The organism is Peribacillus frigoritolerans (genome assembly GCF_001636405.1).
Classification (GTDB): domain Bacteria; phylum Bacillota; class Bacilli; order Bacillales; family DSM-1321; genus Peribacillus; species Peribacillus frigoritolerans.
Genome location: NZ_KV440950.1, coordinates 4,407,222 through 4,522,564, shown reverse-complemented (window position 1 = coordinate 4,522,564; position 115,343 = coordinate 4,407,222). Strand labels below are relative to the sequence as shown.

The following is a 115,343-nucleotide window of genomic DNA, read 5'->3' as shown; positions in this document are numbered from 1 at the left end:
GGGATTGGCAGTCAGCGATGAAAACATATCCAGATACAAAGGAAACGTACAATTCGAAAATGTTTCTTTTGGTTATAAGGATAAAGAATATGTGTTAAGGGACATTTCCTTCTCCGCTAAACAGGGGGAAACGGTTGCTTTAGTTGGCCACACCGGTTCAGGAAAAAGCTCCATAATGAATTTATTATTCCGCTTTTATGACAGCAGTGAAGGACAGATCAAAATCGATGGCAGAAATATATTGGATATCCCCCATCAGACGCTTAGGGAGCATATGGGGATCGTCCTTCAGGACCCCTATTTATTTACTGGCACCATCGCCTCCAATATCAGTCTCAATCATAAAGGCATTACAAGGGAAATGGTTGAAAAAGCATTAAGAGATGTCGGGGGGGACAAAGTGCTGAAGCATCTTCCTTTAGGGCTTGACGAGCCCGTGATCGAAAAAGGCGGAACGCTGTCTTCCGGACAGCGTCAGCTAATCTCTTTTGCCCGTGCCCTTGCATTCAATCCGGCCATATTGATCTTGGATGAAGCGACAGCAAGCATCGACACCGAAACCGAGGCAATTATCCAGGAGGGTATGGAAGTGCTGAAAAAAGGGAGAACGACCTTCATCATTGCACATAGGCTTTCCACGATAAAAAATGCCGACCAAATTCTTGTACTGGAAAAAGGGCGGATTGCTGAGCAAGGTACACATGAGGAATTAATGGAACTGAAAGGGAAGTACTATCAAATGTATGAACTGCAGGCAGGTCCGCATAAAGGCATGGCTGGCTGAACACAATGGAATAAGGGTGGATCATCTAGATTAAACTATAATGAAGGTACCGACTTTTGGTACCTTCAAGCATAATGATTGATAATAGTAATCATTACGTTTAAGATATACCTATACTGACGATGAGGTGATAATAGTGAAACAAGAAATTCATCCCGATTATCAACAAGTGGTATTCATGGATACCAACAGTGGGTATAAATTTTTGACAGGCTCCACTAAGACGTCCAATGAAACAATCGTTTGGGAAGACGGCCAAACATATCCCTTATTAAAAGTGGAAATCAGCTCGGATACGCACCCTTATTATACAGGAAAGCAGAAGTTTGCTGAAAAAGGCGGACGGGTGGATCGCTTCCTGGATAAATATAATATGAAGAAATGAGAGTTAGGCCATCGGGAAATCGATGGTCTTCTCTTATTGATGGAATAAAAAAGGTGCCCATAAAATATGAGGCACCCACTACTTTAATCATTTTGCAGCAATTGCTTCCCCTTTGGCAATATTGACGAGGGCAGCTTCGAAGTCCTTGATTAAATCGTCCGGATTTTCCAGTCCGACAGAGAGGCGGAGCAAGCTATTCGTGATGCCTCGCTTTTCCCTTTCATCAGCAGGCATGGCCGCATGGGACATTTTGGCCGGGTAGGATAATATGGATTCTACCGCTCCCAGGCTTACGGCAAAAACAGGGAGCTCGACTGTGTTCACGAAGGAACGGAAGATTTCCTCACTTTCCAATTCAAATGATAGGACCGCCCCTGCTCCGAGTGACTGGCCTTTCTGGATGGCGTGCTGTGGATGATCGGCTAGGCCGGGATAATACACTTTTTTCACCAAGGGCTGCTCCTTTAAGTAGGCTGCAATCTTTTCTGCCCCTTTTTGTGAATGTTCCATTCTAACTGACAAGGTTTTCAAGCCTCTCATTACGAGCCAGGCATCCTGGACACCAAGGACCGCTCCAAAGGAGTTTTGAAGCGAACCGAGTCTTGCCGCCAATTCCGGATCTTTCACGACCGCAAGCCCAGCTACCACATCACTATGTCCGGATAAAAACTTCGTCGCGCTATGAAGGACAACATCAGCGCCCAGATTCAGCGGTTTTTGCAATGCGGGCGTCAAGAATGTATTATCAACAAAACTTAAGGCACCGGCTTTTTTTGCGATATCACATACAGCTTGAATATCGGTCACTTTAAGTAAAGGATTTGAAGGCGTTTCAATGTATATGGCCCTGGTATTTGGCTGAACCGCCGCTTTGACACTTTCAAGGTCCGTCATGTCAACGAAGGTATGCTCAATATTGAAACGGTTCAATACGCTTGTGACCATCCTGAACGTTCCGCCATACACATCTTCGGAAATGACGATATGATCCCCGGCAGACAATAGCAGGAAGGCTGTTGAAATGGCAGCCATACCTGATGAAAAGGCAAAGCCGTGAGTGCCTTCCTCAAGTTCGGCAATGATGTCTTCAAGTGCCTCGCGGGTTGGGTTCCCGCTTCTGCTGTAGTCATATTTGCCGAATTGATCGATATCGGATTGATGGAAAGTCGATGCATGCTGGATGGGGACGCTCACACCGCCCGTTGCCGGATCGAATTTATGTTGATTATGAAGTAATTTCGTTTCAAAGCTAAAATCTTGATCTGTCATCGTAGTGCCTCCCTTTTTACATGTGCGAATGCTTGCTGCAAGTCACCAATCAAATCGTCGCTATCCTCGATGCCAACGGAGAAGCGGAGCAGTCGGTTACAAACCCCGTTTGCCGTTCTGACTTCAAGCGGTATATCGGCATGTGTTTGTGTGGCAGGATAGGTGATGAAGCTTTCAACCCCTCCCAGGCTTTCTGCAAAGGAAATTAATGAGAGCGATTGTAAAAATGGGTTGACCGCCGCTTCATCAATGATGCGGAAAGAAATCATGCCGCCCCGGCCTGGATACAATACGTCCGTAACACAATCATGCTCCGATAAGTAATCTACAAGTATCTTGGCATTCTTTTCATGCCGCTCCATCCGCAATGCCAGGGTTTTCATTCCGCGCATCAACAGCCAAGAATCAAATGGGCTCAAGACAGCTCCAGTGCCATTATGATGGAAGGCAAGTGCATCACATAATTCAGCGCCGCTAGCAACGATCAGTCCGGCGAGCACATCATTATGACCACCGAGATACTTGGTTGCACTGTGGATCACAATATCAGCTCCAAGCAAGATGGGTTGTTGAATAAGAGGCGTGTAAAAAGTGTTATCAACGATTAGCAATAAATTATATCGTTTAGCCAATGCGGCAACGGCGCTAATATCCGTTTGCTGCATAAGAGGGTTAGTGGGAGTTTCGATGAAGATGGCTTTCGTGTGAGGAGTGATGGCTTTTTCGATATCCTCCAAACAACAAGTGTTTACATAGTCACACTGCAATCCCCATTTTTTAAAACCTTGTTCTAACAGCCGATATGTACCGCCATAAAGATCTTCACTGACAATCCACGCATCCCCGGATTTAAAAAGGGCGAGTATAGTGGAGATGGCGGCCATTCCTGAACTGCAGGCATAGCCTTGGTCTCCTTTTTCCAGATCGGCGATGGATCGCTCCAATAGCTGGCGGGTAGGGTTACCTGTCCTTGTGTAGTCGAATCCCGTCGATTGACCGATTCCTTCGTGGCGAAAAGCTGTTGAAAAGTATACCGGCGGATTGACTGTTCCTGTCGCCGTTTCACTGCGATTTCCTAATTGAGCAAGATATGTTTCAGGTTTATACATGGTTTTCACTGCTCCTTTGAGTTAAATAAAATAAAAAAAAGTCTTCTTTAAGAAGAAGACTTTGATTAAGTAGGGACGAGTCATTCTTCTTATCTTCCAAGTTTATAAACTTGTGGAATTAGCACCTTTTCATTGGTTTGAAACAAATGAAGGTTGCTGAGGTGTCATCGGGCCATTCCCTCTACCTCTCTCGATAAGAGTTTAGATTATTCAATTTCTTTTGAATTTACTATATATACAAAACGCTGTCAAGGACATTTTGGGGGTGATGATGTGTTTGTGTTCATGGCCAGGTCAATTGAAGCCTAGAGGTGCCTACACTTTATGTGTCAAAAAAGAATATCCAAATTTTCATCTAAATATGAATGGTCTAGGATTTTCCAGAAATATGGAAAGGGTCAGCGGGATATTTTTGCTTTAAAATAATAAAGTTTGTACAATGTATGGAGAGAAAGAATAATCCGACATTATTCATTTCATATGCAAAAATTCTTCAATGAATAGTGCAAACTTAGGAGGAGAACACATGGAATACAGAATCGAACGAGATACGATGGGTGAAGTGAAAGTTCCTGCTGATAAATATTGGGGAGCACAAACTGAGAGAAGCCGTAACAATTTCAAAATCGGTAACGAAAAAATGCCGATTGAATTGGTTCGTGCATTTGCATACGTTAAACAAGCTGCTGCAAAGGTGAACTATGATCTTGGTGACCTTTCCGAAGTTAAAAAGAACGCCATCGTCAAGATTTGCGGCGAAATCCTTGAAGGTACGCTTGATGAACATTTCCCGCTTGTAGTGTGGCAAACGGGAAGCGGTACGCAAAGTAATATGAACGTGAATGAAGTGGTCGCTAACAAAGGGAATGAATGGTTAAAAGAAAATGGTGAATCGGAAATCCTTCATCCGAATGATGATGTTAACAAGGCACAAAGCTCAAATGATACTTTCCCGACCGCCATGCATATTGCAGCCTTTATGGAAGTCGCTGAAAAATTGGTTCCTGCCATCAAAGCACTTCGTGATACATTCGATACAAAAGAAAAAGAATTTTGGGATGTCGTGAAAATCGGCCGGACACATCTTCAAGATGCTACACCATTAACATTAGGACAAGAAATTTCCGGTTGGAAAGCGATGCTCGATAAAGATTTGGCGATGATTGAGGAAAGCAGCCAAAAACTATTGAACCTTGCTCTAGGCGGAACGGCTGTAGGAACCGGAATCAATACAAAGAAAGAATTCCCGGGACTTTCTGCCAAACAAATTGCAGCGGATACAGGATATCCTTTTGTCACATCTGATAATAAGTTCCATGCATTGACTAGCCATAACGAAATCGTCTATGCACACGGTGCTTTGAAAGCATTGGCGGCGGATTTAATGAAAATTGCGAACGATGTCAGATGGCTGGCAAGTGGACCTAGAAGCGGAATCGGAGAAATAGCCATTCCGGAAAACGAGCCGGGCAGCTCCATCATGCCAGGTAAAGTCAATCCGACCCAAAGTGAAGCGCTTACCATGATTGCGACACAAATCGTGGGTAACGATGCTACAATTAGCTTTGCAGCAAGCCAAGGTAACTTTGAATTGAATGTATTCAAACCAGTCATCATCTATAACTTCCTGCAAACGGTCAAATTATTGACGGAAGGCATTCATTCCTTCAACGATAATTGTGCGGTTGGCATCACTGCAAATGAAGATAAGATCAAAGAAAATGTAGAGCGTTCCCTTATGCTGGTAACAGCATTGAACCCGCATATCGGTTATGAAAAAGCAGCCAAGATCGCCAAAACTGCCTTCAAGGACAACTCCACGTTAAAAGAAGCGGCGTTGAAACTGGGGTTCCTGACGGAAGATGAATTCAAAGCATGGGTCGATCCTGCTAACATGGTTAATAAATAATTGGATGGAAGTACCCTCCCTCTAGCATTAGGGAGGGTGTTTCCATGTGTTAAAATAATGGAATCGACAAATACTGAAATCATAAGTATCGGGAACAGGAGGAAAAACAATGTCTATATGCCCGCTTTGCAACGGCCTAAGAAAAATTCATGTGGATTGCCCGGAATGCGGCAGTGAACTTGAGGATAAAGGGAAATTCATGGATTATGCTGATGATTACAGTGCTTATATGGATATCGACATACTTAAAGAAAACGACGGATACCCTCAATCCCTTCAAAAAGGGCAATGCCCCCATCTCATGAAATGCCCTGAATGCGGACATGATGAAGTGGTATTGGTCCAGGAATGAATCTCCCTTTATTTGAATAAACGTTAAAAGACCCATATTGAATGGGTCTTTTCATTTTTAATTTGCAGATAACTTCATGCTTTCCTGCATCAGTTCATCTTCTTCAACCAAAATGCGATGTTCGGTCCCTTTATCAAAAAAGTGCGCTTTATTCATGTCGAGGGCAAGTTCGATCTTTTCGCCTGCCTGGATAATGTTATTGGCATCGACCCTTGCAACGAAGTCCTGCCCCTCTAAAGTGGAGTAGAGCATGATCTCCGCGCCCATGAGTTCGGCTACATCAATTTGGGTCGTGAATGTAGTGTTAGGGGACTCCGTGAAATAAGCTCCTTCATTATGGAAATCTTCCGGACGGATGCCAAGGATTACTTCTTTTCCGACATATCCTTGATCACGTAGCATTTTCATCTTAAATTCAGGTATTTCAAGCGTTTGTTCGCCTATTTTGATTGTGCCTTCTTTTAATGTTCCGGTAAAGAAGTTCATGGCAGGCGATCCGATAAAGCCGCCGACAAACACGTTTATTGGTTTCTCATAAACATCCTTTGGAGCACCGACCTGTTGGATGATACCATCTTTCATTACAACAAGACGTGTCGCCATGGTCATTGCCTCTGTTTGGTCATGTGTGACATATATCGTTGTGGTGTCGAGCCGTTTATGCAGTTTAGCTATTTCCGCGCGCATTTGAACCCGCAGTTTTGCGTCGAGATTGGATAATGGCTCATCCATCAAGAAAACTTTTGCGTCCCTTACAATTGCACGGCCAAGTGCAACACGCTGGCGCTGACCACCTGAAAGCGCTTTAGGTTTCCTGTTTAGCAGCTCTTCAAGTCCGAGAATCCTTGCCGCTTCATTTACTCTTTGCTTGATTTCAGCTTTTGGCGTTTTCCTGAGCTTTAATCCGAATGCCATATTGTCAAATACAGACATATGAGGATATAAGGCATAGTTCTGGAAAACCATCGCAATATCGCGATCTTTAGGGGGGACATCATTGACTCGCTTGCCGTCTATGTATAAATCCCCTTGGGAAATGTCTTCCAGTCCGGCAATCATCCTTAATGTCGTTGATTTACCGCAACCTGAAGGTCCCACAAAAACGATGAATTCCTTATCGGCAACACGAAGGTTGAAGTCTTTAACAGCCGTCACCTTTTTATCATAAATCTTGAATATATGATCTAACACTAACTCTGCCATGAAAAATCCCCCTTTTAAACTCTTAGATTACTTGTACCAATTAGCTATAGTCTAAGCTATAGGTTTTGAAAAAAGTATGGGCATATTGCACAAAAAAGTGCTTACATTGGAAATTAATCATTCAGTAAAAGTATCAAGTATGCAGTAAGGGCATGACGGAAGTTTCTAATATCGAGACCAGTTTTTTCAGAGAATTTATCGATTCGGTATTGTAAGCTGTTCCGATGTATATAAAGCTGTTTGGCGGCAAAAGTGGCATTGGAGTTACATTCGATATACGTTTTAACCGTTTTGATAAGCTCAGTATCCTGCTTGGTCTTGCCAAGAATTTCATTGATAAACCAATTTGCATTCTTAAAGGATGGATCATTTATTAATGAGTATGGGATGATGTCTGCCAAATCAGCCACTTTTATATCCGGCAGATGCACCTGTGCCACTTCAAAACACTTTTTCTCCTGAGTCCAGTGATGGCGAAGGTCTTGATCTACAGGGTGAAAGCGCCCGGTGAACATACGGGTCTTTACATAAAAGTCACTTTCAAGTGTGGAAGTAATGGCGATCAGTTCTTTATTTGATAATGGTTCATCCTTGTCCGGTTCAATTAAGACGCCTGCCGTTTCATTTTCCCAAATAATAGCTGCGTCAGATGGAACGAAAGCGAGGAAGGCCCCTTCAAAATCGGAGTTGGAAAAATCAGCATGAGTCAACTTGAAATGAAGGAATCGAACATTCTCCCAGCTCGTTAAAGGCAATGGTGCATTCGGTTCGGATAAAAAATTTTTCCATGATGAGCCTGGATGTGCATTGAGGTTATTTGGGTTTATGGAAGGAACAAAAAGCAGTTCCAATAAACGGATTTCTTCTGCTGTGATTTCTGAACGGGGAATACCAAGTATACTTCTGAAGTCTTCGAACCAAACATAATTAGAAATATCATCAGTATCCTTTTTATTGGTAAGAGCGTTCGGGAATTTTTGTATAAGATTTTCAAGCATCGGTTCCACCTTCTTTCTCCCTTTCCATATCATTATAGCGAAAAAGAATAAAGTTCAAAAGATTAGGATATCTTTAGTTTTTCCGAGAAGGGAAAACCAAAGAAAAGGTGCAAGTATTATTAATTTTAGGAGAGGGTATTGCGTATGCTTTATGGAATACCGTTTAAGAGGAGGAGATCCATGAACATTTTAATATTGGGTGGTACACGGTTTTTAGGCCGATATATAGCAAAAGCTGCAATAGAGAAGGGGCATGATGTCACACTTTTTAATCGTGGAAACGACCCTTATGTTTTCCCCGAAATAGAACAGTTAAAAGGGGACCGCGACGGAGATCTTGAAATGCTGAAAGGAAGACAGTGGGATGCAGTCATTGATACATCAGGCTTTATCCCTCGAACTGTATCGAAATCTTGCCGATTGCTTAATCAAGTTAAACATTATACATATATTTCAAGCATCTCGGTTTATAGTGATCCAACCGAACCAGGTATTGATGAAAATGGAGAGGTTCATGCACTAAATGATGATAAAGCAGAAGAAATAACCCGCGGAACGGCTGGACCGATATACGGTGAATATTATGGACCGTTAAAATCATTAAGCGAAAAAGCAGCTGAAAAAGAACTGCCGGGGAAAGTCTTGTCAATTCGTGCCGGGCAAATAGTAGGTCCATATGATTACACTGACCGATTGCCGTACTGGCTTAAAAGAATAGCGGAAGGGGGAGAAGTTTTAGCGCCTGGACGCCCTGGACGTCCAATCCAAATTATCGATGCAAGGGACTTGGCTCAATGGATCATCCAAATGATGGAAAAAGGCGTGACAGGTACGTATAATGCCGTTGGGCCAGAATACACACTGACTATGGGGCAAATACTTGAAGGCTGCAAAAAGGTAACAAGAAGTAATGCTGCCTTTACATGGGTCTCTGAAAAATTTTTAAATGACAATAAAGTAGAGCCGTGGGGAGAAATGCCTTTATGGATACCGGAAGAATTCCCTTTACCAGGAGGTAAGGAACCTTTGAATGGGTTTTTGGCTGTCGACAATGATAAAGCAATCAATAATGGACTAACATTCCGTCCCCTATCAGAAACTCTCGAAGATATATGGAATTGGGAAAAGGGCCGTCCGGAATCCGCCGATAGAAAAGCAGGCATGCACAGACAACATGAAAGCGATCTTCTTGGATTATGGAAACAGACAGTAGGTTGAGACCTTCTTTTATTATACTGAAGTATTAATGGCACATTATGTATGCTCGGTGGAAAGGATGATTTTATACAATGAGGAATCAAAAAAAGCGATGGGGTCAAAACCCCATCGCTTTTTTAGGAAGGGCTTGCATGGTTTGTAAGGATTTCAAGGTTTTCCATGGCGGCTGCCACTTTTTCCTTGTTGATATCAGGGAAAAGAAGATGGATGTCTTCACCTTCTTTGACAGAGTGGGCTGCAATCTGTTGAAGTTCCGCCTTATGTTCAGCAGTCAGGCCAATATCAAGCAATGTCATCGGCAATTTAAGCACCCGGTAGATGGGCAGCAATTGTTTGATTTCCGAGAATTTCCCTTCTAGCACAAGCTGGACTAAAATGCCATATGCAACTTTTTCCCCGTGAAGTAAATGATGCGCTTGGGTGATGGAAGTCATGCCATTATGAATGGAGTGGGCACCGGCTACGCGCAAGTACTGGCTGCCAAACCCACCAACAAGACCACTTGTGATGATGTTCGTTTCAATTACACGCTGCAGCGCATCTGTCCATTTCCCTTTTTCCAAATCAGCTAAGGCTTCCTCGCCATATGTCAATAAAACTTCCTGGCATTGCCTTGCGGCCAGATGGGCCAATTCAATACAAACGGACTTGGCGGCAAGCTTTTCGGCCAGTGCATTGCCCTCGTACCATTTCGCCAATGTATCGCCGATTCCAGCACGTAAATAGTTAATCGGCGAATTAAGAAGAATTCCTGGTTCGATCAATAACATCCAAGTGCTTTTTTCATGAATATCATAACGGACATATGAACCATTATCATCATAAATGACACTCAACGGTGTCCAGGCAGCACAGGTGGAAGCCAAGGTTGGAATGAGGATGATCTCCTTTTGAAGCAAGTTTCCGGCCGATTTGGCGAGGTCGAGCAACTTACCGCTGCCAATGCCAATTAAGGCATCAGCACCATGTTCAAGAGCTGCCTTCATGACGCGGTCAATTTCCGGGTCACTGCATTCCCCGCCGTATGTGAAAAAGATCGTCTCAATATTTTCTAAGGAAGGAAAGAAGGGTTCAGTAACTTCCCAGGATTTTTGTCCATGAATAACGAGCACTTTACGAATGTTCCCTCTACACAGTTTCACTTCCAGGTTTTCAAGGACATTTGCTTTACAGGCGTAATAAGCGGGGCCGCTGCGGACCTCCAGTAAGGTATTCATATTTGCTCTCCTTAATGAAAGGCCTGTTCCCGGTAAAGGGGAAGCAGGCCTTGATTATTTGATCAATTCATCCAGTCTGGTTTTCCGAATCCGGCAAATTTGTCATCGATCACTTTTTCAAACTGGTCGGATTCCACTACAGATTTAATATCCTTGGCAAATTGAGCGTCTACATCTTTTGTATTCACTGCAACAACGTTTCGATACATATCCGGCATGCTTTCTAAAACTAGGGCATCCTTGAGGTCCATTTTCGCTGCAAGAGCAAAGTTGCCAGGGACCGCCGATAGGTCAACGCTGTCTGTTGCGCGGGGCAGCTGAGCGGATTCCAATGGTTTTAGCTGGATGTTTTTTGGATTTTTCGTTACATCCTTTTCAGATACTTTTAAAGGGTCGACATTTGGATCGACTTCAATCAACCCTTCATCCACCAGCACTTTTAGTGCACGTGCCAGGTTAACCGGATCATTGGGCACTGCAAGGGATGTACCGTCTTTCACTTCTTTCAATGAATTATACTTATTAGAATATATGCCCATTGGCGCTGTTGGAACTATGATAAGGTCGGAAAGCTTTAAATCATTTTCTTTAGCGAAGTTATCCATGTACACTTTATGCTGGAAAAGGTTGGCGTCGATCGAGTTGTTGCCAAGCGACTTATTCGGCTGGATATAGTCGGTGAATTCGACGATCTCTATTTTGTATCCGAGATCTTCCAGACCTGGTTTGATGGCCTCCTTAACCATATCGGCGTACGGCCCGGTAGTCGCCCCGATCTTCAATTCTTTTTTGTCTTCAGTATTTGGGGATGCATCATCGCTCCCGCATGCTGCCAAGCCGAGTGCAAGTGCACAGACTGATAATAACGAAGCTATTTTCTTCATTTGAAATTCCTCCTGAGTAATGAAATGTATTGAGTCATTTAAAAAAATGATTGATCCTATCGCTTGTTAACTATGTATGAAACTTTATCACCAACCATTTGAATGAGTTGCACAAGGCAGATCAGCACGACGATCGTCGTGATCATGACTGTGTTGTCATATCGGTAATATCCGTACCGGATTGCCAGGTCGCCAATTCCGCCACCGCCGATTGTCCCAGCCATTGCTGAGTAACCGATTAGCGAAATGGTCGTTAATGTCAGTCCTTGAATAATTCCCGGTTTTGCCTCTGGAAGAAGTACATCCTTAATGATCATCCATGGAGTGGCACCTACGGCAATTGCAGCTTCAATCACTCCTCTGTCTATTTCACGTAATGCCGTTTCAACAATCCTTGCAAAAAAAGGGATTGCGGATACGGACAGGGAAACAGAAGCTGCTCTTGGCCCTATCGTCGATCCCGTAAGTAGGTCCGTTAAAGGAAGGAGGGCGACCAAGAGAATGATGAACGGGATTGAACGGACAATATTGACTGCGAAACCGAGAGATCGATTCACGATGCCACTTTCAAAAAATAAATTCCTGGTTGTTGTAAATAGCAATACTCCAAGCGGTAAACCGATCAGCAGGGCTACTGCAAGAGAAACGCCGACCATATAAATCGTTTCAAGAAAGGCTTTATTAAGATCAGGTAAAATATTGACGATGGGATTAAGCAGTGACATGTTTTAACACCTCCACAGAACTGGAACGATTTTTTATATATTCCAATGCCGAATGGATTTGGACGGCATCGCCAATTAACTCGATGATTAAAATGCCTAAAGGAACATCCTGGATATACTCAATTTTACCGTGTAAAATATTCCCCTTTACTGCATGGGATTGGAGAGTATCCGAAAGAATCGACTCACCGGCGGTTTGCCCTTCGAATTGGATTTTAATAATCGTCCCTTCACTTTCATCAATCAAGTGCGAAGGGAGTTCGAAATCCAGTACACTGCTAATGAATTGCTTCGTTAATTCCTGTTTGGGCTGTGAAAATATTTCATAAACGGGTCCTTCTTCAATTACCCGGCCATCCTGCATCACGGCGACTCGGTGGCATAGTTCTTTGACCACTTCCATTTCATGTGTAATCAACACGATGGTGATACCAAGCTCACTGCTTATCTTTTTCAATAACTGTAAAATCGCTTTTGTAGTTGTTGGATCAAGGGCTGAAGTCGCTTCATCACATAATAGTACAGTGGGTTCATTTGCTAACGCGCGAGCTATGCCGACCCGTTGCTTCTGTCCACCGCTAAGCTGTGCAGGATAGACATCTTTCTTATCGCTGAGCCCTACGATTTCCAACAATTCCAATACACGTAACTTAGTCGCGTCCTTCGATCGATGCGCGGCCCTTAAGGCGAAAGCGACATTTTCATAAACGGTTTTTGAACTGACCAGGGAAAAGTGCTGGAATATCATTCCGATTTTTTGGCGTTGTTTACGAAGCTCTTTGCTAGATAAAGAGGTTAAATCAATGCCGTCGATAATGATATTTCCACCTGTCGGACGTTCAAGCAAATTCAAGCAGCGGAGTAATGAGCTTTTTCCAGCTCCGCTGTAGCCGACAATTCCATATATTTCACCAGTTTGAATGGTCAAAGATACGTTATCCACTCCGATAACTCGGTTTTTCTTCGAGACGTATTCCTTTCGGATTGAACGGATTTCAATCATGAGCTTTCCCCCTTAAACATTAAAAAAGCTGCCTCTATCATTCAGAAAGAGGCAGCGAAATCATATCTCGGCTTATCTTTCAGAATGCAATCATTCTGCAGGAATTGGCACCGTTCCCTAAGGGCGGTTGCCGGACATCACAGGGCCTGATCCCTCCGTCACTCTTGATAAGTAAATTATTATTTTAGAATATTTCAAGTTTTATAATATAATCTATATTATTTGTAAAATCCGGCAATGTCAATCGTTTCTTTTATTTTTTTGTCATTAAAATTGGTACGGTCCGTTAAAACGATTCATGGAAAATGGGCTATTATGCAATAATCCAGCATTTTCATCGAGGCTATTTATTCCAATATTTCCTTGTCAAAATGGTAAAGTGGTACTACATTTATTATAATAAAGTTAAAAAAAGGAAGGTAAAACTATTTTTGTACAATGATGGGGAGGAAACCGAATGATAGAGATCAAGACGATAAATGATGTGGTTTGCGTGCATGGGACTCCTGGCGGGAACAAGGGGGGGATGAGTGTGTATGTCTTTTTAACGGATGGCCTATTGATAGATACTGGCGCACAGATTTTATTGGAAGAGCTTATTCCATTCTATGAATCCGCAGACTTCGACTCAGTGGCCCTGACTCACTATCATGAAGACCATACGGGGGGCGCTGCCTGGATAAAGGAACATAAAAAGGTCCCTCTTTTCATTCACCCGATGTCGGTTGAGGTTTGTGCAAAGGATGCTGAATATCCTGAATATCGCAAAATTTTCTGGGGAAAGAGAGACGCCTTTAAAGCTGAGCCGCTAGGGAAGGCCATTCATTCCCGTACCCAAACGTGGGAGCCGATTTTTACCCCAGGTCATGCAAAGGACCATATGGTGTATTTGAATCACGATAATGGCGTGCTTTTTTCAGGAGACCTTTTCGTAACCCCAAAAACAAAGCTTGTCTTACGGGAAGAGTCTGTCCCGGTGATCATCGATTCCATAAAAAGATTGCTTCAATATGACTTCGGGGAAGTGTTTTGCTGTCATGCTGGGCATGTTCCTGATGGGAAGGAGATGTTTCGAAAAAAACTGGATTATCTGGAAAACCTCCAAGGGGAAATTTTACGCTTGCATTCTCAAGGGCTGACCGTTCATGAAATCCAGCAGGTCGTTTTACCGAATCGCTATCCCCTTATCGAGATATCTGGGCATGAATGGGATTCAGAGCATATCATTACATCGATATTAAACGAAAATATTTTAAGTGCGAGGGAGAATGGGACTATTTGAATGCTATCCGTTTAACGGTCTGACTGATATAAAAGAGAGCTCTCCATAAGAGAGCCCACATTATTCATTTATTGACATTGGGATCTGTTTCATCATAAAAATCATGTGCTTCTTCGATGTTCTGAAGGTTAGCGACTTCATACACATTTCCGCCCGCCATTCCTTCATTGATGATACGGTCGATATCCAGGTAAACGGAGTCCTTGCCATCATATTCGGTATCCTTCAAAAATGTCATTTTTTCTTTATCCAAAAGAAATCCCTCCTAGCCTTTTCTTTAGTTTAGGCAAAGGAGTTTTTTTTATTCTGTTAAGCGATTTCATGAATGTAAAGGGGTTTCATTCATATACATGGAAGATCATTAGGTCATGTATCATGCTTTTGAGTTTAGTTTCATCTGTTTCGGAAGGCGGATTGGCTGTCCACTCGATGGATCCATCTTTATGATACAAGGCTTTGACTGCCTGCTTGTTGAAATAAAAGGAAATTTTCCATCCTGGCAGATTCTTATGCAATGGTTCCCATTGAAAATGAGTGATCATATGTATTACCTCCATATATACTGTTTCTCATTCGATTATAATGGAAAACGGCAGCTGGAGGTGTTATTTTCTTTTCAGGTTGGGAAAAGTTAATTCAATGAAAAGATTTTTTAAATGCAAAAGCCTGTTTGTTTCAATTTCTTCTTCATCGAATTGCATCGGCTTTGAGTTCACTTCGTATATGAAAAGCGAGCCCGATTCGTCTTCCCCTATATCAATGGAAAACTCTCCGAGAAACCCGATCTTTTTTGAAAGTATCTCTCCGCATTTTTGGGCAATGTTCGCTAATTTTAGATCCAGGTTTTTTGATTTAATGTCCTGATAAGGAAAAAGCTTTCCGCCTCGGGGAGTGTGGGTGGTGATTTCCTGAGTTTGCGACATCCTTACCGCTTTGCCGGTCACTTTATAAAAACCTTTTTCATAATGGACGAGAATCCGGTAATCATAACGATGTCCAAAGAGTTTTTTTGGTATGATCGCCTGTTGAGCAAGATAGCTCCTTTTTAATAAATCCCTTTTTTTTGTATCCCAGAAGGAAGCAAAATCAGGGAAGGACTCACTATGCTTTAAGCTATTGAACAATAGGGTATCATCATCATTTTTGATAATGGTATAAATGCCCTTCCCTTGGCTTCCTTTGCATGGCTTAAGGTATATATGCCTGTATGTCTCCAGGAAAGAATCAAGGCAACCGCTGTTTCGTAAGACCATGGTGGGCGGAAGGTGGTTGGTGAGGGATCCATCTTCAGTTAATGCTTCGAACATCACATATTTATCTATAAAACAGGGGTTGAATAGAGTCATTCGGTAATCTTTAAAATGTGTGATAAGATGTTGGAATTCCTCTGACGCCTCATAGCTCCTCCAGGGGATACGGTTATAGACGATGTCAGGGAAGGGCACCTTACATTCAATCCACTTGTTTGAAATGGAGGAAAAAAGATACCCTTTCATCGACTCGGAATGAAGGGCATTTCCTGTGAATACATACGCCAATATTCCATGTTGCAATAAATATAATGATAAGTCCCGAAAAAGGGTCAGGTTTCCACCCAAACCTGATTCCTTTTTGGGATTGGAAACAGTTAAAATTCCGATGGTAAGCATCCGGTTACCCGGAAATATTGTGATTGGAATTAGAGGTTGATTCGAATGGTTCTTTTTATAGCTGATTTCTTCTTCGGCAGAGCCGGCGAAAAGTTCCGCATTCTCATGAGTGTGGTGCCAATTTTCAGTGGGGATATCATAAAAAATGTTCATTGCGGCACTCTGATTGATTTTGTAATCGTCTGTTCCGTAAGATAAATGGCATAATCAAGGCTTAGCTTTCTGGTCAGCAATTCGAAATCCTTGAGTTTTGGATGGGAGAAGATGGAACGTCCAGGCTTGGAATTGGCTTCAAACATCCAAACCTGCCCTTTTTTATCCAATCCAAAATCAAATCCTATTTCTGCGATGATGCCGTCCAAGTTCTTTTCTATACTGTCACTTAAAATCAGTGCGGCTTCCGATAGCTTTCCTTCGACTTCTGTCGCCACATCGTCATCTCCAAACAGTTCGGCAACCGTTTTGATGACACCCCCGCTTTTAATATGGGTCGTGACGCTGCCGGCGCCGGCGATTTTTGCGGCAATCGCGGTCACCTGCCATTTTCCATTACTGTCCTTGTTCGTATGGACCCGGAAATCCACTGGACGTTTTTCAGATCGAATTAATGGGATGCCCTGCTGCACGATCAGATTCTCGAGCGGGCGGTCGTGAAAAATGTGTTTAACGATAGATTCCAATGTTGAAAACCGTTGCAGTTTATTTTCTTTTGCTTCGTTTGTATAGCGGCAATAGTAAACATTCTCATGCTTATCATAAAGAATTTGGTGAATCCCTAGACCGAGGCTGCCGTGAATGGGCTTTATATAAACTTGCCGGTAATGGGAAAGAAGGGTTTCCACCACGGATATGGATTGAAATGGATACGTTTCCGGCAAATAAGGCAGTGCCCGCTCATCTGCGCATAACCTTTCATTTACATCCCATTTATTGAAAAATCCGGGGTTATACCATGGTATGGTATATATTTTTTGGAATTTCTGCTTCACTTCTTTAGGTCCATCACGGTTTTCCGTCAACCGATTTGGTAGCCGGTCATAGATGACATTAGGAAAAGGAAATTCATAAATGTTCCAGTCATCTTTATCAAATACATAGCCTTTGATTGTCTCCTCATCCCAATTGATTACATTCTCTCCAAAAACAAAGGGAATACAGCCTGTGGTCTTGCTAAGCGAAAGGAGCTTTGCGAAAAATTCAGATCTCTCCCCTAAAGGTTTGTTCGAAATGCCCGTGAAGCCTGAGGAAAAGATTCCGACAAGCGGTCCGATATGGATGCTCTTGCCGTATATGAATAAATGAAGGGGAATATCGGTATGATCGAATAGTAGAGATTCCGCAAGACTTTTCGATAGCACGATTTTTTGATTGACGGCCGGGTTTTGTTTGACGATGGCAGGACATGAATGCCGTCCGAAATAAATTAATTCAATCTCTGCCAAATCTCCAAGCTCTGAAGGGTAGTAGAGAACATTGCCAGGGATAGCGGCAATTTCGGCAGGATAAGTCTTTCTCACTTCCTATTCACCTGCTTTCTGAAGCTGTTCGGCTAAATACTGGCTATACTGAAACGGTGCTCGATGAATATCTTTCATGGTCTCCGGCTGTAGTGCCTGAATGATTTTCCTACCAGGCTTCGAGTTAATGTCCATTATCCATATTTGGCCTTTTTTATCGATGCCTAGATCAATTCCCAACTCGAATAATCTTTCAAAGACAGCTTCGGTTTCAACGGGCAGGGTGCGAAGGATATGATGAATCTTTTGTTCGACAGCAATCGAAATCGTTTCGGGGTTTCTTTTGTTGAAGTTATCCAATGAAATGGCTTCCCCGCCTGTAGCAAGATTTGAAGTAATTCCGTCTTTTTGTCCCGTACGAATTCCGCGGCCCCGTTCCATCCATTGATTCTTCTCGTTTTTTTGAAGTAAAATCCGTAAATCGAATGGCTCATTATTTTGGGTGCAAAGTTCTAAATATGGCTGGCAAAGATAACGGTATCGATTTAATAAATGCTGCAGCCATTTGTTAAGCTGAGATTTGGAGGAGAATGAGCGGTCATATTTGGTGCCCTTTTTCGTCATGGAAACCAAAGTCCCGTCTTCGGTTTTTGAAAGGAGATAGATTCCTGTACCACCTGCACCGAATTCAGGTTTGATGATGATTTTATCCAGACGTTCCAAATGTCCTATAATATCTTCAGGTGTCGTCACTTGTACGGTTTCTGGAAAAAATGCCTGTAGGTGTGGATGGTTTTTTAGGATTTGGTACACTTCCCACTTACCAGGAAGGCCCAGTCCTAAGAAATTCGAGTTATCTTTTAACCACTCGATTTTGTGTCGCGTTTCCGTTGACTCACGGACTAAACCGTGAAAACAGCGATCATATACAAAATTAGGTAAATCAAAAGATGTGGCGATCCAAGTTTCGTTCTCGGCATCAAAACGCTCGCCCCTCACTTTTTTCAGATCCATATCAATATTTTCCGGTGAGAATTTGCAAACTTTCATATTAAATGATTGAGCGGTTTTGGCTATTTCGGTGAAGTAGTTGTTTTCATGAGTATCCGACGCGGCCATTAATCCTATTAACACGTGCTAGCAACTCCTTTTATGGATGGTTTTCGCGGTTAAGGGCAAGCATGAAATCTATGATTGATTTTACTGATGGACGAAAGGTTTCATAGTTGCCTTGAAATTTTTTCGAAGGTTTTGAATTCACTTCGATGATCCATGGATGGGTATCGGTATCCAGTGCTAAATCGATCCCTAGCTCACCGAATGAATCGTCAAGGTTTTCGACTAAAGCCTGTGCAGTGTTTTTAGCCAGCCGTACGAGCTTTTGATATATGCGGCTGGCGTCCTGAAGTTCAAATGCTTCTTTTAGAAAATCCGGCCCATTTTTCATCAATCCGCCTTGTGCAAGATTGGAAACAATAGTACCAGGGTCCCCAATCCGGGCAACCATTGATGTAACTTTCCATTCAAGCTGTTCGTTCCGGTGAAGCAGTATGCGGAAATCAACCTTTCTCTGATCGGTTTCGAATAGGGAAATCCCTTTTTGAAGAATGAAGGATCGTTTTCTGGAAAAATTTTTTAAGGTTTCAAACAACTTTTCATCCGTATCAGCAAAATGTACATTCTGGAGATGTCCGGATTGCTCGATTTTCCAATTTCCAGCTACTTGCGTTAATCTGCAAATATTCCTGCCTTGGCTTCCTGATGTGGGTTTAAAGTAGATTACCGAATGCTTTTCTATAAATGTCAAGAAAGTTTCCTTTTCGTTGAACAGTATCGTCTCTGGTAAATTTGGCAATAGCTCATCCTCTAAGATCAGTAGTTCGTGTACATCATGTTTGGAGAGGAACCTTCCGTTGAACATCGGAATCGACCGTTCCTCCAGTTCAGTTTTAAACATCTTGAAAGAAGGCGATTGCTCAAGTTTGCGCGAATGTATCCGGTTATAAAATACATCAGGGATGGGGAGGGGCAAGGCTTTCCAGCCACCTTGCCCTGGCAGGTAGCCTTCCACAACCCCATCTTGAAGAGACTGCAGTTTAACTAAATAGAAGGGGATGCCTTGCTGATTACAATATGATTTCATTTCCTGATAAAATTTTTCCATCTCGCCGAATGACCCGTCTTGCAAGGGAGTCTGGTTCATGAGTGAAGCGAAGAATGGGCCTATTTTAATTGATCTTTCATCCGCATGGTATGAGACGGAGATTGGATCGGAAAAAACGGGCAAGGATAAAATTTGGTTCATATCATATGAAAGTTTCAATATAGGCTGGGATGACGGGAATGGCTGGACAAGTACCGGGACGGAACGGCATCCAGCCATTATCGATACGGGTTCTCCAAATTGAAGGTCCCATTCCTCAAATAATTTTTCTTCGATAAACAATAGCGCCTTCTTTCTAGTCTCTGCGGGATTTACCGTAATGTAAACTTTCTGATGGTTAAGATTCATAATAATTCCCCGTTTGCACTAAGTTTGATATCCTTTAATAATTAAATGATGGGCAAATGTGGATAACACATTCTATGATTTTTTAATTAGAAGGTGTCATAAAGCCTTTATTTCAAGCAATAAAAGGAGAAATTTCATGGGTGAGTTTTGGCTAAAGATACTGTTTATGGTCGTCGTTGGTGCAGTAATAGGTGGCTTCACTAATTTATTGGCTATCAGAATGCTATTCAGACCGTATAAGCCAATCCATATTTTTGGGAAGCAGCTGCCGTTGACACCAGGGTTGATTCCTAAGCGGCAGGATGAGTTAGCTAAACAATTAGGCAAATTGGTGGTCGATCATTTAATCACACCAGAGAGCATTCAAAGTAAAGTCATCAATGATGCCTCTATACAGAATATGAAAATTTTCGTCCAGGCAGAAGTAAAGAAAGCATTGTCCACACAAAAAAGTACTGCTCAATTACTTGATCAATTGGGAATGAAGAATTCTTCATTTACGCTAGAACAGCGATTACAAACATTCATTCTTGGTAAATATGAAATATGGTCGGAAGAGAACATGAGCAAGAGCTTGAAAGATATCGTCCCTCCGCACCTTCAGCAAAAAGCCCTCGACTCGATTCCTGATTTGTCACGTTTCATCGTGAAAAAGGGAAAAGAATATTTTGACAGTGCGGAAGGCAAACGCCGTCTTGAAGACATGTTGGATGATTTTTTCAAGGAACGGGGCAAGCTGATCAATTTATTTCAGATGTTCATTGGAAACGAAAAGTTAATTGATAAGATTCAGCCGGAAATCATTAAATTTTTTGAACAATCGCGAACGATTGATATATTGTCAGTGATATTGGTGAAAGAGTGGAAAAATCTCGAGAAATGGGATATAGAGAAAATCGAGGGAATGATCGGGAGAGAAACGATAAAGCAATGGATTACCGAAAAAACGGCTGTAATGCTGCCTGTCGCTTCGATCCTGAATAAGCCGGTTCGAGAATTGACTGCCGATTTCTCGGACACCATTGTGGAAAAGGGCGTTCCGATTTTTGTGGAAAAAGGTGCCAAGTACGTAATCAATCATTTCCAGCCGCTATTCCAAAAACTGCATTTGGACGATATCGTGGAAGAACAGGTTTCGTCCTTTTCGGTGTCCCGACTTGAGGAAATGGTCGTTTCCATCACTAAGAAGGAATTATCGATGATCACATACCTTGGGGCATTGCTTGGTGGAATCATCGGTTTATTTCAAGGTTTCGTAACTGTTTTAATAGGATGACGTGTAATTCTCAATCGGATTTGTTATAGTGGAAAAGGTGTAGGAATACAATGATTACCGGGAGGGGAAATAAATGAGTAACGTATATGATGCAGCGTATGAAATGGAAAAGGCGATTAGGGCAAGTAATGAATATGCCGATTTGCAACGCTTATATGATCTGGTGAATTCTGATGAAGCAACAAAAGGAATGTTTGAAAACTTCCGTAATCTGCAAATGTCATTGCAGCAAAAGCAAATGATGGGACAGGAGATTGCACCGGAAGAGGTTGAGCAAGCACAAAAGACGGTACAGCTTGTCCAACAAAACCCAACCATTTCACAATTGATGGAAGCTGAACAACGGATGAGCATGGTCATCGCAGACCTAAATAAAATTATCATGAAGCCGCTTGAAGATTTATATGGCTTGCCTGAACAACAGCAATAAGCAGTTGGAGACTCCCTTCTATAATGGTTGGGGGTTTTTTGTTCCCTGAAAGCACAAGTGCAAGGGTCGTGAACCACTATTTGTTCTATTCTCGAAATTTTAGTCATAAATTTTGAAAGAGGATACAACAGATGGGAGAGATCAGCATGGTATATCGACTACTTGCGGTCAATATCGACGGGACATTGCTCCAGTCGAATGGCCGTTTAAATAAATCGACTAAAGAAGCAATAGATTATGTTCACCAAAAAGGCGTCCATGTTGCACTTGTGACGTCAAGAAACTATCACTCAGCAAAAAAAGTGGCCAAAGCCCTAAAAATAAATCCGATGATCGTTGCTCAGCAAGGAGCCTTTGTCGGAGCTTCCATGGAAAAGCCGATAATGGTAAAAAGAATATCAGAAGAACTGACTGCAGAGCTCGTGCAAATGCTTGAAAAGACCACGTGCCAAATATTGCTCATTCATGAAAAATACTCGCTGGGCAATCGGGTGAACCTCCCGGAGAATTTGCTTGGTAAATCGGTTATGTATTTGAATGACCAAAATATTTATGCTCAAAATTATGTGGATGATATCAGTGAGGAGCTTATTGATCAGCCGATGGCCCCGACGAAGATGGACATTATATTTCCAGAAAAAAATGCTCGAAATGATATGTTGAAATTGATAAAGGAAATGTTCCCTGAGGTGGATGCAGTCTTACACCCAGGACATAAACTGACAATCGTTCCGAAGGGTGTATCTAAATGGAGTGGTGTATTGTATTTAGCGGACCATTTAAAGGTGAAAAGAACGGAGATCGTCTCGATTGGCGATGGATTGGATGATATGGATATGATTGCCGGTTCTGGTCTGGGAGTTGCCATGGGCAATGCGGATGAGGAAGTACGGAAAGTGGCAAAATGGGTGACGCGCTCCAATGATCAAGATGGTGTTGCCTATATGCTTAGGGAGTTTTTCCGGAAACAGCATCCAATCGAATTTTTACAAAAAATGAATATGCTTAAGTGAATGGCGGGGCTCCTTCTGTTGAAGGGGCCCCATTCAGATAACGCCGCTTGCGAGGTCTGTCATCTATCATAAATAATTATAAGTTTCTTTCCATAAACTAAAGGAAAATCAGTAATGGAAAGGAAGAATTCAATGGGTGTAATCAATGCAAAAGAAGTACAGGTCGGTGACGAGGTGTTTGTGATTTATAATAATCCCCATGTCCCTACAGTTTCGAATATCAGGGCAGCGGAAATTGTTCCGCACCCCAAAGATCCCAATGCAGTTGCCTTGTTCCTGAACGATACATTTCATACGATCGAGGATGATGATGCTTTGTTCACTTCGGAAGCCTCAGCTGAAAAAGCATACAGTGATTATATGGATAACCAGGACCAGATGACTTGAGAGGCGTTTACTCAGCTTTACGGGTGAACAGACGAAAGCCCACGCTATAAAAAGCGGGGGCCTTTTTTAATTTTATTCACAAGTGTTTGCTGCAAACTCACGAGTAAAAGCTTAAAACTCACGAGTATTTGCACCAAACTCACGAGTAAAAGCTTAAAATTCACGAGTATTTGCACCAAATTCACAAGTAAAGCTTAAAATTCACGAGTATTTGCACCAAATTCACGAGTGTTTGCACCAAACGTACGTGCAAACGCACCAAAACTGTAAATTTTCGTCCTAAATAATAAAAACTGCCACTCCCATTTCAATAAAAACAAAGCGACAGTTTGTTAATCTCAGTTTCTGGATTGTATGAATAGTTTCATTGCGTGAATTTGTCCTATATGATTGGTTTCGTGCAAGACTACAAAATTAATGAATTCTCCCACTGTTTCCATTCCGTTGAAAGGCTGTGCTGTTTTTTCTGTCAATCGTTCTTCCGGAATTTCAAGAAGTCGATCAAGTTGTTCATGCAACTGTTGCTTTAATATTTCAACGGAAGGTACATCTCCGGTCCAGTTGGCTGGTTTTGAACCATATCCGAATAGCTGGCTGTAACTCTCTGGCAAATTACTGCTGGAGTTCAATAAAAACTTTTCCGCTGCAGTAAGGACATGTCCTATGTGCCAATGGATTGTATTATTAAAACCTTCAGGCTGTACATCCATGAACTCTGGATCGATTCCCTCAATTTCCTTTAAAAGATTGCTGCGCATGGCTGTCAGTTGATTTTTAACATAATTCATTCTTACATTCCCCTTTCAATCTTGTATTACTTACCGCAACTCATGAAAATTATAGCAAGTATATTTCAATATTATCAAATTTTAGATAAGCCTTTTCAAAAAGGGGGGACTTATCAATTTACAGTTTATTTCATTTTAAGGGGTGTAATTGTTGAATAATAATCGGAATATATGCATTGAAGGACATATGCCCAAGGGATAAAGGTTAAAAAATCAACAAACAATCCTATTACTCTTTTGCGTGGACTAGTATAATGAAAGTATTGGATAATTAATCCATTTGGGTATAAGGAGTTGACATGTAATGAAAAGGAAACCGCTCCTTGTTGGCCTTTGCTTATTATCGATAACGTTGGCTTCAGGTTGCACAACAAAGCAAGAACATATTTCCGTTCAAAAATATGAAGGTAAACACTACAAATTCGAAGCATATAAAAAAAAGATAGAAATTGGGAAAACAGAAAAAACAAAAGAAATAGTAAGGAATGCCGATTGGGAAGAATTCGCGTTGGAGAAGGATCATTCTAAGGCGGACTTCATCTTTTATTTTAATGATGAGAAAAACGAAGGTGGAATTTCCGTATATTATGCTTGGGTAAATACTGATGAAAATATTGTAGAATTGACAAAGGATGAACATAGCCAGTATGTACAGTTAAATAGAAAGGATTCTGAAATTATATTAAGACTGCTTAATTGATGTATAGAGGAGATCCTTACTTTCAAAAACTTCCAGACAAGCATTTTTTGAACTCTCATGTGCCCGACTATCATCAGAGTTATATAATGCAGCCAGCCTAAGGGGTGGTCGCAAATTCCATTGAAAATTAATGTTTGACAACAATAAGGTGAAAGAAACCGGACTTCCATACAAGTCCGGTTTCTTTCATTCTGCTCAGGCTGAATCAGTCTTCTTTATTGTTGTCCTCAATAGTGGCATGGTGCAACAACGGAAAGAGCCACCGGACTTGATGATTTCGCTTATATCAACTTCAATGACTTCATATCCGCGTTCACGAAGCTGACTATTTACCTGTTTATTACAGGGTAGACTGAATAATTTTTTATTCCCAATCGAAAGAACGTTGGTACCTAAAGTGAATTGTTCTTCTTTCGTCACTTCAATCATGTCATAACGTGAGGCTAATAAATCCATCTCTTTTTTTGTAAAGGACTCTGGAAAAATAAGCGCCTCTGTCGGTGATATGATATTGAAAACACAGTCTAAATGAAGGAATGTTTCAATGAAAGGAACCGCAATGACCTCGTATTCCGGTAATAAGGATTGAAGATGCTTGACGGATGTTTCATCCGTTCTTTCACTGATTCCAATATAGATGGTTTTTCCGTCAATAAGGACATCCCCGCCCTCAATATGATTTTTTAGGAGGTTGAAATATGAAATACCATTCGTTTCGAGCCAGGATTTCAATATTTGTTCTTCACCCTGCCTGATACCTGTTGCCAACTCAGCTACGTAAACGGTTTCGCCAAGAGTGAAACCGATATCTCTCGTAAAGACTTGTTCCGGATATGTAAATTGAGGCGGAAGTTTTATGACTTCAATCCCTTCATGTTCTAGAGCCTTTGTAAATTGTGCGTGCTGCTCCAAGGCAAGTGCTTGATCGATATTTTCTTCTTGAAACTCTTTTTGTGTTTCGTTAATGATCTCCCGGATCTCCATATAATGAGGTTCACAAACAATTACCCGTGATAGCTTTGAATATTCACTCGCACAATAAGCTTCTAGTTCTTCGTTTATTTTATTTACCATAAATGAGCTCCCTCTAAATATAATTGTATCTTTACTATTTCCTCTTTTTTCTAGAAAGAAACATAAAAAATTGTCATGGAACAGCGCCACTTGATTTAGATGGTTTAAAAAAACTTTTCAGATTCCGCTCTTAATAAATGTTTCTGCTTGATTTCACAAATCCGCTCCCTTTCCGCCGACTGTCTGCCAAGCCTCCTTGACGCAAGCGCCTTTGGGGTCTCGGCCTGCCAGTAATTCGGCAGGAGTGTCGCAAATTTCTTCAATCGAATAAGGAGTACAGGAAAAAACTTAAAGGACCTGATCCTATACATAATTCGGTGTGAGATAGCCTGCATTTTTTTAGAAAACGTTCCAGTTGATTTCAGAAATCCGCTCCCTTTCTGAATCCGCTTTTTGCCGTCAAACTGATTTGAAAATATCATCCAAATATAGCCAGATTCAAAATAATCATAAAAGGTACCTAGGGAAAAAGGATTATTTTTTTTCTGGTCGAATATATAATGAGCATGCTTTTAATATAAGGGGGAGATTGTAATGATGGATACTCCATTGATCATGACTCAAATCATTGAGAGAGCTGAAAAATATTTTCCGAAGAAAGAGGTAGTTTCGCGTACGGATGGTGGCATTCACACATTTACATATGCTGAGATTGCTGAGCGTACAAGAAGGCTGACCAGTAATCTTGAAAAATTCGGTATTCAAACAGGTGACCGTATTGGAACGCTTGCCTGGAACCATCATCGGCATTTAGAAGCTTATTTTGCGATTCCTTGTCATGGTGCTGTCTTACATACAATCAATATGCGTTTGTCCCCTCAACATGTTTCTTATATCGTCAATAGTGCGGAGGATCGATTATTATTGATAGATCCGGATGTCATCCCCCTTTTGGAAGCAATTAAAGATGAGTTAACGACAGTGGAAGGGTATATCATTATGACGGATAAAGATGAGCTGCCTGAAACGACCCTTTCACCTATTTATCATTATGAAAAATTATTAGCCGAAGGAAATCCGAAACAGCGATTCATCCAAACCTTGGATGAAAATGCACCTGCCGGCATATGTTATACGTCCGCCACGACCGGGAACCCCAAAGGTGTGGTTTATTCGCATCGCGGAATTTTACTGCATGCGATTGCACTGGGGCTTGCCGATTCTACAGCAATAAGCGAGCGTGATGTGGCCCTTCCTGTCGTGCCGATGTTTCACGTGAATGCCTGGGGCATGCCTTTTGCCAGTGTTTGGTTTGGAACGAAGATGGTTTTGCCAGGACCCTATTTCACCCCAAAGATTTTGGCGGAGCTTATAGAGACGGAGAAGGTTACTATCGCAGCAGGGGTTCCGACGATATGGCTGGGCTTATTGAAGGAGCTGGAAGAAGGCAGCCATGATACGAGCAGTATTCGTGCCGTTTTATGCGGAGGGTCGGCTGCTCCGAAAAGCATGATTAAAACCTTTGAACAAAAGTATGGGATACCATTCCTGCATGCATATGGAATGACTGAAACAAGCCCGCTCGTATTTATATCGAAACCCAAAAGTTATCAGGAAGACCTCCCTGAAGAAGAACTTTATGAGTTGAAGGCCAAGCAGGGCCTTGTTTCGCCTATGATAGAAATTAAAGTGATCGGTAAGGATGGCGAAGTGAAGCCTGATGGAAAAGAAATGGGAGAATTGCTGATTAGGGGTCCTTGGATTGCCAATGAGTATTTTAAGGATGAGCGGTCAGGGGATACGTTTAAAGATGGCTGGCTTTATACAGGAGATGTAGTCACGATTGATGGAGAAGGATTCGTGAAAATCGTTGACCGGACTAAAGATTTGATTAAAAGCGGCGGTGAATGGATATCTTCCGTTGATATAGAGAATGCCTTAATGGCCCATGAAGGAATCTTTGAGGCGGCGGTAATTGCAGTGCCTCACGAAAAGTGGCAGGAACGGCCGATCGCCTGTGTTGTCTTGAAGGAGGCATACAAGGGACAAGTGTCCCAGGAAGACATCATCGAATTTTTAAAACTGCAGTTTGCAAAATGGTGGCTGCCGGATGAAGTGGTCTTTTTGGATGAAATCCCAAAAACCGGCGTTGGGAAGTTTTTGAAAAGGGCATTGCGTGATCAGCTACAGGATAAATATATCAATAAATAATGGAATATTTGTTTAATTATAACTTTTCACCCTATTCTCATAATGGTTGATGAATATATAATAGATTCATAGAACGAAAGAGGAGGAAATAAATTGAGTATTGAATCGACATCACCTGCAGGCACGGTTTTAGTCACATATTCGGACAGGACGGCCACTGTTGCAATGAACCGTCCAGAGGCAATGAATTCTCTAAATCCGAAAATGCTGCATGATTTCATTAATGCCCTGAAGGAAGTGAGCGAGAATGATGAAGTGGACGTCGTCATTTTAAAAGGGAATGGGAAAGCGTTTTCCGCTGGTGGTGACATTAAGATGATGCTCTCGCCTGGAAAAGAAAACGCTTTCGATGAGCTGATGGATGGAATCAGTGAATTGGTGACCACCCTATACTTCATGCCTAAATTGACCATCAGTGCCATTCATGGTGCAGCTGCAGGACTAGGGCTGAGTATAGCTCTTGCAACGGATCATCTTATTGCCGATTCGGAAAGTAAGGTTGCGATGAATTTCATCGGGATTGGATTGATCCCTGATGGCGGCGGACACTTCTTCCTTGAACGCCGTCTTGGTGAAGTGGGTGCGAAAGAATTGATCTGGGAAGGTAAAGTGCTTACAGCGCTTGAAGCAAAAGAAAAGGGCCTCATTCATGAAGTGGCAGACGGAACCTTGGAACATGCGGTAGAGAAAAAAGTGCAATCTTGGCTGCAAAGTCCGGTGCAGGCCATGATTAAAACGAAAAAGATCCTTAGTGAAAAAAATCGCCCGCTATTAATTAAGATGCTTGAGATTGAAAAAGCTGCTCAGATGAAAATGCGCCAAACAGCGGATCACCAAGAGGGAATAAAAGCGTTCGTGGAAAAAAGGAAACCGAACTTCATTGGAAAATGAACAAGAAAGGCCGTCACTTTCCAGTGACGGCCTTTTTTATATAAGGAAAGTATGGAAAACTTGATCATATTTTTTGTGATTGCGCTTCCATTTTCAATCAGCGATGAAAAAGCAATAAAGCGCCTGAAGGCGATGTACAGCGATGTGTTTGATCTTGATAGTTTTTTTCCTTCAATAGATTTTGCCCCAATTCTTTTGCTTGTTCATCATTCTCGGCTGTAAATGATTCATCCAATAGTTTTTCCCCTGACGGTTCAAAAACGGTTAATTTGTATATTCTGCTCATTTTCAAAAACTCCCTTATCAAAAATGTTATCAACTGTTATAAAAATTTTATCATTATCTGTCAATTTTGACTATTGTTATGTGAGTGAATCTATTAAGACAAGGAATATTGATACATAGCTGAATATCTTGAAAAAGTAACTATATCGAACTAACTTCTCGTTTTTTTCCTTTAAGCTTGGAAAGAATGAAAACAAAACCTATTTATACTAGAGGAATTCTCTCTTTAAAATGAAAAATCATAAATGATATAATAAACTTGAGTGAAAGTGCATGGATCGAAGGGGGTTTTTTTGAATGACGGTAAAAATCGTTAATAATATCACTGAATTGATAGGAGATACACCTGTTGTTAGGATTAATCATTTAACAGCGGAGGATGACGCTGAGGTATTCGTGAAACTTGAGTATTTCAATCCGAGCCGCAGTGTAAAAGATCGGGCTGCCTTCAATTTAATTAGGCAGGCAGAATTGGATGGTATCATTCAAGCCGGGGCTACGATCATAGAACCAACATCAGGGAATACAGGTATTGGGCTTGCCATGAATGCCGCGGCTAAGGGGTATCGGGCGATTATGGTCATGCCGGATAATATGTCGAAAGAAAGAATCAATATATTAAAGGCATACGGAGCGGAAGTTGTCCTCACCCCTGCATCAGAGCGGATGCCGGGAGCCATTCGTAAAGCCGAGGAGCTCGCAGCAGAGATTCCTAATAGCTTTATTCCGCAGCAATTCGAAAACCAAGCCAATCCTGATATTCACAGAGTGACGACAGCAGTCGAGATTCTGGATCAGATGGATGGAGACCTGGATGTTTTTGTCGCTACTGCTGGAACGGGAGGAACGATAACCGGTACAGGTGAAGCCTTGAAAGAACATCTGCCGGATTTAAGGGTTGTCGTTGTCGAGCCTAAGGGTTCCCCAGTCCTTTCCGGAGGAAAGCCTGGTCCCCACAAGTTAGTGGGTACGAGCCCTGGTTTTATCCCTAGCATCTTAAATACAGAGGTATTTGATGAAATCGTTCAAGCGGCTGATGAAGATGCGATTTCCACCATGAAGGATATGGCTTCGAAGGAAGGGATATTGATTGGGCCTTCAGGAGGTGCCTCTGTCTGGACTGCCCTGCAGGAAGCCCGTCGTCTTGGAAGTGGAAAACGAGTATTATGCATTGCACCGGATAATGGTGAACGCTATTTAAGTATGGATATCTTTAATTGATGAAAAAGACCGGATGCCGTGAATGAAACAATGTTCGCCATTCGGTCTTTTTCCTGTTGAATTTGCCCATACTGCATGATGACGCATTAAAATAATAATGTATGGGAAAGTATGTTCTGCTCATGTTAAAATTGAATATGAAATATTGAAAGAAATCGAGGTGACACTTTTGAGCGGTGTGAAGTTCATTCATGCGGCAGATCTCCATCTGGATAGTCCCTTTTCAGGGTTGAAGGATATGCCGTCATCTATATTAAAGGAATTAAGGGAAAGTCCGTTTAAAGCTTTTCAAACTATCATTAATGAGGCAATTACCCGTCAGGTTGACTTTATCGTGTTATCGGGGGATCTATTTGATGGGGAAAATCGGAGTCTCAGGACACAGGTCCGCTTTCGGACCGAAATGGAAAAACTCCAGCAGCATCAGATCCCTGCCTATATCATTCATGGTAACCATGATCATCTTAGCGGCTCATGGATTACTGTGGAGCTGCCTGAAAATGTCCATGTATTTTCAGGGCAAACCGAAGTGAAACGGTTTGAAAAAATCGATGGGACGACTGTCCATCTTTATGGATTCAGTTATCCACGCCGTCAAGTAAGGGAGAGAATGATCGAAACCTACATAAAAGCTGAAGGGGCCGATTATCATATTGGTTTGCTTCATGGGAATTTGGAAGGCAATTCCGAACATAGCCCGTACGCCCCTTTTTCATTGAAGGAACTTGCTGCCAAAGATTTCGATTACTGGGCATTAGGCCATATTCATAAACATCAGGTTGTTTCGGAAGATCCGCTTGTGATATACCCAGGAAATATTCAAGGCAGGAACAGAAAGGAGTCAGGCGTCAAAGGGTGCATGCTTATAGAATTCGATGGGGACATGAAGCACCATTCTTTTATTGAAACCTCTGAGGTAATATGGGAAAGCGAAACAATTGAACGATCCGCAGAAGGTGGATTTGATGCCCTGTTCAAGCAATGCAAGGAAGTAATTGAACGGAAGGGTTTCGATGGGAGAAGCTTTCTTTTGGAGTTGAAGCTGGATGCAGGTGATGCAGCAGGAGCTACCGGGGAATATCTTGAAGAATTGACCCGGATTTTGCAGGAAGGGGACCAAGGGGAATCATTTGTCTGGGTGTATAAAATCAAACTCATCCAGTCCATTCCTATGAATAGGTCAAATGAAAGTATATCGCCATTTCTGGCTGAGGTATCCAGGCTTGCTTCTGAATTTGATGATACGGAGGCTGCTCTTGCCCCGCTATACATTCATCAGGGAGCAAGAAGGTTTCTCGATTCAATAGAGCGGGAAGAGCAGATCGAACTGTTGGATGAAGCGGAAAGATGGCTTTTGCACATTTTTGAAGCGAATAAATGAGTGTAGGGAGGAGGAACGGATTTGATTATTAAAGACCTCCATGTTTATGGTTACGGCAAACTGGAAAATCAGCGTTTTCCTGAATTGGGACAGCTGCAGATTTTCTTTGGGGAAAATGAATCGGGCAAGTCAACCATCATGTCCTTCATTCATAGTATGCTATTTGGTTTTCCGACAAAGGTTCAAAACGAACCGCGTTACGAGCCCAAAATGCATGCCAAATATGGGGGAAGGCTCAGCCTTATAACAAAAAAAGACGGGGAAATCGTTATTGAACGTGTGAAGGGAAAAGCTACTGGTGATGTGAAATTGACCTTCGAGGATGGAAGGGTCGGCGGCGAGGAAGAATTGAATGAGATTCTTCATGGCGTTGATAAAAACTATTACCAAGCCATTTTTTCTTTCGACCTTCAAGGCCTGCAGGGATTACATACACTAAGTGAAGGTACGATGAGTAAATATCTGCTTTCAGCCGGGCTGATCGGGAATGATAAACTTCTTGAAGCCGAAACGAAATTGCAAAAAGAGCTCGATTCAAGGTTCAAGCCATCAGGCCAAAAACCTTTACTGAATGTGAAAATGAAAGAACTTAAGGAATTGCAGAAAAAGGTGAAAGCATCTGAAGAAGAACAGCGGTCATATACGGCATTACTTCAGGAAGAAGCAAAACTTAAGGAGGATCTCTCTAAAGTCACGGAAGGCATTCAAGAGATTGAAGAAAATCTTGTTAACGTAAGTGCTTTTTTGCGAATTAAACCCTTGGTTGAAGAACAGGGGGAACTAGAGGCTGAAATAAGTAAAATTCCGGATGTGAATTTTCCTGTTGATGGCTTAAAAAGACTTGAACAGCTACAGGCAGTTGGAATCCCCATGAAAGCCCAACTTGCGGCATTGACTGAGAAAATGGACAAACTTGAGGGGAAACTCACGGAAATCGAAATCAATCCTTTCATCAAGGAGCATAAAGAGCAAATTGAACATGCAATCGATCAAGGAACATTGTTGGAGAAGCTCGAGCTGGATATTAAAAAAGCGGAACACGAAAGGCTGTTGGAAGAAAAGAATATCGAAAAGGTGAAGCAGGAATTATTCTTGGATGTTTCTGATGAGGAAATAAGAAAACTGGATATCAGTACATTCATGAAGGAAAAGGTGAAAAGGGCCGAAAGGGAAAAGCATCAGCTCCAAAATGATAAAAAACAGCTCGATGAGAAATATGAACTGCAAAAGGGAAGTCTGGAAACGACAGAAGCCCGCTTGAAGGAGATAAAGGCCCAGTTACTGCCAGATGAAAAAAGAATCGAGCTGGAGTCCTTATACAACAAGCAGAATAACATCGAATTTGAAGCAGCACAATCCCTTATTCTTGATGAACAAATACTTGAACTTGAAAAGCAATTGGGATTACAGAGGAAGAAGGAAGCGGATAATCGCAAACGTTCACATATCATGAATGCCAGTTTAATAGTGCTACTATGTTTAGGTGCAATCGGAAGTTATTTCAGTGAACAGATTTTGTTGGGTGTGATACTTCTAGCCATAGCTGTTCTGTTTGCGGTTTCCAGGTATCTCTTTAAAGGTGATGATATATCGTCCGGGTATATCAGGCAATTGGATGAGATGAAAAGGAAAAGGGCTGCAATTGGGAGAGAAACCAATAAAGGAAGTGAAGGAGAGTCGATGGGGAGGCTACTTGAACTGGACCATCGTCTCCAAAGGCGCTTTGAAAGTGAAAGTTTCAAATATGAAGAAAGGGAGGAAGCGTTTGAATCGACGATTCAGGAGTATGCCGATTGGGAAGCTAGCAGGGACCGGTTGGATAAAGAATTGAGGAACATCTTAAGCGGTTGGGGTCTGTCTTATCCTGGAATGGAAATCAATCTTGAATCTGTATTTGAACTTCTTGAGAAATGGAAGGAAGCCGTTGATAGGAAATATGAAACAATCAAGAGGCATGATTTTCTCCAGGCAGAATTTGAGGGTAAATCAAAGGCTTTATTTCATTTTGCAAATAGCCTTGATTTTGAAACATCCACATGGAGGGAAGCGATTGGCCAATTGAAACGGGAGTTGAATATAGCGGTTGAATTCTCCGTTCAGTTAACGCAATGGATGCAGGAAAGAAGTCGTTTGACGAACGAAATCGAGCAGCTGACGATGGAAAATGGCTATCTTGATGCAGAAATGGAAATGCTTTTTAAGTTAGCGAAGGTCAAGGACGAGGAAGAATTCAGGCATGTCGCTGCATTGTCCGAAAAGAAAATCACCTTACAAAAGCAGCTTGATTTGATTACCATTCAAATTGGACAATCCAGAATGCTGCCTGATCAAATCCAATCTTATTTAAAACAGGGGATCAATACTTATACATTAGAAAATATAGAACAGAAACGGAAGGATTCTGTAAAGGTGAAATCCCTTTTGTTAGAGAAGCGGGCGGATGCGAAGCATAAGATAAAACAGCTTGAAGTTTCAGGGATTTATGATGATTTACTTCATCGTTTTCATGAAGAAAAAGCTGCTTTTAACGAAGAGGCGAAGGAATGGGCGAAATTGGCAATAGCCAAAAGCTTATTGAATAAAACATTGGACCGATATAAAAGGGAGCGCCTGCCGAAGGTGATCGCTGATGCCGAGCGGCATTTTTCCTTCTTAACGAATGGAAACTATCGGAAAATCATCCTTGATCAGTCGGGAGAAGGGATTTTGGTACAGCGCAGTGATGGTTTGAGTTTCAGGGTTGAAGAGGTCAGCCGCGGGACAGCTGAGCAAATTTATGTTTCCTTAAGGCTCGCACTTGCTGATCATACTTTTGAAAATGATTCATTCCCTCTCATCATTGATGATAGTTTCGTCAATTTTGATGCGGAAAGGACAAAACGGATGCTTGAGTTATTGAAAAAAGTTTCGGAAAAGCGGCAAATCTTATTTTTTACATGCCACCGATATATAATGGAGCACTTTAGTGAAAATCAAGTGATTCGTCTATCCAGCCCCGTATTGCGCCAAAATATGAATGATTTGATCATCCCGAAATATAATGGGTATTAAACTATAGATAAAGAGAGTGAAGTCATTGAATAGGAATGAGTTTGTAAGCCGCCATGATTCTTCTTTGGAGTTAATCATCGAAAAGGAGTTTCCAGGTAAACGATGTGTTGGGGGAAAATATTCTGCCGTAGGTCATAGCATCACTTTATATGAGAGAGATATTGAAATTCAGTGTGAACGCTCCCTAGGCTCGCTTTCAAGGCTTGAGGAATATACATGGGTGATTCTCACACATGAGATGGGGCACGCATTAGACCCCGATCTTGCTGTGCTTAGTGAGGAGCTGCACCGTACAGGAAAATCAGAAATCCTTTATCAAATAGAGGTCAATGCATGGAATATTGCAAAAGGAATAATTCCTTTTATCGATCACGATTTATTTACCTTCATTAGGGATGAATCCCTGGAACATTGTACAAATCGCCTGCTTGTCGGTTAAAAGGCTCTCCATATGGAGGGCTCTTTTTATTTTCCGCTAAATGGAGTTTGAAAATTCCGATAGTAATTCGCAGAGGGGGAGAATGGACTATCGTTCGGAAGCTACAGGCAGTGATGAATGAAAGTATAATGTGCTGGTTTTTTTAGATTAATGTTTCCAAAGGAAGCTTCATATCTTTAAAGGAGCATTCACTTTAATGAATCATTTAAGAGGAATGGGACATGGAGTTATGGTTTATATTCCTTTTTAAGATTGACAGTGAGAATCATTTTCATTAAAATGGTATTATTAGACTAAAAGGGGAGTATTTTAATGCGACCAGCTATTAACACTCAGTCTTTATCGCTCGGTTATGGTGATAAATTAATAATAAATGATATGAATATAGAAATACCCAAAGGGGAGATCACCGTATTCATCGGTGCTAATGGATGTGGAAAATCAACACTTCTTAGGTCTGTAGCCCGATTGTTAAAACCTCAATCCGGCTCGGTCTTGCTCGAAGGCAAAGCGATCTCAACCATGCCATCGAAGGATGTAGCGAGAAAGATGGCGATTCTTCCGCAATCCCCGGTTGCTCCTGAAGGGCTTACCGTCTATCAACTTGTTAAACAAGGAAGATACCCTTATCAAAGTTGGTTGAAACAGTGGAGTTCCGTGGATGAAGAAAAAGTTCAAAAGGCGATTGAAGCAACGAATCTGACCGATTTAAAGGATCAGGCAGTCGATGAATTATCGGGAGGGCAGAAGCAACGGGCATGGATAGCCATGACGCTTGCTCAGGATACGGATGTCATTTTGTTGGATGAACCGACTACATATCTTGATATGACCCATCAAATCGAGATTTTGGACTTATTGTTCGACTTGAATGAGTTTGAGAACCGAACGATCGTGATGGTGCTTCATGATTTGAATTTAGCTTGCCGTTATGCGGATAATCTGGTGGCACTTAAAAATGGGGCGATACATGCTCAAGGACGGCCAGAGGATATCATCACGCCTGAATTGGTAAAGCATGTATTCAGCATGGAATGTCAAATATCCTTTGATCCAATTTTTGGCAGTCCCATGTGCGTCCCGTTTGGTAAAGGGCGCTACGCACAAACTCAGATAAAAGCGCTGGCCAATGCATAACCTTACACCATCCATTGAAAAAGAACTTCAGGGATACCGGATATCCTTTCGAGATGAAGCCAAAGTTTCCAAGACCTTCAATCATGCTGATGAGCTTATTCAGTATGCACAAGCCCGGACTGGGGCGGAAACGTCAAGGATAGCCATTTCAATGTGGTTCAGACGCTATGCTTTTTTTGTCACGGCACAATTGTACATGTTAAGTAAACATCGGCTTATTTGGGAAGGCACACTTCAGGACTTTGGTGTTTTGGATGATCCGGAAGATGAGCATTGGCTCCCGAATTTTTTGCTGAAAACCAACAGTTGGAGCCATGTCTCGGAAAAGGAAAGCCCTTCTGCCCTCCATTCCATATTGAACAGCTTTGGTGCTGATGCCATTCGCTTCTTTTCCGGAACTGCTAAAATATCGAAACTAGTACTTTGGGAAAATATTTGGAGCTATACGGTATGGATGTATAGTGAGTTATTGAAGCAAACTGATATAAAGACGCGAGTTGAAAAGGACATTGAAATGCTTCTTGAAGATGAAGTATGGCTGAATATTGAAACGCGTTCCCCCTTTAAACGATTCATTGGGGAAAAAAGTGTTCCGGAGTCCATGAACCATTATAAACGGGTGACATGCTGTTTATATTACCGAATTGATGGCCAGGAGAAGTGCGCGTATTGTCCGAACAAAAACTGTTGAAATAGATTTGATTGGAGAGCCAGGCTTGGGATCAAGCCTGGTTTTCTTGTGGAGTGATAAGAGACGGCAAAGCTTTGGCTTTTCCTGTCCAATGTCTATCACTTATTAACGAAAACTAAACGCACTAACGAGATTGGTATGTTATAATGTTGATATTTAATTGAACGGAGGCAGTCGCATGGGAAATGGGATCATACACTACGGAATTGGTGAAGTAGTAGATATATATATGTACATTAAAACGAGTACAAAAGCGGTGGCAAGTAATGGAAAGCCGTTTTTAACATTGATTTTGTGCGATAAAACCGGGGAGATAGAGGCAAAGCTATGGGATGTTTCCGAGGCTGATGAGAAAACATACTGTGCGGAAGCAACAGTGAAAGTCCAAGGGGAAGTCCAAAATTATCGAGGACGCAGCCAATTGAAAATCCGTAATATTAGAATTACTTCAGATACTGACGGGGTCACGAAAGCCGATTTAATTCAAACGGCGCCTTTAAGTCAGGAAGAAATGATGGAAACCATCACTCAATACATTTTTGAAATGAGGAATCCGAATATCCAAAGGGTGACTAGGCATCTCATTAAAAAATATCAGAATGAATTCCTGACGTTCCCGGCTGCCACCAAGAACCATCATGAGTATATGTCGGGACTGGCCTATCATGTTGTATCGATGCTAGGGCTGGCTAAGGCCATTTCAACCCTATATCCTTCCCTCAATAAGGATCTTTTGTATGCAGGGGTCATTCTGCATGACCTTGGAAAGGTGCATGAGTTATCTGGACCTGTTTCGACTGTTTATACAGTGGAAGGGAACTTGTTGGGACATATCACCATCATGGTGAATGAAGTCGGTAAAGCTGCAGAGGAATTGGGCATTGAAGCGGAAGAAATCATGATTCTCAAGCACTTGATATTAAGCCACCATGGTAAAGCTGAGTGGGGCAGTCCCAAGCCGCCGATGGTTAGGGAAGCGGAAGTTCTGCATTATATTGATAATATGGATGCCAAGATAAATATGATGGACCGCGCCTTGGAAAAAGTGAAGCCGGGTGAATTTACGGAAAGAGTCTTCGCGCTCGATAATCGTTCATTCTATAAACCGACATTTTAATGAAATATGCTTCTTTCTCGATGGAGAAAGAAGCATATTTTTTTTGTTCGAGCATATTCTCTAGTAAATGAATAGTAGATTTTTTGGGAGGGAATGGACATGCCAATTTGGATCTGGTTCGTGTTTATTGGAATAATTGTCAGTGCAATCATGTCAATTTGGACAGCTAGGCAGGATCGCCTCATAGATGATGCTTGGATTGAAAAGGAAGGTCAGAAATACATTGAACGCATGGAAGAAGAGCGTGAGAGGCGTAAAAAGGATATAAATCAAGGAGCATAGCCCGAATGATGAAAAAAAGCGACAGGTAAAGTCCTGTCGCTTTTTACTATTTAATTATTTTTCAGCTTTGGCTGCGTCACCAGAAGTGATGGCATCTTTTAAATCTTTATCTTTAATCTTCACGTCCGCCTTTTTGACTTCTGAATTCAGAATGTCCTGAACTTTAGTTTGGTCAATTTGAGCGACTTTCAAATCATATTCAAGATCTTTTTTCATATCTTTGTATGATTCTTTTTCTTTTGTATCAAGAAGTTGGATGATGTGGTAGCCATAATCGGATTTAATCGGCTTGCTGATTTCATCTTTCTTCATTTTGTAAGCTTGCTCTTCAAATGCAGGAACCATTTCACCTTGTCCGAACCAGCCTAGCTCCCCGCCTTTTTCAGCTGTTCCTGTGTCCGTTGAATATTCTTTAGCAAGTTTGGCAAAGTCTTCACCTTTGTCCAATTTAGCTTTAACTTCATTGGCCGTTTTTTCGTCTTCCACGAGAATATGTCTCGCTTTGATTTGTGGTTTATAGTCTTCATAAGCTTTTTTCACATCAGCTTCTTTAACTTTTATATCGGCAACGGCTGCTTTTTCTTGAAGCATGCCGATTTTAAGTGCACGTTTAAGATCAGCTTCGCTCTTATATCCGGAAGAGGCCAGGGCCGTTTCGAAATTTTCACCCATTTGCGCTTTAAGTTCGTCCGTTTTAGCTTTAACTTCTTTATCCGTTACTGTATATTTTTCAGAAAGAACTTTTTCATAAACAAGTTCTTGAAGAACGGTTTCACCATAACGGTCTTTCATTACATTATAAAATTCTTCTTTGGTTATATCCCCCGCTTTAGTTTCCACGACTGCTTCCTTGTCGCTGTTGCATGCTGTAAGTCCGATCAGCCCTGCAGTAACAGCAATCGATAATGCCCACTTCTTCATAAAAACAACTCCTAGTTATAAGTTTCTGGTTTGCTATTTTTTCGTATTTCCACAAAATTAACTATAACATATTCTGGTTACTTTACAAAAAATAATATATTGGTGCATGAATAAGATTTTTTTGAAAAATGGGTGTACGCCTACCCGGATATTAATCCATTACATATGATAAATCGAGGACAACAAAAGGGGGTAGCATAATGGGTAATGGATTTAACGGAGGCTTCGCTTTGTTAGTGGTGTTATTCATTTTATTAATAATTGTAGGAGCAGCCTATTGCTAATCGGCTGCAAAATTACTAATGGAAAGAGCCCACTCCTTTTGCCATGGAGTTGAATAGGATAGGGTAGCCGCTCAACAAAAAAGATTTAAGTGATTTTCAAGCTATGAAAGGAATGGATTCCTTTTGGCGGATATAAGAGTGTGCATTAAATTATTCTTACTTAAGAATGGAAAGGAGGAAGATCAATGTCTGGAGGAATAGGTGGAGGCTTTGCTCTAATTGTCGTTCTTTTCATCCTGTTAGTCATCATTGGGGCTTCTTGGTTATAAAACCATAAACAAAAGGCGAAGCTATTGCTTCGCCCTTTTTCTTTATGTGGATAATGCTCCGGGTATCACCAATGTATGTAACAAATCATGGACATCATTTGTTGCTCATCTCTACGTATACAAAATTTCAATATAGGAGGATAATAACATAATAGTAATTAATACATTAATGGTCCTGAATACTTTAGGCTGCCGGTCTTCAGCAATTTCCTTTTGAATGCATAAAGAGTTTGTCATTCTATTAATATTATAAAGGATCAAAATAGCAAAAATAATAAACCAGAACGAGATCAAAACCTAAAATCCCTCCTTGCAAAACATCATGTATAAATACGATACCAAATTATAATGAAAAAAGATACCTAAAAATCTTAGCAGTCATCATTATGAATGAATAAGGAATCACTTTTGAATAAGTATATCGTATCCTTCGAGGTGTTCCTCGATAAAAGAATGCCTTGGGGAACCAACAAGGTTTTTTATATAAATAAAATCCGATACGCATAAGCCGGTGTGCAGGGATAACAAAATAGTGAAATAATGGATGTAATGCGGAAAACTGAGGGCACAACCAATCAATGTGGCAGACATAATGACGAAAGGCAACACAAGGGTCAAGAGATAAAGATGCTTTCGAATCGGAACATGCACATTGACTCTGCATGTCAACACCAGGTTCCACTTCAAGGACCATGAAGTTTTCACTTTTTTACATAATAATCGTAAAGGTAAATAGTGTAATAGTTTGTGAACAGGATATAATAAGAGCAATAGGCTAAAAAATACCATTGTTTGATCGCCATACAAAATAACATGGGTTGAAAAGACACTTAATAATGTATAGATCAGAACAAAAGACATCAATATAGTAAAAACTGAAAAAAAGAGCAGACGGCAATTCCCATATTGTTTTGCCACGTCAATTGTTTTCCACGAATTCATTTCGAAATCAGCCCTCCAAAGCTGTTGAATATACTTACATACATTACGATGAATGGGTGGAAAAAGCAATGGAATTCTTGGATTATGTTTAAGATGAAATCACTTTGGTGAGTAAGCATGCAATGGGCAGGTTTTGAAATGGGGATCAGGCGGATTACCGAATGGGAAAAATCAAAAATTGGTTATAAGTCTTTTATGTTAAATTGAATGATTGAATGGGGATTAGTGATGTATGAAAAATATAAATGAAGAAATGGAAATACTCCGTTTTCATCAACGGCTTTTATTAAACCTTATACGCAATCCGGAGGCCAAGTTGGACTATCTATTTGTGGAAAAAAATTTCACGAAGAAGGAAGCGGAAGAATTATTGGAAACATGTGATATCTTGAGCAAACGCTATGAAATAGAAAAAGCGGAAGGGTATATGAACTTTCGACCGCTTTTTAATCAATTTGAAAGAAAGGTTAATCCAAAAATAACTACAAAGGAATGCATTGATGCATGCATCTCACAAGGTTTATATGTATCATTCATGAAGGAAATGGATAGAGTATGAGATTAAACTGGCTCAGTTTCTTTCTCTATCTTTTTTTTTGTGATTTTACCCTCCACGTCCGTAAACTCCTGATCGATGTTATCGAAGGATCGTTCAAAGATTTGCATGAAGTCTTCACCGTATATATTTCGGATGATGGCCATCATTTCAATCATATCCGGAAACTTGCCATAAAGCTCACGCAATGGAAGTGCACCCGAGAAAGCGGAGTTCTTACTTGGGTCGTATGTCTCCATTAAATCAAGGAGAATTTTTTCACCTTCCGCTGTAATCTCTATATACGTATTCCTTTTGTCATTTTCCTTTTTTGAAAATGTTAAGTATCCGCGTTCCTCTAATTTTTTTGAAAAGTTAAATGCGGTAGAAACATGCATGACCCCAAATTTTGCAACATCTGAAATGGAAGATCCATTAAGATGGTAAGCAATCCAAAGAATATGGTGCTCATTGATGTTTAAATCATAGGGCTTGATCCATTGCTGCCAATCTTTTTCAATCGATTTCCATAATGCTTTGCTTAATTGTGCAATTCGTTGACTAAAAATCATTGCTTCTTTCATAGAATAATTTTTATTCTGCATATTATGGGCTCACCTACTTATAAGATTCTATATATTTATTATGACAATAAAATAAAAATTAATAAAGAAAAATATTTGCGAAATTTTTAGAAAATTTTAGTTTTTTTATGAATTCTCCATTCTTCTCCAATAAATCATGTAATTTATTGGGAAAAATGGAGAATCAAGTTTGTGTGACGATGTCAGCTATTTTTAGAAGTAGGGGCGGCCGCTTCCAATTCTTTCAATGAATTTTCAATTTCCTGAACGTTCTTCAATAATTCATTCTTATTGGGTTCGATTTCCCGCTTCCAGTTCTCGATGACGACCTGAACATCCGAAATGAATGTTTTTACCGTTTCTTTGCTTATTTGTGAAGCTTCCATCGTGTCATCTTTAATATTCTGCATTTTTACCTTTAATTCATCAATTGTAGTCTTAATTTCGTCGGTATTCGTCTTGATGCGGGCCCGTAGGTCTTTACCTGAACTTGGTGTCGAAAGTAAGGTTGCCGCACCAGCTACTACTGTTCCGGTCAAAAAGCCAATTAGTAATGATTTTGCTTTCATTAGGATCACCTCATTTTATAATATGTTTTCGCTTTCCATGGTCTGAATCCCTGCTGCATCAATTGGAAATTATGATAAATAGGGAGAGAAATACTATTGATATCAAAATACCATAATTTTCATCCTTATGGAAGAGAATCGACCATTTTATCTTTATATCACAAAAATATTTTTTTAAACTTAGAGAGTAAATATATAATATTTAAAAATAACTTGAAGCTTTAATAATAATGCTTCATATAAAGGGAAGAGCAGCATATAGATAATAAAAACAAGCTGTCGGAACTTGGATGGCACTGGTGGGTTAATAATGAAAATCATTTTTTTATTAGGCCTGGTATGCCTGTGCGGAATGGGGTATTTTCTAAGGCAAGCTAAATCTCCTGGCATCTATCCGCCTAGGAGGGTGCTCCAGGCTAGAGCCTTCGCTATGGGTCTCCCCGGGGTTTTACTGCTTTTCATTTGGTTTATGTGGATATTGATTCATTGACCATTGGAGGATGATTCTGACTAGAATTCCAGATTCATATGATTGGAAAAAAAAGCACCGGACAGTCCGGTGCTTTTTTAGGTATGATGATCCTGCTGCTTAAGCATTAATGGGTATATTTGATTTTCTTACTATGCCGTTCACAATTGGATAAATGATGACCATCGCAACTGTATTTAACAATACGGCAGGAAGCACAACAGCTCCGAAAAGTGCAACGAAAGGCCCTGGAAGGGAAACGATATAATAAGCCGAACCAAGGAAGACAGCGCCGGAAATCAATGTTCCAACGGCAGTCAAGATACTGACGGTGACAACGGATGTTGAAAACTTCTTTAGACTGATGAATAAAAGGTAAAACAGAAAGGCTGTTGCCAATTTGTCTATGATATTTGGGATCTGTCCTGCTGGAAATGTAGTTGTCATGGCAGAGATGGCTCCTGCTGCCAGGGCGACAATGAATACATTCTTCTTAGCGGGAAACAGGGTAATCGCCAAAAACATCATCAACAGCATCATATCCGGTTTCATTCCAAGGAAGAATCCAGGTACGATAAAATGCAGGGCAGCCCCAATCCCGATTAATAGGGACAGTGACACAAGGGTTTTCGTTTTCATTTACTCATCTCTCCTATTCTCATCTCAACTAACAGCTTTTCTTCAACAATGCACTATTGCTTGTTGCAAGAAGTTTAAAATAGTATATCATAAGACCTATTTTTTTAGAAGTTATATTTGTTTGAATTAATGAGTTTGAGCTTCCTTCGCTTTATACGATTCCTGGAATTTCTTCATGAAATCAGCAAGGTCCTGGCAATGGGATAGAGGGACCGCATTATAGATGGATGCTCTGCAGCCGCCGATGGAACGGTGACCGTTCAGTCCTACGAATCCGGCTTCCTTCACTTCTTTAAGGAATTGCACTTCAGCTTCTTCAGACGGAAGCGTGAATGTTACATTCATTAATGAACGGCTGTCCGGTAGGGCATGGCCTTTATAAAAACCATCACTGCCGTCGATGGCATCGTAAATGACTTTTGCTTTTTCTTCGTTGATTTCAGCAATCTTTTCCACTCCGCCCTGATCTTTTGCCCAATCCAACACAAGGGACAATAAGTAAATGGCCAATGTCGGAGGAGTGTTGTATAAAGAATTATTTTTCGAATGGATCGAATAGTTCATCATGGATGGGATTTTGTCATTATCCGTTATTAAATCTTTACGGATGATAACGACTGTGATTCCCGACGGACCTAGATTCTTTTGTGCACCAGCATAGATGATGCCGAATTTACTAATATCAATCTTTTTGCTGAGAATATCACTCGACATATCAGCTACTAGGGGAATGTTGCCTGTTTCCGGGAAATCCTTCCACTGTGTTCCGTAAATCGTATTATTGCTTGTGATATGAAGATAGGCAGCATCGTCATTCAATTTGATATCTTCCACTTTAGGGATGAACGTATATTTTTCATCTTTGGATGAAGCGACTACGGCCGTTTCACCAACCTTTTTGGCTTCTTTTAATGCTTTTTCCGACCAAGAACCAGTGAGGACATAATCTGCCCTTTTTCCATCTTTCAAAATGTTCATGGGAATCATGGAAAATTGTAGACTTGCCCCTCCTTGCAGCAGGAGAACTTCATAATTTTCAGGAATTTCCATAAGATCTTTTAATGATTGAATGGCATGGTTATGAATCTTTTCGAATTCGGAACTTCTATGGCTTAATTCCATGACAGACATACCGGAATCCTCAATATTCAACCATTCGTTTTGGGCTCTTTGTAAAACTTCTAAAGGAAGGGCGGCTGGCCCAGCGTTAAAATTACGTGCACGTTTCAATTTTTTTCCTCCTATGCGACTATGTGATAAAGTATTTGAGACTATTCATATATCCTACCAGAAAACTAAATTCAATTGGAGGAAAATTTAGAATTTTAAATCCGTTTTTTAATGATGGACCAAAGTAAAAAGGTCCTGCACTTTAATGTGAGGACCAACTCGGGATCATTTTTTCAAGCAACGAAAGGAGAAAGAAACCTTCTTCACAGGCTATTGCAGTCTCATTGTAGATGCTGTGCAATGGAGTCAGCGATTTGTTTCAGGTCATCCGGTGTATAGTCGCTGGTATTTGTTTTCCAAACTGCACCAAAGCCGTCACCTTCCCCATGCCGAGGAATTAAATGCATATGAAAATGGAAAACGGACTGCCCTGCAGCTTCACCGTTGTTATTTAAAAGGTTCAGGCCTACAGGTTGGAATTCCTGCTTCATGGCGCGGGCAATTTCCGGCACCACTTCAAAAAGGTTCTTGGCAATCTCAGGTGTCAACTCATAAAGATTTTCCTTATGTACTTTAGGTATTACCAGCGTATGGCCTTTCGTTACTTGACTGATATCAAGAAAGGCCAAAACATGTTCATTTTCGAAAACTTTACTACTTGGAATTTCCCCATCGATTATTTTGCAAAAAATGCAATCACTCATGAATAACGCTCCTTTAAAAGTTAATGTATTTGGTTAATCGTACCATAGCTTGAATCCTTGAGAAAAGGAAAAATATAAAAACAGGATGCAACATTAAGTTGCACCCTGCCTGTCGAAAAAGGGGGTTTTGCTTCAAAATTCGCATTAGCATAAATTCTCTGCGACAAACACCTCATCTACATTTTAGTAAAATATGGTTATTATCTAAATAGAGATTTTCCATTCAAAGCAACCATCTCCTATATCTTTAAAGTTTCATCAACTTTTAAAGCATAATTGATAATTATTGAATGATTTTTCTGCTTTTACGTGCAAGAGAACCATCTCCTTGCTCGAAACGATTTTTGTTATGAAGCTTCTGGTTTAATTCAGTTTATACGTCTTTAACTGACACCTCATTTACAATATGATGTAAATCATTTGTAATAAACCTAATGGGTATTTCAGTATAATACGTCTTTAACTGACACCTCATTTACAATATGATGTGAATCACACGTAATGACTAACCCCTTCTTCCTTAATTATGATGGCCATCAAGCAGGAAAAATATAATTAGTTATTTATGGAAATTGGGTTCCGGAACACTCGACTATATAAAAGCAGGAGAATTTGATAAAATGGAAATAAGAACCTCTATATAGAAAGGATCGTTTATATGTCCTTATTGGAAATAAAGCAGTTAGTGGGCGGATATACGAAAACGCCCGTTTTAAAAGGAATAAGTTTTGACATTCAGCCAAATGAGCTGGTTGGGTTAATTGGGCTTAACGGGGCTGGGAAAAGTACGACGATTAAACATATCATCGGACTCATGGAGCCGAAAGGCGGAAGCGTCTCGATTCATGGTAAAACACTAGTTCAGGACCCGGATACATATCGCAAACAATTCACTTATGTTCCAGAAACGCCCATTTTGTATGATGAGCTTACACTTGAGGAGCATTTAAAGCTTACAGCCATGGCACATGGTTTGGCGGAAGCCACATTTAAAGAAAGGATGGACGTTCTGTTAAAGGAATTCCATATGGAGAAAAGGCTTAAATGGTTCCCGGCACATTTTTCAAAGGGAATGAAGCAAAAGGTCATGATAATGTGCGCCTTTTTAGTACAGCCGTCTTTATATATCGTCGATGAACCCTTCGTAGGTCTTGATCCACTAGGCATTCAATCCCTGCTTGATTTGATGAGGAAGATGAAAGAGAGCGGAGCGGGAATTTTAATGTCTACACACATTCTGGCGACAGCCGAGAGGTATTGTGATTCTTTCATCATACTGCATAATGGGGAGATTCGGGCGAAAGGCAATCTTGAGCAGCTTCGTGAACAATTTTCCATGCCAGGGGCAACTTTGGACGATTTATATATCCAATTGACGAAAGAAGAAATCGGTCATGAATAGTCAAAATCTCTGGAAGGAAAGATATTTAGGCTATATAAATGAAACGCAAAAATATCTTCGTTATATTTTTAATGGCCATCTTGTTTTTGTCATGGTTTTGGTTCTTGGTGGGTTGGCTTATTATTACAGTGATTGGGTGAAGACGTTAAACAATGATTTCCCTGCTGCATTGATCATGGCCTTTGTTTTATCGATCATTGTAACCAGAAGCCCGATAAATACTTTCTTGAAAGAACCCGATACGGTATTCCTGCTTCCGCTTGAAACGAAGTTGAGAAGTTATTTCAAGAATTCATTGATATTAAGCTGGGTCATGCAGGGCTTTATTCTTCTGGTTGTCCTGATTGCATCGATACCGATGTATGCGAAGGTTACGGGTGCAGGAGGTAAGGACCTTGGAATCATCCTGGCCGTTTTGCTTATTTTGAAGTTTTTGAATTTGACCATGCGCTGGCTGGTATTGAAATATCAGGATACATCAGTGAGCCATTGGGACTCTCTCATCCGCTTTTTACTTAATGGCGTGATTCTTTATTTTATCTGTTCAAGGGCAAATATACTGTTTGCACTTATAACCTTCTTGTTATTGTTAGCACTTTACATGTATTACCGAAGCGCGACTAAAGGTTTCGTGTTAAAGTGGGAACGGCTGGTGGAACTGGAAAACAAACGGATGAATTCCTTCTATCGAATGGCGAACATGTTTACTGATGTTCCTCATTTGAAAGGGAAGGTAGCGAGAAGGAAATGGATGGACTGGCTATTAGCACTCATTCCGTATGGTTATAAGTCAACTTATACCTATCTTTACGCCCGTACCCTTCTGCGATCCAATGATTATGTGGGACTTTGTTTTCGTTTAACGATCATGGGATCCGTGATTTTAAGTGTATTCACTAACATATTTGCACATTTGATTGTTACGTTCATGTTCTTATTCATGACAGCCCTGCAACTGCTGCCGGTTTGGAAGGCACATGAGTGGAAAGTATGGGTCTCATTGTATCCATTGCCAGCAAAAATGAGAGAATCTGCAGTAATAAAACTAATTTCCTATTTCCTATTATTTGAGGACCTTGTCTTCAGTTTGGTCCTGCTAGTGAAAGGGGAATGGATGTCCGCTTTAGCCGCCTTGGCAATGGGTCTTGTTTTCATAATCGGCTTTAAAATTTATGCAACAAAGAAAATAAAAAACTTTTAAGCTGAAGCTGATTTTTCATAAAATCAGCTTTTTCTTTATTAATGCTTCTGTTGATTCCAGAAATTCGCTCCCTTTCCGCCGACTGTCTGCCAAGCCTTCTCGACGCAAGCGCCTGTGGGGTCTCGGCTAGCCAGTTTTTCGGCAGGAGTGTCGCAAATTTCTTCCATCCATTAAGGATTACAGTAAAAAAACATGAAGGATTAACCAGTCTAAAATCCGGTTCGGGATGGGTCTAACTTACGGTTTTTTCTTAAATTACATTTCAGTTGATTCCAGAAATCCGCTCCCTTTCCGCCGACTGTCTGCCAAGCCTCCTCGACGCAAGCGCCTGTGGGGTCTCGGCTAGCCAGTTTTTCGGCAGGAGTGTCGCAAATTTCTTCCATCCATTAAGGATTACAGTAAAAAAAACATGAAGGATTAACCAGTCTAAAATCTAGTTCGGGATGAGTCTAACTTACGGATATTACATTTCAGTTGATTTCAGAAATTCGCTCCCTTTCCGCCGACTGTCTGCCAAGCCTCCTTGACGCAAGCGTCTGTGGGGTCCCGGCTAGCCAGTTTTTCGGCAGGGGTGTCGCAAATTTCTTCCATCCATTAAGGATTACAGTAAAAACAACAAGGGTCACCTATTCTAAAACTTGGTTCGAAATAGACTTGGATACTTTTACAACCCCCAAAAAACGTTTTAGGTATTTTATTCTTTTAAGAAATGAAAATTGAAACTAAAAGCCTCATAGGGGGTATATACATATTTAACGGAGGTGTTGAATGATGGATGAATATGAACAAAAGGCATTATCTGAACTAGTATCATGGAAAAAGAAAGTAGCCAAGAAATCCGGCAGGCTTGAGAGGATGTCCAAAAAGGCGCAAATCAAATTGAATAGTTATATTCCAGACAGAGTGCACAAAGTAATTACTGATAGTATTAAAGGGATGATAGAGGCCGTATTATCAGGTTCTAAATATATGTCTAAAGAAAAAAATGTAGTGCTACTAACCTTGCAGCAAAAAGAAGAGTGGGTTGCGGAAACTGTGGCGGCATATCGGAAAACGGCCGTTATAGAAGGTGTGGGAACCGGAGCGGCAGGGCTTTTAATTGGATTGGCTGATTTCCCATTACTGCTTAGCATCAAGATGAAATTATTATTCGAACTATCCCGTATATACGGTTTCGATCCAAATAAATATGAGGAACGTTTATTCATTCTCCATATCTTCCAGATGGCATTTTCAAGCGAGGAGAAGAAATTGGAAACATTACAGGTAATAGAGGAATGGGATTCAGGGAAGTGGCCGGAAATAGACTGGCAGGAATTTCAGCAGGAATATCGCGATCACATCGATGTCATTAAAATGTTCCAGCTCGTTCCAGGTATTGGGGCAGCTGTCGGTGGATATGCCAACCATCATTTGTTGGAACATCTTGGGGAAACGGCTGTCCATTGTTACCGAATCAGACTTCTTAAACAGTAAGGGACGGGGGAAGACCCGTCCCTTTATCATTTTCGCAATATAGGTTCATTCACTTTTTTAGATGATTGTTCCTTATTGTGATAGGTCACCGCTGCAGTGCCTAATATTTTGGCAGCAATGAGCATCGCCTTTTCATCAATGTCAAACAAAGGGTGATGATGTGGATATGTATGTTCATTTTTTGGCCTTGCTCCCGTAAAGAAGAATGTACCTTTTACATTTTGTAAATAATAAGAAAAATCTTCACCTGTCATATCCGGGTCAATTTCCTCTGTAATCAAAACTTCCTTGACGGACTCAGTGCTTTCGATGAGGAATTTAGTTTCCTCAACATGCGGAATAACAGCTGGATAACCTTGAAAGTATTGATATTCATAGGTGCAGTCCGCAGCTATGCAGGTTCCTTTAACAATCCGCTCCATTTCTTCGCTAATGAATGAACGGACATCTTCCTTGAATGTGCGGACGGTCCCGATTATTTTAGCCTTATCTGCAATGACGTTAAAGGCATTATCTGCTACAAAGGAACCGACGGTAATGACTGCAGAATCTATTGGGTTTAGGCGGCGGCTTACGATTTGCTGCAGGGCCATGACGAGCTGAGAGCCGACTACGATTGCATCACGGGTTTTATGCGGCTGGGCTCCATGTCCGCCCTGCCCTTGAATGGTGATTTCAAAACGGTCAGCAGCGGCCATAAGGGGTCCATAAGCGTATTGGACTGTTCCGGTTGGGGCCGTCGCCCATAAATGGGTGCCGAAAATTACATCCACCCCATCAAGGCAGCCAGCCTCAATCATCGGTTTGGCACCCCCTGGAGCATATTCTTCAGCATGCTGGTGGATAAATATATATTCACCTTCGAGCTCATCCTTCAGTTCATTCAGGTTTTTAGCAAGGACAAGGAGTGTCGCTGTATGGCCATCGTGTCCACACGCATGCATGACCCCGGGTACGGAAGATCTATAGTGAACTTCTTTTTCATCTTGAATGGGTAAGGCGTCGAAATCAGCGCGCAATGCTACGGTTTTACCAGGCTTACTGCCTGTGACCTTGGCGATAACACCATTTCCGCCTACATTCGTCCGGTGTTCGATTCCATGTTTTTCATAATATTCAGCGATGAAGGCTGCCGTTTGGGTTTCTTGAAAAGAAAGCTCGGGATGTTGATGAAGGTAACGCCTGATGGAAACCATTTCTTCATATGAGCCATCCAGAAGATCGTGTAATCGCTGTATCATTTTGCACCTCCCAATGATTGGATTAATTGTAAATAGTATATCATATTCTGAATGATCCAAAGTGAATTAAATACCTTGAGGAGAGAGATATATAATGAATAAATATTCCTGGATTGCTATGGTTTCGCTTTGCTTGTTGCTATTCTTTTTTTTGATGAATGAAGTCCAGAGTGAGAAATCTTTAGCATTCGATACATATATTGCGGAACTCTTTTCCGTAGGTAAAAAGACTTTTTCGTTCACTTTCTTTAAATCCTTTACCTATCTTGGAAAATCCATGTTCATTGGTTTTGGTAGCTTACTATGTGTTCTATATTTGTGGATAATGAAGAAGGATTATTGGACCATGGCCGTCTTTTCTATCGGGATTGCCGGGGGGGGGGGGGATGTATTAAATGGGTGGATAAAAAATCATGTTAAAAGAGTGCGCCCTGAAAATCATTTGATGGAGACCGCCGGCTTCAGTTTTCCAAGTGCCCACGCAATGGTGGGCCTTATTTTCTTCAGTATGGTTGCTTATTTAATCATGAGTGAAATTAAAGGAAACTCATTGAAATGGGCAGTGGGAATCGGTTTCTTTTGTCTCGTCCTGCTAATTGGTGTCAGCAGGATCGTTATGAAAGTTCACTTTCCAACTGATATCTTGGCAGGTTTTGCATTAGGGGCGGCATATAGTTTAATCTTGTTTAAATTGTATAAATTCCTGGGATCTAGATGCTTTGAGTAAAGGATTCTGATGAAATATATGTAAATATCGGTTGCATTTCCCCGGAAATAAAGAAGGAATTTGTCGGATTGTTATAGGTTTATATGACTTTTAGCGTCCAAATAACGTTCTGCATTACTATGAAGGGGCCCATCCTTTAGGATGGGCCTCTTATTAAGCAGTAAATAGTCTATTCCTCAGAATCTTTCACCAATGTATACTGTGTTACAAAGGCTTCACCTGAAAACATCTTCTGGCTGGAATTCGTAACAGGAGGTTTGGAGTCACTGTTATGCGCCTGCTGGAATGAACTGGATTTCTTCCAGTTCATAAAGTCCGATTGTTTTTCCCAAATCGTTAAGATTACATATGTTTCAGAGTTGATTGGACGCAGGATACGAAGGGCAACGAAGCCTGGTTCATTTTCAATGAATCCGGCCCTGTTTTTAAAACGGTGTTCAAATACCGGCCGTCCTTCCTCACTGACAGGGATATTGTTCATGACCACATATCCATGATCTTGAAGAGTTCCCTTCCCATCGACTACCTCATATTTTCGTGGCGAGCTGAAGAGCGTTTTACCTGTAGTTTCATGTAAAAGTACTGTGTTTTGAGCGTTCTGCATAAGTAATATTTTTTCATTCGGGTGTTTATCTTTTTTTAATTTCAAAAAATCATAAGTACCTGATGTGATGAATACATTCATAAATTCCCCTCCAATTTCTATATAGTACCTGTATACCCATTTTACCCAATGAATAGTGCTTTTACCATTTCCAAACTAACCATTAAGCTGGTAAACCGGTAAGATACATATATAAAAGTCGATTTTTTGACAAATATATTATAGAAAAAGCTATAGTTTAAGGAGATTCGATTTGAAATTCAACATCCTTCTGATATTCTATGTAGGTAATGAATAAAAATAGAAACGTGATTGCTTGAAAGGTGGATATTAATGTCTAAGGAAATTACGAATGATACATTTTTAAAAGCTGCAAGAGGAGAGAAAACGGATCATGTACCTGTTTGGTATATGCGTCAGGCTGGCCGTTCACAGCCGGAATACCGTAAATTGAAAGAGAAGTACTCACTTTTTGAAATTACTCATCAGCCGGAATTATGCGCTTATGTAACTAGATTGCCAGTTGAGCAATATGATGTAGACGCTGCGATTTTATATAAAGATATAATGACACCGCTACCAGCCATTGGTGTCGATGTTGAGATTAAGTCCGGAATCGGTCCAGTCATAGCCAATCCGATCCAATCGGTGACAGATGTTGAAAAATTAGGTGAATTGAACCCAGAGAAAGACATCCCATATGTGTTGGACACGATTAAATTATTGACCACGGAGCAATTGTCCGTTCCTTTGATCGGTTTCTCCGGGGCTCCTTTCACCGTTGCTTCATACATGATTGAAGGCGGCCCCTCCAAAAACTACAATAAGACGAAAGCTTTCATGTATTCCGAGCCAAAGGCCTGGTTTGCATTAATGGATAAGTTAGCGGATATGATCATCGTCTATGTCAAGTCGCAAATCAAAGCCGGCGTTAAAGCCATCCAAATCTTTGATTCCTGGGTGGGTGCTTTGAATGTTGAAGATTACCGCGTATTCATCAAGCCGATCATGACTCGTATCTTTTCATCATTGCGTGAAGAAAATGTACCGCTAATCATGTTCGGGGTCGGCGCAAGTCACTTGGCACTTGAGTGGAATGATCTTCCGATTGATGTAGTCGGGCTTGATTGGAGACTGCCAATTACAGAAGCAAGACAAATGGGAATCCAGAAAACGGTACAAGGTAATCTAGATCCTGCCCTGCTATTATCATCATGGGATGTTATAGAAGAACGGACGAAAAGGATCCTCGATCAGGGCATGGAGCAGGACGGCTACATCTTTAACCTTGGTCATGGGGTTTTCCCTTCCGTAAATCCGGAAACACTGAAGAGGTTGACCGCTTTCATTCATGAATATTCATCAAAAATGAAGTAAGGTGAGCGAACCATTTGCTAAAACTCCTTAATTGGATGCACAATAAAAGAACGAAATCTTTAAAAGAGGTGTAACTTCATGTCAAGAAAAAAAATGGGCCTTTTAGTCATGGCTTATGGTACTCCATACACTGAAGAGGATATTGAAAGGTATTATACACATATTCGTCATGGGAGACGTCCAAGCGACGAATTGATTGCCGACCTAAAAGGCAGATATGAAGCGATCGGTGGTTTATCCCCGCTTGCAAAAATAACGGCAGGACAAGCTGAAGCGCTTGAAAAGAAATTGAATTCCGTTCAGGAGGAAGTTGAATTCAAGGCATATCTGGGCCTGAAGCATATTGAACCTTTTGTTGAAGACGCAGTGAAACAAATGCATGAAGATGGAATCAAAGAAGCGGTCAGTATCGTATTGGCACCGCATTTTTCAACATTCAGCGTGAAGTCTTATAATGGACGTGCCCAGGATGAAGCCTCTAAATTGGGGGACCTGACCATCAATTCCGTTGAAAGCTGGTATGATGAGCCAAAATTCATCCAATATTGGGTAGACCAGGTAAAAGAAGTGATTGGGAAAATGACCTCGGAAGAACGCGATAATTTCGCTTTGATTGTGTCGGCACATAGCCTCCCGGAAAAAATCTTGCAATCGGGAGATCCGTATCCAAATCAACTGAAAGAAACGGCAGACATGATTGCCGAAGGTGCAGGGGTTACCAATTATGCAGTAGGCTGGCAAAGCGCTGGACAAACTCCTGAACCATGGTTGGGACCCGATGTACAGGATTTAACCAGAGATCTTCATCAAGCAAAAGGTTATAAAGCTTTCATTTATATTCCTGTTGGCTTTGTTGCCGAGCACCTTGAAGTCCTTTATGATAACGATTATGAATGTAAGGTTGTGACGGAAGAGATTGGTGCAGGCTACTATAGGCCGGATATGCCCAATGTTAAACCTGAATTCATCGATGCTTTGGCCACGATCATTTTAAACAGATTACAGGAAAAGTGATCAGTCAATAGGAGAAAATTAGTTTAACCATGCTTGCCATGTGCTCTGCAAATTTTAGTTATGTTATTCACTGGAAAAGCGACGCTGCATTTGGCCTTGCAGATTTAAATAAATATGTATTTTCGAAAAGTGGCTGTCCAGTAACGGGGATGGCCATTGTTTCTCTTGGAAATTGAAAATATAATTGAAAAGACTGAAAATTTTTGGTATGATATCGAACATAATGACTGTTTTGTCCGTCTGGTCAGGATTGAGGTGGGAAATGTCTGTTGATCGTAAAAAATTAATTTTGGAAGCTGCGACCAAGTCGTTTTCACTTTTTGGCTATAAGGCAACGACGATGGATCAAGTCGCTAAAATTGCCAATGTGGGAAAAGGGACCATTTATACCTTTTATAAAAATAAAGAAGAGCTATTTAAAGAAATCGTTCAGCGGATGATAGAGGAAATGAAATATGAGGCGGAACAATCTTTGGATGACCAACTCTCCTTTTTTGAAAACCTGCATCGGGCCGTTTATCGAATTCTGGAGTTCAGGCAGGAACATCAATTATCATTAAAACTTCTTCAGGAAGAGCGGGAAATTGGTACGCCGGCCGTTCAGGAAAATGTTTATGAAATGGAAGAAGCCATTGTATCCTACATTAAGGAAAAACTAAAAATAGCGATTGATAAGGGCGACATACAACCTTGCGATCCGGAGATAACAGCTTTCCTGATGCTAAAGATGTACCTTGCCCTGATCTTTGATTGGGAAAGGAACCATGCCCCATTAGAGAAAGAGGAAATTGCTGAACTATTTAAAATATATTTGTTCAAAGGATTATCCGTTACGTGATCATTCTATTTTTTGCTGAAAGGCAATGAACCCCAATAAAAAAAGAGATACCGATCATCGGTATCTCTTTTTTTATTAGTTTTTTTTTCAGCTGCGAAACCGAAACATCTATGAATTCATCCTGCTATTTGGGAAGAGGATGGTGAATCACAAAGACTACTACTCTCCAGAAAGGCAATGATCACAGTGGTTTCCATAACATTCGTGCTGTTCTTCAATTTTTTTTCCGCATTCCGTGCATTGTTTCGGTGGCAGATTTTTAAAGAACTCAACGCTACTTTGAATCATGAACATCATCTCCTGAATTTTTTTATTATTCGCTTTTCTATGGGTTTATTGTATTATAACAGATTTGAAATGTCAATGAATGTTTTATAACATAAGTAAAAAAGGTGAAATAAGGGCAAGAATAGTTTATATTAATGGGGAAGTCATTGAGAGAAAAAAAGGAGTGCCTAAGCATGAAAATCACCGTAATTGGGTGCTGGGGCGGTTATCCAGCTAAAAATGAGGCAAGTTCCGGCTATTTGCTTGAATATGAAGATTTTCGCATTCTGCTTGATTGTGGCAGCGGTGTCCTATCACAGCTTCAAAACCATATGAAGCCGGAGGATCTTGGTGCAGTTGTATTATCCCACTATCATCCTGATCATGTAGCGGATATTGGTGTCCTGCAGCACGCTGCATTCATACAACAGATATTGGGCAGCGAAAAAAGGACGATTCCTATATATGGTCATGATTTGGACGAAGTCGAATTTGGTAAGTTAACATATAAAGACGTGACAAAGGGGATAGCCATCTCTGCTGATCACCCCTTAACCATTGGACCGTGTAAATTTACGTTCATGAAAACAAAACATCCAGTCCCTTGTTTTGCAATGAGGATTGAAGCTGAAAATCATTCGATAGTTTACACAGGTGACAGTTCATATATGGATGAGCTTGCAGATTTCGCTAAAGACGCAAATGTTTTATTATGTGAAAGTAACTTTTATAGTGATATGGATGGTTCAAAGGCGGGGCATATGACGGCAAGGGAAGCGGGCCTGCTGGCAGCAAAGGCTGACGTCCAGCTTTTGCTGTTAACTCACCTCCCTCAATATGGGAATCTCGATCAACTGAAAAAAGAAGCATCCGAGGTATTCAAAAGGGAAATAGCTGTAGCCAAAACCAATCTCGAGTTCCAACTATAAATGAAACATCAGTGATATGAAGTCTACAAGGAGGAACAACTGTGCTTTTTATTGATAATAAGGGAATTACAGATCCAAGAATTAACCTGGCCATCGAAGAATATGCGCTTAAACATTTAAATATAGATGAAACCTATCTTTTATTTTACATTAATCGACCTTCAATCATCATAGGCAGAAATCAAAATACGATCGAAGAAATCAATTCCGATTATGTAGATGAAAAGGGCATTACAGTTGTTCGCCGCCTTTCCGGGGGTGGAGCGGTTTATCATGACCTAGGGAATCTCAATTTCAGTTTCATTACGAAAGACGATGGGGATAGTTTCCATAACTTCAAGAAATTCACCCAGCCTGTCGTGGAAACGCTCGAGAAACTAGGAATACATGCTGAATTGAGCGGTCGTAACGATATTCTGGCTGAAGGAAAGAAAATTTCGGGAAACGCGATGTTTTCAACGAAGGGCAGAATGTTCAGTCATGGGACATTGCTGTTTCAATCAGAAATGGATCACATTGTATCCGCTTTAAAAGTGAAAAAAGATAAAATCGAGTCCAAAGGGATTAAATCGATAAGAAGCCGTGTCGGTAATATCGCCGATTTCCTAAAAGAACCGATGTCTGTCGAAGAATTCCGTTCATTCCTTCTGCAAAATATTTTCAAAGATACCGGAAAGGTTATAGAGTATGTTTTAACAGAAACGGATTGGGAGAAAATTCACGAAATCTCGGAAGATAGGTATCAAAATTGGGAGTGGAATTACGGAAAATCACCTAAATTCAACTTGCAAAACTCACATAGATTTCCTGTGGGATCTGTTGATATCCGCCTTGAAGTGAACAGGGGAATCATTGAAAACTGCAAGATCTACGGTGATTTCTTCGGGGTCGGAGAGGTTGCGGATATTGAACGAAAGCTTACTGGAACACGCTATGAAAAGGAAGCAATCAGCAGAGTGCTGGATGAAATCGATGTTCGTCATTATTTTGGCAATGTAACAAAAGAAGAAATATTGGCTTTAATATATTAAGCTTGAATGCCGTCCCGACTTAATAGGACGGCTTTTGTGACTAATAATGACAGTAATTGCTTGAATATGGATAAAATGGTTGCTGTGATTGCATTCTTTTAATATAATAAAAATGTATTTAGTTCACCATAAAAATGAATGACCATTCATTCATGCTATTTGCAGGGGAGGGAGAAAGATGAATTTATCTGAACAGCTTCATCAAATGGCTTTAAAAAAGGCGGATAAGCCAGCATATTACTTTTTGGATCAATCCACTTCATATGGGGAATTGGATAAAGCCGTTACGAAGTTCGCAGACGAATTACATAGGCTTGGTGTTTCAAAAGGTGATAACATTGCGCTGTTATTAGGCAACTCTCCACATTTCATCATTTCATTGTATGGAGCTATGCGAGCAGGGGCGACCGTAATTCCCGTCAATCCAATATACACACCTGACGAGATTGGTTATATCCTGAATAATGGCGATGTAAAGGTTGTTGTGGCATTGGATAAGCTTTTACCCTTACTGGAGAAAATGAACCCTATCCTTTCAAGCGTAGAACAATATGTAATTTGTGAAACGCAGCTGCATTGTGGGGATAGTAGCGAATTTAACATTTGCAATAAAATGAAATCGTTTACAAAAATGGTCGAATCAGGGGATGAAGGCTTTAAAGGTCCTGAACTGGATCCTGAAGATACGGCAATCATACTTTATACTTCCGGGACAACGGGGAAACCAAAGGGGGCCATGCTCACACATACCAATATCTACTCTAATGCACATGATATTGGTGAATATTTAAATATCACGGAAAATGACCGTGTCATTACGACATTGCCAATGTTCCATGTTTTCAGTTTAACGGTAGTTGTGAATGCCCCGTTGATAAGCGGAGGTACGCTCTTAATTGTCCCGCAATTCAGTCCAAAGGAAATATTCAGGCAAATCAAAAAATATGATGCAACCGTTTTTGCTGGTGTGCCTACGATGTATAACTTTCTTTTTCAATATCCAGATGCGAAAGAGGATGCTTTGAAGTCTTTGCGGATATGCATATCTGGCGGATCCGCCATGCCAGTGTCCCTGCTTGAATCATTCGAGCGGAAATTTAATGTTAGGGTTTCAGAAGGATATGGCTTATCCGAAGCTTCCCCTGTTACCTGCTTCAATCCTTTGGACCGTCCAAGGAAGGCGGGTTCCATCGGAACATCCATCCTTAGGGTGGAAAACAAAGTGGTCAATGAGCTTGGAGAAGAAGTGCCGATCAATGGTGTAGGAGAATTGATTGTCAGGGGTCCGAATGTAATGAAAGGTTATTATAAAATGCCTGAAGAATCAGCCGCTGTCTTGAAAAATGGCTGGTTATATACAGGCGATTTAGCCAGGATGGATGATGAAGGCTACTTTTTCATTGTAGATCGTAAAAAGGAGCTTATCATCGTCGGTGGCTATAATGTCTATCCGCGTGAAGTGGAGGAGGTTTTGTATGCTCATCCTGAAGTAGTTGAGGCAGCAGCCATTGGCGTTCCCGATCCCAATCAGGGGGAAGTGGTTAAATGCTTTGTGGTAAAGAAAAACAATGCATTGACCGAGGAAGAGCTGCTTGCCCATTGCATGGAACACTTGGCCAAATATAAGGTGCCGGCAAAAATTGAGTTTTTGGATGAACTTCCAAAAAATGCGACTGGTAAAATTTTACGGCGTTCCTTGAAAAACCATGTACTGCAAAACTGAATTACATTGATCATGAGGAGATCATTGCCTATAACCGGCAATGGTCCTTTTTTGTACAACCAAAGTGTATGAGGTTGCATAAAATATATTGAAAAATCTTAAAACCTTGATTCTTGTTTCGAAAAGAGTTATGATTGTCATTAAAAATTTCCACAATATTGTAAGGAGGGGTTAGATGAGAGATGTAAAACTTTTGGATATTTTTACACATCCCATTGCTCAAAAATACTTGAACCGTTCAGGTCTGGCACATGCGATTGCGGTAGCATACCATGCGTTTCACTTAGCAAATGAATATAATGTCGACCCTGATATTGCCGCTAAAGCCGGGCTATTGCATGATATGGGTCATTTCACCTGGTATCGCAATGGTAAATGGGATTATGATCTTTATAAACAAAATGATATTCACCCCATCAAAGGTGCCGAACGAGCACATAAACTGTTAATCCGCTTGGGAGAAAACCCGATCAAGGCAAAGACCATTTCCCTCGCCATTTTATTTCATACCGATTCGTTCTTACCTTCGAATGATATTATTCGTACACCGCTTCAGCAAGTCGTCAAATGGGCCGACGAAAAAGATGAAGAAGAAGGCGGAAAACACCATTATCGCAAAATTGATTTTCCCCGGGCAAAGGAAAGCATCATGAAACTTGATACGCTCATAGATGAGGAACAAAGAAAAAGGCTATCATCCTGAAGTCAAACGGGTTGATAGCCTTTTTTATTGTCAGGAGGAACACAATTATTAAAAGTATTTTTACAGTTTAAATTTGTTAACAGGTGAATTAATGATGTAAAATATAGACCATTAGAACTATTCCATGGCGAACAATTATAAAAAACTATCGGATTAATAACAAATAAAGAAAGTAACAGGTGAGGTCATGAAGTCGATTAAGCTAATGATATATGGTGGTCAGGGAGGAATTGAGGGAATCATCGAACAAGAAGGTGACATTAAGGTCATGGGGATGACTGGAAATGAAATGGACTTTCCTGATTCTGATCATACATCAGTCATTCCAGATGTCATTCTTATTGATGCCCGCTCATCAGGGAAGTATGGACAGGAAGTCATGCAAGTCCTTAAGGAAAAACGCCCATCCACTCCTTTTGTGGTTTTTACTGACTATTCGGAAAATCACTATCTTATCGAAGCAATAGGCCATGGTGCAGCAGGTTATGTGTTACAGGATGGAGGAATGAAACAAGTGTTATCGGCAATCCGTCAATGTGCCAACGGTCAGATCGTTTATCCTGCCTCATTCAAATCAATTTTAATGAAAAGGCTGGAGTGGGATGTTGAAAGATCACCAGTAACTTTGGAAAAGGCAATTGGAAAATTGGGGGCTTTTTCTAAACGCGAGCATGAACTGCTTATCCTGCTAACCCAAGGCGAAACGAATCAGCAAATTTCCAAAAAACTTTTTCTATCGATCGGCACGGTAAAAAACTATATAAGCCGTATTTACAGAAAACTGAATGTTAATAATCGACCGGAGCTTATGGCACTTTTGTATGGTTTGCAAAATAGCGGGATGAAGGGATGACCAATCATGCCAGCCGTTCCGTTCATCGGGCTCATTCATTACAAATCAAACTCCCTTTGATGATTTTCATCTTAGCAATTAGGCAAAGGAATAAGTTCGTCGTTGCCTTAAAACTCCCATCCCTCCGTTTTTTTAGTGTTTCTGCATAAACATATTTTGCCTCCCATCCGGAAGTGCATGTTTGACTGATGGAGTATTCTGTGAAATATTCAACAAAATGATGGGAATTGCAAGAAGTGAATAATAAGGGAAATCCGGTTCTAACCTGTCCATTTTGGATTAAACTATTAAGAGGGAGATTCGTTTTAAGGAGGGGCATCATGGTTAGAAAATGGGCTGGAAGAGCGATTATATTATATATCCTTTATGCAGCAGCGATGTATTGGTATATTTTTTATGGAGCGGATACGACCATTCCCGAAGCTTTGCGTGGAACGGCAGCAGATCCTGCAACATTCCTGAATGCAAGGGAACTAAAGCTTAGTGAAGAGTATTCAGGACTGCGGAATTTTATTTTTTTCGTATCGACGCCATATGAATGGCTTCTGTATTTCTTCATATTATTATTCGGTTTTTCGAAGGCATTTGAAAAATCGTCAATGGCAGTCTCAAGACGGAAAGCGATTAGAACGGGCATTTACTTATTCTGGCTTTCCGTCATTTCATACCTGGCTCTATTTCCAATCAGTTTCATTGGATATCGGATGAGCAAGAGTTACCACATAAGTACACAAAGTTTCACCTCGTGGATGAAGGATGGAGTCATCGAATTCTGGGTGAATTTTGGGATGATGTTCATCATCGTTTCCGTTTTATATTGGTTAATGAAGAAAAGTGTGAAGAAGTGGTGGCTCTATGCTTGGATGTTGTCCATTCCTTTTTCCTTGTTCCTGATGTTCGTTCAGCCTGTATTGATCGATCCGCTGTACAATGAATTCTATCCTCTCAAAAATAAAGAGCTGGAAACGGAAATATTGGCACTAGCCTCACAGGCTGAGATCCCGGCTGAACACGTGTATGAAGTAAATATGGCGGAAAAGACAAATGCCTTGAATGCATATGTGACCGGCATAGGTTCCAACTCAAGAATAGTTCTTTGGGATACGACCCTGAACAAACTGAAGGAAGATGAAATCCTTTTTATCATGGCACATGAAATGGCTCATTATGTGGAAAAGCACATTTATATAGGGATTGCAGGTTATTTAGGACTGACATTAATCGGTTTGTGGCTGACTTCGAAAATCATGAATTTTATCATTGGTCGCTGGGGCCATCAGTTAAAGGTCCGTTCGGTTGACAGCATATCATCTCTTCCATTATTTCTCTTGATAACGTCTGTGCTGCTCTTTGCTTCGAGTCCGCTGTCCAATTATGTTTCCAGATATCAAGAAACAAGGGCTGACCGTTATGCCATTGAAATGACCGGGGACAAAGAATCAGCAATCACGACTTTCCAGGAACTCACGAGGTCGGGTTTGAGTCAGGTCAACCCGCCATTCCTGGTTAAATGGCTGCGGTATTCCCATCCGACCATGCTCGAACGGATTTCAACGGTTGAAAATGCAGATACAAAGGGTGATTGAAAGCCAGCTGAAAACCAGCTGGCTTTTTTTCTTCGGAAAGTGGAAGTTTGTAGTCGTTTTCAGAAAAAACTATTAATTTTAAAAAGCTTAGGTTCTCTACTATAATAAATTAAATTCCCAGTTCGTTTTAAGGAGATCGGATATGTATAATGTACTTTTCATCACTGTAGGCTCAGTGCTTGTGGCAGTAGCCTACAACTTATTTTTGATACCACATTTAATTTTAAGCAGCGGACTTAGTGGACTTGCGATCATGTTCGGAATCATCACCCCAGTCAACACAGGGATATTGAATTTTCTGATGAACCTGCCATTGCTGATTCTTGGTTACCTGAAATTAGGGAGACGCTTTATCACCTATACGATATTATCAGTTGTCGTGATTTCCATCAGTTTATACCTCATTCCAGTTCACGGTATTTCAACTGAACCGATTTTGTCTTCTTTATTTGGCGGAATCATATCGGGAATCGGTATAGGCATCGTCTTTCGCGCTTCGGGGTCTTCGGGCGGCTTTGATATCATTGCCATGCTATTGGCTAAGAAGAGCGACTTTCCGCTTGGTACATTGCTTTCGGTGATGAATGCTGTTGTGGTGGTAATCTCAGGCTTCATCTTCGGTTGGGATGCCGCATTATATACGCTGATTTCCATTTATGCAGCAGGAAAGGTGATCGATACGATCCATTCCAATCACATCAAATTAACATTGATGATCGTTACCAAAAAGAGTGACGAAATGAAAACGAAGCTCCTGACCAACCTATATCGTGGAATTACAGTCATGGATGGTGAAGGTGCATATTCAGGAGAAAAGAGCAAAGTAATGATGACAGTCATTACACGTTATCAGTTAACCGATGTAAAAACGATGATAAAAGAAGTGGATCCGAATGCTTTTGTTAATATAACCGAAACTGCCGAGGTCATGGGTATGTTTCATAAAGAGTGATGATAATGAGAAAAGCCTCCCGACATTATGGGAGGCTTTTTTGATCATGAATGTTAATTTCCAAATTGTTTTAGTAAAACGTTCATTTCAGAACTTAGTTTTAAGAATAAAGGTTTGTTTTTCATATCCAAGGCATCATCGATCTGTTTTGCAAGGAGATTCTTTTTGGTAGTAAGGACGGCTTCCTGAATAATCATATCAATTAACATTTCCTGAACCACGGCATCGTTTTTCATTTCGCTCATTGATAAGGACTTCACTGACTCTGAATAAGATTTTTCATTTTTCAAAGTTACCACCCCTGACCCTTTTTATTATTATATGGATTTGAGCGGATAAAATCAACTGAAAATTTAAAAAATTTAAATTATGATAGAGAATGTGTCGTTTAGATGACGAAAAAGCCACTATATAAAAGAATTTTAAATTTTTTGTGAACTTGCTTTTTATGTTTAAGGGTTATGCTATTATAGTGAGTAATTTAACATACATTTACTATCCCCCTTCACTCTTCTTGGACAGGAATGGAAGGGTACAAGCAATTAAGAATATAAGCTTTGGAAGGTGATAGTGATGTTTAGCAATGAGGAAGAGGTGGATTAAAAATGAAGGAAAACAATCAGGGAATCATCGAGGAATATGAAATCACGCCACATACACTAATGGTTGCGCCAATTAATTACGGCAGTAAAATATATGCCCGTATCGTTGAAATGGAGGACGAGTTCATCTCCCCGTTTAAACCTATGGAAATAATAAAGAAAAGCTGCGAGTTCTTCGGATCAAGTTATGAAGGACGCAAGCAAGGCACGAAACAGCTCATAAACATCACACATAAAGCACCGATCGCGATTGATCCGACCAGTTCGATATTCTTCTTTCCAACTACATCTCCGTTACGTCCTCAATGCATCTGGTTATCACATGAACATGTGGTATCCTATGAGCGCCTGGATTCCAAACATACAACCATCACATTCAGGAATAGACAAACCATCGATATAGCAGTGTCATGCAGCTCTTTCGAAAACCAGCTGCACCGGACCTCATTTTTAAAAACGAAATTGATCCAGAGGATTGAGGAAACAAAGAGGAAATCCTTTTATCTGTTCACTGATGCTAATGGAGTCAAGGCTTCAGAGGTAATCTCAAAGTATATACCGCGATAAGAGGGGGTTCAGGGGAAAATCAGAGAAGAATAATCAATCGGGAATATTCAAATTTAAAGCAAGCCCTTCTTATTAAAGAAGGGCCCTGGAATCAATCTTCAAATAATTCATCCATTAAATCGTCAATTTCTTTTCTTAATTTTTCACTTCCTTTTTTGGAAATGGTGATGGTATCACCATCGATAATCAGCATATCTCCAACTTTTGCTCCCTTGGGAAGAGCACTCTTAGGGAAATCCTTCATGTCACCACCATCGATTTCCACGACAGCGATCTTTCCTTCGAAGCGATCTATAATTCCTTGTACCAATTATTTCACCGTCTTTACAGTAATTTTCTGACCTGTAGAAGTAAAAATAATGTTACCTGATTTATCTGTTCGATAAGTTTTGGCTTTCACTGAATTCAACCGTTTTATAACAGTGGAAGTAGGGTGCCCATAGCCATTTTTCCCTACACTGATTACAGCATATTTCGGTTTTGTTTTGTTGATGAAAGCTGAACTTGTCGATGTTTTTGCACCATGATGGCCTACTTTAAGTACATCCACACTTGCTACCAGTTTTTTAGCCAGCATATCCTTCTCTGCTTTTTCTTCGGCATCCCCTGTAAACAAGAATGTTTTTTTGCCGTGTTTAAGCAACAGGACAGCACTCCAATTATTTAAGTCAGACTTAGCATAGTCCTTAACAGGTCCAATGAATTTAAGGGAATTATCCTTTGCTTTAGTGTTGATTTCCACGCCCGACTTCGCTTTTTTTATTGTAAGCTTCTTCTTCTTGACAGCCGTTAAAAAGTCTTTGTATGCCTAGGTGTATGTGAAACTTTAGGGGCATACACAGATTTTACACTAAGCGATTTAATTACATGAGCAAGACCGCCAACATGATCCGCATCTGGGTGAGTGGAAACTAATGCAGTAAGTGTTTTTACCTTTTGTTTTTTTAGGTAGGCAACAACCTCGTCCCTTTCCTTTACCGCCGCCATCAATTAAAACGTTTTCATTACCGGTTTGTATCAGGATAGAATCTCCTTGTCCAACGTTGATGAAATGTACCTTTACATTTGAGGCTGCCTCAGTTGTTTTAAGTCCAGTGAATAAAGACAAAACAAGAACAGCCACCAGTAGAATATTTATTTTCTTCATTTTTCCCCTCCAGTTAATAATTTTCCATGTATAACCGGAAAAACGGGAATATGGACATGATTTTTATTTGTGGTAAAAAAAGGAGGGTGTTGTCTGGATTTATGGTTAGGGAAAATGACCCTGGGTATTTATAATTAATCTCTTGAATGAAAATGTAATGTCATTATTTTAAAGTGAAAAATCTATTTCTCTCAGGAAAGAGTGTGAAGTTGGCATATATTAAAGGAGCAGGACCCCGGAGAAAGTTAGGATTACCAACAAAATATTTGTTAAAGAGATTGTTTACTGTTTTTAGGAATTGTCCAATTTAAACGTTGATTCCCCCCCAGGCACACGCTTTCCGCGGTCGGTCCGTGAGCCTCCTTGGCGCGTTTGCACCTTTCGTTCCAACCAACTTTGGTTTAAAATTTAGATAGGAACCCTTTTGGCTACAAATTAAACCATGCAAATAAAATATTGCATGGTTATCATAAGACATTAGGGGTGAGTATAAGTTTCCTTATGATTGACTCCTTAATACATAATATAATAGACACCGATGATGTATCTTTTGTTCAGTGTTTCACAAATGGTTTTGTTTTTCCGGAAGTTCTTTTTGCTTTATACATTTAATATAAAGAGGTTGTTACTAGTAGATAATACTAGGTATGGATATGCAATTAACATCTTTCCTAATAACGTTGTACTGACACTAAAATGATAGTTTAGACGTATAGTTATAATAGATGAATGGAAATTAAATGTCGCTTAATAATGAACACACGGGCCAGACCTTTTAATCGTTAAAGGACAATTTCGTCGAAACTGTTGCCTTAATCAGTGAGCAGGGAATTGTGCAAACGGCTTGTGTAACAAGCAGTGGAGAAGCGGCTATTGCAGTCCTCGGTTCCTTTAATAGGGAAGGGGGGAATATACCAGAAGGATGCAGCGTCGACATTCTGCCGTTTAATCACCAAGAACAAAGGCGATGCTATGCATACAGCAAACTTTTAATGAAGGATGCGATTACAAGGGAACTTGAAGTAACGCAGTTAAATGTAAAAGGTATTTTTGGAAGAAGATATTAACTATCTGAAATCCATGGCAGACATTTCATCCGACATGCGAGAGCTTGATCCAACAAAGGATAACATGGGCTTTTTAAGCGTCCCATCGTCCTAAAGGAATTTCCATTCTTTCGATGCAGGGAATGGTTGACGGCAATCGATCAGGGCAAATCATGAATACGTGTTACATTCTGCGGCGGATCATGATATTGGTTACTTTTACATCGATTTGTCGAAGCTGACTGTTTTCCTATCCTTTTCTTCAATATGATGAGTCGATCATAACGGGTGCCACTCCAACCTTTGTCATGGAGCATGTAATTAACCTTCATTTAAAGAGACTTAACACTAAAATGTTAAAAGGATATTCGTATGCACTTGATTACATAGGTTATGCTTTGGTTTGAACATTATGATGTTATGGAATGTTCAAACAGGGGGAATGGAGGTAAGTGAGTCTAATCGATCTTGATCATGAAAGACTCCCTTACCTTTATGCCAGGAAAGATGCGATGCTTTTTTATGGTCAACCTTTTTACTTCCAAGGGAATTTGTATTCTTCCGGAAGGCTCCCTTTTAACCCGTTAATCCCTTGAGGGTTTTTTTTCGAAAAAGTAATAACATAACAAGTCTTCGGTTTTGTTGCGAAGGCGGGGATTGAAATAATTATGATGTTCCTCGTATCCTTTATATAAAAAACAATACATCGTGAAGGATTCATCGCGTTTGATTTCACTAACTTTAATATTCTCTTTGCGCAAATAGCGCCGTACCTCGGCAAGTTCGTCTTGAACCACTTTTAAAATATGTTCGACCAGCTCCGAATAGGGCCTTTTTAATTTAAACGGACTAATTTCGATGACCTTGAGATCCCGGTTTAAGACTGTAATAACCATAGGGAGGTAGATGGCTTTTTCAATCATATTTCGGTCATCTTCTGGAATGCGGGTCATCATGACCGCCCCTTTCTAAATAGCGCGTTTTTAATACTAATATGTATATCCTGTAAAAATAGGAACACTTGTTCTGTTTTTATCCTAATGTATTTTCAGTGGTTATGCAAGCAGTTTTGATAAATCTAGAAATATTCGTTAACAAGATTATGTTTTCCGGAGATAGGGAAAGTATGAAGATATATGGATAATAATTCTTGCAATTTCGGGGGAAAGTGATATATCTAAAATAAACGGTTTTTAATAAGTTTATGCTGCTTTGATGGCAGCATGTCGAGGGAGATAATTATGGATTTGGATACTATACGTGAGTGGTTTACACTTGATCATATATCGGCACTTATTCAGCAATATCGCTCATTCGGTCCAATTCCCGGAATCTTACTGCCGATGCTGGAAGCTTTTTTGCCTTTTTTGCCCTTAGTGGTGTTCGTGCTTGCCAATGCAACGGCATTTGGTCTCTGGTGGGGGTTTTTATTTTCTTGGATTGGTGCGGTAGCGGGGTCCTTTTTGATCTTTTGGATTATTAGAAGATATGGTCAAATGAGGTTTTTCAGATTTTTGCAAAGACATAAACAGGTGCAGAGGTTGATGGTATGGGTTGAGAGCCATGGATTCGGTCCTTTGTTCATATTGCTCTGCTTCCCTTTTACACCTTCGGCTATCGTTAATATCGTGGCAGGACTTTCAAAAGTCAGTACCCTGCAATATGGACTTGCAGTAGTTGGAGGGAAGGCGGTGATGATTTTTACGATCAGCTTCGTAGGTTACGATTTAGTATCATTGATTCATAAACCTGTGCGAACGATCATTATCGGAATCGTCATCTTTATCCTATGGTATGTGGGGAAAAGGCTGGAAGTCCGGTTAAATAAAAGCATGAAGAGAGAAGAAGGGCAATAAATTAATATATAAATGCAGTAGGGGTTGAACTAGATGGAAAAAACAAACAAGAATTCTTTATCCGATTGGATAAAACCAGCGATGATAGCTTTTGTTATTTACATCTTAATCCGTACATTTCTCTTTTCAAGCTATGATGTTGAAGGAAAGTCGATGCAGCCGACCCTTGAAGATGGAAATAAACTTGTCGTGAATAAAATCAATTACCAGATTCATGATATCAACCGTTTTGACATTATTGTTTTTCATGCGAATTCACAAGAAGATTATGTTAAGCGGGTTATAGGGGTTGCAGGTGACCGTATTCGTTATAAAGATGATTGGCTTTACGTAAATGGTGAGAAAGTGGATGAGCCTTATCTTGAGAAATTCAAGGAAGGTTTCCCAGGACAGGATTTTACAGGTGATTTTACATTAAAAGAATTGACGGATATGACCAAAGTTCCGGAGGGCAAGCTTTTTGTCATGGGTGATAATCGTCTTGAAAGTGCTGACAGCCGTCACTTTGGTTATATACCGGTAGAAAATGTTGTCGGTAAAGTGGATGTTCGATATTGGCCGGTCAATGATTTCAATTTTAAGTTTACAGGTGAGTGATCGTTGAAGCCCGAGTAAGATGCGGGCTTTTTCTTTTGGGGAAAACGCGAACGTACGATTGGTGTTTTTTTAAGGGAAACGGTAAAATAATAGAAAGTAAATCTAATTGGAAACAGAAACCTAGTCATAAAGACGAAAGTATTTCTGGTATGATGGATCTAGATATTATGTTGTAAGGGGGAAAAGAGATGTCACTCCGTTTTTTACTGGGAAGATCGGGTACAGGGAAAACTTCGAATATATTGGACGAAATCCGCTCTAAATTGGCAGAAGATCCCGAAGGAAATCCAATTATCTACCTCGTTCCTGATCAGATGACGTTTCTATCTGAATATAAATTAATTAAAACACCAGGACTTGCCGGAATGATCCGGACACAGGTTTTCAGTTTTAGCAGGCTTGCTTGGCGCGTTCTTCAGGAAACCGGGGGGATGAGCCGTCTGCATCTTGACAGTGTGGGCGTTAATATGCTGATACGGAAGATCATGGATGATAAAAAGGAAGAGTTAAAGATGTTCAGTCGATCTGCTGATAAGCAGGGGTTCATTGCACAAATGGAGCTAATGCTGGCTGAGTTCAAGCAGTATTGCATCCAACCTGATGACATTCAAAACTATTTGGCTGAAACCTCACAGGCCGGCAGCGGCATTCAGGATAAACTGCATGATCTTGAATTGGTCTATCAGGCTTTTGAGGATGAAATGGTCAATAAATATTTAGACTCCGAAGATTATTTCACTTTGCTGATCGAAAAAATGTCAGAGTCTTCATATATAAGGAATGCGGATATATATATCGATGGTTTTTATAGTTTGACTCCACAGGAATTATTGATTGTTGAAGAAATGATGAAGCTGTGTAGGAGTGTAACGATCTCGCTGACGTTAGATCAGCCCTACAGGCAATATGCTCCGGATGATTTGCAATTGTTCAGGCAAACGGGAAACCTTTATCATCACCTATATCAGGCTGGATTGAGGAATGGCATACCGATTTCAGAAGATCGAATCTTAAAAAGTTCGGAAAGGTTTGGAAAGAGTCCAGGGCTGAATCATCTGGAAACTTATTTTTCCATTCGTCCTGCACGAACGTTTGAGCAGTCACCTGATGTAACGATCGCCCAGGCAGTTAACCGCAGAGCTGAGATTGAAGGAGTTGCCCGGGATATCTTGTCGCTGGTCAGACAGAAACAGCACCGTTTCCGTGATATTGCGATTTTAGTCCGTAACGGGGAAGCATACGCAGATATTTTACAAACCGTTTTTCGGGATTATCAAATTCCCTTGTTCGTCGATTCCAAACGGACGATGCTGAATCATCCTCTGATTGAACTGATTCGTTCGACTTTGGAGATCATCAATGGCTATTGGCGTTATGAACCGGTATTTCGTGCAATCAAGACGGAGCTTCTATTTCCGCTGCAAAAAAACCACGACCGGATGCGTGAACAGGTAGATAAGCTGGAAAACTATGTGCTGGCCCGCGGCATTAAAGGAAGCGGGTGGACGTCCAAAGATCGTTGGACCTACCGGCGCTTCCGCGGTCTGGAACTCGAGGACCGGAACCAAACGGATAAGGAAATGATGCTTGAGCAAGAGTTGAATGAAATGAAGCAATTATTTACCGAGCCCATCTTGAGGCTCTCAAAACGGGCTAAAAAGGCTGCTAATGGCAGGGAATTGTGTGAAGCCCTTTATCTATATCTTGAAGAATTGCATATACCGGAAAAATTGGAAAAGCTGAAACTGGAGGCAGAAGACGCAGGTGATTTGGTATCGGCAAGAGAGCATGAGCAAACATGGAATGCGGTTGTCGACCTATTGGACCAATTCGTTGAACTGCTGAGCGGGGAAGAGCTTTCCATGAAACAGTTTGCGGTAATCATTGAAGCTGGTCTGGAGTCTCTTGAATTTTCTTTGGTACCGCCGGCAATTGACCAAGTATTAGTCGCTAATCTAGATTTATCCCGCCTGGATGATGTGAAGACAGCTTTTGTTATCGGATTGAACGAAGGGGTTCTGCCGGGAAAAGCAGTATCTGACGGGATATTTTCAGATAGTGATCGTGATGTGCTGCTGGCTGGTGGACTTGATGTTGCCCCAAGTTCGAAGGTGCGCCTGTTGGATGAGGAGTTCACAGCATACAAAGCATTCACTACGCCTGCCGAGGCCCTTTATTTATCATATCCGCTTGCCGATGAGGAAGGGAAGGCGCTTTTACCTTCATCCTATTTGAAACGGGTAAGGGACGTATTGCCTAACGTTTCCGATGTGTATTATATGAACGATCCGTCCGATCTGTCTGCAGAGGAACAGGTGAAATATGCAGCGAATCATGATGTGGCCCTTTCGTACCTGGCTGCCCAATTGCAGCTGAAGAAAAGGAACTATCCAATCCATTCACTATGGTGGGATGTATATAATGCCATTATTGATGATGAAATGGCCGGTCCTTCAGCAACTAAGGTTTTATCGAGCCTTTTTTATCAAAATAGGACAAAGAAATTAACTGAGGAAACAAGTAAGCAATTATACGGTGAGAGCATTCTTACGAGTGTATCCAGGATGGAAATGTTCAATAGCTGCCCGTTTTCCCATTATGCGGCTCATGGCTTGAAATTGAGGGAAAGGCAGATTTTCCGTTTGGATGCCCCGGATATAGGCGAGATGTTCCATGGAGCGTTGAAAATGATTGCCGATTACTTGAAGGAACATGATATTCCTTGGTCTACATTGACCCCGGAACAATGCTTGGAGCTGGCCAGAATTGCTGTGGAGAGACTTGCTCCTAAACTCCAAAACCAGATTTTGTTAAGTACGAACCGCCATCACTATTTACGCAGGAAACTCGAACACGTGATTGGACGTGCCTCGATCGTATTAAGTGAACATGCAAAGGCGAGCGGTTTTGCTCCGATCGGATTAGAACTTGGATTCGGAAAAAATGGCGAGCTGCCGCCACTTTCTTTCACATTGAAAAACGGTACGAAGATGGAATTGATCGGGCGGATCGACCGCGTTGATAAAGCGGAAGAAGATGAGGGTGTCTATTTGCGTGTGCTCGATTATAAGTCAAGTGAAAAGGAACTGAACATGAGTGAAGTATATTATGGACTAGCGCTGCAAATGTTGACATACCTAGATATCGTCGTCACCCATTCCAAGTCGCTGATTGGAAAAGAAGCGATTCCAGCCGGAGTTTTGTATTTTCATGTGCATAATCCCGTTGTCAAATCAAAGGGTATGCTCAGTTTGGATAAAATTGAAGAAGAAATTTATAAAAGCTTTAAAATGAATGGACTTGTACTGGACCATTCAAATGTCATTCAGTTGATGGATACCTCGCTTGATATTGAAAATTCGGGTAAGTCGGATATCATTCCAGCTGGATTTAAAAAGGACGGATCGCTCCTGGCGGCTTCCAAAGTTGCCAGCAGGGAAGAGTTTTCGCTTCTGAATCATCATGTGCGCCGTATTTATCAGGAAGCTGGTGATCGAATGGTCGATGGTGATGTGGATATTACTCCATACAAATTAAAGGAAAAAACGCCGTGTACCTTCTGTTCCTTTAAATCTGTATGCCAATTCGACCAGTCACTGGAGGAGAACCAATTCAGGAATTTGGCACAGAAGAAACAAAATGACGTTCTTGAGCTATTAAGGGGAGAGGGGGAGAGCGATGAGTAAAACGAAAATTCCTGCTCTGCCAGGAGACGTGACTTGGACGGAAGATCAATGGAAGGCAATATGGGCTAAAGATCAGGACATCCTGGTTGCGGCCGCTGCGGGTTCAGGGAAAACAGCGGTACTGGTCAATCGGATCATTCAAAAAGTCATTTCAGAAGAAGATCCAATCGATGTTGATGAACTGCTCGTGGTTACATTCACCAATGCCTCGGCTGCCGAAATGCGCCATCGGGTAAGTGAGGCATTAGAAAAAGCGATCGATGATAATCCGCATTCACAGCATTTACGTAAGCAGTTGAGCTTGATTAATCGTGCTTCGATTTCCACACTCCATTCGTTTTGTCTAGAGGTGATCAGGAAGTATTATTATCTGACGGATATCGACCCGGGCTTCCGGATTGCAGATTCAACGGAGATCCAGCTGCTCCGTGATGAAGTGATGGAAGAGCTTTTCGAGGAGCAGTATGGCCAAAGTGATAACGAAGAGTTCTTTAATTTGGTCGATGCTTTCACAAGCGATCGAAATGATGATGCACTTCAGAATATCGTTCGGTCGCTGCATGATTTTTCGCAATCGAATCCAAACCCGGACCGATGGCTCGATGGTGCCGCCAGCATGTATGAGCTGGCAGGTGATGATGGGATTGATGATCTTTCGTTTATCGATTCATTGAAGTTCGATATAGGTTTACAATTGGACACGGCCAGGGATTTATTGGAACGCTCGCTAGCGTTGACAAAAATCCCTGGGGGGCCGGCTCCAAGGGCTGAGAACTATCTAGCCGATCTTGCACTGGTTGCTAAACTTTCGGAAGTGAAGGACCAATCCTGGAATGCACTTTATGAGGAAATCCAAAACGTGAAATTCGGGACGGCAAAACGCCTTACCGGTGCAGATTTTATCAAGGAAGTGGCTGATGAGGCTACCAAGTACCGGGATAAGGCCAAGAAGATCATCAAATCGATACAGGAAGAGTTATTTTCCCGGAAACCGGAAAGCTACCTGCGGGATATAAGGGAGCTTAAGGGTTATGTCGATACACTTGTAATGCTTGTTAAACGGTTTGACGAAAGATTCTTTGCTGCAAAAGCAGAAAAGAACTTGGTGGATTTCGCCGATTTGGAACATTATTGTCTTCAAATTTTGACAGGGGAAACGGTGGATGGTGAACGAAAACCTTCAGCGGCAGCCATCGAATACAGGAACCAGTTCAAAGAGGTATTAGTGGATGAATACCAGGACACGAACCTGGTTCAGGAATCGATCTTAAAATTGGTGACGGCTGACGGAGAATATGATGGGAATCTTTTCATGGTAGGCGATGTCAAGCAGTCCATTTACCGGTTCAGGCTTGCAGAACCGAATCTCTTCCTTGGAAAATACACACGATTTACCCATGACGGTGTTGATTCCGGGCTGAAAATTGATTTAAACCGCAATTTCCGGAGCCGAAAGGAAGTTCTTGATGGGACCAATTTCTTGTTTCAACAGTTGATGGGCATTACAGTCGGTGAGATTGATTATGATGAAGATGCCCAATTGAAAAAAGGTGCCCCATATCCCGAAGACAATCGATACCCGATCGAACTCCATTTAATTGATGGAGCAGCCGATCCTGAAGCTCATTCGGAAATGGAAGGATATGATGGCGGATTTGAGGCTGAGGAGCTTGAAAAAGCGCAGCTCGAAGCAAGGCAGATGGCCAAGCTCATTAAAAAGGCTATAAGCGAAAAGCATCGGATATATGATACGAAAACCAAAAGGTACCGATCTGCCACTTATCGGGACATGGTCATTCTTCTTCGTTCGATGCCATGGGCACCGCAAATCATGGAGGAATTTAAAAAGCAGGGAATTCCAATATATGCTAATTTATCCACGGGGTATTTTGAAGCGACCGAAGTGGCCATCATGATATCCCTATTGAAGGTGATTGATAATCCGCAACAGGATATCCCATTGGCTTCCGTTCTCCGTTCACCTATCGTCGGGTTGGATGAAGAAGAGATGTCAAAGGTGCGTTTATTCCATACAGGAAGCTATTACGAAGCACTAGCTGATTTTTACAGAAAGAGTGACCCTGAAGAACATCCGGGGCTTTATGAAAAAGCCTCTGCATTTTATAAAAAACTAGTGAAGTGGCGGAAGCTTGCCAGGCAGGAGGCATTATCAGATCTGATCTGGCTCCTATACCGCGAAACGCAGTTTTATGATTTTGCAGGTGGGATGCCGGGCGGCAAACAGCGTCAGGCCAATTTACGAGCGCTATATGACAGGGCAAGGCAATATGAAGCAAGTTCTTTCCGCGGTCTGTTCCGTTTCTTGCGGTTCATAGAAAGGATGCAAGAACGTGGAGATGATTTAGGGGCAGCTCGGGCTTTAGGAGAACAGGAAGATGTAGTCCGGCTGATGACAATTCACTCGTCAAAGGGGCTTGAGTTCCCGATCGTGTTCATTGCCGGTCTTTCCAAGCAATTCAATATGATGGATTTACGAAAGTCCTATTTACTGGATAAAGATTATGGCTTTGCGGCAAAGTATGTGAATTCCGAATTACGGATAACTTATCCATCCCTCCCTCAATTGGCTTTTAAGAAAAAAAAGCAGCTTGAATTAATTGCCGAGGAGATGCGTGTCCTCTACGTGGCGCTAACAAGGGCTAAGGAAAAGCTTTATTTGATTGCCAGTATCAATGATGCAGAAAAAACGCAGCAGAACTGGGAAAGTAATGCGGCACATGGAGATTGGCTATTGAAGGACTATGTACGGGCAGGTGCAAAAAGTTATCTTGATTGGATTGGTCCATCCCTTGTCCGACATCGGGATTCTCTTGGTGCTGCAGGTCTTGGCCTGGAAATGGAGTCGCATCCATCGAATTGGTCCATTTCCGTCATTCCAAGTGAAGAGCTTGCTGTTCTGGATGAGGAAGAGGCACTGGTTCAAGAGCAAATGCTTGAACATGTCCAGAAATCGGAGAAGGTCGGCATCGTTTCCGAGTTTTATGATGATATCAAGGAACAGCTGGAATGGGAGTACCCCGAGCATGAGGCGACGGTGTATCGTTCCAAGCAATCCGTTTCTGAATTAAAACGTCAATATGAACTCAAGGACGAGCAAAGCTCCACAGAGCTGTTGCGTAAATTTAAGCGGCCTATCACGAAGCGGCCGACTTTCATGCAAGAAAAGTCACTGACTCCTGCTGAAAGGGGTACGATTACACATTTAGTCATGCAGCATATTGATTTATCTAAAGAGATTACCATTCAATCGATTCAGCAACTGATCATTGATCTGATTCAACGTGAGCTGTTGACGGAGGAACAGAAAGAAGCTGTGGATCCGGAGACGATCGTCGATTTCTTCGATAGTGAAATCGGCAAAAGAATGCAGAGGGCCCAAAGCATTCGCCGTGAAGTGCCATTTACGATGTCGCTGCCTGCAAAGGAAGCTTACAGCGATTGGACAGCTGGAGATGAAGAAGTCCTTATCCAAGGGGTGATTGATTGTATCTTTGAGGATGAACAAGGTCTTGTGCTTCTCGACTATAAAACGGATACGATCACCGGCCGTTTTGCAAGCGGGTACGAAGGGGCTAAAGGGATTCTTGCCGATCGATACCAGATGCAGCTTCAGCTTTATACGAGGGCTGTTGAAGGAATAATGAATAAGAAGGTAACCGGCCGTTACTTGTTTTTCTTTGACGGCTCGCATTTATTGGAAGTATAAGAGAGAAGGAGTGTCCCATTGATGTGGGACGCTTCTTTTTGGTTAAATAAACAGAATAGTTTGAAAAAGTGTAAATGCTTACTATATACTAGTTGAGAAAAATACCTTTTTAAAGGAGTAGAGAAGAGTATGACGAGTGAGATCAAGAGCAAGGGATACTTTGGTGAGTTCGGTGGAAGCTTTATACCGGGTGAACTTCAGGAAGTTATGGATATTTTAGAAACGGAATTCCTGAAATATAAGGATGACCCGGAATTCATTGAGGAGTTCCGATATTATCTGAAAGAATATGTCGGACGCGAAAACCCGTTAACACTTGCAAAGAATTTAACGGAAAAGGTTGGCGGGGCAAAAATATACTTGAAGCGTGAAGATCTGAATCATACAGGTGCTCATAAAATTAATAATGCGATCGGACAAATCCTGCTCGCTAAACGAAGGGGTGCTAAACGCATCATCGCAGAAACAGGAGCAGGACAGCATGGTGTGGCGACTGCGACAGCATGTGCGATGTTTGGCATGGAGTGTGTGATCTATATGGGTAAGCTGGATACGGAGAGGCAGGCATTGAATGTCTTTCGGATGGAATTGCTGGGGGCAAAAGTCGTAGCGGTCGAAAAGGGACAGGGTCGATTGAAGGATGCTGTTGATGAGGCATTGAATGACTTGGTGCAAAACTATGAAAATACTTTCTACTTGCTTGGTTCAGCAGTGGGGCCACACCCATATCCAACGATCGTTAAACATTTCCAATCAATCATAAGTGAAGAATCAAAACGCCAAATCCTTGAAAAGGAAGGAAAACTGCCAACTGCGATCATTGCTTGTGCAGGAGGGGGAAGTAATGCGATCGGTGCTTTTGCTCATTATATTGATGAAGATAATGTCCGTTTAATTGGTGTAGAGCCAATTGAAGCCCCAAGTATTTCGCAAGGTGTCCCGGCAGTATTGCATGGATTCAAAAGTTTGACGTTAGTGGATGAACAAGGAGAACCAAAACCGACATTCTCTATAGCTGCAGGTTTGGATTACCCGAGCGTGGGGCCCGAGCATAGTTTTTTGAAAGAAAGCGGACGAGCGGAGTATGTGACGGTAAAAGGGGAAGAAGCTCTTGAGGCTTTTCAGGTATTATCCAAAACAGAGGGAATCATTCCGGCTCTCGAAAGCTCACATGCCCTAGCTCACGCCATGAAGCTCGCTAAAGAGTTAACAAGGGATGATATACTGATCGTTAATTTATCAGGCAGGGGAGACAAAGATGTCGAGCAAGTATTTAACATGTTAGAAAAATAGGTCGAAATTAAAAGCCTCCCTGGAGATGGGAGGCTTTTTTCTTTGACTAATTATTCCCTGTAATGGGCTGGTCAACACCATTGATATCCAGGACATTGCTTCCATTCAGGCCATTGGCCGTAAAGACGATTGCAGCCGTGTTCCCTGAACCGGATCCAGTAACCGATTTGGAGGAAGACTTAGGGGAAATGACGGCGCAATCACCGAATAACAGGTTTCCTTGCGCGACATTAAATACTTGGACCGGGCCGATAATGGCAGGCATATGAACCCCTCCTTTAAAAGTTTAAGTGTTGTTGGTTGAATCCTCGATTGGCGTCTCTTCGTTTTCTTTAGGCACTTCCCGAATATGCTTCACTCTTGATTCCATACGTGCATGGCCTACGTTCCCCACACCAACCACAGATGAGGCCGATACCCCGATTATATTGATATTGCCGACCCGTATGAAGGGATTCGGATTTGAAAAACTTGATATGACTGGTTCATTCAATCTTGGGATATAAAATGGTTTCTTAAAAATGTCATAGTCTTCGAAATGAATATCGACTGAGTGGAAAGTTTCACTTTTCTTTTGAACGGCTAAAGCCAGGGAATTCCCGTCAATATATGAGGTATCCCCGATTTGCATGGCGGAGCTGAACGATACCGTGTCTGATACTATAGATTTTACTTTTGATATTCTTGAAAACATATTTTTTATCCTTCTGGAGAAAGCGGCACGAATGGCCCTATGATAAGGGATTCCGGCGGGGTATCGAATGCTGAGGATAGTTGGACCGTTTGTACATCCCCTATGAGAAATAAAGCAGAGCTTGATACACCGGTAATTTTAATATCTCCTACACAAAGCTGGTGATTGGTTACATTAAACTCCATTTGGATTTCCTCCTGTCTCGGCTTGTGAATGGGTAATGAATTGGAATAATGCAGTTTGAATATCGGATTTCACCTTCTCCCTGATCTTTTCCTTGACATTATCCCGTTGCTGCGGTGCACGTTCCGCGTAAGAAAGATTATCGAAATACATATTGATACGTTGATGAAGCTGGCGTTCGACGTCCTGTTTAATGAAGTCATGATATGAGGGTTCCAATGATGTTTTCAGTTGGTTTTCCGCATCGTGAATCATATTTTCCAAGTCAGAAAGTATATCATTGTGAATTTCCTGGACGACGATTTCCCTTCCTGGAAATAGGTTAGGTGCAGGTTGAATGGGTTGGTTGTTGACGGCAAATTCATCAATGTTGTTAAGGTCAGTTGGATTTAAACCGATATTCAATGTTCCATCTAAAGATTCGACTTTTAACTGATCGAATTTATATTCAATTTTATCTACATGGATTGGCGGTTTATTTTTCAGCTCGGCAAGTTCATCTGTCAGGCGTTTGAGTTCGTGTTCAAGTTTCATGATCCGTTTATCCTGGGCTTCAAGAAAACGCTGCATTTGTATGGAATATGAATAGAGATCCTGATTCACGATTCAACACCCACCTTCACAATAAGTTGATTTCATATAAGACAGTATATGAAAAAGTAGGATGTAGGTGAATGCCTATGAACTAGGAGGGCGTAAATGGGACGAAACTGGCTAATGGGGTTACATCGGCTTCAATTTCGGGAGCAGGCTCTGTGAATCCACCGGTATTGGCCAATGTGGAATATGGCTTAATCACCCCTGCACTGCCTATTTGAAAAACGGATGAATTGGCGATGCTTTCAATTTTTATCATATTGATTTGTATGGTCTGGTGAATATTGAAGATCATGCTGACTCCTTTCTTAAAACATTAGAGATTTAGGACCAGTGGCTGATCAACACCATCAGTATCATTTGTATTCGTGGTGCTATAGGCATTATAAAGGGATATGGATTCACCCGTATTAAACGAGCCAGCACCTGCAAACGTTTTTGAGGTGGAATATGGATTAATTTTAAAGACGTCACCAATATGGACAATTCCACTGCTACCGACGTTGATGACTTGAACGATTCCTACGATGGCCGGCAAGAAAATCACCCTTTTTTTATTCTGGTTTTCCCCTGGATTTAAGGCCATGAGCCTATCACTGAAGGGAGTTTCAATGTATTGTATGTTGACTCATGATTGATGTGATTCATCTGCCTATTAATATATTGTTATATAACAACGGCTGATATTGTTGGAATGTTGGAAACAGATATGGTAATATAATGCTAATTCAGAATTTTCAAATAAAACTAGAGGTGAGGAAATGAATGTACCATTAGTATTATCGCATTTCTTAGATCGAGCAGCCTTACTATATGGAGATAAGAAAGCCATCATTGGAGATGACAAGGTTTTAACATACTTAGAGCTGAATGGCCGTGTAAACCAGCTTTCAAATGGTTTAAGGGATCTCGGTGTCAAAAAGGGTGACAAGGTGGCATATTTGGCACCTAACTCAATTGAAATGCTTGAAGGCTTTTATGGGGTATTTCAAATTGGGGGAGTAATCGTTCCCTTGAATATCCGTTTGAAGCCTGCAGATTATGTTTTCATTTTGAACCATAGCGAGTCCAAGGTCCTTTTCGTAGATCGGGAATTGTATCATCTTATTTCCCCTGTCAAGGACGAACTTGAATCGGTGGAGCACATAATCGTTCATTATAAAGATGAAGAGATAAATGAAACCGATTACAACCATTGGCTGGAACGTTATGATAACAAGTGCTTTAACCGGGAGTCAGTGGATGAAAATGATGTTTCGAGCCTTCTTTATACGAGCGGGACCACAGGAAATCCCAAAGGGGTGATGCTGACTCACCGCAACAACTATTTACATGCCCTGGGTGCGATGCATCATTTCAGGGTCAATGACCGCGATACATATTTGCACGTACTGCCGATGTTCCACGTGAATGGGTGGGGGGCGCCATTTTATTATACGGCAAATGGTGCCACTCAAGTTTGTTTGAGGAAAACCAGCCCAGAAATGATATTTGATGCACTGCAAAAGCATAAGGTTTCCATCATGCATATGGCACCGACGGTTCTGAATTCACTGTTCCAATATTATGAACGGAATGTTCCGAATATCGAGCAGGATGTCCGAATCGTCGTTGCAGGCTCCGCTCCGCCTCCTGCATTCGTTACAAGGGTGGAAAAAGAGTTAGGCTGGGAGTTCATTCAAATTTACGGAATGACTGAATCAACACCTGTCAGTCTGATATCGCTGATTCGTTCTGAATTCGATGATCTTCCGGAAAAAGAAAAATACAGAATGAAGGCGAAAGCCGGATATCCCATCATAGGCAGTGAGGTAAAGGTTATCCATGGCGATGGTGAGGAAGTTGCCCATGATGGCGTGGATATCGGCGAGCTTATCGTCCGCAGCCATGGAGTGATGTTAGGTTATTGGAAAAATGAAGAAGCGACCAGCCGGACACTGATAAATGGATGGCTGCATACAGGGGATATGGCCACAATCGATGAAAACGGGAATGTGGATATAGTAGACCGCAAAAAGGATATAATCATTAGTGGCGGAGAAAATATCTCTTCAATAGAAGTGGAAGGAATACTCTACGAACATCCGGACATTCTTGAAGCGGCAGTCATTGCCGTTCCACATGAAAAGTGGGGAGAGACACCGCATGCCTTCGTCGTGCCAAAAATGGGCGTGGAATTAACGGAGGATGATATAAAGGCCTTCACACGGGAAAAATTAGCTCATTTTAAATCAGTTACCAGTGTGTCGTTCGTCGATGAGCTTCCAAAAACGGCATCGGGGAAAATACAAAAAATCCATCTTCGTAATGATTATTGGGAATCTAAGGGGAAAACAGGCAGATTCGTTAATTGAAGTTCGCTAACGCTGTTCAGAAATGATCAGCGTTTTTTTCTGTTGCCGTTTAAAACGGTTTCCTGAGGTGGACACTGATATGTTTCCATTCGTAAATAGCCGCAGTAACTCATGCCATTGTTGGATAAGGGAAGAAGGTCATTCAGGAACATTGGAATTTGTTTCGATAAAAAGCTTCCTGTTTAAAGATAAAGTGTTACTATTATAAAATATTTCAAATTATTATAATTTTTCTTTTTTCATTATGTTGATTTTAACAGTTTTGGATTGTGGGGGAGAGCATTGAAACGTATTCATTATAGCTGGGTTATTTTAATCATAACATTCTTCTCGATTATTGTAGCCGGTATCGTTAGGTCATCATCGGGAGTATTCATCGTACCATTTGAAAATGAGTTCGGGTGGGACCGGTCCGTCATTTCTTTAGCCTTTGCCATAAGTCTTTTTCTTTATGGATTATCGGGTCCGTTCATGGCCGCCCTAATTGAAGTGCTTGGGTTGAAGAAAATGATGGTATCGGCCATGTCCACTTTATTGGCAGGGATTCTCCTCACTTTTTTCATGCAGCATGAGTGGCAGCTCATTTTAATTTGGGGAATTATCATTGGATTGGGTTCTGGAGTGTTTTTAACGGTATTGAGCCCATATGTGGCAAATCGTTGGTTCGAGAAGAGGCGGGGGCTGGCGGTCGGGATACTTACGGCAAGTACGGCCACGGGCCAGCTCATTTTACTTCCGGTTTTAGCCATCATCATTGAGAGTTATTCGTGGAGAGGGGCGATTGGATTAATTTTGGTCCTTAGCTTGATCATGCTGGCAATCATCCTTTTATTCATGAAAAACAATCCGAAGGAAGTCGGCACTCTTCCATATGGATTGGAAGAGGAAAAGCAGGAGGCTGTTACAGTCCAAAATAAGAATCCCATCGCCATGGCTTTTCAATCGTTGATTGAAGCTGTGAAAGTGAAGGAATTCTGGTTATTGGCAGGTAGCTTTTTTATATGCGGACTTTCAACGAGCGGGTTGATCGGGACACATTTCATTTCTTACTGCATTAGTTTTGGTTTACCGGTTGTGACGGCAGCATCACTGCTATCTTTCATGGGAATCTTTGATTTGATTGGTACGACTGTATCCGGATGGCTATCAGATCGTTTTGATAACCGTTGGCTGTTGTTTTGGTATTACGCTCTAAGGGGTGCTTCCCTCGTATTACTTCCTTTTGCATTAAATGAAGGTTCTATCGGTCTATTGATTATCTTTTCCGTTTTCTATGGCTTGGATTGGATAGCGACCGTTCCTCCGACCATAAGCATTTCAAGGCAAGTATTTGGCATGGAGAAAAGCGGGATCGTATACGGGTGGATATTCGCGGCCCATCAGGTGGGTGCAGCAGTGGCGGCGTACGGTGGAGGGCTTATCTTCAAAATATTCAACTCCTATACATGGGCATTCTTCCTTGCAGGAATCTTTTGCTTATTGGGCAGCTTGTTTGTCATACTGATAAAAAAGCACAAAGCGGTCACGAAAGTTAAAGGTGATGCAATGGAGATATAGAAAAGATATGAATGAAAGAGGGTGTACCTATGAAGGGCGCAATGGTACCATTGCAGGAAAGTAAACGGATCGTAAACATCGATATTTTACGTGGATTAGCCATTTTAGGGATTTTTTTAGTGAATATGCCTTCTTTCCACTCCCCGCTCTTGTACATAGATGGTGCAAAGAGGTGGGCAGGAGGATGGGATGGGATTTTGTACAGATTCAGTGATATAGTCGCACAGGCCAGCTTTTATCCGTTATTTGCCTTTCTGTTCGGTTTCGGGGCAATCATTTTGGCAGTAAGGAGTGAAGAAAAGGGTATTTCATTTCCGTTACTATATATGAAAAGGCTAAGTTTCCTGCTGATACTGGGCTGTATTCATGCTTTCTTCATCTGGCATGGGGACATCCTCATTAATTATGCTGTATTTGGGTTTGCACTTTTGTTTTTTTATAAGATGAAGGGCCGGAATTTAATTCTGCTTGGCTCGGTTTGTTATGTCCTGCCTTTTGCAATATTGGGTTCTCTATTTCTTATAATGGGCACTTTTGATAAGGAAGGGATGGCGATCACGACTGATTCGGCGATGATGAAACAGTCTTTGGAAGTTTATCAATCTGGTACATTTACAGAACTGATGAGTCAAAGGGCGTTGGATTGGTATATGGTGAACAACCCTTTAAATGCCATTATCCTTTTTTTATCGATTTTTCCGTTTTTTTTAATGGGAGCAGGCGTGGCAAAACAAGGCTTTCTCCAAAATCCAACCCAATATAAACGACAATTGAAAGCGATATCGATTGTAAGCTTGCTATTGGGCATGTCAATTAAGATGCTGCCATATGTGACGGTATACCATTTTGGAACGATATTCGTCCAGGATTATTTGGGAGGACCGTTACTTACGATTTTTTATATCACGGCAATCACGCTTTTGGCGGAACGTGCAGGGGCTTCCCGCCTGTTACATCCGCTTTCGTATATCGGAAGGATGTCGATGAGCAATTACTTGTTCCAATCGATGGTATGTACGGGCATTTTTTATTCATATGGCCTTGGTTTATATGGATCAGTCTCATATACGACAGGATTTGTTTTTCTAATAGCCCTGTTTTGCCTGCAAATCCTGCTTTCCTTATTGTGGATGGGCCTTTATGAATACGGACCGGTTGAATATATATGGCGTTTTTTTACGTATGGTAAAAAGCCGGTCATGCGCAGGGAGGGACCAGTTAAGAAGAAATGTAAATGATGTTCATTAAATTGTTGGTTTTACCCTTTAGGTGGATACTTAGTTTTGTTTTTTTGTAAAAGCCTATGATATGATGAAATGGAAACTGAACGAGGGGGCAAAAAAATGACTACACATATGCATATTACAGCTTGGGTTATCGGAATCATTCTTTTCTTTGTCACATATTCGATGCTTAAAGGTGCAAACCCGAAAGCGAAAATGCTACATATGATAACACGGTTGTTCTATCTATTGATTTTTCTTACTGGCGGCATGCTGATCACTGATTTTGGTGCTTACGCAGTAAAAATGATCGTTGGAATCATCGTGATTGCGGCGATGGAAATGGTGCTGGTCCGTACGAAAAAAAGAAAAAGCACAGGTGCCATGTGGATATTGTTCATCGTAGCGCTTGTATTCGTCCTTTATTTAGGATTTTCACTGCCACAAGGAATGGACTTTTTTTAATACAGAATTAAAGACGGGTAAATGAGGAAATCTCATTTACCCGTTTTCTTTTACCCGTTATTGTGAATTCACTTTCTCAATGACGATCCTTTTTCCGGTGTTCAGGGTGAATTCAAAACGATCATGATCCTTTTTCCCGTAAGAAAAATGGTGCTGAACGAGACAAATTTGGCTCTCGTTATCAAAGGTGAAGAAATTCACGCCGGACTGGTTTGGGACGGCCCTTAAAAAAGTGAGCTGGTTATAGCTATATATACAATCATAAATAGAAAAATCAAGTGAATTCAATGTCGTTACAAATTGGAAAAAGGAATCATCGTTCAATTCTTCCAATAAACGTTCAAAAGAGTAGAGCAGTTTTTTGCGTATCCGAATGGGCTCATTTTCCCTTAAGAAGGTGATTTCCCGATGAAGCAGGATCTTTCCCTCTTCTTCAATTACTCCTTGCTGCCAGCGCCCGCCCCTGTACACTTCGATGATGCTGTTAACGTGGTCTTCAATGGAGCAGGCCTCATCTGTTTCATCATCGAAAAAAATCCATTGTTGATTGATATTTTCCACTGTTCCTTCGGTAAAAGCTCTTGTTTGCCTATTCATTAACTTAGTTCGTTGTTGCTGACTCATACATATACCTCCAATAGTGGAATCCTCACCTACTTTTTAGTCAAAATCCAATGAAAATATAACTGTATATTTTAAAATATTATGGACAAATAACCATCTTTCCGTCTTTGCATAGGCTATGTTTAACACGGGATGCTTTGCTCAACAATTCATTAACGACGCCGGGCGTTGTTGGCAGGTGGCCCTACGGAATGATGCTGAGCGATACTTAGGGACTGTAAATCTTTTTAAGACAGGGAGCCAATATATTTTTGATAGTCCGGATAGAAAGGATGAAGTGTAAAATGTGTGGGATAACAGGCTGGGTGCATTTTCAAAAAGATTTACGGACAAAAACGAAAACGCTGGAAAACATGACAAAAACGTTGGCAAAGCGGGGGCCTGACGAAGATAATGTTTGGAGCGAAGCCCATGTTGCCTTTGGTCATAAACGGTTAACGGTTGTCGATGCGGAAGGCGGAAAACAGCCGATGACGAAAAATCATGAAAACGGCAGATATACGCTTTGTTATAATGGTGAGCTATATAACACCGAGGATATTCGTAAACAGCTATTATTAAAAGGATATTCCTTTAACGGTCATTCTGATACAGAAGTTTTGCTAACTTCTTATATAGAATGGAAAGAAAAATGCATTGACTTGTTCAATGGGATTTTTGCGTTTGCGATTTGGGATGAAAAGGAACAGAAATTATTCGTCGGAAGAGATCGCATGGGGGTAAAACCATTCTTTTATGCGGAAAGGGACGGCGGGTTCATTTTCGGATCGGAGCTGAAGGCGATTCTGGCCCATCCGGATGTTAAAACGGAGATTGACCGCGAAGGGTTGTCTGAAGTTTTTGGTGTTGGTCCATCCCGGAAGCCAGGTTCAGGCGTATTTCATGATATCCAGGAATTAAGACCTGCCCATGCGCTTACTTTATCAAGGAAAGGCCTCCGGATTTGGAGATATTGGAATGTGAAAAGCGAAGAACATCGGGATACGCTTGACGAGACGGCCGAGAAGGTTCGCTTCCTTGTCGAAGATGCAGTGACGCGGCAACTTGTATCTGATGTTCCGCTTTGTACCTTCTTATCAGGAGGGCTTGACTCAAGCGCAATTACGGCCATTGCTGCAAATGCCTATCAAAAAGAAGGGAAAGGCCAGCTTCATACGTATTCCATTGATTATGAGGATAATGAGCGTTATTTCAAGGCAAATGATTTTCAGCCAAACTCCGATGGGTATTGGATTAAAAAGATGTCGGATAGTTTTAACACGGTTCACCATTCATCGGTCATCTCTCAAGAGCAGCTGACAAATTATTTAACGGAAGCTGTCCTTGTAAGGGACCTCCCAGGCATGGCGGATGTCGATTCTTCTTTACTTTGGTTTTGTAAGGAAATCAAGCGGGATTTTGTCGTAGGCCTGTCCGGCGAATGTGCGGACGAAATTTTTGGAGGTTATCCTTGGTTTCACCGTGAGGATGATTTGAATCGTGCTGGTTTTCCATGGATGAGATCTACGGATGAGCGGGTATCTTTATTGAAAACGGGATGGCGCGAGAAATTGAAGCTGGAGGAATATGCCCAGGAAGCTTATTTGGCCACCCTTGCCGAAACGCCTAAATTGGAAGGGGAAAGCGGTATAGCGGCAAAGCGGAGAGAGCTTTTCTATGTGAATTTATTATGGTTCATGACGACGCTCCTTGACCGGAAGGACCGGATGAGTATGGGGGCAAGTCTAGAGGTGCGCGTGCCATTTGCCGATCATCGCCTTGTTGAATATGCATGGAACATTCCTTGGGAAATGAAAATGGAAGGCAACCGTGAAAAGGGTATTCTCAGGAAGGCTTTGGAGGGGCTATTACCGGATGAAGTATTGTATCGTAAAAAAAGTCCATATCCCAAAACCCATAACCCTATATATACAGACAGTGTGCAGGCGTGGTTGAAAGACTTACTGACGGATAATAATTCGATCCTGCATGAATTTTTCGATAAACAGAAGCTAACCGATATAGTGGATTCCAAGGGTGCGGCTTTTAAAGTGCCATGGTTCGGCCAATTGATGTCAGGGCCACAATTGCTCGCGCATTTGGCACAGACCCATGTATGGTTCAAAGAATATGACATCCAAATAATCGAGTGAAAAAAACGGGGCGGATGATTATCAACGCCCCGTTTCCATTTGCCTAATGATTGATTGCGAGAATTTTATATTGATAACCACCCAATTCAAATTTGCCAACTTGTGTGGTTTCTTTTGTTCTTAAATCCGTTAGTGTACGTCCTTTCAAATCAACAGGAAGGGTAAAGGATTGCTTGACATCGGTCGGATTGATGAGGATCACGACAGAACGTTTTTCATTATACTTTTGGTAAGCCACGATATTTTCGTTTCCGGCTGTATCAAGGAATTTAAACTCCCCGTCATTGGCAAGTAACCGTTCTTCTTTTCGCAAGTGGATCAATGCCTTAATTTCATTGAGTAGCTCGGTGTTTTGTTTTTCTTCTTCCCAGACCATGCATTTTCGGCATCCTGGATCCATGCCGCCGGTTAAGCCGATTTCATCTCCATAATAAATACAAGGGCTGCCATTGAATGTCAGCAGGATTGCGTGAATGAGCTTGGCTCTAGCTAGATCTTCCCCGCAATCCGTGAAAATCCGCGGTGTATCATGGCTTCCAAGAAGGTTGAATGTCACGTCAAAAACATTGGTTGGATAACTGTGATAGATGGCTGTCATTTCTTCAGTGAACTCGCGTGCATTGATGGTTTGTGAAGCGACCAGGCGAAAGACTTGGTTGGTGAAAGGGTAATTCATGACGGCATCGAACTGATCGCCGCGAAGCCATGGCATGGAGTCATGCCAAATTTCCCCAAGAATATAAAGGTCAGGCTTTATATTTTTCACCGTTGTTCGAAATTCACGCCAGAATGGCTGATCAACTTCATTTGCCACATCGAGCCGCCAGGCGTCTATATCGAACTCCTTGATCCAATAAGCCGAGACTTCGAGCAGATATTCTTTCACCTCCGGATTTGCCGTATTCAATTTTGGCATCGATTCAAAAAAACCGAATGTTTCATAATTGGGCCTTTCCCCTCCCTTAAGAGGGAAGCTGTGAGGGTGGAACCAATCCTTATATTTCGATTTCTCCCCTTTTTCGAGTAAATCCTGGAAAGGGGGGAAATAGTAGCCGCTATGGTTAAAAACGGCATCCAGCATGACCCGTATATTCCGTTTATGGCATTCGGCTATTAGTGTTTTCAATGTTTCCTTCGTTCCGAATTGCGGATCGATACTCCGATAATCAATCGTATCGTATTTATGATTGGAGTAGGCATGGAAGATTGGCGTGAAATAGATTCCGTTGATGCCGAGATTCTCAAGGTAATCCAAATGTTCAATGATTCCTTCGAAGTCCCCGCCAAAAAAATTATCCACCGCCGGGTCTTCACTTCCCCAGGGTTTCACACCTTTGGGGTCGTTGGCGGGGTTTCCGTTCGCGAATCGTTCAGGGAAAATTTGGTACCAAATTGTATCTTTGACCCATTCCGGTGCCCCGAAAACTTCATTTTGATGGAGATAGGGAATCGCGAAATAGCATCCGGGATCTCGGGGGGGCTCTTTGAAGAAGCCCTTTTCCGTGTAAATGGAGCATTCTTCTTCTGCCGATACCTTGAACCCATATCGAATTCTTCGGTAGGGAGGCTTCACATGGATATGCCAGTAATCATAACGGGTATCGCTGCCCGACAGACTCATGGGAAGTTCCTCGTACTGCCATTGACCACTATTTGAAATGTAAGGATCCCCAAAAATCAATCCAACTGAGGAGATATCTTGTTTTTTCGTGCGTAGGCGGATATGTAGGGTTTCAGTGTTGATAGGATAGCCGTAATTGTCATTAGGTCTATGGTGTATGGATGAAAATTCCATGAAAACCACTCCGATTCTATAGGTTTTGGGACTGTGAAAAAGGAAACTTCCGGCTGTTACGAGGAGGGTCTCTATGAAGTGGTACTAAGCCAGGTAAAGTGCTTTTTCATTTTGGTTATATACCCAATTTCAATTGAAAGAAGCACTTATTAACTAAAAAATAACAAAAATTGTTCATTACTACAAGGAAATAAATACGCCAAGGAAAATGTTGTAAAAATCGAAGCCGTTCATATAATGATAACAATAGCTTTGGTATCGCTTTCATCAATTGGCTTTATTTGAAGTACTGAACTGAAAAACAGTATTATTTGGTGCTTTTGGACATGATAGAATAAACATTGCAAAAAGGAGAATGAAAGTGAAGAAGCTGATTTTTCATTTGTTCATGTCCATATTATTGATTGTTAGTGTAAGTGCTTGCGGATCCAGTTCAGATTTAGAAAATAAAGCAGTGAAAGAAGATAAGAAAAAAGAAGACGAAGCCAGCAATGAAGCGAAGCCGGAAAAATTGATCATTTGGGAGGAAGAAGGTAAAGCGGAGGCCCTAAAGCCGGTGATTGAAGCCTTTGAAAAAGAATATGGAATCAAAGTTGAGCATGAAGAGCTTGAAATGGCTACCGGGATGTATGAACGACTTCGTCGAGATGGGCCAATCGGAAATGGAAAGGCACCGGATGTCGTAACTTTTTCCCATGAGAAAGTCGGGCAAATCGTGAAGGAAGGCTTAATTCAGGAAGTGAAGGTGAAAGATGAGGTATTGAATGCATTCATTGAACCTTCAATTAGGGGGGAGATGTATCAAGATAAGGTTTTTGGATTGCCAAAGTCCGTAACCACCTCCGTCTTCATTTATAATAAAAAATTGATGGCTAAGGCTCCCGAGACGATGAATGACCTTTATAAAATGACGAAGGAATTAAGAAAGCGTAACGTGCATGGTTACTATGCCAAGTGGAATGATTTCCATGATTCGTATGGAGTAATGGCTGGAATGGGAGGTTATATATTTAAAGATAAGAATGGAAAGTTAGACCCTTCCGACATTGGTTTGAATAATAAGGGTTCCATAAAAGGGGCTGCGTACATCCAAAAATGGTATAGGGCGGGTTTGATTCCTAAAGGCGGCAAGGCAGGAATCGAGAAGTTGTTTTTACAAGGGAAATTGGCTTCTATCATGAGTGACGGGAACTCATTTACCGAGCGAAAGGATACAGGAATTGCCCCCATGCCAGAATTGCCCAATGGTCAGCCAATGAAAACGTTCATGGAAATCAAAGGCTGGCATGTAACAGCATTCACAAAACACCCTTATTGGTCTACGAAGTTAGTTGAATATTTGACTAATGATGATAATGCAATGAAGCGTTTTGATTTAACAGGGGAAATCCCACCTAATAAATCAATTAAAAACAAAGCCGCAATCAAAGAAAATGAAAGGGCACAAGCCTTAAGCATACAATTACAATACGCTGAACCAGTGCCGAATATTCCGGAAATGAATAAAGTATGGGGACCGATGAATTCAGCCATGGATGAAATGACCACTCAAAAAGCAAAACCAAAAAGGGCTTTGGATAAAGCGGTCAAGAAGATAAAAAAAGAACGTTAACCGTGTTCGGCTCTTTTCCAATTCAGTAACCATAACCAGTATCCCCAGTTTGTCCCTTAAGTGTAAAGTTTTTTATAAATTGGATTTGACGTTAAGGGGTCAAAAGGCTAATCTTAAAGGCGTAAAGAGATAGCTAGGAGGAGAACGGATATGAGAAAAAGGGCGTTATCACTCGCTTTAATTCCGCTGCTTCTTTTTTACGCCATTCCAGTAGGAGCAGCTGAAAAAGAACAACGAACTTGGAAGGATGAAATCGTATATTCATTATTGGTCGACAGATTTTTCGATGGGGATACCCAAAATAATGGAGATGCGAACGTGAATGACCCTTCCACGTTCAATGGCGGGGATTTCGAAGGTGTCACGAAGAAACTGAATTATTTAAAAGATATGGGTTATACCGCTATCATCCTTTCACCGATTTTCGCTAATGATGCAAATGGCTATCATGGCGATTGGGTGGCCGATTTTTATAAAACGGATAAACACTATGGGACAATGGAAGAGTTTAAAAAACTCGTGAATGAGGCACATAAACGCGATATGAAGGTGATCATTGATTTTCAAGCAAATAATGTGGGGCCTGAATCCGCGTGGCTGACCGATCCAAAAAAACAAGATTGGTTCCATGAAGAAAAAAAGATTTCCAAGGACGGTAGCCAAACGGATTTGGAAACAGGGTGGGTTGATGGTCTTCCCGATTTGAATCAAGATAATGAGGAAACAAGGAAATATTTACTTGACGCTGCCAAATGGTGGATAACGGAAACTGATATTGATGGATACCGTATAAATAAAGTCCAATACGTAGCAAAAGATTTTTGGAAGGAATTTGTGGATGCAGTCAAATCTGAAAAATCAAATTTCTATACAATCGGCGATGTTCAAGGTGATGCGGAATTGATCTCAAGCTACAAGGAGACGGGTATCGATGCTTTTATGGCTTATCCGCAGAATGCTGAGCTACGTGAAGCATTTGCTGCGCCCGATAAGGAATTGAAACCTGTTTTTAATGCGTTTGCGAAAAGCGAAGATGAATTAGGGGGCAATGCCCATCAGGCATTGTTCATGGACACACAGGGAATGCCCCGTTTTACAAAGGATGCAGCCGATCATAACGAAAATCCAGGCTCCAGATGGAGAATGGCTCTGTCGTATCTGTATACGATGCCAGGGGTGCCTGTCGTATTTTATGGATCGGAAATTGCCTTAAATGGCGATATTGCCCCGGATAATCATAAGTTGATGAATTTTAAGACAGAACAGGAATTGGTGGAATATATAACGAAGCTTTCTGATTTCAGAGACATGTACCCAGCATTGGTAAAAGGGGATATGGAGCTTTTATATGAAGAAGGCGGGGCTTCGGTATTCAAGCGTGTGTATGGTGATGAAACGATCGTCGTCGCCATGAACAATACGACTGAAACTCAAACGATAAACCTTGATGATAAGGAACTTGAAAGCAATAAAGAGTTGAGAGGTATGCTGAATGGGGATCTGGTCCGCAGTAAGGACAACAGCTACTCTATCGTAATCGACAGGGAGACGACTGAAGTCTATACGCTGTCACCTAAGTCGATTATTAATATTCCTTACCTGTTAGTCATAGGATTGGTTCTTCTCATTTTTGGTATATTCATTGCTTTGGTTATTAAACGTTCAAAACGGAATCAACCAAAATAATCATATACCTCTCGATTGTCGGTAACCGCCAAACATTGTCCCTAAGGCTTTGTGGAAAACAGGATCGGGAGGTTACAGCATGAATAAGACCTGGTGGAAAGAAGCGGTTTGTTATCAAATTTACCCGCGCAGTTTCATGGATAGTAATGGTGATGGGGTCGGAGACATAAAAGGTTTGATTTCAAAGCTCGACTATCTGCAGGAATTAGGGATAGATGTCATTTGGATTTGTCCTTTTTATAAATCGCCCAATGCGGATAATGGCTATGATATTAGTGATTATCAAGCAGTTTCCGATGAATTCGGTTCAATCGAAGATATTGATCTGTTATTGAAAGATGTTCACGGGCGTGGGATGAAGGTGATACTCGACCTTGTTTTGAATCATACAAGTGATGAGCACCCCTGGTTCGTCGAGTCACGTTCTTCCCGCGATAATCCGAAACGGGATTGGTATATTTGGAGGGATGGGCAGGACGGCCGTGAGCCTAATAATTGGGAAAGCATTTTTTCCGGAAGTGCCTGGAAATTCGATGAAAGGACCAATCAATACTATTTACATCTATTTGCCGAAAAGCAGCCAGACTTAAACTGGAAAAACACTGATGTGCGAAAGGCGTTATATGAAATGGTCAATTGGTGGCTCGATAAGGGAATCGATGGCTTCCGGATTGATGCAATCACGCATATTCATAAGCGTGAAGGCCTTCCGGATATGCCCAATCCATATTGGCATCAGTATGTACCTGCGTTTGAAATGCATACCAATCAGGATGGGATTCTGGATTACCTTCAGGAGTTGAAAGAAGAGACTTTCTCTAAGTATGATATCATGACCGTCGGTGAGGCCAATGGCGTCAGGATAGAGCAGGCGGAAGAATGGGTCGGGGAATCGAATGGGAAGTTCAATATGATCTTTCAATTTGAACATCTTGGTCTTTGGAATAGGGGACAGAATCACGCTGTTGATGTTCAAGGGTTAAAGCGAACGATGACCAAATGGCAAAAGGGGCTGAAAAACAAAGGATGGAATGCTTTGTTTTTTGAAAATCATGACCAGCCGAGAAGTGTATCCACCTGGGGAAATGATCATCAATATTGGTTGGAAAGCGCAAAAATGATAGGGGCCCTTTACTTTTTCATGCAAGGGACACCTTTTATTTATCAAGGTCAGGAAATTGGCATGACAAATGTCCAATTTGATTCGATTGATGATTATGATGATGTCGGAATGAAAAACTTTTATAGGATAGAGACCTCGAAAGGTCGGCCTCATGATGAGATCATGAACATTATATGGCATAGCGGCCGTGATAATTCACGAACACCGATGCAATGGAATGATCTTGAAAATGGCGGATTCACTCATGGAACCCCTTGGATGAGGGTTAATCCAAATTATCGCGCCATTAATGTAGAACAGCAGAAAAATGACCCGTCATCCATTTATCATTTTTATAAAAAGATGATTGAACTTCGAAAAAAACATCAGGTCCTTGTTTATGGGGAATATGAGTTATTATGGGAAGATCATCCTGAACTTTATATTTATACAAGAAACATGAATGATAATTCAGTTATGGTAGTATGTAACTTTAGTATGAATCACCATCAAATCGACCTTTCTTATTGGGGGGAAATGGAACTTTTGCTTGCTAATTATGAGGATTGTCCTGAGGTGCCCCTTATTGACTTACGTCCATATGAAACGAGGATTTATCGTTATTGATTCTATGGACTTGATTGGAAATTAGCCTAAAACCTATGTAGTTAGTCGTCTGACTTCTTAATTTCCGATAGACCTGTCGTTTTTCAAGAAGCTGATCATCCATCAGCTTCTTTTTGAATTTTAAATCCAGATGAAAAAAAACGGAAAAGTGAGTATTTTCTGAAAAATTAAACAAACATTAAAAAAAGTATGGATATAACTATTGAACTGAGTGTATTATGAATACATACAAAATGTATAAATATAAAACAAATATTAGAGAAGTGTTTATTGGTATTCACCTTTTTTAAATGAAGTCAATAAAGGCTAAGAAAGGAGAGGGGAAATGCATGGCCATCACAATAAAAGATGTGGCACAGCTAGCGAATGTTGCTCCTTCAACAGTTTCTCGAGTGATTGCAAATAATCCTCGAATAAGTGAAAAAACAAAGGTAAGGGTACGTAAGGCGATGACTAAATTAGGATACCATCCAAACTTCATTGCACGTAGTCTTGCCAATCAATCGACCAGGATCATTGGCTTGGTAATGCCAAGTTCGTCAAATGATTATTATCAAAATCCCTTTTTTCCTACGATCCTCCAGGGTCTAAGTGAGGGAGCTCAGGAAAACCATTATTCCCTGTTGTTAAGCACGGGAAAAACAGAAGATGAAATCTACGAAGGAGTAGTTAATATGGTGCAGGGGGGGATGGTGGATGGAATAATCCTGATGTATTCAAGGATGAACGATCACATTCTGACCTATTTGAGGGAAAGGGATTTTCCATTTGTGATCATTGGGAAACCCTATGATTACATCGAGGAGATAACATATGTTGATAACGATAATGTCTTGGCTGCCGAACAGGCAACGGATTACCTCATAAAGCTAGGACATGAAAGGGTTGGATTCATCGGAGGGGATGAATCCCTCATGATGACCATTGATCGCTTATCAGGATATGAACGGGCATTGGAGAGGGCTGGAATCGATCGAAGGATGGAATATACCCTGCATGAAGATTTTTTGCATGAAGGGGGACAAGCCGCTGCAAAAAGGTTACTATCCATCGATGAACCACCTACCGCTTTGGTGGTCAGTGATGATCTCATGGCACTTGGCATCGTGCATTCACTTCGCGAAATGGGCGTGCGCACTCCTGAAGAAATGTCAATCGTCAGCTTCAATAACGTTCTTTTCTCTGAACTGTCATTACCAGCCCTGACCTCCGTAGATATTAATATTTTTGATTTGGGATATCAGGCCGCTAAGGGCATCATTCATATGCTGCAGACTGGAGATGCTCCTGCCGGGACCATCATTCCACATCATTTCGTGGAAAGGCATTCCTGCAGATCGATCAAGCAAGGTGCAATGGCCATGACTTATTGAACGAGAGGGCATTGCGTAAAAGCAATGCCTTTTTTATCTAGAAATGTACGCTGAAACTTTTGAATGCATGTACACCCGTTCCGTGTCTGACCAAATGATTCTCTTTAAGATATTGAATGGCTGCAAGGACTTCTTCAAGGATCTTTGGTTCGAGGCCTAGTTGGTTGTGACCGCCATAGATTTTGGAGACTGCCTTGATCTTTGCGATTTTTTCTAACGAATTAACAAGGTCTTCAGGGTTTGTCGAGGGATAAAATGCATAAACGGGAGTATCTGAATAAAGCAGGTCGCCAGTAAATAAATAACCTGTTTCATCATCCAAAATTGAAATGTGGCCAGGCGAATGACCAGGTGTATGATAAATGCTTAAACTTCGGTTTCCAAGATCAATCGTGTCCCCATCCGATAAAAGCCTATCGGGGTACCCCTGGTATGGCTTGTATGTATCAGGATTGAATGAATCGGGAATGGGTAATGTGATATCCCGGGCCATGTTCTTTCTTATTTGTTCCAAGGGCAAACCTTCAATGCCGTTAATCAGCCAATTGGCATCATCACCATGAACATAAATCGTTTCATAATCACCGTGACCGCCAATATGATCCGCATGAACGTGTGTGGTCAGGACGATGATCGGAAGATCGGTAAGCTGGTCTGTAATCCGCTTAATCGAATCGATGCCTAATCCTGTGTCGATTAACGCAGCCCGGGTCTCACCAAGTAATAAAAAGGAATGAACTTTCTCCCAATGACCATATTCACTGATTGCAAACGTTTTTGAGTCCAATCCCTGAACGGTGAACCATGGATCTACAATATTTTTCAAAAATGACTCCACTCCTTCCAAGTCATAAATTCCGCGTTAACCGGAAATATCCTGCCTGAAAGAGTAAAAGCAGTGGATTTCAATTTATGAAATCCACTGCTTTTGGAAAAAAGGTAAGGCCTTATCCGTTAACAACGGTCCCGCCGTTTACATGGATGACTTGTCCGCTGACATATGATGAATCATCACTTGCCAAATATACATAGGCTGGTGCCAATTCCTCAGGCTGACCTGCACGGCCCATTGGAGTATCCTGTCCGAATTTGGCAACATCCTCCTCGCCGAATGAGGCAGGAATCAACGGTGTCCAGATCGGTCCAGGCGCAACACCATTCACTCGGATGCCATCTTTTGAAATGGAGTTCGACAGGGCTCTTGTAAATGCAAGTATTGCACCTTTAGTTGAAGAGTAATCGATTAGTTTTGGGTTGCCCTGATAGGCTGTGATAGAGGTTGTATTAATGATGCTGCTTCCTTTTTTTAAGTGCTTCAATGCAGCTTTAGTTAAGTGGAACATCGAGAAAATATTCGTGCGGAACGTTTTTTCCAATTGTTCAGCTGAAATGTCCAGGATACTTGTCTGCACATGCTGTTCTCCGGCGTTGTTGACTAGAATGTCCAAACCGCCAAATTCATCAACCGTTTTTTTGACGACTTCCTGGCAGAAGGCTTCATCACCGATATCACCGGAAATGAGTAAACATTTCTGGCCTTCTTTTTCGATCAATTCTTTTGTCGCTTTGGCATCCTCGTGTTCATCCAAGTATGCAACTGTCACATTCGCTCCTTCTTTAGCGTAGTAAATGGCAACTGATTTTCCGATGCCGCTGTCTCCTCCCGTTATGATTGCCGTTTTACCTATTAATTTGCCGCTTCCTTTGTAGGCAGCATTAACTGAATCAGGGTTCGGTTCCATTTTTGTTTCCAATCCAGGTTGATGCTGCTGATGTTGAGGTGGAAATCCTTGTTTGTTCTGATTTTGGTTTTGAGTAGTCAAGATATAAACGCCTCCCATTTAATGATCTACGCTTTTTCTATTCCTTCTTTTAGGAAAAAGAAAACATGGAAAAAATACCCATAAAAATTTTGGTTTATGTGTTTTAACTGAAGGGAACATGACTAGTCTTTCCATGTTCCATGAAGGCGATTCATAAGAAAAAGAGGAGGATGAGCGCTGATGGGGGCAGTTGAAACAGTTGAAACAGTTGAAACAAATGAAAAAAGGCCCACCCAAAGCAGGTGAGGCCTTCATACTTAGCGATAATTTAAGAATTGTACATCAATGGACAGATCAGCGCCACGAATCGCAGAAATGATTCCTTGTAAATCATCCCGGTTCTTACCGGTAACCCGGATTTGATCATCCTGGATCTGGCTTTTCACCTTAAGGCCGCTATTTTTAATGATGGTATTGATCTTTTTTGCTTGCTCCTTATCGATGCCTTGAATTAACTTGGCCCGTTGGCGAACGGTCCCGCCAGAAGCTCCTTCCAATTTGCCATAATCCAGGTTCTTGACGGGTACGTCACGTTTAATGAGTTTACTGATGAGAACATCCTTCAGCTGTTCGAGCTTATATTCATCGTCGGATACTAAAACCAAGTCTTCTTTATCAATGGTGATGCTGCTTATGCTCCCTTTAAAATCATAGCGTGTCTGTATTTCCTTCATAGCCATGGTAACTGCATTCGTTACCTCTGAAAAGTTTACTTTCGAAACAATATCAAATGAATTTTCCTTTGCCATCACTTACCTCCAGCAGGGTTTATTTCCTTTATTATAGAGAAAGTATGATAGGAAGACAACTATCTAAACGATAATTAAAAAAGCGAGGGGACAAGCCCCACGCTTCATTTATGGTCCGTTTTCTTCGAATAGGAGTGCTTACCTGCAGTAAGGTTTTCCTGATATGCGATATTTTTTTCAGCATTTCTCGCTTGGTTATCTTTGGGCCTTTTATTGTCATCGGTTGTTTTGGACATAGTGAAAACTCCCTTCCATTATCTGATCAATATATATTGTTCACAATTATGGAAGGGAGTATGTATGTTTATGATTTCTCAGGGGTATCGTTTAAGAAGAAGAGGGCAATTGTGCCAGGGCCGGCATGTGCACCGATGACGGAGCCAATTGTATGGACCATGAAGTCGGTCGTCCCGAATTCATTTTGGATGGCTTCCTTCCATTCCAGGGCCGTTGCTTCATCATCACCATGACTGATGGCAATCGTTTGGGTAGTTAAGTTTTTGCCTCTTTCGTGCATTAATTCGATTACACGTTTGATCAATTTCTTTTTGCCGCGTATCTTTTCAAGCGGAACAAGCTTCCCGTCTTCGACATGCAATAACGGTTTAATGTTTAATAAACCGCCAACAAGGGCAGATGTCTTGGAGATGCGGCCGCCACGTGCCAGATATTCAAGGTTATCTACAGTGAATAGATGCTCCATATGCCGGGTTTGGAATTCTATGGCAGCCAGGATTTCTTCTTTAGTGGCACCGTTTGCTGCCAGATCGGCTGCCTTCTTTACAATCAAACCGACGCCCATCGAAGCGCATTTCGTATTGACGATTTCAATGTCAAGGTCAGGGTACTCTTCCTTCACCTGATTAAGAATCATGACTGCCGTTTGATATGTTCCTGATAACTCAGAGGAAAAGGCGATATATATCCCTTGTTTTTTCTCTTTGGCAAACTGTGTGAAAAGTTCTATAAAGTATTCTGGAGAAGCTTGCGATGTTTTCGGGGCTTTTCCTTCAAGCATCGCCTGATAGACTTCGTGAGAATTAATGGTAAGTAAATCTTCATAAGTTTCCCCGTCAAGATGGACTTGTAAAGGGATTAATGAAACATTGTTTTCCTTATAGAAAGACAACGGCAAATCACATGCACTATCTGCAAGAATTGTGATAGCCATAATACACCTGCTTTCTTTTTACAATTTTTAGAAAATGAGTGGTCACTCTACTTTTTAGTGTAGCACGTAACGGTAAAAATTCAATCTCTACGTAAATAGAATAAATAATTAAGGGTAAAAAGATAATAGAATAAGGGTGAAATGGAGGTTTTTAGGATGTACAGTGGTGAAATGAAGAAAATTATCATAGTTGTGGTCGGGGCATTGCTTAATGCCATCGCAATGAACTTTTTTCTAATACCGGCAAACGTATATGCAAGCGGATTTACCGGAGTGGCCCAGCTTCTATCGAGGATGATTGGATCTTTTGCTCCTATTAATGTATCGACAGGTATTCTCTTGCTTTTATTGAACATTCCAGTAACGATCATTGCTTGGCGAAAGGTAGGAAAGTCTTTCACTTTTTATAGTTTCCTCAGCGTTGCCTTGATGTCCTTTTTTATGGAAATCATCCCGATTACACGCTGGTCACCTGACATATTATTGAATGCGGTATTTGGCGGAGTCATAGCTGCAGTTGGTGTGGGGATCACCTTGAAATACGGTGCATCGACTGGCGGAATGGATATTATCGCCATGCTTCTTTCACGGAAGAAGGATAAACCTGTAGGGACTTATTTATTTCTGCTGAATGGCGTGATCATTGTAACGGCAGGTGCTGTTTATGGACCGGAAAAAGCTTTGTATACACTTGTTACCCTTTATACATCGACCCGTGTCGTGGACGCGATACATACACGTCATGAAAAGCTTACGGCGATGATCATTACAAAGAAAAGCGAAGAGCTTAAACAGGCAATCCATGCTAAATTAGTTCGCGGAATTACAAGGGTTCCCGCTAAAGGTGCATTCACTAACGAAACTAAGGAAATGTTATTGATTGTCATAACAAGGTATGAACTGTATGACCTTGAAAAGATCATCAAGGAAGTGGATCCACACGCATTCACAAACATCATAGAAACGTCAGGAATTGTTGGGACTTTCCGCAGGGAATGATATTAATGAAAAATCAAGGCCATTACACTTCTATTACCAAAGGAGGTCGGCGTTTTAAGTTTATTGCCTGTACAAAACGGCTAATTCTAATACTGTAGCGCCGATTTAAAAATCTTATGAAGGAGTGATTAAAATGGCTAACGACGAAAAAATGAGCAGGCAGGAAGCAGGCCGTAAAGGCGGGGAAGCCACTTCTAAAAATCACGACAAGGATTTTTTACCGGGAAATTGTCAAAAGGGTGGAGAAGCCACTTCGGATAATCATGATAAGGAATTCTATCAGGAAATTGGACAAAAGGGCGGGGAAGCCACTGCTGATTCCCATGGTGAAGATTTTTATAAGGAGATCGGTGAAAAAGGCGGTAAGGCACGAAATAACAATTGAAAAACAAAGCGTAAGCCTCCAGGAATCCCTGGAGGCTTTCACATTATTTAGAGTGATTTTCCAGCTCTTGCTGGAGTTCTCGCAATTGTTCTTTTTCAGCCTCGTTCGTATTGGCAAAGGCTGATGAAAGAGCGTTTTTAGCGATTTCCTCTGTCTTATGCTGGTCACCTTCATGCTCAGAGTGGAGAGCTTCTTCAACAAATTCCCTAGCCTTTTGGAATAATTTGTTTCCCATTAGAAGCCACCATAGCTTTGTTCAGACATAATTCTTAACCTGTCTTTTTCTGCCTCTTCAAACGTAGTGTGATAAGGGATTTTTTCGGCATGCCTGGCAACACTTTCTTTGCCCTGCTGTACAAATCGTTTAGATTTACTGCTTTTACCCATTCTTATCTCCTCCGATTCTGAGCGTTGTCGACAACGGAATAGATCTGTTGTCCATATTAGTTTGGCTTGAAAGTTGAATATTATGAAGGTAAAAAATGACGAATTAGGCTTTCATATTGAATTTTTCTTCGAGGAAGACGGCTATACCATCTTCTTCATTCGTCAATGTCGTCGTATTTGCTACCGTTTTTACTGGAGAGATCGCATTTCCCATGGCCACCCCGGTTCCCGCATATTCGAGCATTTCCAAATCATTATCTTCATCACCGAAAGCGATTATCCTGTTTTGAGGAATTTCCAGATAGTTGGATACGCGTTTTAGCCCTACGGCTTTACTTAACCCGCTTTTTATTATTTCGATGATATGAAAAGGCTCTGCCCAGCGGCGGTGATCGACCAATTCTGCATGGACATCGGATAGATGCTGGCGAATCTGCCCTACGAATTCACTATCTGTGTGAATCAGCATCGAAGTTGGGGAATCCTGAAGGTAATTGCGTAAATCACCTGTCTTCATGATCGGATTTCCTAGATTGAACATGTTCATCAACTTTTCATCATGATAATGGACATAAACTTCATCCCGGACTTCAGCGATGATGTTATGATATGTAAACTGATCACACGCTTCGACAATTTCTTTCGCAACATTTATATCCAGTGGAGAGTGGTATACCCCCCAGCTTGTATGTAATGGGTGATGGACGAAAGCGCCATTGAAATTAACGATTGGTGTAGTCAGCCCCAGTTCCCGGTAATAAAGTTCACTTGAGCGAAAGGGGCGCCCGGTGGCGATCATAACCTCGTGTCCATCTTCTTTAAGTTTTAGGAGTGTTTTTTTAGTCCTTGAAGAAATTGTTTTGTTATCTGTAAGTAAAGTGCCATCAAGATCCAATACGATTAAATGTTTCTCAGTCATGTACACACCTTCTGTTCTTTTTGATTTCATTATATGCAAATATTGTTAAGCCTATTTTAAAGTAAATGTAAATCTTTTTCATTCTTTATGCATTCCTGTATGATATTACTATATTCAGGATTATGATAATTAAAGCGAAGCTCAGATTTAAAGGTAATTAATTCCATTTTGATAATGGATTGAAAAGACCGGGACAAATTATTCGGAGGGGTTAACTTGATAATAATTGAAAAAGAACTAATTGGACAAATTCCTGTCTTGCACTTAGGGAAACAAACCACTTTCAATCAGGAATTGCCGCTTATTATTTTTATACATGGTTTTCAAAGTGCAAAAGAACACAATCTGCACTATGCTTATTTATTGGCTGAAAAGGGGTTTCGTGTCCTTCTACCCGATGTGATTCATCATGGGGAAAGGGAAGCCGGTTTAAGTGATTCTCAAATGATGCCCCGTTTTTGGGAAATGGTTTTACAAACAATCCAGGATTTATCTTTGCTGAAGGATGATTTATTATCCCGAAAATTGATTGATCCCGACAGAATTGGCGTGGCAGGTACTTCAATGGGGGGAATAGTTACTAATGGGGCTCTGGCTGCATATGAATGGATTTCCGCCGGAGTCAGTTTAATGGGGAACCCATCATATGTCGCGTATGCAGAGCTCCAAATGGAGGAGATTAAGAAAAGGAAAGTTGATTTCCCTGTTACTGATGAGGAAGTTGCGAAAGTGATTGAACAGCTCAAGCCATTTGATTTGAGTCTAAATCAGGATAAGCTTTGCGACCGACCGCTTCTTTTTTGGCATGGTGCCAAAGATCCGGTTGTACCTTATCAGCATGCATACCGTTTTTATGAGGGGGTCAAAGCAGGGTATGGCAAGGCGGATGAAAAAATTGATTTTATCCTTGACCCTAAGGCTGGGCATAAGGTCAGCAGAGAAGGAGTGCTTAAGACAGCGGACTGGTTCGCGAAACATTTACTGTCTGCTGTGCAAAATGCTTAAGTACTCACTCGAAATCTGTTATGATGCTTATACGGACATAATGATGAAAGCGACAAACTAGAGATTTTCCATAAAAGGAGTGAGTGAAGTGGATCAAGATACAAAAGACATTATTCTTGGAGCTTTGGAGCAGGTCATTGACCCTGAGCTTGGTATAGATATCGTTAATTTAGGCTTGGTATATGATGTGGATATGGATGAGGAAGGTCTGACCACCGTTACGATGACATTGACAGCAATGGGCTGTCCGATGGCTGGGACGATCGTCGATCAAGTTAAATTGGTTCTGGAAGATATCCCCGAGGTCAAGGAAACGGACGTGAAGATAGTCTGGAGTCCGCCATGGACGAAAGACAAAATGTCCAGATATGCTAAAATTGCATTAGGTATCAAATAATAACTCTGTAATAGAAATGAAAAGCCAGTCAAAAAAAGTGAACCCATTCAAGGAGCCACTTTTTATGGTCTGGTTTTTTTCTAATACTTTCGGCTAGGAGTGGTTAATTGAACAGTCAAATTAAAGATTCATTGGACAGGCCACTAAGGGATTTAAGGATTTCAGTCATAGATCGCTGTAACTTTCGCTGCCAGTATTGCATGCCTGCTGAAATTTTTCACGAGAATTTTCAGTTCCTGCCTAAAAGTGAGCTATTATCTTATGAGGAAATTGTAAGGCTTTCTAAAATCTTCGCAGGCTTAGGGGTAAAAAAACTAAGGTTGACTGGCGGGGAACCATTACTCCGAAGAGATCTTAGCACTCTGATTTCAAATCTCGTTAAAATTGAAGGTATTGAAGATATTGGACTGACCACGAATGGGGTCTTCTTGAAAAAACATGCCGTAAATTTGAAGGAAGCTGGTTTGCAGAGGGTGAATATCAGCTTGGACAGCCTCGATGACGATCTCTTCAAGAAGATGAACGGCAGGGATATCGGCATAAAGCCCGTAATTGAAGGCATCTCTGCTGCTAAAGAAGCAGGGCTTGGCGTTAAAGTGAATATGGTAGTCAAAAAAGAAACCAATGAATCTCAAATCCTGCCGATGGCCCGATTTTGTAAAGATGAGGGCCTTCAATTACGCTATATAGAATTCATGGATGTCGGACATACAAATGGCTGGCAGTTAAAGAATGTCATTACGAAAAAAGAACTGCTTGCAATGCTCCAAACCGAATTCGATCTCGAACCAGTTGAAGAAGATTATTTTGGAGAGGTCGCAAAACGCTTCCGCTATAAGGGCACTACTGCAGAAGTAGGCTTCATTACCTCGGTTTCCGAGTCTTTTTGTTCAAGTTGTACTCGTGCACGTCTTTCTGCTAATGGAAGTTTATATACATGCCTGTTTAATGGAAAGGGACATGACTTGAAGTCATTGCTCCGTTCCGACATGACCGATGAAGAATTGACAGGGTTCATCATTTCACTTTGGGACCGTAGGGACGACCGCTATTCGGATGAGCGTGCAGCGGGAACGGTGAAGAAACAGGAAAAAATCGAAATGTCATTCATTGGCGGATAATCCGTCCGAATGAAAAATTAAGGGATGGCAGCTATGCCATCCCTTTTTTTGTATAGTTGTCAGGACCTGATGCCGGTCAATGGCGAAATCCATGTTTATACTTTTTTTATGCATTTTTATTTAGGATACAGGTAATGAAAATAATTCAATGGTCCTAGGGATGGATTAGTCTGAAATAAATTCCATTCATTATTAAGATCATTAAGGCTTTATGTATTGCTGCTTTTTATGGGAAAGGATTCAATCGATTGTACAGATTTCTATTGGACAGTTTTCACAGTCGATTTCCTGTTTCAAATAGTCAAAGTCAAGAATCGTAATGCGGCCCTTTTTAATGGAGATGACATTGTTTTTCCTTAATTGAGCGAGCATTCGATTGACTACTTCGCGGGATGTGCCGCAAAAATTGGCGAGTTCTTGGTTTGTAAAGGGAAGATTGATAACTTTGCCGTCTTCCGCTTCAGTGCCATAGCTATTTGATAAACGGATGAGGGTGGAGTAAAATGCACCTTTTTTACCGTGCAGGAGCATATCGCGGAATTTAGCCTGATTTTTACGGTTTTGAGCGGATAACCATGTCATCATCTCGACTGCGAGATGGCTATCAGAGGCGATTTTTTCTTCTAATGCTTCTTTGGAAATAACCGCGACAGTACCATCTTCCATCATTTTTGCATTCATCATATATTTAGGATTTTGAGAAAATAAGACTGTCTCCCCAACCAAATCATTCTCCGAACTAATGCGTATAGTTAATTCCCGACCGTCGGGAACAACCTTACTCACTTCTACTTTCCCATTTATAATGTAATACAAGTCACTTGCTGGGGTGCTCTCATGAAAAAAGGTAGCGCCCTTTTTCCATATGTTTAATTTGTTGTTTATTATCTAAAATTGCTTGCATCCGATTGGATAACGATAATTCATTCATGCATATGACCACCTTTCAGAAACCGTCATTACTCAATTACTACCTTTGATTTAAACGGAAAAAACCCTAGTAGTCAACAGCTTTGGATAATTCTAGGAATTTCGTTGGATAATATTTCATTTAAAATTTATGTTTATAATTTTATAAAAATACATTTGATTTTATTTTTATTCAGTCTTATAATAATAGAATCAAAGATTGACAGAGGGACCTGAAATTATAGGAGATGGTTTTATGAACGTATCAATAGTAGGTGCAACGGGTTATGGAGGAATGGAACTAATAAGGTTTTTGAATAATCATCCGCAATTTAAAATAAAATCATTGCATACTTCATCCCAATTTGGTCGAAATTTATATGAAGAAAATGCACATTTAATGCATATGAAAGATACATTAGAAGAAATCGACCCGGAAGCGATTGCAAAAAAATCAGATATTGTATTTCTTGCAACTCCTTCGGGCGTTTCATCGCAATTGATTTCGGAATTTTCTGACCTCGACATTAAAGTGATCGACCTATCAGGAGACCTTAGGCTTCAAACTCCAGGTGAATACGAAAACTGGTATAAAAAGCCGGCAGCGCCTCAGCATATTATTGAAAAAGCCGTATACGGATTGGCTGAATGGAATGCCGGAGCTATAAAAAAAGCGAAGATCATTGCAAATCCTGGGTGCTACCCAACCGCATCACTATTAGGTCTCGCCCCTTTATTCACTGAAGGATTGGCCGGAGCGGATGCCGATGTGATCATCGATGCAAAATCCGGGGTTTCAGGAGCGGGTAAATCACCTTCCGCAGTCACCCATTTTAGTGAAATGAATGAGAACTTTAAGATATATAAGGTGAATCAACATCAACACATACCGGAAATCGAGCAACAGCTTGGGCGATGGTCATCAGGTTTACAGCCCATTTCCTTCAATACCCATCTTGTCCCAATGACAAGAGGGATTATGGCAACGATGTATATAAAGGTAAATCGGGAAACCTCAAATGTTGAATTAAAGGATTTGTACGAAACGGTTTACGAGAGACACCCATTTGTCCGGGTACAGCCCCTTGATCGCTTTCCATCCACGAAACAGGTATACGGATCGAACTTTTGCGACATTGGCGTCGATTATGATGAAAGAACAGGTAAGGTAACGGTGGTTTCGGTTATTGATAATTTAGTGAAGGGTGCCGCAGGGCAGGCCATTCAAAATGCAAATATATTAATGGGACTAGAAGAAACGGCAGGACTATGGAACAGTCCGTTATATCCGTAAACTATGGAGGGAACCAATGAATACACTACAGCCAGTTGAAGAAATCAAACAAATTCAAGAAGGAAACATTTTAATGCCCCAAGGGTTCAAAGCGTCAGGTGTCCATGCAGGATTACGCTATTCTAAAAAGGACGTTGGCATCATTTATACCGATGTCCCAGCATCAGCCGCGGCCGTTTATACACAAAATGTCGTTCAAGCCGCTCCAATCAATGTAACGAAAGACAGTATTGCCGTTACTGGAAAACTTCACGGCATTGTAGTGAATAGTGCTTGTGCGAATGCTTGTACAGGTGAACAAGGTTTAAAAGATGCAAATGAAATGAGGAAGCTTGCGGCTCAAAAGTTCGGTTTGGAGGACCATTCATTTGCAGTGGCTTCAACGGGAGTCATTGGGGAATTCATGGAAATGGAGAAAGTAAGAAACGGCATAGAGGCATTGCAGCCAGAAAATACACCTGAAGCTGCTGAAGCTTTCGGTACCGCCATTTTAACAACGGATATTGTAACGAAGAGTTGTGGTTATGAAACAATCATCGACGGTAAAACCGTGAAAATGGGCGGTGCTGCCAAGGGTTCGGGAATGATTCATCCGAACATGGCCACAATGCTAGGTTTCATTACGACGGATGCCGTCATTGAACCACATGATTTACAGCAAGCATTATCCTCGATTACCAATGATACATTCAATCAAATCACGGTTGATGGCGACTGTTCAACGAACGACATGGTGTTAGTGCTCGCGAATGGAGAAGCGAACAATGAACCTTTGACACCTGACCATCCAGAATGGTCCATCTTCCTGGAATTATTAAAACAAACTTCCGAAAACCTCGCCAAACAAATTGCGAAAGACGGAGAAGGTGCGACTAAACTGATAGAAGTGAATGTTCATGGCATGCATACGAAACAAGATTCACAGATGATGGCGAAGACGATCGTCGGTTCAAATCTTGTGAAAACGGCAGCTTTTGGAGCGGATGCAAACTGGGGACGAATCATAGCTGCAATGGGAAGAAGCGGAGTGGGATTCAATCCGGATCAAACAACGATCGTTTTTGGTGATATCGTCGTACTTAAAGACGGTGAGCCGATTATGTTTTCTGAGGAAGAAGCCAAAGCATACTTGGAAAATGAAAGTATCATCATTCATGTTTATTTGAAAGATGGTAATGAATCAGGCACGGCATGGGGCTGCGATTTAACCTATGATTATGTGAAAATAAACGGAAGCTATCGTTCGTAGAGGTGAAAAGTATGAACATATTAGTCATAAAGTGCGGCGGCAGCATCATCAATGAGTTATCGGAGTCGTTTTTCAATAGTATTAAAGAGTTACAAAACCGCGGATACCATATTGTCTTTGTGCATGGGGGCGGACCTGATATAAATACAATGCTTGAAAAATTTGAAATTGAACCAGTATTTGAAGATGGGTTAAGAAAAACGACCACAGAAGTGCTGGAAATTGTGGAACTTATGCTGGCAGGAAAATCGAACCGAAGCCTCGTTCATAAATTGGAAGCCCATGGCATCAAGGCACTCGGTTTAAATGGCTCGGACGGCGGAATTCTCACAGGTGATTATATCGATGAACAGAAACTTGGGGCTGTTGGAGAAATACAACAAGTCAATACGGAATTATTCGGACTTTTATTCGAAAAAGGCTATTGTCCGGTATTGACGCCCATCTCATCTACCGAAGAGGGCAATAAACTAAATGTGAATGCCGATATGGCTGCCGGGTCTGTAGCTAAGGCACTATCGGCTGACATGTGTTTATTTGTGACCGATGTTCAAGGGGTCTTGAAGAATGGGCAGATCATTGAGAAATTGAATGAAACGGAAACGAAGAATTTGATCATGGATGGAAGTATCCATGGCGGAATGATCCCGAAAGTCAATACAGCCTTGTCGGTGCTGAATAAAGGGATTGAAGAAGTGATGATCGTTAGTGGGAAAGATCATTTTTATCAAGGCGGACAATTCATCGGTACAAAATTTCTTCAGGAAGAAGGGGTATTTCAATGAGTTCTTTATTTCCTACATACGCTAGGTGGGACATTGAGCCAAGAAAAGCGTCAGGATTGAAGATTACGAGTGAAACAGGTAAAGAGTATCTGGATTTCACATCCGGAATCGGGGTTTTGAATCTTGGACATTGTCATGAGTTGGTAAAAATGGCCGTGACGGAACAACTTAATAAATATTGGCATGTATCGAACATGTTTCAAAGTTCCATACAGGAACGGACAGCAAAAATGCTGGCTGATGCCTCTGGTTTAAGTCAGGTGTTCTTTGCCAACAGCGGTGCCGAGGCGAATGAGGCAGCCATCAAACTAGCACGTAAAGCTACCGGGAAAAGCAGGATTGTCACGTGTCAGCAGTCTTTCCATGGCCGTACGTTTGCAACGATGGCTGCAACGGGACAGGAAAAAATCAAGACTGGTTTCGGACCGATGCTAGCTTCGTTCGAATATGTTCCATTTAATGATCATGATGCCATGAAAGCGGCCATCGATGAAAATACGGCAGCTGTAATGATTGAAATCGTTCAAGGAGAAGGCGGCATCCATGTTGTACAGCAATCATATCTGGACGCGATTCAAACTAAATGCCAAGAACACGGAGCTCTCCTTATCATAGATGAAATTCAGACTGGGATAGGACGTACAGGAAAGCCATTTGCATTCCAGCATTTCAATATCCTGCCGGACATCATCACTTCGGCAAAGGGGTTGGGAAATGGCCTGCCAATCGGGGCGATGATTGGGAAGGAAGAGTTGTCTGTATTCTTTGACCCTGGAAGTCATGGATCCACTTTTGGAGGGAATCCAGTTAGTGTCTCAGCAGCCGAAGCTGTATTAAAGGAAATTTTCCAATCAGGGTTTTTAAAAGAAACCGTTAAAAAGGCGGAATACCTTGAGAGCGAATTGGCAAAAGCATTGAAAGGCATCGAAGAAGTGAAAGAGATTCGCGGTCTGGGAATGATGGTCGGAATTGAATGTAAACAAGATGTTCAAGTGTTTTTAATGGAATTGCAAGAAGAGGGCTTACTTGTATTGAGTGCAGGTCCTAAAGTACTTCGTTTACTTCCATCCCTGACTGTTTCCGAATCGGAGATCGATACGGCGATAAATAAAATTAAAAAAGTATTGGCAATAAAACAAACTGTCTAAATTAATTGAATTTTTATAGAATAAAATGAATAATTATGCTATTGTATATATAAATATACATCATCTAAAGAGGTGAAAATCATGAAAAGCTATCTACATTTAGAGAATGGTTCCGTCTTTGAAGGGGAACTGCTGACTACATCGACTGAAAAAACAATCGCTGGAGAGATTGTCTTTTTTACAGGAATGACCGGATATCAAGAAGTGTTGACAGATCCTTCATATAAGGACCAGATTGTCATCTTCACATACCCACTAATCGGAAATTACGGAATCAATGAACATGATTTTGAAAGTAAAAAGCCGCATGTTGCCGGTGTGATTGTATATGAAGGAAATATGAGCCATTCCCATTATCAGGCTAAATATTCAATTGGTGAATATTTAGACAAGTGGAACATTCCTCTTTTAAGCCATGTGGACACAAGAGCGGTCGTTAAGAATATAAGACAGGAAGGTTCCATGCAGGCAGTCATCACAGCTGATGAAAAATACACTGTCGTACCCAGCCTGAATGGTTTATCAGCACATGTAGCTGAGGTATCCACAAAGGTTGTCGAGAAATTTGGTGAAGGCGGCAAGCACGTTGTGATGATGGATTTCGGTTATAAAAAATCAATCTTGGATTCATTGGTCGCTCAAGGCTGCCGAGTCTCTGTCGTACCATTCGATACGGAATTCGAGCAAATCAAGGACTTGAAGCCAGATGGTATTTTGCTTTCAAATGGGCCTGGGGATCCAAAACAGCTTGAATACCTTTTAGGAAACATAAAAAAGATCATTACGAGTTTTCCAACGATGGGCATCTGCCTCGGTCATCAATTAACGGCCCTTGCCTTAGGTGGAAATACAAAAAAAATGCTGTTTGGACATCGTGGTGCGAATCAGCCCGTGGTGGATTTGAAAACGAAACAGGTGTATATGAGTTCGCAGAATCATAGTTATGAGGTTGATGAACCGAGCTTGCAAGGAACATCGCTTCAAGTGAGATTCAGAAACGTGAATGATAACACGGTTGAGGGACTCATGCATGAAGACTTGCCAATCTTCACTACCCAGTACCACCCAGAGGCAAATCCAGGACCTATCGAGAGTTCATTACTATTCAAAGACTTTTTACAAATGATAAATGATTATAGCGGGAGAGAAAAAGCTTATGCCTAAGGACGACACGATACAGACCATTTTAGTGATTGGTTCGGGGCCGATTGTCATCGGGCAGGCCGCCGAATTCGATTATGCAGGTACACAGGCCTGCCTCGCTTTAAAGGAAGAAGGGTATAAAGTCATACTGGTCAATAACAATCCGGCAACGATCATGACTGATGATATGAATGCGGATGCTGTTTATTTCGAACCTTTAACGGTTGATGTACTGGAAAAGATCATTTCCAAAGAAAAGCCGGATGGCCTGCTGGCTACATTAGGCGGTCAAACAGGATTGAATCTAGCTTATCAGTTGGATGATGCTGGAATACTTGAAAAATATAAGGTCAAATTATTGGGAACTCCGATCGACTCCATCAAAAAAGGGGAGGATCGTGAGCTGTTCCGTGAGTTGATGTTTGAAATAGGTGAACCCGTTCCCGACAGTACGATTGTCCATACTCTTGAAGAAGCGCTGGCTTTTGCCGACAAAATCGGTTTCCCCATCATCGTTCGTCCCGCTTATACACTCGGCGGAACTGGCGGCGGTATTGCCGATTCACCGGAAACCTTTAAGGAACTTGTACGGGGCGGACTGCAAGAAAGCCCAATTACACAATGCTTGATTGAAAGGAGCATAGCTGGTTTTAAGGAAGTCGAATATGAGGTTATGCGAGATGGCAACAATACGTGCATCACTATCTGTAATATGGAAAATATCGATCCGGTAGGGATCCATACAGGTGATTCGATCGTCGTGGCACCATCACAGACTTTATCGGACGATGAGTTTCAGATGCTGCGTGCCGCATCCATTAAAATCATCTCTGCTTTAGGGATCATAGGCGGATGTAACATTCAATTTGCACTTGATCCGAATAGCAAGCAATATTATTTAATAGAAGTGAACCCGCGCGTCAGCCGTTCATCGGCACTAGCCTCAAAAGCAACAGGTTATCCCATAGCCCGCATAGCGGCAAAGCTCGCTGTCGGCTACGATTTATCGGAGCTCATCAATCCTGTAACGAAAAGCACATATTCAAGCTTCGAACCTGCGCTTGACTATGTAGCGGTGAAGTTCCCGAGGTGGCCATTCGATAAATTCACGACCGCCGACCGCAAATTGGGAACACAGATGAAGGCAACTGGTGAAGTCATGGCTTTACACCGCAGCTTTGAGGGGGGAGTCCAAAAGGCCGTCGATTCTTTGGAATTGAAAACGATTGGGCTGCAGCTATCATCACTGAAAAATAAAACCGTTCCTGAACTTTGGGGAAAGCTTGCCGAAAAATCGGATGAACGAATCTTTGTCATTTTTGAAATGCTCAGAAAAGGCGTGACGATTGAAGAAATTCATGAAGCGACAGCCATAGATTATTTCTTCCTTAAATCCTTTGCTTCATTGATCCAAAGCGAAATGGAGATTGAAGCTAAGGCAATCGATCATGTAACAAGGGAAGAACTTCAGTCATACAAGGAAAAGGGCTTTTCAGACCGCTATCTTGCTTCCGTATGGAAAGTAAATGAGATGGAGTTGAGGGCACACAGGAAATCACTAAGTGTTACGGCGGTCTACAAAACGGTTGATACATGTGCAGCCGAGTTCGAATCACATACAAACTATCACTATTCAACATATTTTGGTGAGAACGAACAGCAAAAAACGGATAAAAAGAAAGTCTTGATGATTGGCAGCGGCCCGATCCGCATCGGGCAGGGAATAGAGTTTGATTACTGTTCAGTTCACGGTGTTTATGCACTCCAGGATGAAAATGTTGAAACGATCATGATCAATAATAATCCGGAAACGGTAAGCACGGATTTTGCGACAGCAGATCGCCTTTATTTCGAACCGTTGACCCTTGAATATGTTCTTAATGTGATAGAAGCGGAAGACATAAAAGATGTTATCGTCCAATTTGGCGGGCAGACTGCGATAAACCTTGCTAAAGGCCTGGAAGAATACGGTGTCAATTTGTTGGGGACATCCTTCGACACGCTTGATCAATTAGAAGATCGTGATCGTTTTTATCAGCTTCTTCAAAAACTGGATATCCCCCATGTACCAGGTTCAATGGCTAATGGAGAAGAACAATTAATTTCCCGGGCAGAGGCCATCGGCTTTCCGGTACTCTTACGTCCATCCTATGTAATTGGCGGCCAGGGAATGGAAATCATCGGCTCCAAAGAAAGCTTGTTGAATAGAATCGCTAATGGAACGGCACTAGTCTATCCCGTGTTGATCGATTCCTATATTCCAGGGAAGGAAGCCGAAATCGATTTGATTGCTGATGGAAATGATGTTTATATTCCCATCATTGCCGAACATATAGAAAAAGCAGGCGTCCATTCAGGAGATAGCATGGCCTTATTGCCAGCTCAATCCTTAACGGATGATATTAAAGATAAAATGACTCTTTATGCTAAAAAACTAGTTAGTGAACTTGGTTATAAAGGTCTTATGAACATCCAATTCGTGATCGAAGGAAATAGTGTATACGTATTGGAAGTGAATCCTCGTGCAAGTCGAACAATTCCAATCATCAGTAAAGTGACCGATGTAGCTTTGGTGCAAATAGCGACAAAAATATTGCTTGGGAAATATTCATTGTCGAATGCTTTCGAAAAAACGGGCTTAATGGATGAAATTCCATATGCAGTTGTCAAATATCCCGTATTCTCTACTTTTGCACTAAGCGGACTTGATTCGAAGGTAGGTCCGGAAATGAAATCAACAGGTGAAGGAATCGCCATCGGGGAAACGGTAAATGAAGCATTGACAAAAGTGTTCCATGCTCAAAAAGCTAATCATACCACAGGCGTTTATCAATCAGAATCAGTTCAATTAAGTGAAGACCTGTTAGTGCAAATCAAAGAAGCAGGTTTGACATTGGGGAATTCAGGTTTTGATGAATGGTTAAATGAAGGAAATGCGGCGGTCGTTTTGGCATATGGAACAACGGAGGAAGATAAGCAGCTAAGGTTACTTGCAGCGAAATACCGACTGCTTGCTTTTACGGAAGAAGAGACGTTCAAGGCCTATCTGCAATCGGTGGAGAATGCCGATCCAGGGGTTACCTCTCTTCAGGAATGGCTTATACCATATTCGAAAGGAGTGTCACACGTATGAGTTCAATGACGGCACCGACACAAGCGAAGATTTTAAATGGAAAAGATTTTTTGACCATGAAAGAGTCCACACCAACGGCAATTGCAGATTTGTTAAAGCTAGCGCAGACCATTAAAGGCAAATTGCAAGCAGGTGAAGAATATACGCCTTTAAAAGGGAAAACGCTGGGGATGATCTTTGAAAAATCGTCTACCCGTACCCGTGTTTCTTTTGAAGTGGGCATGATGCAACTTGGCGGGCACGCTTTGTTCCTAAGTGGCAATGACTTGCAAATTGGACGTGGTGAAACGATTTCCGATACTGCAAAAGTTCTTTCTGAATACATTGATGGCATCATGATTCGTACCTTCGAGCATGAAAAAATCCTGGAATTGTCAGAAAATGCTTCTATCCCAGTCATCAATGGGTTAACAGATCTTGCACATCCTTGTCAGGTACTTGCAGACTTCTTGACGATCATCGAGATAAAAGGGCAGTTAAAAGGCTTGAAGATGAGTTATATCGGTGATGGCAATAATGTTGCGAATTCATTGATGGTAGGCTGTGCAAAAATGGGAATGGATTTTTCCATTGGGTGTCCTGACGCCTACAAACCTGATGAAAAGGTCGTCGCCTATGCTAAAAAAGTGGCAGAAGAGACTGGCAGTGAAATTTTGGTGACAACCTCAGCTTCGCAGGCCATAAAGGATGCGGATATCGTCTATTCGGATGTTTGGACTTCCATGGGGCAGGAAATCGAGAATGGTATCCGCTTAGAAGCTTTTAAAGATTATCAAATTAATGGTGAGCTAGTAAAACTTGCTAAAGAAGATTATTTATTCATGCATTGCCTGCCTGCACATCGGGAGGAAGAGGTTACGGCTGAAGTCATCGATGGTCCTAATTCCGTCGTTTTCCACCA

Annotated in this window: 115 protein-coding genes, 2 pseudogenes and 2 riboswitches (2 of these 119 cut by a window edge); of the genes and pseudogenes, 68 read left to right on the top strand and 49 right to left on the bottom strand. The window is 41.3% G+C overall.

What is annotated here, in order from left to right; genetic code table 11:
• Positions 1-784 carry the final stretch of an ABC transporter ATP-binding protein gene (locus tag A6755_RS21375; RefSeq protein ID WP_063591889.1) on the top strand. It extends 1,235 nt beyond the left edge of the window, so only the last 784 of its 2,019 coding nucleotides appear in the window; the start codon falls outside the window, past its left edge; its stop codon occupies positions 782-784.
• A 136-nt stretch (positions 785-920) separates the two neighbouring features.
• A complete protein-coding gene (locus tag A6755_RS21370) occupies positions 921-1,169 on the top strand; it encodes a type B 50S ribosomal protein L31 (protein ID WP_034314776.1) in 249 nt (82 codons plus the stop codon).
• Positions 1,170-1,256: 87 nt separating this feature from the next.
• Here the strand turns inward: A6755_RS21370 and metC are convergent, their stop codons facing one another.
• Positions 1,257-2,438 (bottom strand): cystathionine beta-lyase, encoded by a 1,182-nt coding sequence (gene metC / locus A6755_RS21365; RefSeq protein ID WP_063591888.1) that lies wholly within the window; start codon positions 2,436-2,438, stop codon positions 1,257-1,259.
• Positions 2,435-3,547 carry a methionine biosynthesis PLP-dependent protein gene (locus tag A6755_RS21360; RefSeq protein WP_034314771.1) on the bottom strand — a complete coding sequence of 371 codons (1,113 nt, stop codon included), beginning with the start codon at positions 3,545-3,547 and terminating at the stop codon, positions 2,435-2,437. The genes metC and A6755_RS21360 overlap by 4 nt, the downstream gene beginning before the upstream one ends.
• A gap of 86 nt (positions 3,548-3,633) precedes the next feature.
• A riboswitch (SAM riboswitch) is annotated at positions 3,634-3,747 on the bottom strand.
• A gap of 326 nt (positions 3,748-4,073) precedes the next feature.
• Between A6755_RS21360 and fumC the strand changes: the two genes are divergently transcribed.
• On the top strand, positions 4,074-5,456 hold the full coding sequence (gene fumC, locus A6755_RS21355) for a class II fumarate hydratase (protein WP_063591887.1): 1,383 nt from the start codon (positions 4,074-4,076) through the stop codon (positions 5,454-5,456).
• Between the two features lie 109 nt (positions 5,457-5,565).
• Positions 5,566-5,808: a hypothetical protein gene (locus A6755_RS21350; protein ID WP_034314767.1), complete on the top strand. Its 243-nt coding sequence runs from the start codon at positions 5,566-5,568 to the stop codon at positions 5,806-5,808.
• 57 nt (positions 5,809-5,865) lie between these two features.
• Here A6755_RS21350 and A6755_RS21345 read toward each other — a convergent pair whose 3' ends face one another.
• Together A6755_RS21345 and A6755_RS21340 are read right to left on the bottom strand one after the other, a co-directional pair.
• Entirely contained in the window at positions 5,866-7,011 is a 1,146-nt protein-coding gene (locus tag A6755_RS21345; RefSeq protein ID WP_052137502.1) for an ABC transporter ATP-binding protein, read from the bottom strand.
• Positions 7,012-7,124: 113 nt separating this feature from the next.
• A complete protein-coding gene (locus A6755_RS21340; protein WP_174878753.1) occupies positions 7,125-8,009 on the bottom strand; it encodes a PucR family transcriptional regulator in 885 nt (294 codons plus the stop codon).
• A gap of 180 nt (positions 8,010-8,189) precedes the next feature.
• Between A6755_RS21340 and A6755_RS21335 the strand changes: the two genes are divergently transcribed.
• Positions 8,190-9,227, top strand: a complete 1,038-nt coding sequence (locus A6755_RS21335) for an NAD-dependent epimerase/dehydratase family protein (protein WP_063591885.1) — start codon at positions 8,190-8,192, stop codon at positions 9,225-9,227.
• A gap of 116 nt (positions 9,228-9,343) precedes the next feature.
• Here the strand turns inward: A6755_RS21335 and A6755_RS21330 are convergent, their stop codons facing one another.
• The 4 genes from A6755_RS21330 to A6755_RS21315 form a co-directional block, all read right to left on the bottom strand.
• On the bottom strand, positions 9,344-10,444 hold the full coding sequence (locus A6755_RS21330) for an iron-containing alcohol dehydrogenase family protein (protein WP_063591884.1): 1,101 nt from the start codon (positions 10,442-10,444) through the stop codon (positions 9,344-9,346).
• 62 nt (positions 10,445-10,506) lie between these two features.
• Entirely contained in the window at positions 10,507-11,328 is an 822-nt protein-coding gene (locus A6755_RS21325) for a MetQ/NlpA family ABC transporter substrate-binding protein (protein ID WP_063591883.1), read from the bottom strand.
• A gap of 56 nt (positions 11,329-11,384) precedes the next feature.
• Positions 11,385-12,053, bottom strand: a complete 669-nt coding sequence (locus tag A6755_RS21320) for a methionine ABC transporter permease (RefSeq protein ID WP_063591882.1) — start codon at positions 12,051-12,053, stop codon at positions 11,385-11,387.
• Positions 12,040-13,056: a methionine ABC transporter ATP-binding protein gene (locus tag A6755_RS21315; RefSeq protein WP_048687407.1), complete on the bottom strand. Its 1,017-nt coding sequence runs from the start codon at positions 13,054-13,056 to the stop codon at positions 12,040-12,042. The genes A6755_RS21320 and A6755_RS21315 overlap by 14 nt, the downstream gene beginning before the upstream one ends.
• A 69-nt stretch (positions 13,057-13,125) precedes the next feature.
• Positions 13,126-13,230, bottom strand: a riboswitch (SAM riboswitch).
• Between the two features lie 283 nt (positions 13,231-13,513).
• Here A6755_RS21315 and A6755_RS21310 point away from each other — a divergent pair.
• Positions 13,514-14,338, top strand: a complete 825-nt coding sequence (locus A6755_RS21310) for an MBL fold metallo-hydrolase (RefSeq protein ID WP_063591881.1) — start codon at positions 13,514-13,516, stop codon at positions 14,336-14,338.
• Between the two features lie 64 nt (positions 14,339-14,402).
• Here A6755_RS21310 and A6755_RS21305 read toward each other — a convergent pair whose 3' ends face one another.
• From A6755_RS21305 to A6755_RS21280, 6 genes are all read right to left on the bottom strand, one after another.
• Positions 14,403-14,591 carry a hypothetical protein gene (locus A6755_RS21305; protein ID WP_034314753.1) on the bottom strand — a complete coding sequence of 63 codons (189 nt, stop codon included), beginning with the start codon at positions 14,589-14,591 and terminating at the stop codon, positions 14,403-14,405.
• Positions 14,592-14,676: 85 nt separating this feature from the next.
• The gene (locus A6755_RS21300) at positions 14,677-14,880 is read right to left on the bottom strand and encodes a YheE family protein (protein ID WP_034314751.1); all 204 of its coding nucleotides are present in this window, start codon (positions 14,878-14,880) and stop codon (positions 14,677-14,679) included.
• 63 nt (positions 14,881-14,943) lie between these two features.
• A complete protein-coding gene (locus A6755_RS21295) occupies positions 14,944-16,140 on the bottom strand; it encodes a YheC/YheD family endospore coat-associated protein (protein WP_034314748.1) in 1,197 nt (398 codons plus the stop codon).
• Positions 16,137-17,504, bottom strand: a complete 1,368-nt coding sequence (locus A6755_RS21290) for a YheC/YheD family endospore coat-associated protein (protein WP_063591880.1) — start codon at positions 17,502-17,504, stop codon at positions 16,137-16,139. Before A6755_RS21290 ends, A6755_RS21295 begins: the two co-directional genes overlap by 4 nt.
• A 3-nt stretch (positions 17,505-17,507) precedes the next feature.
• Positions 17,508-18,578 (bottom strand): YheC/YheD family endospore coat-associated protein, encoded by a 1,071-nt coding sequence (locus tag A6755_RS21285; protein WP_063591879.1) that lies wholly within the window; start codon positions 18,576-18,578, stop codon positions 17,508-17,510.
• Positions 18,579-18,594: 16 nt separating this feature from the next.
• Positions 18,595-19,608: a YheC/YheD family endospore coat-associated protein gene (locus tag A6755_RS21280; protein WP_174878752.1), complete on the bottom strand. Its 1,014-nt coding sequence runs from the start codon at positions 19,606-19,608 to the stop codon at positions 18,595-18,597.
• 37 nt (positions 19,609-19,645) lie between these two features.
• Here A6755_RS21280 and A6755_RS27250 point away from each other — a divergent pair, with 37 nt between their 5' ends.
• The 5 genes from A6755_RS27250 to A6755_RS21260 all read left to right on the top strand — a co-directional run bounded on the left by A6755_RS27250 (position 19,646) and on the right by A6755_RS21260 (position 23,062).
• Positions 19,646-19,852 carry a hypothetical protein gene (locus tag A6755_RS27250; RefSeq protein ID WP_174878751.1) on the top strand — a complete coding sequence of 69 codons (207 nt, stop codon included), beginning with the start codon at positions 19,646-19,648 and terminating at the stop codon, positions 19,850-19,852.
• Between the two features lie 240 nt (positions 19,853-20,092).
• A complete protein-coding gene (locus A6755_RS21275) occupies positions 20,093-21,232 on the top strand; it encodes a DUF445 domain-containing protein (RefSeq protein ID WP_063591877.1) in 1,140 nt (379 codons plus the stop codon).
• 73 nt (positions 21,233-21,305) lie between these two features.
• Complete coding sequence (locus A6755_RS21270) at positions 21,306-21,662, top strand: YlbF/YmcA family competence regulator (RefSeq protein ID WP_034314741.1); 357 nt, start codon at positions 21,306-21,308, stop codon at positions 21,660-21,662.
• 146 nt (positions 21,663-21,808) lie between these two features.
• On the top strand, positions 21,809-22,675 hold the full coding sequence (locus A6755_RS21265; protein WP_034315523.1) for a Cof-type HAD-IIB family hydrolase: 867 nt from the start codon (positions 21,809-21,811) through the stop codon (positions 22,673-22,675).
• Positions 22,676-22,789: 114 nt separating this feature from the next.
• Complete coding sequence (locus tag A6755_RS21260) at positions 22,790-23,062, top strand: transcriptional regulator SplA domain-containing protein (protein WP_222620128.1); 273 nt, start codon at positions 22,790-22,792, stop codon at positions 23,060-23,062.
• A gap of 338 nt (positions 23,063-23,400) precedes the next feature.
• Here A6755_RS21260 and A6755_RS21255 read toward each other — a convergent pair whose 3' ends face one another.
• Positions 23,401-23,850: a DinB family protein gene (locus tag A6755_RS21255; RefSeq protein WP_063591876.1), complete on the bottom strand. Its 450-nt coding sequence runs from the start codon at positions 23,848-23,850 to the stop codon at positions 23,401-23,403.
• Between the two features lie 304 nt (positions 23,851-24,154).
• Between A6755_RS21255 and A6755_RS21250 the strand changes: the two genes are divergently transcribed.
• Positions 24,155-24,550, top strand: coding sequence for a hypothetical protein (locus tag A6755_RS21250; protein WP_034314734.1), 396 nt, complete (start codon positions 24,155-24,157; stop codon positions 24,548-24,550).
• A gap of 195 nt (positions 24,551-24,745) precedes the next feature.
• On the opposite strand, the gene A6755_RS21245 is transcribed toward A6755_RS21250, so the two are convergent.
• Entirely contained in the window at positions 24,746-25,624 is an 879-nt protein-coding gene (locus tag A6755_RS21245; protein WP_174878750.1) for a dimethylarginine dimethylaminohydrolase family protein, read from the bottom strand.
• 534 nt (positions 25,625-26,158) lie between these two features.
• Between A6755_RS21245 and A6755_RS21235 the strand changes: the two genes are divergently transcribed.
• Together A6755_RS21235 and A6755_RS21230 are read left to right on the top strand one after the other, a co-directional pair.
• Positions 26,159-27,775: a long-chain fatty acid--CoA ligase gene (locus A6755_RS21235; RefSeq protein WP_063591874.1), complete on the top strand. Its 1,617-nt coding sequence runs from the start codon at positions 26,159-26,161 to the stop codon at positions 27,773-27,775.
• A 93-nt stretch (positions 27,776-27,868) separates the two neighbouring features.
• Positions 27,869-28,666, top strand: coding sequence for an enoyl-CoA hydratase (locus A6755_RS21230; RefSeq protein WP_034314728.1), 798 nt, complete (start codon positions 27,869-27,871; stop codon positions 28,664-28,666).
• Between the two features lie 97 nt (positions 28,667-28,763).
• On the opposite strand, the gene A6755_RS21225 is transcribed toward A6755_RS21230, so the two are convergent.
• Positions 28,764-28,952 carry a YhzD family protein gene (locus tag A6755_RS21225; protein ID WP_048677954.1) on the bottom strand — a complete coding sequence of 63 codons (189 nt, stop codon included), beginning with the start codon at positions 28,950-28,952 and terminating at the stop codon, positions 28,764-28,766.
• Between the two features lie 296 nt (positions 28,953-29,248).
• On the opposite strand from A6755_RS21225, the gene cysK reads away from it, so the two are divergent.
• From cysK to A6755_RS21185, 8 genes are all read left to right on the top strand, one after another.
• The gene (cysK, locus tag A6755_RS21220; RefSeq protein WP_034314721.1) at positions 29,249-30,172 is read left to right on the top strand and encodes a cysteine synthase A; all 924 of its coding nucleotides are present in this window, start codon (positions 29,249-29,251) and stop codon (positions 30,170-30,172) included.
• Between the two features lie 178 nt (positions 30,173-30,350).
• The gene (locus A6755_RS21215; RefSeq protein WP_244889757.1) at positions 30,351-31,553 is read left to right on the top strand and encodes a metallophosphoesterase family protein; all 1,203 of its coding nucleotides are present in this window, start codon (positions 30,351-30,353) and stop codon (positions 31,551-31,553) included.
• A gap of 21 nt (positions 31,554-31,574) precedes the next feature.
• Positions 31,575-34,604, top strand: a complete 3,030-nt coding sequence (locus A6755_RS21210) for an ATP-binding protein (RefSeq protein ID WP_063591873.1) — start codon at positions 31,575-31,577, stop codon at positions 34,602-34,604.
• Between the two features lie 25 nt (positions 34,605-34,629).
• Entirely contained in the window at positions 34,630-35,043 is a 414-nt protein-coding gene (locus A6755_RS21205) for a hypothetical protein (protein ID WP_063591872.1), read from the top strand.
• A gap of 312 nt (positions 35,044-35,355) precedes the next feature.
• On the top strand, positions 35,356-36,180 hold the full coding sequence (locus tag A6755_RS21200) for an ABC transporter ATP-binding protein (protein WP_034314715.1): 825 nt from the start codon (positions 35,356-35,358) through the stop codon (positions 36,178-36,180).
• Positions 36,173-36,871: a (2Fe-2S)-binding protein gene (locus A6755_RS21195; protein ID WP_063591871.1), complete on the top strand. Its 699-nt coding sequence runs from the start codon at positions 36,173-36,175 to the stop codon at positions 36,869-36,871. Before A6755_RS21200 ends, A6755_RS21195 begins: the two co-directional genes overlap by 8 nt.
• Positions 36,872-37,049: 178 nt before the next feature.
• Positions 37,050-37,988, top strand: coding sequence for a 3'-5' exoribonuclease YhaM (gene yhaM, locus A6755_RS21190; RefSeq protein ID WP_063591870.1), 939 nt, complete (start codon positions 37,050-37,052; stop codon positions 37,986-37,988).
• A 99-nt stretch (positions 37,989-38,087) separates the two neighbouring features.
• A complete protein-coding gene (locus A6755_RS21185; RefSeq protein ID WP_312008979.1) occupies positions 38,088-38,270 on the top strand; it encodes a sporulation YhaL family protein in 183 nt (60 codons plus the stop codon).
• A gap of 54 nt (positions 38,271-38,324) precedes the next feature.
• On the opposite strand, the gene A6755_RS21180 is transcribed toward A6755_RS21185, so the two are convergent.
• Positions 38,325-39,191 (bottom strand): peptidylprolyl isomerase, encoded by an 867-nt coding sequence (locus tag A6755_RS21180; protein WP_034314704.1) that lies wholly within the window; start codon positions 39,189-39,191, stop codon positions 38,325-38,327.
• Positions 39,192-39,391: 200 nt separating this feature from the next.
• On the opposite strand from A6755_RS21180, the gene A6755_RS26390 reads away from it, so the two are divergent.
• Together A6755_RS26390 and A6755_RS21175 are read left to right on the top strand one after the other, a co-directional pair.
• Positions 39,392-39,475: a YjcZ family sporulation protein gene (locus tag A6755_RS26390; protein WP_034314701.1), complete on the top strand. Its 84-nt coding sequence runs from the start codon at positions 39,392-39,394 to the stop codon at positions 39,473-39,475.
• A gap of 185 nt (positions 39,476-39,660) precedes the next feature.
• Positions 39,661-39,744 carry a YjcZ family sporulation protein gene (locus tag A6755_RS21175; protein ID WP_034314699.1) on the top strand — a complete coding sequence of 28 codons (84 nt, stop codon included), beginning with the start codon at positions 39,661-39,663 and terminating at the stop codon, positions 39,742-39,744.
• Between the two features lie 111 nt (positions 39,745-39,855).
• Here the strand turns inward: A6755_RS21175 and A6755_RS27775 are convergent, their stop codons facing one another.
• On the bottom strand, positions 39,856-40,038 hold the full coding sequence (locus A6755_RS27775; protein ID WP_034314696.1) for a hypothetical protein: 183 nt from the start codon (positions 40,036-40,038) through the stop codon (positions 39,856-39,858).
• Between the two features lie 108 nt (positions 40,039-40,146).
• Positions 40,147-40,533, bottom strand: a complete 387-nt coding sequence (locus A6755_RS28370) for a DUF3267 domain-containing protein (protein WP_377307421.1) — start codon at positions 40,531-40,533, stop codon at positions 40,147-40,149.
• Between the two features lie 385 nt (positions 40,534-40,918).
• Here A6755_RS28370 and A6755_RS21160 point away from each other — a divergent pair, with 385 nt between their 5' ends.
• Positions 40,919-41,245, top strand: a complete 327-nt coding sequence (locus A6755_RS21160) for a DUF1878 family protein (RefSeq protein WP_053534080.1) — start codon at positions 40,919-40,921, stop codon at positions 41,243-41,245.
• A 2-nt stretch (positions 41,246-41,247) separates the two neighbouring features.
• On the opposite strand, the gene A6755_RS21155 is transcribed toward A6755_RS21160, so the two are convergent.
• Positions 41,248-41,826, bottom strand: a complete 579-nt coding sequence (locus tag A6755_RS21155) for an HTH-type transcriptional regulator Hpr (protein WP_034314691.1) — start codon at positions 41,824-41,826, stop codon at positions 41,248-41,250.
• Positions 41,827-42,008: 182 nt separating this feature from the next.
• A complete protein-coding gene (locus A6755_RS21150; RefSeq protein WP_034314689.1) occupies positions 42,009-42,374 on the bottom strand; it encodes a YtxH domain-containing protein in 366 nt (121 codons plus the stop codon).
• Between the two features lie 310 nt (positions 42,375-42,684).
• Between A6755_RS21150 and yhzF the strand changes: the two genes are divergently transcribed.
• Entirely contained in the window at positions 42,685-42,864 is a 180-nt protein-coding gene (yhzF, locus tag A6755_RS28455) for a membrane protein YhzF (protein ID WP_034314687.1), read from the top strand.
• Between the two features lie 99 nt (positions 42,865-42,963).
• Here the strand turns inward: yhzF and A6755_RS21140 are convergent, their stop codons facing one another.
• The 3 genes from A6755_RS21140 to A6755_RS21130 form a co-directional block, all read right to left on the bottom strand.
• A complete protein-coding gene (locus tag A6755_RS21140; protein ID WP_034314684.1) occupies positions 42,964-43,482 on the bottom strand; it encodes a tryptophan transporter in 519 nt (172 codons plus the stop codon).
• A gap of 126 nt (positions 43,483-43,608) precedes the next feature.
• Entirely contained in the window at positions 43,609-44,712 is a 1,104-nt protein-coding gene (gene serC / locus A6755_RS21135) for a 3-phosphoserine/phosphohydroxythreonine transaminase (protein ID WP_034314681.1), read from the bottom strand.
• Between the two features lie 221 nt (positions 44,713-44,933).
• Positions 44,934-45,356, bottom strand: a complete 423-nt coding sequence (locus tag A6755_RS21130) for an HIT family protein (RefSeq protein WP_063591868.1) — start codon at positions 45,354-45,356, stop codon at positions 44,934-44,936.
• A 658-nt stretch (positions 45,357-46,014) separates the two neighbouring features.
• Between A6755_RS21130 and A6755_RS21125 the strand changes: the two genes are divergently transcribed.
• From A6755_RS21125 to A6755_RS21115, 3 genes are all read left to right on the top strand, one after another.
• Positions 46,015-46,758, top strand: a complete 744-nt coding sequence (locus A6755_RS21125) for an ABC transporter ATP-binding protein (RefSeq protein WP_034314676.1) — start codon at positions 46,015-46,017, stop codon at positions 46,756-46,758.
• Positions 46,751-47,959 (top strand): ABC transporter permease, encoded by a 1,209-nt coding sequence (locus A6755_RS21120; protein ID WP_063591867.1) that lies wholly within the window; start codon positions 46,751-46,753, stop codon positions 47,957-47,959. Before A6755_RS21125 ends, A6755_RS21120 begins: the two co-directional genes overlap by 8 nt.
• A 771-nt stretch (positions 47,960-48,730) precedes the next feature.
• Positions 48,731-49,435 (top strand): EcsC family protein, encoded by a 705-nt coding sequence (locus A6755_RS21115; protein WP_063592644.1) that lies wholly within the window; start codon positions 48,731-48,733, stop codon positions 49,433-49,435.
• Positions 49,436-49,461: 26 nt separating this feature from the next.
• Here A6755_RS21115 and A6755_RS21110 read toward each other — a convergent pair whose 3' ends face one another.
• The gene (locus A6755_RS21110; RefSeq protein WP_063591866.1) at positions 49,462-50,676 is read right to left on the bottom strand and encodes a M20 family metallopeptidase; all 1,215 of its coding nucleotides are present in this window, start codon (positions 50,674-50,676) and stop codon (positions 49,462-49,464) included.
• A 94-nt stretch (positions 50,677-50,770) separates the two neighbouring features.
• Here A6755_RS21110 and A6755_RS21105 point away from each other — a divergent pair, with 94 nt between their 5' ends.
• A complete protein-coding gene (locus tag A6755_RS21105; RefSeq protein WP_063591865.1) occupies positions 50,771-51,403 on the top strand; it encodes a phosphatase PAP2 family protein in 633 nt (210 codons plus the stop codon).
• Between the two features lie 169 nt (positions 51,404-51,572).
• Here A6755_RS21105 and A6755_RS21100 read toward each other — a convergent pair whose 3' ends face one another.
• Positions 51,573-52,088 (bottom strand): antibiotic biosynthesis monooxygenase family protein, encoded by a 516-nt coding sequence (locus tag A6755_RS21100; RefSeq protein WP_034314668.1) that lies wholly within the window; start codon positions 52,086-52,088, stop codon positions 51,573-51,575.
• Between the two features lie 252 nt (positions 52,089-52,340).
• Between A6755_RS21100 and hemE the strand changes: the two genes are divergently transcribed.
• The 3 genes from hemE to A6755_RS21085 all read left to right on the top strand — a co-directional run bounded on the left by hemE (position 52,341) and on the right by A6755_RS21085 (position 55,236).
• The gene (hemE, locus tag A6755_RS21095) at positions 52,341-53,384 is read left to right on the top strand and encodes a uroporphyrinogen decarboxylase (RefSeq protein ID WP_063591864.1); all 1,044 of its coding nucleotides are present in this window, start codon (positions 52,341-52,343) and stop codon (positions 53,382-53,384) included.
• Positions 53,385-53,462: 78 nt separating this feature from the next.
• Positions 53,463-54,398: a ferrochelatase gene (hemH, locus tag A6755_RS21090; protein ID WP_063591863.1), complete on the top strand. Its 936-nt coding sequence runs from the start codon at positions 53,463-53,465 to the stop codon at positions 54,396-54,398.
• Between the two features lie 262 nt (positions 54,399-54,660).
• The gene (locus A6755_RS21085) at positions 54,661-55,236 is read left to right on the top strand and encodes a TetR/AcrR family transcriptional regulator (protein ID WP_063591862.1); all 576 of its coding nucleotides are present in this window, start codon (positions 54,661-54,663) and stop codon (positions 55,234-55,236) included.
• 159 nt (positions 55,237-55,395) lie between these two features.
• Here A6755_RS21085 and yhfH read toward each other — a convergent pair whose 3' ends face one another.
• The gene (gene yhfH, locus A6755_RS25740) at positions 55,396-55,524 is read right to left on the bottom strand and encodes a protein YhfH (protein ID WP_065310849.1); all 129 of its coding nucleotides are present in this window, start codon (positions 55,522-55,524) and stop codon (positions 55,396-55,398) included.
• Between the two features lie 173 nt (positions 55,525-55,697).
• Here yhfH and A6755_RS21080 point away from each other — a divergent pair, with 173 nt between their 5' ends.
• The 7 genes from A6755_RS21080 (at position 55,698) to A6755_RS21050 (ending at position 63,280) form a co-directional block, all read left to right on the top strand.
• Positions 55,698-56,432: an MBL fold metallo-hydrolase gene (locus A6755_RS21080; protein ID WP_063591861.1), complete on the top strand. Its 735-nt coding sequence runs from the start codon at positions 55,698-55,700 to the stop codon at positions 56,430-56,432.
• A gap of 41 nt (positions 56,433-56,473) precedes the next feature.
• Positions 56,474-57,463 (top strand): lipoate--protein ligase, encoded by a 990-nt coding sequence (gene lplA / locus A6755_RS21075; protein WP_063591860.1) that lies wholly within the window; start codon positions 56,474-56,476, stop codon positions 57,461-57,463.
• Positions 57,464-57,641: 178 nt separating this feature from the next.
• On the top strand, positions 57,642-59,186 hold the full coding sequence (locus A6755_RS21070; protein WP_063591859.1) for a fatty acid--CoA ligase family protein: 1,545 nt from the start codon (positions 57,642-57,644) through the stop codon (positions 59,184-59,186).
• A gap of 175 nt (positions 59,187-59,361) precedes the next feature.
• Complete coding sequence (locus tag A6755_RS21065; RefSeq protein ID WP_034314654.1) at positions 59,362-59,889, top strand: HD domain-containing protein; 528 nt, start codon at positions 59,362-59,364, stop codon at positions 59,887-59,889.
• A gap of 187 nt (positions 59,890-60,076) precedes the next feature.
• Positions 60,077-60,742: a LuxR C-terminal-related transcriptional regulator gene (locus A6755_RS21060; protein WP_063591858.1), complete on the top strand. Its 666-nt coding sequence runs from the start codon at positions 60,077-60,079 to the stop codon at positions 60,740-60,742.
• Positions 60,743-61,062: 320 nt separating this feature from the next.
• Positions 61,063-62,328 carry a M48 family metallopeptidase gene (locus A6755_RS21055; protein ID WP_048677995.1) on the top strand — a complete coding sequence of 422 codons (1,266 nt, stop codon included), beginning with the start codon at positions 61,063-61,065 and terminating at the stop codon, positions 62,326-62,328.
• 142 nt (positions 62,329-62,470) lie between these two features.
• Complete coding sequence (locus tag A6755_RS21050) at positions 62,471-63,280, top strand: YitT family protein (protein WP_048677994.1); 810 nt, start codon at positions 62,471-62,473, stop codon at positions 63,278-63,280.
• Positions 63,281-63,333: 53 nt separating this feature from the next.
• On the opposite strand, the gene A6755_RS21045 is transcribed toward A6755_RS21050, so the two are convergent.
• The gene (locus tag A6755_RS21045) at positions 63,334-63,570 is read right to left on the bottom strand and encodes an IDEAL domain-containing protein (protein WP_048680068.1); all 237 of its coding nucleotides are present in this window, start codon (positions 63,568-63,570) and stop codon (positions 63,334-63,336) included.
• Positions 63,571-63,885: 315 nt separating this feature from the next.
• Between A6755_RS21045 and A6755_RS21040 the strand changes: the two genes are divergently transcribed.
• The gene (locus A6755_RS21040) at positions 63,886-64,449 is read left to right on the top strand and encodes a competence protein ComK (protein WP_034314639.1); all 564 of its coding nucleotides are present in this window, start codon (positions 63,886-63,888) and stop codon (positions 64,447-64,449) included.
• A gap of 91 nt (positions 64,450-64,540) precedes the next feature.
• Here A6755_RS21040 and A6755_RS21035 read toward each other — a convergent pair whose 3' ends face one another.
• Together A6755_RS21035 and A6755_RS21030 are read right to left on the bottom strand one after the other, a co-directional pair.
• Positions 64,541-64,759, bottom strand: coding sequence for a DUF3006 domain-containing protein (locus A6755_RS21035; protein ID WP_063591857.1), 219 nt, complete (start codon positions 64,757-64,759; stop codon positions 64,541-64,543).
• Positions 64,760-65,596 (bottom strand): annotated as a pseudogene (locus tag A6755_RS21030) (ComEC/Rec2 family competence protein).
• A gap of 833 nt (positions 65,597-66,429) precedes the next feature.
• On the opposite strand from A6755_RS21030, the gene A6755_RS27770 reads away from it, so the two are divergent.
• Entirely contained in the window at positions 66,430-66,663 is a 234-nt protein-coding gene (locus tag A6755_RS27770) for a hypothetical protein (protein WP_063591856.1), read from the top strand.
• 563 nt (positions 66,664-67,226) lie between these two features.
• Here A6755_RS27770 and A6755_RS21020 read toward each other — a convergent pair.
• Entirely contained in the window at positions 67,227-67,595 is a 369-nt protein-coding gene (locus tag A6755_RS21020) for a YhjD family protein (protein ID WP_063591855.1), read from the bottom strand.
• Positions 67,596-67,883: 288 nt separating this feature from the next.
• Between A6755_RS21020 and A6755_RS21015 the strand changes: the two genes are divergently transcribed.
• The 5 genes from A6755_RS21015 to trpB all read left to right on the top strand — a co-directional run bounded on the left by A6755_RS21015 (position 67,884) and on the right by trpB (position 77,801).
• Entirely contained in the window at positions 67,884-68,498 is a 615-nt protein-coding gene (locus A6755_RS21015) for a TVP38/TMEM64 family protein (RefSeq protein WP_034314626.1), read from the top strand.
• Positions 68,499-68,531: 33 nt separating this feature from the next.
• A complete protein-coding gene (gene lepB, locus A6755_RS21010; RefSeq protein ID WP_034314624.1) occupies positions 68,532-69,095 on the top strand; it encodes a signal peptidase I in 564 nt (187 codons plus the stop codon).
• 188 nt (positions 69,096-69,283) lie between these two features.
• Positions 69,284-72,781, top strand: a complete 3,498-nt coding sequence (gene addB / locus A6755_RS21005) for a helicase-exonuclease AddAB subunit AddB (RefSeq protein WP_063591854.1) — start codon at positions 69,284-69,286, stop codon at positions 72,779-72,781.
• Positions 72,774-76,508, top strand: a complete 3,735-nt coding sequence (gene addA, locus A6755_RS21000) for a helicase-exonuclease AddAB subunit AddA (RefSeq protein ID WP_063591853.1) — start codon at positions 72,774-72,776, stop codon at positions 76,506-76,508. Before addB ends, addA begins: the two co-directional genes overlap by 8 nt.
• A 129-nt stretch (positions 76,509-76,637) precedes the next feature.
• On the top strand, positions 76,638-77,801 hold the full coding sequence (trpB, locus tag A6755_RS20995; RefSeq protein ID WP_063591852.1) for a tryptophan synthase subunit beta: 1,164 nt from the start codon (positions 76,638-76,640) through the stop codon (positions 77,799-77,801).
• Between the two features lie 46 nt (positions 77,802-77,847).
• On the opposite strand, the gene A6755_RS20990 is transcribed toward trpB, so the two are convergent.
• The 6 genes from A6755_RS20990 to A6755_RS20965 all read right to left on the bottom strand — a co-directional run bounded on the left by A6755_RS20990 (position 77,848) and on the right by A6755_RS20965 (position 79,813).
• Positions 77,848-78,066, bottom strand: coding sequence for a spore germination protein (locus A6755_RS20990; protein ID WP_034314616.1), 219 nt, complete (start codon positions 78,064-78,066; stop codon positions 77,848-77,850).
• A 21-nt stretch (positions 78,067-78,087) separates the two neighbouring features.
• A complete protein-coding gene (locus A6755_RS20985) occupies positions 78,088-78,495 on the bottom strand; it encodes a spore germination protein GerPE (RefSeq protein WP_034314612.1) in 408 nt (135 codons plus the stop codon).
• A gap of 5 nt (positions 78,496-78,500) precedes the next feature.
• Positions 78,501-78,680, bottom strand: coding sequence for a hypothetical protein (locus A6755_RS20980; protein ID WP_063591851.1), 180 nt, complete (start codon positions 78,678-78,680; stop codon positions 78,501-78,503).
• The gene (gene gerPC / locus A6755_RS20975) at positions 78,670-79,281 is read right to left on the bottom strand and encodes a spore germination protein GerPC (RefSeq protein ID WP_063591850.1); all 612 of its coding nucleotides are present in this window, start codon (positions 79,279-79,281) and stop codon (positions 78,670-78,672) included. Before gerPC ends, A6755_RS20980 begins: the two co-directional genes overlap by 11 nt.
• A gap of 82 nt (positions 79,282-79,363) precedes the next feature.
• A complete protein-coding gene (locus A6755_RS20970) occupies positions 79,364-79,570 on the bottom strand; it encodes a spore germination protein GerPB (RefSeq protein WP_034314608.1) in 207 nt (68 codons plus the stop codon).
• A gap of 21 nt (positions 79,571-79,591) precedes the next feature.
• Entirely contained in the window at positions 79,592-79,813 is a 222-nt protein-coding gene (locus A6755_RS20965) for a spore germination protein (protein ID WP_063592643.1), read from the bottom strand.
• A 223-nt stretch (positions 79,814-80,036) separates the two neighbouring features.
• Between A6755_RS20965 and A6755_RS20960 the strand changes: the two genes are divergently transcribed.
• The 4 genes from A6755_RS20960 to A6755_RS20945 all read left to right on the top strand — a co-directional run bounded on the left by A6755_RS20960 (position 80,037) and on the right by A6755_RS20945 (position 84,874).
• Positions 80,037-81,629 (top strand): long-chain-fatty-acid--CoA ligase, encoded by a 1,593-nt coding sequence (locus A6755_RS20960; RefSeq protein ID WP_063591849.1) that lies wholly within the window; start codon positions 80,037-80,039, stop codon positions 81,627-81,629.
• Between the two features lie 282 nt (positions 81,630-81,911).
• The gene (locus tag A6755_RS20955; RefSeq protein ID WP_063591848.1) at positions 81,912-83,186 is read left to right on the top strand and encodes an MFS transporter; all 1,275 of its coding nucleotides are present in this window, start codon (positions 81,912-81,914) and stop codon (positions 83,184-83,186) included.
• A gap of 29 nt (positions 83,187-83,215) precedes the next feature.
• Positions 83,216-84,424: a DUF418 domain-containing protein gene (locus A6755_RS20950; protein ID WP_063591847.1), complete on the top strand. Its 1,209-nt coding sequence runs from the start codon at positions 83,216-83,218 to the stop codon at positions 84,422-84,424.
• Between the two features lie 105 nt (positions 84,425-84,529).
• Complete coding sequence (locus tag A6755_RS20945; protein WP_063591846.1) at positions 84,530-84,874, top strand: YisL family protein; 345 nt, start codon at positions 84,530-84,532, stop codon at positions 84,872-84,874.
• A 57-nt stretch (positions 84,875-84,931) separates the two neighbouring features.
• On the opposite strand, the gene A6755_RS20940 is transcribed toward A6755_RS20945, so the two are convergent.
• The gene (locus A6755_RS20940) at positions 84,932-85,498 is read right to left on the bottom strand and encodes a DUF2777 domain-containing protein (RefSeq protein WP_063591845.1); all 567 of its coding nucleotides are present in this window, start codon (positions 85,496-85,498) and stop codon (positions 84,932-84,934) included.
• Positions 85,499-85,782: 284 nt separating this feature from the next.
• Here A6755_RS20940 and asnB point away from each other — a divergent pair, with 284 nt between their 5' ends.
• Positions 85,783-87,630, top strand: coding sequence for an asparagine synthase (glutamine-hydrolyzing) (gene asnB / locus A6755_RS20935; protein WP_063591844.1), 1,848 nt, complete (start codon positions 85,783-85,785; stop codon positions 87,628-87,630).
• Positions 87,631-87,673: 43 nt separating this feature from the next.
• On the opposite strand, the gene A6755_RS20930 is transcribed toward asnB, so the two are convergent.
• Positions 87,674-89,425: a glycoside hydrolase family 13 protein gene (locus tag A6755_RS20930; RefSeq protein WP_034314594.1), complete on the bottom strand. Its 1,752-nt coding sequence runs from the start codon at positions 89,423-89,425 to the stop codon at positions 87,674-87,676.
• 355 nt (positions 89,426-89,780) lie between these two features.
• Between A6755_RS20930 and A6755_RS20925 the strand changes: the two genes are divergently transcribed.
• The 4 genes from A6755_RS20925 to A6755_RS20910 all read left to right on the top strand — a co-directional run bounded on the left by A6755_RS20925 (position 89,781) and on the right by A6755_RS20910 (position 95,825).
• Positions 89,781-91,037 (top strand): extracellular solute-binding protein, encoded by a 1,257-nt coding sequence (locus tag A6755_RS20925; RefSeq protein ID WP_244889702.1) that lies wholly within the window; start codon positions 89,781-89,783, stop codon positions 91,035-91,037.
• A gap of 150 nt (positions 91,038-91,187) precedes the next feature.
• Complete coding sequence (locus A6755_RS20920) at positions 91,188-92,723, top strand: alpha-amylase family glycosyl hydrolase (RefSeq protein WP_063591842.1); 1,536 nt, start codon at positions 91,188-91,190, stop codon at positions 92,721-92,723.
• A 79-nt stretch (positions 92,724-92,802) separates the two neighbouring features.
• Positions 92,803-94,452, top strand: a complete 1,650-nt coding sequence (locus A6755_RS20915; protein ID WP_034314585.1) for a glycoside hydrolase family 13 protein — start codon at positions 92,803-92,805, stop codon at positions 94,450-94,452.
• A 329-nt stretch (positions 94,453-94,781) separates the two neighbouring features.
• Positions 94,782-95,825 carry a LacI family DNA-binding transcriptional regulator gene (locus tag A6755_RS20910; RefSeq protein WP_034314582.1) on the top strand — a complete coding sequence of 348 codons (1,044 nt, stop codon included), beginning with the start codon at positions 94,782-94,784 and terminating at the stop codon, positions 95,823-95,825.
• A 37-nt stretch (positions 95,826-95,862) separates the two neighbouring features.
• Here A6755_RS20910 and A6755_RS20905 read toward each other — a convergent pair whose 3' ends face one another.
• From A6755_RS20905 to A6755_RS20890, 5 genes are all read right to left on the bottom strand, one after another.
• Positions 95,863-96,642, bottom strand: coding sequence for an MBL fold metallo-hydrolase (locus A6755_RS20905; RefSeq protein ID WP_377307420.1), 780 nt, complete (start codon positions 96,640-96,642; stop codon positions 95,863-95,865).
• Between the two features lie 130 nt (positions 96,643-96,772).
• A complete protein-coding gene (locus tag A6755_RS20900) occupies positions 96,773-97,648 on the bottom strand; it encodes an SDR family oxidoreductase (RefSeq protein ID WP_034314579.1) in 876 nt (291 codons plus the stop codon).
• Between the two features lie 257 nt (positions 97,649-97,905).
• A complete protein-coding gene (locus A6755_RS20895; protein ID WP_063591841.1) occupies positions 97,906-98,397 on the bottom strand; it encodes a YajQ family cyclic di-GMP-binding protein in 492 nt (163 codons plus the stop codon).
• Positions 98,398-98,501: 104 nt separating this feature from the next.
• Positions 98,502-98,633 carry a DUF3941 domain-containing protein gene (locus tag A6755_RS26385; RefSeq protein ID WP_082196697.1) on the bottom strand — a complete coding sequence of 44 codons (132 nt, stop codon included), beginning with the start codon at positions 98,631-98,633 and terminating at the stop codon, positions 98,502-98,504.
• Positions 98,634-98,701: 68 nt separating this feature from the next.
• A complete protein-coding gene (locus tag A6755_RS20890) occupies positions 98,702-99,568 on the bottom strand; it encodes a DegV family protein (protein WP_063591840.1) in 867 nt (288 codons plus the stop codon).
• A 156-nt stretch (positions 99,569-99,724) separates the two neighbouring features.
• Between A6755_RS20890 and A6755_RS20885 the strand changes: the two genes are divergently transcribed.
• Positions 99,725-100,567, top strand: a complete 843-nt coding sequence (locus A6755_RS20885) for a YitT family protein (RefSeq protein ID WP_034314573.1) — start codon at positions 99,725-99,727, stop codon at positions 100,565-100,567.
• Between the two features lie 133 nt (positions 100,568-100,700).
• A pseudogene (locus A6755_RS20880) lies at positions 100,701-100,949 on the top strand (KGG domain-containing protein); the annotation flags it as partial.
• Positions 100,950-100,995: 46 nt separating this feature from the next.
• Here A6755_RS20880 and A6755_RS20875 read toward each other — a convergent pair.
• The 3 genes from A6755_RS20875 to A6755_RS20870 all read right to left on the bottom strand — a co-directional run bounded on the left by A6755_RS20875 (position 100,996) and on the right by A6755_RS20870 (position 102,258).
• Positions 100,996-101,187 carry a DUF3813 domain-containing protein gene (locus A6755_RS20875; RefSeq protein WP_063591838.1) on the bottom strand — a complete coding sequence of 64 codons (192 nt, stop codon included), beginning with the start codon at positions 101,185-101,187 and terminating at the stop codon, positions 100,996-100,998.
• Complete coding sequence (locus A6755_RS27245) at positions 101,187-101,339, bottom strand: hypothetical protein (protein WP_164468789.1); 153 nt, start codon at positions 101,337-101,339, stop codon at positions 101,187-101,189. Before A6755_RS27245 ends, A6755_RS20875 begins: the two co-directional genes overlap by 1 nt.
• A gap of 103 nt (positions 101,340-101,442) precedes the next feature.
• Positions 101,443-102,258 carry a Cof-type HAD-IIB family hydrolase gene (locus A6755_RS20870; RefSeq protein WP_057275841.1) on the bottom strand — a complete coding sequence of 272 codons (816 nt, stop codon included), beginning with the start codon at positions 102,256-102,258 and terminating at the stop codon, positions 101,443-101,445.
• 216 nt (positions 102,259-102,474) lie between these two features.
• Here A6755_RS20870 and A6755_RS20865 point away from each other — a divergent pair, with 216 nt between their 5' ends.
• The 3 genes from A6755_RS20865 to moaA all read left to right on the top strand — a co-directional run bounded on the left by A6755_RS20865 (position 102,475) and on the right by moaA (position 104,781).
• Positions 102,475-103,263 carry an alpha/beta fold hydrolase gene (locus A6755_RS20865; RefSeq protein WP_034314565.1) on the top strand — a complete coding sequence of 263 codons (789 nt, stop codon included), beginning with the start codon at positions 102,475-102,477 and terminating at the stop codon, positions 103,261-103,263.
• 88 nt (positions 103,264-103,351) lie between these two features.
• A complete protein-coding gene (locus A6755_RS20860; protein ID WP_034314562.1) occupies positions 103,352-103,660 on the top strand; it encodes a metal-sulfur cluster assembly factor in 309 nt (102 codons plus the stop codon).
• A 107-nt stretch (positions 103,661-103,767) separates the two neighbouring features.
• Complete coding sequence (gene moaA / locus A6755_RS20855; RefSeq protein WP_063591837.1) at positions 103,768-104,781, top strand: GTP 3',8-cyclase MoaA; 1,014 nt, start codon at positions 103,768-103,770, stop codon at positions 104,779-104,781.
• Between the two features lie 240 nt (positions 104,782-105,021).
• On the opposite strand, the gene A6755_RS20850 is transcribed toward moaA, so the two are convergent.
• Positions 105,022-105,597, bottom strand: coding sequence for a Crp/Fnr family transcriptional regulator (locus A6755_RS20850; RefSeq protein ID WP_244889701.1), 576 nt, complete (start codon positions 105,595-105,597; stop codon positions 105,022-105,024).
• Between the two features lie 349 nt (positions 105,598-105,946).
• On the opposite strand from A6755_RS20850, the gene argC reads away from it, so the two are divergent.
• The 7 genes from argC to argF all read left to right on the top strand — a co-directional run.
• On the top strand, positions 105,947-106,984 hold the full coding sequence (argC, locus tag A6755_RS20845) for an N-acetyl-gamma-glutamyl-phosphate reductase (RefSeq protein ID WP_063591836.1): 1,038 nt from the start codon (positions 105,947-105,949) through the stop codon (positions 106,982-106,984).
• A gap of 16 nt (positions 106,985-107,000) precedes the next feature.
• On the top strand, positions 107,001-108,233 hold the full coding sequence (gene argJ, locus A6755_RS20840; RefSeq protein WP_063591835.1) for a bifunctional ornithine acetyltransferase/N-acetylglutamate synthase: 1,233 nt from the start codon (positions 107,001-107,003) through the stop codon (positions 108,231-108,233).
• An 11-nt stretch (positions 108,234-108,244) separates the two neighbouring features.
• The gene (gene argB / locus A6755_RS20835; RefSeq protein WP_063591834.1) at positions 108,245-109,018 is read left to right on the top strand and encodes an acetylglutamate kinase; all 774 of its coding nucleotides are present in this window, start codon (positions 108,245-108,247) and stop codon (positions 109,016-109,018) included.
• Positions 109,015-110,166 carry an acetylornithine transaminase gene (gene argD, locus A6755_RS20830; RefSeq protein ID WP_063591833.1) on the top strand — a complete coding sequence of 384 codons (1,152 nt, stop codon included), beginning with the start codon at positions 109,015-109,017 and terminating at the stop codon, positions 110,164-110,166. The genes argB and argD overlap by 4 nt, the downstream gene beginning before the upstream one ends.
• 81 nt (positions 110,167-110,247) lie before the next feature.
• Complete coding sequence (locus A6755_RS20825; RefSeq protein ID WP_063591832.1) at positions 110,248-111,330, top strand: carbamoyl phosphate synthase small subunit; 1,083 nt, start codon at positions 110,248-110,250, stop codon at positions 111,328-111,330.
• Complete coding sequence (gene carB, locus A6755_RS20820; RefSeq protein WP_063591831.1) at positions 111,323-114,442, top strand: carbamoyl-phosphate synthase (glutamine-hydrolyzing) large subunit; 3,120 nt, start codon at positions 111,323-111,325, stop codon at positions 114,440-114,442. The genes A6755_RS20825 and carB overlap by 8 nt, the downstream gene beginning before the upstream one ends.
• Positions 114,439-115,343: the 5' portion of an ornithine carbamoyltransferase gene (gene argF / locus A6755_RS20815; protein WP_063591830.1), read on the top strand. It continues 55 nt past the right edge of the window; only the first 905 of its 960 coding nucleotides appear in the window; its start codon is at positions 114,439-114,441; the stop codon falls past the right edge of the window. The genes carB and argF overlap by 4 nt, the downstream gene beginning before the upstream one ends.

What these genes read in the sequence shown, in the direction of transcription:
- metC (WP_063591888.1), bottom strand. Translation starts at nt 2,438, where the DNA reads ATGACAGATCAAGATTTTAGCTTTGAAACGAAATTACTTCATAATCAA.
- A6755_RS21360 (WP_034314771.1), bottom strand. Translation starts at nt 3,547, where the DNA reads ATGTATAAACCTGAAACATATCTTGCTCAATTAGGAAATCGCAGTGAA.
- fumC (WP_063591887.1), top strand. Translation starts at nt 4,074, where the DNA reads ATGGAATACAGAATCGAACGAGATACGATGGGTGAAGTGAAAGTTCCT.
- A6755_RS21350 (WP_034314767.1), top strand. Translation starts at nt 5,566, where the DNA reads ATGTCTATATGCCCGCTTTGCAACGGCCTAAGAAAAATTCATGTGGAT.
- A6755_RS21345 (WP_052137502.1), bottom strand. Translation starts at nt 7,011, where the DNA reads ATGGCAGAGTTAGTGTTAGATCATATATTCAAGATTTATGATAAAAAG.
- A6755_RS21340 (WP_174878753.1), bottom strand. Translation starts at nt 8,009, where the DNA reads ATGCTTGAAAATCTTATACAAAAATTCCCGAACGCTCTTACCAATAAA.
- A6755_RS21335 (WP_063591885.1), top strand. Translation starts at nt 8,190, where the DNA reads ATGAACATTTTAATATTGGGTGGTACACGGTTTTTAGGCCGATATATA.
- A6755_RS21330 (WP_063591884.1), bottom strand. Translation starts at nt 10,444, where the DNA reads ATGAATACCTTACTGGAGGTCCGCAGCGGCCCCGCTTATTACGCCTGT.
- A6755_RS21325 (WP_063591883.1), bottom strand. Translation starts at nt 11,328, where the DNA reads ATGAAGAAAATAGCTTCGTTATTATCAGTCTGTGCACTTGCACTCGGC.
- A6755_RS21320 (WP_063591882.1), bottom strand. Translation starts at nt 12,053, where the DNA reads ATGTCACTGCTTAATCCCATCGTCAATATTTTACCTGATCTTAATAAA.
- A6755_RS21315 (WP_048687407.1), bottom strand. Translation starts at nt 13,056, where the DNA reads ATGATTGAAATCCGTTCAATCCGAAAGGAATACGTCTCGAAGAAAAAC.
- A6755_RS21310 (WP_063591881.1), top strand. Translation starts at nt 13,514, where the DNA reads ATGATAGAGATCAAGACGATAAATGATGTGGTTTGCGTGCATGGGACT.
- A6755_RS21300 (WP_034314751.1), bottom strand. Translation starts at nt 14,880, where the DNA reads ATGATCACTCATTTTCAATGGGAACCATTGCATAAGAATCTGCCAGGA.
- A6755_RS21295 (WP_034314748.1), bottom strand. Translation starts at nt 16,140, where the DNA reads ATGAACATTTTTTATGATATCCCCACTGAAAATTGGCACCACACTCAT.
- A6755_RS21280 (WP_174878752.1), bottom strand. Translation starts at nt 19,608, where the DNA reads ATGGAAAAATTTTATCAGGAAATGAAATCATATTGTAATCAGCAAGGC.
- A6755_RS27250 (WP_174878751.1), top strand. Translation starts at nt 19,646, where the DNA reads ATGAGTGAAGCGAAGAATGGGCCTATTTTAATTGATCTTTCATCCGCA.
- A6755_RS21275 (WP_063591877.1), top strand. Translation starts at nt 20,093, where the DNA reads ATGGGTGAGTTTTGGCTAAAGATACTGTTTATGGTCGTCGTTGGTGCA.
- A6755_RS21270 (WP_034314741.1), top strand. Translation starts at nt 21,306, where the DNA reads ATGAGTAACGTATATGATGCAGCGTATGAAATGGAAAAGGCGATTAGG.
- A6755_RS21265 (WP_034315523.1), top strand. Translation starts at nt 21,809, where the DNA reads ATGGTATATCGACTACTTGCGGTCAATATCGACGGGACATTGCTCCAG.
- A6755_RS21260 (WP_222620128.1), top strand. Translation starts at nt 22,790, where the DNA reads ATGGAAAGGAAGAATTCAATGGGTGTAATCAATGCAAAAGAAGTACAG.
- A6755_RS21255 (WP_063591876.1), bottom strand. Translation starts at nt 23,850, where the DNA reads ATGAATTATGTTAAAAATCAACTGACAGCCATGCGCAGCAATCTTTTA.
- A6755_RS21250 (WP_034314734.1), top strand. Translation starts at nt 24,155, where the DNA reads ATGAAAAGGAAACCGCTCCTTGTTGGCCTTTGCTTATTATCGATAACG.
- A6755_RS21245 (WP_174878750.1), bottom strand. Translation starts at nt 25,624, where the DNA reads ATGGTAAATAAAATAAACGAAGAACTAGAAGCTTATTGTGCGAGTGAA.
- A6755_RS21235 (WP_063591874.1), top strand. Translation starts at nt 26,159, where the DNA reads ATGATGGATACTCCATTGATCATGACTCAAATCATTGAGAGAGCTGAA.
- A6755_RS21225 (WP_048677954.1), bottom strand. Translation starts at nt 28,952, where the DNA reads ATGAGCAGAATATACAAATTAACCGTTTTTGAACCGTCAGGGGAAAAA.
- cysK (WP_034314721.1), top strand. Translation starts at nt 29,249, where the DNA reads ATGACGGTAAAAATCGTTAATAATATCACTGAATTGATAGGAGATACA.
- A6755_RS21200 (WP_034314715.1), top strand. Translation starts at nt 35,356, where the DNA reads ATGCGACCAGCTATTAACACTCAGTCTTTATCGCTCGGTTATGGTGAT.
- A6755_RS21195 (WP_063591871.1), top strand. Translation starts at nt 36,173, where the DNA reads ATGCATAACCTTACACCATCCATTGAAAAAGAACTTCAGGGATACCGG.
- yhaM (WP_063591870.1), top strand. Translation starts at nt 37,050, where the DNA reads ATGGGAAATGGGATCATACACTACGGAATTGGTGAAGTAGTAGATATA.
- A6755_RS21185 (WP_312008979.1), top strand. Translation starts at nt 38,088, where the DNA reads ATGCCAATTTGGATCTGGTTCGTGTTTATTGGAATAATTGTCAGTGCA.
- A6755_RS21180 (WP_034314704.1), bottom strand. Translation starts at nt 39,191, where the DNA reads ATGAAGAAGTGGGCATTATCGATTGCTGTTACTGCAGGGCTGATCGGA.
- A6755_RS26390 (WP_034314701.1), top strand. Translation starts at nt 39,392, where the DNA reads ATGGGTAATGGATTTAACGGAGGCTTCGCTTTGTTAGTGGTGTTATTC.
- A6755_RS21175 (WP_034314699.1), top strand. Translation starts at nt 39,661, where the DNA reads ATGTCTGGAGGAATAGGTGGAGGCTTTGCTCTAATTGTCGTTCTTTTC.
- A6755_RS28370 (WP_377307421.1), bottom strand. Translation starts at nt 40,533, where the DNA reads ATGGTATTTTTTAGCCTATTGCTCTTATTATATCCTGTTCACAAACTA.
- A6755_RS21160 (WP_053534080.1), top strand. Translation starts at nt 40,919, where the DNA reads ATGAAAAATATAAATGAAGAAATGGAAATACTCCGTTTTCATCAACGG.
- A6755_RS21155 (WP_034314691.1), bottom strand. Translation starts at nt 41,826, where the DNA reads ATGCAGAATAAAAATTATTCTATGAAAGAAGCAATGATTTTTAGTCAA.
- A6755_RS21150 (WP_034314689.1), bottom strand. Translation starts at nt 42,374, where the DNA reads ATGAAAGCAAAATCATTACTAATTGGCTTTTTGACCGGAACAGTAGTA.
- yhzF (WP_034314687.1), top strand. Translation starts at nt 42,685, where the DNA reads ATGAAAATCATTTTTTTATTAGGCCTGGTATGCCTGTGCGGAATGGGG.
- A6755_RS21140 (WP_034314684.1), bottom strand. Translation starts at nt 43,482, where the DNA reads ATGAAAACGAAAACCCTTGTGTCACTGTCCCTATTAATCGGGATTGGG.
- A6755_RS21130 (WP_063591868.1), bottom strand. Translation starts at nt 45,356, where the DNA reads ATGAGTGATTGCATTTTTTGCAAAATAATCGATGGGGAAATTCCAAGT.
- A6755_RS21125 (WP_034314676.1), top strand. Translation starts at nt 46,015, where the DNA reads ATGTCCTTATTGGAAATAAAGCAGTTAGTGGGCGGATATACGAAAACG.
- A6755_RS21120 (WP_063591867.1), top strand. Translation starts at nt 46,751, where the DNA reads ATGAATAGTCAAAATCTCTGGAAGGAAAGATATTTAGGCTATATAAAT.
- A6755_RS21115 (WP_063592644.1), top strand. Translation starts at nt 48,731, where the DNA reads ATGGATGAATATGAACAAAAGGCATTATCTGAACTAGTATCATGGAAA.
- A6755_RS21110 (WP_063591866.1), bottom strand. Translation starts at nt 50,676, where the DNA reads ATGATACAGCGATTACACGATCTTCTGGATGGCTCATATGAAGAAATG.
- A6755_RS21105 (WP_063591865.1), top strand. Translation starts at nt 50,771, where the DNA reads ATGAATAAATATTCCTGGATTGCTATGGTTTCGCTTTGCTTGTTGCTA.
- A6755_RS21100 (WP_034314668.1), bottom strand. Translation starts at nt 52,088, where the DNA reads ATGAATGTATTCATCACATCAGGTACTTATGATTTTTTGAAATTAAAA.
- hemE (WP_063591864.1), top strand. Translation starts at nt 52,341, where the DNA reads ATGTCTAAGGAAATTACGAATGATACATTTTTAAAAGCTGCAAGAGGA.
- hemH (WP_063591863.1), top strand. Translation starts at nt 53,463, where the DNA reads ATGTCAAGAAAAAAAATGGGCCTTTTAGTCATGGCTTATGGTACTCCA.
- A6755_RS21085 (WP_063591862.1), top strand. Translation starts at nt 54,661, where the DNA reads ATGTCTGTTGATCGTAAAAAATTAATTTTGGAAGCTGCGACCAAGTCG.
- yhfH (WP_065310849.1), bottom strand. Translation starts at nt 55,524, where the DNA reads ATGATTCAAAGTAGCGTTGAGTTCTTTAAAAATCTGCCACCGAAACAA.
- A6755_RS21080 (WP_063591861.1), top strand. Translation starts at nt 55,698, where the DNA reads ATGAAAATCACCGTAATTGGGTGCTGGGGCGGTTATCCAGCTAAAAAT.
- A6755_RS21070 (WP_063591859.1), top strand. Translation starts at nt 57,642, where the DNA reads ATGAATTTATCTGAACAGCTTCATCAAATGGCTTTAAAAAAGGCGGAT.
- A6755_RS21065 (WP_034314654.1), top strand. Translation starts at nt 59,362, where the DNA reads ATGAGAGATGTAAAACTTTTGGATATTTTTACACATCCCATTGCTCAA.
- A6755_RS21060 (WP_063591858.1), top strand. Translation starts at nt 60,077, where the DNA reads ATGAAGTCGATTAAGCTAATGATATATGGTGGTCAGGGAGGAATTGAG.
- A6755_RS21055 (WP_048677995.1), top strand. Translation starts at nt 61,063, where the DNA reads ATGGTTAGAAAATGGGCTGGAAGAGCGATTATATTATATATCCTTTAT.
- A6755_RS21050 (WP_048677994.1), top strand. Translation starts at nt 62,471, where the DNA reads ATGTATAATGTACTTTTCATCACTGTAGGCTCAGTGCTTGTGGCAGTA.
- A6755_RS21040 (WP_034314639.1), top strand. Translation starts at nt 63,886, where the DNA reads ATGAAGGAAAACAATCAGGGAATCATCGAGGAATATGAAATCACGCCA.
- A6755_RS21020 (WP_063591855.1), bottom strand. Translation starts at nt 67,595, where the DNA reads ATGACCCGCATTCCAGAAGATGACCGAAATATGATTGAAAAAGCCATC.
- A6755_RS21015 (WP_034314626.1), top strand. Translation starts at nt 67,884, where the DNA reads ATGGATTTGGATACTATACGTGAGTGGTTTACACTTGATCATATATCG.
- lepB (WP_034314624.1), top strand. Translation starts at nt 68,532, where the DNA reads ATGGAAAAAACAAACAAGAATTCTTTATCCGATTGGATAAAACCAGCG.
- addB (WP_063591854.1), top strand. Translation starts at nt 69,284, where the DNA reads ATGTCACTCCGTTTTTTACTGGGAAGATCGGGTACAGGGAAAACTTCG.
- addA (WP_063591853.1), top strand. Translation starts at nt 72,774, where the DNA reads ATGAGTAAAACGAAAATTCCTGCTCTGCCAGGAGACGTGACTTGGACG.
- trpB (WP_063591852.1), top strand. Translation starts at nt 76,638, where the DNA reads ATGACGAGTGAGATCAAGAGCAAGGGATACTTTGGTGAGTTCGGTGGA.
- A6755_RS20990 (WP_034314616.1), bottom strand. Translation starts at nt 78,066, where the DNA reads ATGCCTGCCATTATCGGCCCGGTCCAAGTATTTAATGTCGCGCAAGGA.
- A6755_RS20985 (WP_034314612.1), bottom strand. Translation starts at nt 78,495, where the DNA reads ATGTTTTCAAGAATATCAAAAGTAAAATCTATAGTATCAGACACGGTA.
- A6755_RS20980 (WP_063591851.1), bottom strand. Translation starts at nt 78,680, where the DNA reads ATGGAGTTTAATGTAACCAATCACCAGCTTTGTGTAGGAGATATTAAA.
- A6755_RS20970 (WP_034314608.1), bottom strand. Translation starts at nt 79,570, where the DNA reads ATGATCTTCAATATTCACCAGACCATACAAATCAATATGATAAAAATT.
- A6755_RS20960 (WP_063591849.1), top strand. Translation starts at nt 80,037, where the DNA reads ATGAATGTACCATTAGTATTATCGCATTTCTTAGATCGAGCAGCCTTA.
- A6755_RS20950 (WP_063591847.1), top strand. Translation starts at nt 83,216, where the DNA reads ATGAAGGGCGCAATGGTACCATTGCAGGAAAGTAAACGGATCGTAAAC.
- A6755_RS20945 (WP_063591846.1), top strand. Translation starts at nt 84,530, where the DNA reads ATGACTACACATATGCATATTACAGCTTGGGTTATCGGAATCATTCTT.
- A6755_RS20940 (WP_063591845.1), bottom strand. Translation starts at nt 85,498, where the DNA reads ATGAGTCAGCAACAACGAACTAAGTTAATGAATAGGCAAACAAGAGCT.
- asnB (WP_063591844.1), top strand. Translation starts at nt 85,783, where the DNA reads ATGTGTGGGATAACAGGCTGGGTGCATTTTCAAAAAGATTTACGGACA.
- A6755_RS20930 (WP_034314594.1), bottom strand. Translation starts at nt 89,425, where the DNA reads ATGGAATTTTCATCCATACACCATAGACCTAATGACAATTACGGCTAT.
- A6755_RS20925 (WP_244889702.1), top strand. Translation starts at nt 89,781, where the DNA reads ATGAAAGTGAAGAAGCTGATTTTTCATTTGTTCATGTCCATATTATTG.
- A6755_RS20920 (WP_063591842.1), top strand. Translation starts at nt 91,188, where the DNA reads ATGAGAAAAAGGGCGTTATCACTCGCTTTAATTCCGCTGCTTCTTTTT.
- A6755_RS20915 (WP_034314585.1), top strand. Translation starts at nt 92,803, where the DNA reads ATGAATAAGACCTGGTGGAAAGAAGCGGTTTGTTATCAAATTTACCCG.
- A6755_RS20910 (WP_034314582.1), top strand. Translation starts at nt 94,782, where the DNA reads ATGGCCATCACAATAAAAGATGTGGCACAGCTAGCGAATGTTGCTCCT.
- A6755_RS20895 (WP_063591841.1), bottom strand. Translation starts at nt 98,397, where the DNA reads ATGGCAAAGGAAAATTCATTTGATATTGTTTCGAAAGTAAACTTTTCA.
- A6755_RS26385 (WP_082196697.1), bottom strand. Translation starts at nt 98,633, where the DNA reads ATGTCCAAAACAACCGATGACAATAAAAGGCCCAAAGATAACCAAGCG.
- A6755_RS20890 (WP_063591840.1), bottom strand. Translation starts at nt 99,568, where the DNA reads ATGGCTATCACAATTCTTGCAGATAGTGCATGTGATTTGCCGTTGTCT.
- A6755_RS20885 (WP_034314573.1), top strand. Translation starts at nt 99,725, where the DNA reads ATGTACAGTGGTGAAATGAAGAAAATTATCATAGTTGTGGTCGGGGCA.
- A6755_RS20875 (WP_063591838.1), bottom strand. Translation starts at nt 101,187, where the DNA reads ATGGGAAACAAATTATTCCAAAAGGCTAGGGAATTTGTTGAAGAAGCT.
- A6755_RS27245 (WP_164468789.1), bottom strand. Translation starts at nt 101,339, where the DNA reads ATGGGTAAAAGCAGTAAATCTAAACGATTTGTACAGCAGGGCAAAGAA.
- A6755_RS20870 (WP_057275841.1), bottom strand. Translation starts at nt 102,258, where the DNA reads ATGACTGAGAAACATTTAATCGTATTGGATCTTGATGGCACTTTACTT.
- argC (WP_063591836.1), top strand. Translation starts at nt 105,947, where the DNA reads ATGAACGTATCAATAGTAGGTGCAACGGGTTATGGAGGAATGGAACTA.
- argJ (WP_063591835.1), top strand. Translation starts at nt 107,001, where the DNA reads ATGAATACACTACAGCCAGTTGAAGAAATCAAACAAATTCAAGAAGGA.
- argB (WP_063591834.1), top strand. Translation starts at nt 108,245, where the DNA reads ATGAACATATTAGTCATAAAGTGCGGCGGCAGCATCATCAATGAGTTA.
- argD (WP_063591833.1), top strand. Translation starts at nt 109,015, where the DNA reads ATGAGTTCTTTATTTCCTACATACGCTAGGTGGGACATTGAGCCAAGA.
- A6755_RS20825 (WP_063591832.1), top strand. Translation starts at nt 110,248, where the DNA reads ATGAAAAGCTATCTACATTTAGAGAATGGTTCCGTCTTTGAAGGGGAA.
- carB (WP_063591831.1), top strand. Translation starts at nt 111,323, where the DNA reads ATGCCTAAGGACGACACGATACAGACCATTTTAGTGATTGGTTCGGGG.